Below are 115,079 nucleotides of genomic sequence, written 5' to 3'. Positions count from 1 at the left end.
AGCGATGCTGTTCTCGTAGCCGATGTCGCTGCGCTGGCCGTTGAGGTTGAGAGTGACGGTGGGCAAATGACCGGCCTTGGCCTGGCGCAGGGATGCCTGGGCGGCATCCACCGCCTTCTGGCGTGCACGCAGGACCGGATTCGACTCGGCCGCGAGCGTCACCCAATACGTCTTGTCCTGGGGCGGCATGTGGAACTGCGGAGCCGGTCCGATACGCTTGAGTCGCTCGACGATCGGGCGCCCCACCAACTCGGACAACGCTTCGCGGCTGATCTCGACACGATTGCGCGCCTCGATCACCTGTGCCGCGAGCCCGTCGACCCGTGCCGAAACTTCCAGCACGTCGGTAACCATCGCCAGCTGCCGCGCATACAGCGCGTTGATGCGCTCCTGATTGCGCTGGGTGGCTCGCAGTTCCGCCGCCACCAGGTCCAGCTCATCCTCAGCTGCCAAGGCCATGAAGTAGCGCTCGACCAGGTCGACCGTACTTTCCTCCAGCGAGGCCTCGTACTCGGCCGCCTGCTGCTGGGCCAGCTCATTGAAACGCCGGTAGTTGTGCCAGACCTCCGGATCGTACAGCACCTGGCTCACACCCAAGGAATAGCGCTCGCCGTTGTAGAACCGCCGGGCGACGTCGTATTCCTGCAGCGTTCGGTTATACGAGCCACTGGCGGCGACTTGCGGCAACAGCTGACCGTAGGCTTCGCGCTGGCGCCATGCGGCGCTCTGGCTGCGGGCCCGGGCCGCCAGGATGCGGGGATCCTCCTGCGCAGCCTCCTGGAACAACTGCCAGAGATCGACGACTCCCGTGCGCTCGAACTCGAGCGCCTGCGCAGGTGGCTCGACCGCAGGGCCGTCGCCCGGATCCTGGGCGCAGGCATGGCCCCCGAAGGCAGAGCAGACCAACAACAACAGAGCGGTCAGGGGCTGGCGCACGAAATCAATCCTCGATCAGCGAACGGGCGAACGCGTTGGTGGCCGGCTGGACCAGGTAATTCAACAACGTACGCTCGCCGGTATTGATCAGCACCTCCGCCGGCATGCCCGGCACCAGCAGCAGCGCGCCGAGATCCTTGCGGCCCTTGTCGGTGAGCGCGACGCGCCCCAGGTAATACGCCGCCCCCGATTGCTCGTTGACCAGACGGTCGGCCGACACCTGGGTCAGCTGCCCCTCGATCACCGGCGTGGTAGCGCTCTTGAAGGCGCTGAAACGGATATCCGCCAGCTTGCCGACGCTCACCCGATCAATGTCCATCGGCGAAATCTGCACCTCGACGATCAGATCCTCGCTGGCCGGAACGATATCCAGCAGCGGCGTCCCCGGACTGATGACGCCGCCGACCGTATGCACCTGCATGCCCAGCACCATGCCGGACTCGGGAGCTCGAATCTGGGTGCGTCTGGCGCGATCCTCGACCGCGGCGAGGCGCTCGCTCAGATCGAATACCTGGGTCCGCACTTCCGCCAGCTTGTTCACTACTTCGGCGACGAAATCCTTGTTCAACTGCAGAATCTGCAACTGGGTTTCGCCGATCTGCAGGCGCGCCTGAGCAATCGAGGATTGCAGGTCGGCGATCTCCGAGCGCAAGCGCGACAGGCTGCGCTCCTGCTCGCGCAGGCGCTGCTTGTCGACGAAGCCCTCCTTGAGCAAGGCACTCAGGTCGCCGACCTCATCCTGATAGGAGGCGGCCTGCTCCTGTTTGCCGGCAATCACCGCAGTGAAACCGCGGATCTGCTCGTTGAGCTGCACCACGCGCTTTTCCAGCACGTCGATCTCGCCCAGCCGGGAGTTGCGGCGGGCGCGGAAAATCTGCCGCTCGCCCTCGCGAGCCTCGACGACGCGCGGATCGCCGGCATCCGTCGCCGCAAAGGACAGCACCGCCACATCGTCGCGCTCGGCCAGCAACCGCGCCTCCAGCGCCCGGGCCGCAATCAGCTGGCTGCGCACCATCTCCTGCTCGGCCAGCGCCTGGGTGCCGTCCAGCTCGATCAGCACATCCCCGGCCTTGACCATGTCGCCGTCGCGCACGTGCAGCGCCTTGACGATGCCGCCTTCCAGGTGCTGGATGGTCTTGCGATAGCCCTTGACCGTCACTACGCCCGGCGCCAGAGCGGCGCTGTCAAGCTGTGCCAGGGTCGCCCACGAGCCGAACAATCCGAAGGTCACGAAAAGGATCGCGTAACCGATCCAACGGATTGGCCGGTCGTCGACCGGCACTACCAGCGCCTTCTCAGCGCCGACCGCAGGCAAGGTCTTGTCCATTTCTGCTTCCATCACATCCATCCGTCACACATTGCCGGCCACGCTACGCTGCACGGCAGCGGCCTGTTGTTGCGCCTTCTGCAGCTCCGCCCACACCTCGTCGCGGGGACCGAACAGGGCCAGCGTCCCCTCGCGCAACACCATCAGCTTGTCCACCGAGGCCAGCACGCTGGGACGGTGGGAGATCACGAACAGGGTCGTACCGGCCTCCTTCAACTGGCGCAAAGCGGCCGCCAGGGCACGCTCGCCCTGGTCGTCAAGATTCGAGTTGGGTTCGTCCAACACGATCAGCCGGGGCTTGCCGTACACCGCGCGCGCTAAGCCGATACGCTGACGCTGGCCGCCGGAGAGCGCGCCACCGCTGGCACCGATCACGGTGTCGTAGCCCTGCGGCAACTGCAGGATCAACTCGTGGACGCCGGCCAGGCGCGCAGCCTCCACCACGGCGACCGGATCGAGATCGCCAAAGCGGGCGATATTCTCGCCGACACTGCCTTCGAACAGCTCGATGTCCTGCGGCAGATAGCCGATATACGGCCCCAGTTCGGCGCGCTTCCAGCTGAAGATATCGGCGCCGTCCAGACGCACCTTGCCATGCGCGGCCGGCCAGATCCCCAGCAGCGCCCGGGCCAGGGTCGACTTGCCCGCTCCGCTCGGGCCGATGAGGCCGACCGCCTCACCGGCAGCGACGCGGAAAGCGAGCCCGCGGATCACCGGCTGCTGGGCACCGGGCGGCGTGACCATCAACGTCTCGGCGGAGAGTTCGCCCTTGGGCGCCGGCAGCGACATGCGCTCGGGCTCGGCGGCGACCTTCACCAGCAGCTCGTTCAGGCGCTCGTATTGGGAACGAGCCGAGGAAAAGCCCTTCCACGCGCCGATCATCAGATCGATCGGCGCCAGAGCCCGGCCCAGTAGAATGGAACCGGCGATCATCAGACCGGGACTGATCTCCTGCTCGAGCGCCAGATAGGCTCCCAGCCCCAGGATCAGCGACTGGACCAGCAGGCGGAAGGTCTTGGACAGCGCCGTGACCGTACCCGCGCGATCGCTGGCAAGCCCCTGCAGGGCCAGCACCCTGTCGTTCTTCGCCTGCCAGCGCCGACGGAGCTGCGGCAGCATGCCCATCGACTCCACCACCTCGGCGTTGCGCAGGTTCTTGTTGGTGAACGCCGTGGCGGCCAGGTTCTCCTTGTTCGCCTCCTTCAGCACGCCATTGGTCAGGCGCTCGTTGGCCCAGGCCAGCGCCACCAGCATGGCCGAGCAGAGCACGCCGAACCAGCCGAACCAGGGGTGGAAGACGAACATCACCGCCAGATAGATCGGCAACCAGGGGGCATCGAAGAATGCGAACAGGCCGTTGCCGGTGAGAAACTGGCGCAGCCCGGTCAGATCGCTGAGCGGCTGTGCGGAGGCGTTCATCCCCCCTGAATACAGAGCCTGGCGGAAACTGGCATCGTACAGCCGCTGACCGAGCAGGGTGTCGAGGCGCGTACTGATGCGCACCATGATCCGCGAGCGCACCCACTCCAGGGCACCCATGGTGCCGAGCAGCAGCAACAGGATGAGGGTCAACATCAGCAGCGTGGACTCGCTGCCCGAACCGATCACCCGGTCGTATACCTGCAACATATAGAAGGCAGGCACGAGCATCAGGAAATTGACGAACAGACTGAAGAAGCCGACGGACAGAAAGCTTTCCCTGCAGGCAAGCAGGGCGGCTTCGAGGTCGGATTTGGCGACGTGCGGCATGTTTACATGACTCGACTCTGCTGCAGATACGAAAAAGCAACGCCAAGGCTGACGCCGCTTCCGGGGGGGGGACCTCAAACGACGATAGGGACGGAGTAGACAATATCGGTAGCGGCAATCCTGGTATCGCTCCTGATACCGGCCAGCTTGATCACCATATCGGCCTCCTGGTTTCCATCACTATCGGCAATCACGTAGCCCGCTGCGGCATCATACCCGAATACCAACGCTCTCCGCCGGCACAGGGCGCTTGCGCACCGAGCAACAACGCCTCCAGACTGGCCTCGGCGAAGGAGCGGCGAGTGCTCTCCGCTACCCCGCACATGAAGTCCACTTAGCGCAGACTCAACCGCGAGGGGCCGCAGCTATACCAGGGAGCATCAAATGAATCGTGGAAGGCGCCCCGAGCGGAGCGACTCGGGGCGAGAGCGAAGGACCGCGGCAAGCGCCGCGGCCTTCTCAGTGAAGCATCACGCCAGAGCTTCGAAGCTGAAGTCGCTAACGGCGATTTTGCTGTTGCTCTTGATGCCGGTCAGCGCGATCACCATGTCTAGCGCCTGGTCGGCATCGCTGTCGACCAGCACGTAGCCCGACTTGGCATCATAACCGAACACCACCATCGCTCCCTCGGCAAAGGCCGCCTCGGCATTGACCAGCAGCGCGTTATAGCTGGACTGCTTGCCCGACAGCAGGGTCACGTCGTCCTGGGTCGCCAGGAAGTCGAAACTGATGGTGTCCTGGCCGGTCTTGAAGTCCTGGATGGTGTCGCGGGCCTCCGGATTGGAGTCGCCAGCGGCGAAGGCGAAGGTGTCGTTGCCGGCGGCGCCCTGCAGCTTGTCGGCACCAGTGCCGCCGCGCAACTCGTCGTTGCCCGCGCTGCCCTTGAGGCTGTCGTTGCCCGACTCGCCATCGAGGTAGTCGCCGCCAGCGCCGCCAGTAATGGTGTCGTTGCCGGCCCCGGCCTGCAGGAAGCTGCCCTGCTTGTTTGAGGCAGTGAGTTTGTCATTACCAGAGAACAGTGCCTGACGGATAGCGTCGAAGTCACCCTGATTCAGTGCATCAGTCAGGCCTGGAGTGCTGCCAGTAGCCTTGTAGGACTCGTCCACCAGGTACGCCTGATCATAATAGGAGTAGTTCCCCTTTGCAGAAAAACTGATGGAGTCAATACTGCCCGAGAAGCCCTCTGCAGAAACCCCGAAACCGGCATTACTGGTAAGCGCAAGAGATGTCTTGATATTCCCGGAACCAACATAATCCTCGTTATATTCGTCCCACACCTCGCTACCGGACGACTTCACGCTATTGATTACGCTACCAGGAAGGAGCGCGACGTCCCACCACCCGTAGAATTCGTCATAGTACGAATCATAATATTCATTATAAACCGACTGATAACTCAAGTTACCGGAGAAGCTGAAAGAACCACTCTCACTAGAAGATCCATCGCCGTAGCTGTTGTCATAAGAGTAACTCTCCGACCACTTATCACTACCCCCATACAGGCTAACCACATCCCCCTGATAGGGGTTGAACGCGAGATTCAGAGCAACATTGCCATTTTCCTGCCAGACCTCGCCATAGGCGGCGTCACCCCCTTTATCGCTGTACGAGAGTTTCAGGGAACGGGCGACTGCATTGTCAGGATCATTCATATAGCTGCCAGAGAGACTACCCGAGGTACTCCAGGCGCCATAGGCGTCACTCCCCTCTTCCTGGAGCGTTATAGATCCAGAGGAAACCTGTACAGCCCCCTCCCCTCCCCGTACTATCTCCGCCGCTTCAAAGGCTGTTTCAGCCGCCCAGCCAATATCCTCAACAGCGTCTGATGCACCCTCCAAAAACACGCTCGTGAGCTTGTAAGTATCCGCACTTTTTACTACAGCCATGTCAACACCTCATCCATGTCGTTTCATAAAAACCAAAACCAGCACAGTGCTGGCAGTTAAAGTCATTCGCCGCAGCTGAAATTACGCGTCCAACACCCGCCGGTGAAATCTTGCCGTCACTAGTTACACCGACCAACCGGGTCGCCATATCAACACCGGCAACGCCATCATTGTCGACGAATACATAGCCAGCTTTTTTGTCCTCGTTGATGAAGCCGACCACGATCTGCTGGCCACTTTGATTGGCAGCCACAAGCAAGTGGTCGCAGGCTGCTGCCCGCTGGCTATTATCGCCGCTGCCTGGCAGAGAAATAACAGTAACGTTATCGTGAACCTCGGAGTCAGCCGCATAGATATAGTTTTCCGCGATGCTTCCGTCGTAGCGGGAATTGCTAGCGAAGCTGAGGGAGTAACTCTTGTCTTCGCGGTAGCCGCCATTGGACTCTTTGATCATCACCGTGCTGGAGTAGCCGGAAAGATCAAGGCTCTGATCGCGATAGAACCGGAAGTCCTCGAGCTTGGCCACACCGGTCTCGACTTCGCTCTCACCGCGGAGCTCGACATCGATCTCCCTGCGGGAAGCATTTGCGCTGGAGGGTTGGTCCTGGTCGAATCCGTAGAAGGTGTACTGATGAATGCCAGAGTCGAGGCCAGCTCCAGGATAAACACACGCAGAGCCACTGGAAACAGCCGTAGGCCCTGTCTCCTCGGCGTCACCGCTACCCCGGACGCGCAACTCGCCAGCGGTATACCAGACCTTCTCTGCCACCCACTGGGCATCCCCAAGGCTGTCGGTGGCGGCATCATGAATGCGCTGAGCGAGGCCGGAGGTGCTAGCCGTCCTAATCATTGCCATGAAGCAGTCGTCCTTGAGCGGCAATCGAAGAGAGCCAAGAGTCTAACTGCTTAAATCAATGGCAAAAAGGGGGCGCTCTAATTTCAGACAGCCACCACCCTTCCCTTAGTGAGGGGGCTTATATCCATAATGGGCAAGCATGCCCTCACACGACCTCAGCCCCGGATCTTTTCAACAATCGCGGTGGTCGAGCAGCTGTCAACGAAGCTCAGCACCTTCACTTCGCCACCGTAAGCATTCACGATCGCTGCACCCACAACGCCATCCAACCCATAGTCGCCACCCTTGACCAACACATCCGGGCGCACTTTCTCGAGCAGCGCCTCAGGGGTGTCCTCGCTGAAGCTGACTACCCAGTCCACCGCGCCCAGACCGGCGAGCACCGCCATCCGCCGATCGACGCTGTTGATCGGCCGGCCAGGCCCCTTCAGGCGAGTCACCGAGGCATCATCATTGATCGCCACGACCAGGCGGTCGCCCAGCGCACGGGCCTGCTCCAGGTAGGAGACATGGCCGGCGTGGAGAATGTCGAAGCAGCCGTTGGTGAACACCACCTTCTCGCCGTGGGCACGGGCGTCCTCGAGGGCCGTCAGCAGCTGGTCGAGACTCATCACGCCGCGGCCTACGCCCTGCTCGCGCTGCACGGCGCGGCGCAGTTCGGGGGCGCTGACCGAGGCGGTGCCCAGCTTGCCGACCACGATGCTGGCCGCCAGGTTGGCCAGGGCCACCGCCTGCGGCAGTTCCTCGCCGGCGGCCAGGGCGCTGGCCAAGGTGGAAATCACGGTATCGCCGGCACCGGTGACGTCGAACACCTCACGGGCGCGTGCCGGCAGGTGCAGAGCGGGGAAGCCCTGGCGCAGCAGGGTCATGCCGTGCTCGCCGCGGGTCACCAGCAGTGCGCCCAGCTCCAGCTCGGCCAGCAGCGCCAGGCCCTTGGTCACCAGCTCGGCCTCGTCGGCGCAGCGACCGACCACCGCCTCGAACTCGGCGAGGTTGGGGGTGATCAGGCTGGCGCCGCGGTAGATGGAGAAGTCCTTGCCCTTGGGATCGGCCAGCACCGGAACCGCGCGTGCGCGCGCCGCCTGGATCAGCGCCTGGTGGTTCTGCAGCGCGCCCTTGCCGTAGTCGGAGAGGATCAGCACCTTGACCTGGTCCAACAGTGCATTGACTTGGGCGAGCAGCGCGTCGGCATCGGTGGCGAACGGCTCCTCGAAGTCGAGGCGCAGCAGTTGCTGGTGGCGGCTCATCACCCGCAGCTTGACGATGGTCGGCTGGCTGGCGATGTGCTGGAAGTGTGCGGAGACGCCAGCGGCCTGCAGGCGCTCGGCCAGACTGGCGGCGGCCTCGTCCTGCCCGGTGACTCCCACCAGCCAGGCCGGCGCCCCGAGAGCGGCGATGTTCAGCGCGACGTTGGCCGCGCCGCCCGGACGATCTTCGATCTGCTCGACCTTGACCACCGGCACCGGCGCTTCCGGCGAGATGCGGCTGGTGGCGCCATGCCAGTAACGGTCGAGCATGACATCACCGACCACCAGCACGGCAGCCTGATCGAAACGGGGCATGGACAGCTTCATCGGGAGCTCCGGAGCACAAGAAAAAACGGCGAGGATCATAGCATGCCAGGCAGAAGGCACCGCGCCCGTCATCGAGCCGCGCCCCTCCTCCCGGCAGGCGCAGCAACTACAGCGTTCTGACCCAGAACAGCTCGTGTCGACGCACGGCCTTGCGGAAGAACTCGTCTTCGCCGGTGGCCGGCCAGCGGCGGCCGGCGAGGACACGCTGAATCAGGCGACGCAGGCGACGCTTGAGTGGCAGCGGCCCCTGCAGGTCATGCTGCATGGCCAGCGCCATGGCCTTGTCCAGCCGCACCTCGGCGCTAAGGGACGGACTCCACAAACCATCGGCCGGCAGCGGCTCGATGGCCGGCGGCAGGGCGATGCCGCCTCCGGCCGGGCCCATCGGCCAGCGGTCGTTGTCGTGCAGGTGGTTGGCGTAGAGCAGCAGGCTCTCCGGGCGCCAGGCGCTGGCCGCGACAGCCTCGAGCAATGCGCGGGTGGCGGCGACATGGTCGGCATGCGGGTCGAGTTCGGGGTGCGGTGTTACCACGACTTCCGGACGGAAGCGCTCGAGCAGCGCGGCGAGATCGGCGACCAGATTGCCCCAGGTCGGCCGGCCGTCGGCATCGCCGGGCAACGCCAGCGGATTGTGCCGGCGCACGCTGCGGATATCCGTCTCGCCGGATTCGCGCGAGCCGAACGCCTGCGCCGGCTCGGCGGCCATCGCCGGCAGCTGCAGGCAGTAGTAGCCGAGCTGCACGCAGCGGCTCGACGGCACCCCGCCCCACAGCGGCACGGCCAGGCTGTCCCAGCTGCGCAGACGCCCCTTGAGCCGCGCCGCTGCCGCCGAATCCAGACCGAGTGCCCGGTACTTCTGCGCCTCGATCTCGCCCTGGGTCAGGGTGACGATGGCCACCTCGCGCGCCCGGCTGTACAGGCCGAAGGCCGCCAGCTCGGCGTCGTCGGCATGTGGAGCGATGATCAGCACCCGCCGCCCGGTGTAGTCGAGGTTGTTCATGACATGCAGGGTGCCACTGGCCGCCAGCCGACAGAAGCGTCCGCGGATACGCAACTGCCCCGCACACAAGGCCGCGCCCTGACCGGAGAGATTGAGGTAACGCACCCCGTCCACCCCACGCTCGAAATCCTGACGGTCGTCGCCGATCCATACCTGCGGATCGACCCAACGCCCCAGCCAGCCGGCGCTCACCCGCAGCTCGAGAATCAGCGTGTCGGCAGCGCCGATCTCGCCCTCCAGCAGGGCATGCCCCTCTTGCAGGCGCAGCGGCAGCATCGAGGTGCCAGGCGGGAAGGCATAGCGGTAGTCGTCCTGCGGCGCATAGAACAGATGGTCGGCGAACCAGGCCTCGTGGCCGATCCAGCCCAGCACCAGCAGCAGCGGCACCAGCCACCAGGCGACGGCGATGCCCAGCACCGCCAGCAGCACGAGAGCGATCAGCAAGGCGATACGCTTGTGCCGCCGATGACGTTTGAGCAGTTGCTGCTTGCGGGCTGTCATCGGATTTTCACACCTGATAGACCGGCACCCGGTGGCACCAGCGATCCTTGTATTCGCGGTCGGCGCGACCGAAGGAGTAGCGCAGCGGCTTGCCCAGGGCGCGAGCCTCTTCCCAGGCGGCCTGGGTATTGACGAAGCTCAGCACGCTGCCGGGGCTGAACTCGCGCTGCTGCGGATCGACGCCGCCGTTGATGTATTCCAGCGAGACCCATTGCGGCGCCTCGACCCGATAGAGGATCTGGATCGCCACCGGCGCATCGTCCAGATAGACCAGCGAACCAGTCATGAACTCGCGCAGCAGGGCGAACACCTCGCCCAAGTGCGCCTTGCCCGGCACAGCGAATCCCCAGCGGCGCTCGAACAACTCGGTATAGATCGCGGCCTGCTCGCCGGGCGACAGCTCGAGCATCGGCCGGATCGCCCCGCCCGCCTCTTCCAGCAGACGCTGCTCGCGGCGCTGGTTGTAACGAAACTTCTTGCTGTAATCCTCGGGCGCGCGGGCCAGCGCCAAGCCTTCCGCTTGCTCGCGCAGGGTGCTGAAGCGCTCGGCATTCAGCGCGGAGACATAGCGCGCCCGATGGCGCAGCGGCACACAGACGCCCTCCGCCACCGGCAGGATCAGCTCGGCGTTGCCCAGGTCGAACAGCCCGCGCTTGCCCTGACGCTTGAGCACGTCCTTGGCCAAGGCGATGTGCCGGCCCCAGGTGGGGATGGCCGCCTGGAGTTCGCCGTTCACCGACCAGCCCAAGTAACGTACCGGAATGCCCGCCAGACCGGCCAGGCGCTCGACCACCTGCGGATGGGTGGCGACGCTGCCGCCGAAACGCTGCCAGGCCGTCGCGTAGTCGGCCGCAGATATCTCGCTCCAGCCGCGCTCGCGCCAGAAGCGCAGGGATCCCAGCATCAGAGGGTCGCCTCGCGGCCTTCGTCCAGGCCCATGGCGTGCAGCCGCGCATAGTGGCCATTCTGCGCCAGCAGTTCAGCATGGGTACCGCGCTCGACGATCTGGCCCTGATCCATCACCAGGATCAGGTCGGCCTTCTCGATGGTGGACAGGCGGTGGGCGATGACCAGAGTGGTGCGACCTTGCATGACCCGGTCCAGCGCCGCCTGGATATGCCGCTCGGACTCGGTATCCAGTGCCGAGGTGGCCTCGTCGAGGATCAGCAACGGCGCGTCCTTGAGCAGCGCACGGGCGATGGCCAGACGCTGGCGCTGACCACCGGAAAGCAGCACGCCGTTCTCGCCGACATCGGTATCGAAGCCCTGCGGCAGCTTGTCGATGAACTCCTTGGCGTAGGCGTCCGCGGCCGCTTTCTCGATGGCCTCGCGCGGCGCCCCGGCCAGATCGCCGTAGGCGATGTTGCTGGCCACACTGTCGTTGAACAGCGTCACCTGCTGGGTGACCAGGGCGATATGCCGGCGCAGGTTGCGCAGGGTGTAGTCCTCGACCTCCACCCCGTCGAGGAGGATCTGCCCCTCGCCGTGCTGGTAGAAGCGCGGGATCAGGTTGGCCAGGGTCGACTTGCCGCTGCCGGAACGGCCGACCAGCGCGACCATCTGTCCCGGCTCGACGCTGAAACTGATGTCGCGCAGTACCTGCTTGTCGGTTTGCGGATAGGCGAAACTGAGGCTCCTCACCTCAAGACGGCCAATGACACGCTCGCGCTCGACAGTGCCCGCATCGGTTTCCGGCGGCTCGTCGAGCTGGCCGAAGATGCTGTCGGCCGCCGCCAGGCCCTTCTGGATGTTGGGACTGACTTCGGACAGCTGGCGGATCGGTTTGGGCAGCAGGCCGGCGGCAGTGATGTAGGCGATCAGATCGCCGGCGGTCGCATCGCCGCGCAGGAAAAGCACCATGTACATGAGGCCGGCCATGCCGGTGTAGATCACCAACTGCAGGCTCGGGGTATAGATCGCCTGGGTGCGAATCATGCGCATGCCCTTGCCCATGTTGTCGCTGCTGGCCTGGCGGAAGCGTGCCTGTTCGTAGGCTTCACCGCCGAAGCTGCGCACCACGCGGTAGCCCTGGATGGTTTCCGAGGCGATGTGGGTGACATCACCCATGCTTTCCTGGATTTTCTTGCTTTGTTTGCGGAACTTCTTGCTGGCCATCGACACCATCAGCGCGATCAGCGGCAGGATCGCCAGCAACACCAAAGTCAGCTTCCAGTTCATCCACAACAGGTAGCCGAACAGGAAGATCACCGTCATGCCTTCGCGGATCACCACCTTGATCGCATCGGTGACTGCGCTGGTGACCATGGTCACGTTGAAGGTGATCCGCGAGATCAGGTGGCCGGAGTTGTGGTTGTCGTAGTAGCGGTTGGGCAGGTTCAGCAGGCTGTCGAACAAGGTGCAGCGCAGGTCATGCACCACGCCGCGAGCCACCTTGGCCAAAAAGTAGTTGCCGAGGAACGAACCTATGCCCTGATAGACGGCAATGAGTACAATCGCCAGCGGCACGCCATGCATCAGCGGAATACCGAGCAGCTCGGCACCGTTCGGGCTCTGCAGACCGTCGAGGAAGTACTTGAGCATATGCGCCAGCATCGGCTGGCTGGAAGCGAACAGCAGGAAGCCGGCGATGCTGAGAGCGAAGGCGACCCAGTAGGGCAGCACGTATTTCAGCAGACGCAGGTAAACCTTCAGATCGGATTGTCCGACGGAACCGGCCATGGCGTGGCCCCTTGTGACTGGCTAGAGAAAACGGATGCGGATTGTAACAGCGAACGAATGGCAACAGTGGCTGGACCAGGGCGTGGTCCTGGAGCGGGATGGTCGCGGCCCCAAGGTGATACGCCTGAGCGACGGCCAGCTGTTGAAGATCTTCCGCCCCCGGCGACGCCTGTGGCTGGCGGGCCTGAAGCCGCAGGCCTGCCGCTTTGCCGCCAACGCACTCCAGCTGCAGGCGCGCAAGGTGCGCGCACCGGTGGTGGGCGAGTGTTTCTGGGTGGATCGCGCCCAGGCGGTCAGCGCCTGCCTCTATACGCCGTTGCCCGGCACCTCGCTGGATCGCCTGTACCAGCAGTCGCGCGAAGAGTTCGACGCCCTGCTGCCTGAGCTGGCCGTTTTCATCAACTCGCTGCACCGGCGCGGCATCTATTTCCGCTCGCTGCACCTGGGCAACGTACTGCGCCTGCCCGATGGCGGCTTCGGCCTGATCGACTTTCTCGACATGCGCTTCAAGCGCGGCCCGTTGGGCGCGGGACTGGTCAAACGCAACCTGGCCCACCTGCAGGGTTATCTGCAGCGCAGCAGGATCGACGATTTTCCCTGGCAGGCGCTGCTGGCGGCCTACAAGCAGGCCTGCGCAGACGCACCCAAGGCCTGAGCCGAACCTACAGCCGCCGGCGGTCCCAGCGCGTACCGCGCTTGACCACCTTGGCCGGCACCCCGGCGACCACGCAGTTGCCCTCATCGAATGCGCGACTGACCAGCGAGCGGGTAGCCACCACGGTTTCCGGGTGCAGCACTACCCCCTTGAGGATCTGCACATCGCGACCGATCCACACGCGATCGGCGATGCGGATATCCCGCGAGGGGTTGAGGCGCGCGCCGGTCTGCGCATCGAGGATCGAGTGCTTGTCTCCGGTCCGGATGATGATATCGGTAGAGAACATGCAGTCACGCCCGATATCGATACTGGCCGCCTCGTCGACCAGCAGGTAGGCGCCCTCGACGGTAGTGTCCGCGCCGAAGCGGATGTGCTGCCCCCTGGTCCCGCGCAGATAGATCTTGCCGCTGCTGAAACGCACGTTGGCACCGATCTCGATCAGATTGTCCTCCCCATCCAGACGGATCTCGCAATGGGTCAGCTCGACGTTCTCACCGATGATCAGCCGGTTGTTGCGCCCACCCAGCTTGATCGTCACCTTCTTCAGGTTGCGTTCGCTGCTGCTCGGCAGCTCCAGCCGGTTGCCGGGTTTGATCGTGCGGCGATTCTTGTAGGCCAGATTGCGCAAATGCAGGGCTAAACGTTGCAGCATGGAAACCTCATGTCGTTCGGTGCCAAACGTGCGTTGCAAAGTATCGGGTTATCGCTTTTGGGCCATGGCCGGAGAACCTGCCGGCGCTGACTGATCGGTAAACACCCGAGCGAACATCGGCACCAGGCGACGGTTACCGGTTTCGCTCAGATGGTCGTCATCGACATACAGCGGCAGCCCGTCGCGGCTGCCGTAGCAGTACTGCTCGTCGCACAGATAGGGCAGCGGATCCAGGATGTGCGCGCCGCACTGACGGGCCGCCTCGTCCTGCAGGCCCCAGACGAAGGCATGACGCTGGCGGTACTGGTCACGGGTAATCGACACCTCATGCGGCAAGCCACGCTGCATCGCCCGCCCGACGGCCTTGGGCACATCGGCCGGCATTTCCGGCACCGGCCTGAGCAGGTACAGCGGGCGATGCCGTGCCAGCTGGCAGACCGTATCCAGGTAGTGCTGGCGGAACTCGGCCTGAAACGCGGGATCGTTGCCATCGGCCTTCTGCGAGAAATACACCATCGGGTGCGGCGGCTTGCCGCCGGGCGCCGGCAGCTCCCCCAGCGCATAGGCCGTCGTCCGGTTGATCAGAATCAGCGGCGTGCCCGGATACAGGCTGTCCAGCCCGGCGACCACCTCCTCCAGCAGACGCCGGCAGTCGTCCCGCTCGCCCTTGCCGGCCCACTTGGCGCCGAAGACGAACAGGCAACCGCTCTCGGCCTTGAAGTACACGCCCTCGCCGCTCCCCGGCAAGGCTGCGGCCACCGCCGTCACCAGAGCGTCGGCATGGCTGTCGCCGACAACCAGCGCGCGAACCTGTTGCCCGCCGAAGATGCAGCGCGCGTCGGCGCTCAGGCACTCGTCCTGGCGCGGATTCTTGTTGTGCCGCTCGGCCTCGACCCGGGCCAGCACCTCGGGCAGGCGCGCGGGGAAACCGCTGCGCCGAACCAGCTGGGCGGACACCGCGACCACGACCAGACAGGTAACCAGCCAGACGGCACTGCGCACATTGGTCCGGCTCGCCAACCAGCGACGCGCCGGCACCTCGACCAGAACATAGGAGACGTGGCCCATGACTAGTGAGAGCGCCAGCCCCACCACGATCCAGGCCACCTCGTTGTGTCGGTCGAAATAGACCAGCCCGGCCACCAGCGGCCAATGCCACAGGTAGATCGAGTAGGAACGGGTGCCCAGCCACTGCGCCGCAGCGCTCCCGGTCCAGGGCGACGACGCCCTGCCCGCCAGCAACACCAGCGCCGTGCCGACGGTCGGCAGCAGAGCCAGGGCGCCGGGCCAGGGCAGGGACGCGTCGATCAGGGCAATGCTCGCAGCGACCAAGGCGATGCCGAGTCCCTCGACGAGGGCCGGCCAGCGCTCCGGCAGACGCATCTGCCGCCCCAGCAGGAAGACGCTGCCGCCCAGCAGCAGTTCCCAGGCCCGCGACGGCAACAGATAGAACGCCCGCACCGGCTGCTCGAAAGTGAGCAGCAGGCACCACGCGAAGGAAGCCGACAAGGCCAGCAGATGCACCGCCAGCAGCGGCCGCGACTGCGGCAGCACGCGGGCCAACAGCATGAGGAGCAGCGGATAGATCAGGTAGAACTGCCACTCGACCGACAGCGACCAGGTATGCAACAGCCACTTCTCGTGGGAGGCGGCATCGAAGTAGCCGGACTCGGAGAGATACTGCAGGTTGGAGCTGAACAGCACGCTCTCCCGGGCATGGCGCCCGAGGGTCTGGTAATCGCTCGGCATCAGCAGGAGCCAGCCGACCACCAGCACGGCGAACACCAGCACCAACAGCGCCGGCAGGATTCGCCGTGCGCGCGCCAAGTAAAAGCCGGGCAGATTGAAACGGCCTGTATCCAGACCGCCGACGACGATACTGGCCATCAGGAAGCCGGAAATCACGAAGAAGATATCGACCCCGGCAAAGCCGCCGGCGAACCCCGCCACATTGAAGTGATAGAGCACCACCGCCACCACGGCCCATGCGCGCAGGCCGTTGATGTCGGCACGGAAACCGTCGCCGCTCGCCGCAGCTGCAGAAACTTTCGGCACATTACCCCCATGGATGCAGCGTGCCGAAACCAGCCCTGCCTGCTCCTCACCGCGCCCTAACGATCAATCCGGATGAAACACCGAGCGCAGCATCATAACATCCGACCATCTGCGCCATGCACACGGACACTTCGGGGCCAGCGCAAGCCCTTTCGACGCAAACGAGTCAGTGCGGCGCCTGCGCAGCGAGCAGGGCAAACACTTGAGCGAACATCGGCACCAGCAGACGGTTGCCAAACTCGCTCAGGTGATCGTCGTCGACATACAGCGGCCAACCATCTCGACTGCCGTAGCACTTCTCCCGATCGCACAGGTACGGCAAAGGATCGAGGATCTGCGCCCCGCAGCGCTGCGCCGCCTCGTCCTGAACGGCCCAGATGAAGGCGTGGCGCTGGCGGTACTCATCGCGGGTAATGGAAACCTCGCCCTGCTTGCCAAGCAGCATGGCTCGCCCCAGCACCTGGGGAACCCTATCGGGCATTTCCGGAATGGGCCGTACCAGATAGAGCGGATGCTGCCGGCTCATCTGGCAGACGCTTTCCACATAGTTGCGCCGAAACTCCTCTAGGTACTCGGGCGTTTGCGTCGCCGCCGGCCGCGAGAAGTACACCAGCGGCTTGCCGGGGTTCTTGACCCCCGGTGCGGGCAACTCGCCCATCGCATACAGCGAGGTGCGGTTGATCAGGATGATCGGCTTGCCGGGAAACAACTTATCCAGGCCTGCGGCCAATTCCTTCTTCAGGCCAGCGCACTCGTCCCGACTGCCCTCGCCTGCCCACTGGGCAGCAAAGACCGTCAGGCAGCCGCTCAGCCCCTTGAAGTAGACCCCCTGCTCCGCACCGGGCAGGCTGGCCGCCACCGCATTCACCACGGCATCGGCGTGACTGTCGCCGATGACCAGGGCGCCGACCTGTTTCCCGCCATAAATGCAGGAAGCGTCCGCCGCGAGACACTCGTCGATACGCGGATTGCGGTTGTGCCGCTCCGCCTCGATTCGCGCAACCGCCTCGGGCAGACGCTCGGGGAAGCCGCTGCGGCGCACCAACTGGGCGGACACCGCAACCACGACGACACATGCAACCAGCCAGACGGCGTTGCGTACGTTGCTCTTCTTCGCCAGCCAGCGCCGTGCGGGCACCTCGACCAGAGCATAGGATGCATGCCCCAGCAAGAGCGAAGCCATCAGGCCGGCACCGACCCACAACGGCGCCTGCTCGAGTTCGAAGTAGACCAGTCCGACCGCCAGCGGCCAGTGCCACAGATAGATGGAGTACGAGCGCGTACCCAGCCACTGCGCGAGCCCGCTGCCGGTCCACGGCGAGCCCTGCCGCCGCGCCAGCAGAACTAGAGCCGCGCCCAGCGTGGGCAGCAACGCGGCACTACCCGGCCAGCGTGCGCCGGCATCGATCAGCACGATGGCAGCGACGACGAGGGCGATCCCCAGCGACTCGAGCAGGGCTACGCCGCGACCGGACGGGCGCAGCCGCCCTCCCAGCAAAAACACGATACCACCGAGCAACAGCTCCCAGGCACGAGCCTGCAGCAGGAAGAAGGCCTGACTCGGCTTGCCGGTGCTCAGCACCTGACAAAGGACGAAGGATGCCATCAGCACCAGGACATGCGCGCCGAGCAACGCCCGTCGCCCCGGCAGCAGCTTGGCAAGCACGAGCAGAACCAGCGGATAAATCAGGTAGTACTGCCATTCGACCGACAGCGACCAGGTATGCAGCAACCACTTCTCATGGGAGGCGACATCGAAGTAGCCGGCTTCAGCGAGATAACGCAGGTTAGAGCTGAATAGCAGGCTCTCGCGCGCATGCTTGCCCAAGGTCTGATATTCCCGCGGCATCAGCAGGAACCAGCCGACTACCAGCAGCACGCCGACCAGCACGATCAGCGCTGGCAGGATCCGGCGGGCGCGAGCCAGATAGAAGTCCGGCAGGCTGAAACGTTCGCCATCCAGACCGCCGACCACGATTCCGGCCATCAGGAAGCCGGAGATCACGAAGAAGACATCGACCCCGGCAAAGCCGCCACTGAACCCGGGCACATTGAAGTGATAAAGTACTACAGCCATCACGGCCCAGGCGCGCAGGCCATTGATGTCGCTACGGAAGCCCTCGCCCCCTGCGCCAGCAGCAGAAATCCTCGGCACATCTCCCCCCATGAATACTGCGTGCCGAAACCAGGCCTGCCTGCTCGTCACTGCGCCCCGACCATCACTTCAAAGCGCGGCATTATAGCACCGCGCCATCCCTGACGTGCTGGCCGCACGCCGGGTTCATGTTGCCGCTCCGGCACCGGACAATTATCCTGCGGGCTGCAACGGAAGCGCCTGCCAGTCTGGCGACAGCATTTCTTCACCCCAACTGCTATTGGCCCTGCCCCATGAAAACCCTCGTCACCGGCGGTGTCGGCTTCATCGGTTCTGACATGTTTCGCCACCTGCGCTCGAGCACCGGCCACGAGTTCGCCAATCTCGACAACGGCAAGCGCGCGTCCACCAGGCCCCGTGGCGCAAGAAACCTTCAAATCGGCAGTCGGCCATGGCGGCAGCATGGGCTGACGGGCAACGCCCCCAGGCAACGTTATGGCTGGCTGGACCACAGGCCTGCGAGCGCACACGGTTGATCTCACGGCCCACCCAGACAGCTTGGCAATCGCTGCCCGGAACCGACTTAACGCGCCTCACCGCACCTTTCACGAGCACTCCATGATCGATATTCAAGCCGTCCGCCATATAGCCGAAAGCGCTGGCCAACTCATCATGACGGTCTACCAGCGCGACTTCAGCGTGCAGGACAAGCCGGATGCCAGCCCCCTGACCGAGGCTGACCTGCTGGCCCATCGACACATCCTCGACGCGCTCACCGCACTGACGCCGGAAATTCCCGTCCTTTCGGAGGAGGCGGCGGATATCGACGGCGAGGTACGCTGCCGCTGGAGCCGTTACTGGCTGGTTGACCCGCTCGACGGCACCAAGGAGTTCATCAAGAAGAACGGTGAATTCACCGTCAATATCGCCCTGATCGAAGAGGGCGAGCCGGTCATGGGCGTGGTGCATGCGCCAGCCTTGGCCGTCAGTTACTGGGCCGCTCGCGAGAGTGGGGCATTCAAATCGGTAGGTCGGGAGCCAGCCCAGCCCATTCGCGTGGCGCCGCTGCCCGGCGATCACCAGCCATGGCGAGTGGTCGGCAGCCGCTCGCACGCCTCGCCCGAGTTCAATACCTTCATGGCCGACCTGCCCGACGCCGAGCTGGTAAGCATGGGCAGCTCGCTCAAGCTGTGTCTGGTAGCCGAAGGTCGAGCCGATCTCTACCCGCGCCTGGGACCGACCAGTGAGTGGGACACCGCGGCCGCTCATGCCGTGGTCAGTGCCGCCGGCGGGCGGGTATTGTCCTGGCCCGACCTGCAGCCGCTGCGCTACAACCAGCGCCCCGACAGCCTGCTCAACCCCTTCTTCATGGTCTGTGCCGAGCCGCATTCGGCCTGGTTGCCGGCCAGCACCGCCGAGGCAACCGGCATCGTTTACGAACATCGCGTACACGACAGCAAGTCGGAGGTGGTCTGGCACCGCACCCAGGTCAGTCAAGCCATGCGCGCCGCCAGCCTCCAGCAACGTCCATGCTGCATCTGGCTGACCGGTCTGTCCGGCTCGGGCAAGTCGACCATCGCCAACGCCCTGGAGCTGGAGCTGCATCAATCCGGCCAGCATACTTTCCTGCTCGACGGCGACAATGTGCGCCAGGGACTGAACCGCGACCTGGGCATGAGCGCCACCGACCGGGCGGAAAACATTCGCCGCATCGGCGAGGTAGCCAAGCTGATGGTGGACGCCGGGCTGATCGTGGTGACCGCGTTCATTTCGCCGTTCCGCGAGGATCGCGAGCGGGTACGCGCCATGTTCGGCAAAGGCGAGTTCATCGAGGTGTTCGTCGATACGCCTCTGGAAGAGTGCGAAAAGCGCGACCCCAAGGGCCTTTACCAGAAGGCACGGGAGGGCAAGATCCGCGACTTCACCGGTATCGACTCCCCCTATGAGGCTCCGGCCGATGCCGAAATCGTCCTGTACACCACGCAGATGGATGTCAAGCAGTGCGTCGCGCACATTCGCTCGGTCCTCGCGCAGAAGCCCGCAGAGCAGAGCACCGCACCATGATAGGCATCGTCTCCGCCGGCAACTTCGCCACCCGCCGGCCCCTGGCCACCCCGGGCGCCTGCAAGGCATCGCTGCCGATCGCCGACCAGCCGATGTCCGACCGTCAGGACCCGCTGTCGGCCGAGCAATTGGCTCGCCACACCGCCGCGCAAGACAAGGCTGCCCGATGAAGGTCATCGAAGCGACTCTGCCGGCCATGCCTACGGTTTCTGCGTGCTCAGCGAGATCGCTGACTTCCAGTACAAATGCGCCGACTTCGGTGCTGGAGACAGCAAGCTGCACGACGCCTGCCGGATTCCAGCGTCCGACTGGAAAAGCGATCTCGGAACCGTGCTGACAGGCATCTGAGACTGCCGCCCTCACGCATCAAGAACCCTCTCAGGCGCCCTGCGGGAGCATCCATGCCCAACCCCAAAAAACTGATCCTCCACATTGGCTTCCCCAAGACCGGCTCCTCGGCACTGCAGTCGTTCATGAGCGCCTCCGTGCCCTTGCTGGCGCGCGCAGGAGTGCACTATCCCAGCCCGGAGCCACAATCCTATATCGACAAGGGACTGTGCTCCGGCAATATCGTGCAACTCCTCTACGATCTCGACTATGTGGACACCGAGAAGGGAGTCGTGAAGTACCATCAGGACTTCAATCGACTCTTCGATCACATGATCGAGGCCGCCCGTCAATCCGACAAACCCTGCACGCTGTTTTCCGGAGAGGTGTTCTCGCAGTTCCCCGAAGAACATGTCGCGCTGCTGGCCGAGAAGACCCGCGACTTCGACGTGAGCGTGGTCGCTTTCGTACGCGATCCCTTCGACTTCGTCTGCTCCTCCTGGAAGCAGCGCGTCAAGAGAAGCGGGGCCTGCGACGACTTCAGGCAGGATGTCGAAACGAGAACCCGTGCCGGGGATATCGAAATGCTCGACGGCTACCGGAACTTCGACAGGTACTTCCAGGATTTCCGGATAATCAACTACGACCGCAGCAAGAAGGACGTGATTTCCGCCTTTCTGAACACCTCTGGCATCGAGCTTGACCGCGAACGGCCCGCTGCGGAAGCGAGCGGCAGGATCTTCAACAAGTCGCTGACCGCATCCCAGGCGAACCTGATCATCCAGATCAACTGCGAGTTCAAGGGATCGCCGATCGGCGCATTGTTCGTCGAGTTCCTGCTCAGACAGCCGTCGCAGGGCAGGGACACCTTCTACGATCGCGAGACGCACGCCGGGCTGCTGGAGGCGTACCGTGCAACCCTCGCCAGCATCAACCTGCGCCTGCCGGCCGGCGAAGCCCTTGCCACTACCCCGCGTGACCGCACGGAGTCTTCCGCCCACATCGACCCGCAGGATATCGCTCACCTTCTGGCGTTCTTCAAGCAGACCCTGCGCTACAAGCCGAGCAGCAACCCGCTGCGCAAACTGATGAATCTGGCCCTGCGCCTATTCTGGCGCCGCCTGCCGCTGAACTTCGATCCGGCCTCCTATGCCCTGCTCAACCCCGATCTTCCCCGCCGAGGCAGCAATCTCTACGCCCACTACATCGAGCAAGGACGCGAGGAAGGTCGCCCCTATCGCCTGAAAGGGCTGGAGAAAGGCTTCCAGTGGGAAGAACAAGGAGATCGGCAATAGGCCAGCTCCGCCCCGACGTCCGGCGGGGCTTGCGTCGGCGCGTCAGGCGCCGACGGCCGCGCGCCCGTCGGGTTGCGGCGCCTTGGCCCGGGTGAGCGTCAGCGCCGGCTTCTCGACCCAGTGCCAGGAGCCCAGCGCGCATAGCAGCGCGCCGAGCGTGGCCAGAACGACCATGCTCCACAAGCCGATGCCGGGCAGCAGGGCCGCCAGGGCCTGCTGCAAGGGGAAGGCATACAGGTAGAGACCGTAGGAATAGTCTCCACAGCGGTTGTAGGCGCGGACGCGACCACCCGGCACATAGGCCAGGAACAGCACCATGTACGGCAGGACCAACACGAATAGCGCCGCGAATGCACGGGGGTCGAACGCCGCCCCCAGCAGCCCGGCCAGCATCAGCAGGAAGACCCGCCAATCCATCGGCACATGCCGCCGGCCTATCTGCAAGGCGGCACCGGCAAAGAACATGGAAAGCAGGCGCAGCGTCGGATCGTCCGGAGCCCCCTGGGCAATCTCGACCAGGCGCAAGACGACCGCCGCGACGCAGACCACCAGCACCGCGACTCGGAACGCCTGCATCCGCCGCTCGCGCAGCAGCCCGAGCAACAGCCACAAGCCCAGCAGGTAGCCGTACATGCGCAGCTCCTGCGGCAGCGTCCACAGCGAGCCGTTGACGGCCAGGGGATAGGGGTTGCTCTCGAACACGCCCGGCAGCTTGTAGGTCACCCCTCCCAGCAGGGTGACGTTCTTGTAGAAGTACTTGAATACCTCCTTGCTGGAAAAATACTCCGCCAAGGACAGCCGGGTCAGCCAGGGCCCCAGCAGCAGCACCGTCAAGGTCACCATGACCAGCAGCGCCGGGAACACGCGATAGAAACGTCCCTTGAGGAAGTCGACAGACGACTGGCGGCGCAACAGGCTGCCGCAGACCAGAAAGCCGCTGATGACGAAGAAGATATCGACCGCAACTCCACCGAGGCTCATGCCCAGCAGAGCGCGCAAAGGCTCGCCTGCGCCCTTGCCGTCGGTAAGGGCATAACTGTGGCTGTAGAGCACGGCGAAAGCCGCCAGCACGCGCAGCAGATTGAAGTTGTTGTCGTGCCCGGCAAGGGCGGCATTGGCGTTCATTTACTCACCGTCATCAGTCAGAGGCCCAGCAGGTCACCCAGGTAACTCTTGCGCACCTGCCGCGCCGAGCGCAGATCAGGCTTGAACAACTGCCGCTGGCCGATCAGGAAGGCCAGGTAGGCCTCCGCCTTGCGCGAGTCGATGCCAACCTGCTCCAAGCCGTCGGGCAAGTCCCCCGCTTCCAGCTCATGGAACACCCCGGTGCCCGTGCCTATGCCCTTGCCGAAAGCCACGACCGGCATGTTCATCATCGCCGCCTCGAGCAGCAACGTGGAGTTGATGCCGACCACCAGGCCGAAGTCGGCCATGGTCCGGTACACATCCACGGAGCTTTCCTGATAGCTGACGTTGGCGTGCCACGGCAGGTTGGCCACCGGCGCGCTCGGATGCGGCCTGACCACGAAGCGATAGGCCGGGTAGCTCTGCGCCAAGCAGTCGACAAACTCGGCCATGCGCCGGAAGGGCGAGGCCAGGGTGATGTTGGTGTCGCTCTCGTCCTGCAGCGGCACGAGGATGGGCTTGTCGAGATCCGGCGCCTTGATCGCGAACGGCGGCGGCGAGGCGAAGAAGCCCAAGCCGGCCTTCTTGCGGTAGAACTCGCGGCGCCGCTTGTTGAACTCCTTGCGCGCCGCCGGCAGACAGTCGTCGTAGTGGCGACCGCTGAAACTCACCTCGGCATTGGTGCCGCTCGTATCGAAATACACCGTGCCGGCCTGGGGGAACCAGCCCAGCTCGGAAAACAGCACCTTCACACCATGGGCCTCGAGGCGAGCCCGGGTTTCCCGGTCGGCGTCCAGACGCCCGCCCCAGATGAAGGCATGGGTGAAGCGCTCGCCGGACAGCAGCTCATCGAGCGCGGCATGGTCGGCGACCCCGTGACACTCATGAGCTGCGAAGGCTTTCCTGCTGCGGATCTGCGGATTGAGGGCGAATGTCACCCGATGCCCCAGGCGCTGCAGACTGCGCGCCAGATTCAAGTAGTAGCCCGAGACGCTGCCCCAGCGCTCGGGACGGTCCTGCACACCAACGGCAAGGGTGAAGAGATAGCTGTTCATAGGTTCGACTGGACTTCCTTGACTCGTCGGGCCGGCGTACCGACATAGATGCCGCCATCCTCCAGATCGCGGGTCACCAGGGATCCCGCGCCGATGACGACATTCTTGCCGATGCGCACCCCGGTGAGGATCACCACGTCGGCGCCGATCCAGACGTTGCTGCCGATCCGCACGCTCCCGGAGATCAACGGCTGACGGGAGAACGGCAGGTCGGGATCGCTGACATCGTGGCTGGTGGAGATGATCCGCACCCCAGGCCCGATGATCACGTCGTCTCCGATGTCGATCTCGCCCGAGCCCTGCAGCCAGTTGTAGGCGCCGATGACCGAGCGCCGACCGATCGACACCCGCCCGCCGCACTCGATGATCGCGTAGTGGCGGATCTCGGCCTGATCGGCGAGAGTCAGACTGCCTTCCCGGGCCAGATCGATGACACAGCCCCCGCGCAGGGCGGCCTTGTCGCCCAGGCGCAGCACCGAGCGCTTGCCCACCTTGATCGAGCAGGCCTTGTCAAAGCGGCAACGCCTACCGAAGTCCAGTTGCGGTCGCTCCCGGCGCAGCAGATGCGCGGCCATGATCGCCAGGCGAAACAGCCGCGGCCGGATCAGCTCAAGCTTCATCAGCCCCCCCGACGAAAAAACGGTACAGCAATCGTCCAGCCACCATCTCAGTGCCCACCGGCCATCATGCGCCAGAGGCCGCGCAAGGTCTTGCCATTCCAGAAGCGCACGGGAAGACCGCGCAGCAGCTCTCCGGCCAGTGCCCGGTCCGTACCCGCGCACTTGAGCAGCATCGAGTTGCAAAAACGCGCGCAGACCTCGGCATAGGCCGGATGATCGGCGAAGTGCGCATAGGTCTTCAGCACGTTGTCCACCATGAAGCGGTAGTTCTTGTAGGTGTTGGTCGCGTGCACCCGATAACGGGCCAGCACGTCGGGCAGGACGTCCAGACTGTAGCCGGCACGAGTGATCTTCAGCTCGATCAGCAGATCCTCGAGACGGACCTGCGGGTCAAAGCCGCCGACTTTCTCCAGCGCCTCGCGGCGAAACAGCAGGGTCGGCGCCGGCGCTCCGGGCTTGCGGTCGAGGAAGACGTCCTCGAAGTCCAGGCGGCGCAACGGCAGGTTCTTCGGGGCATCGCGAAAGTCACCGTGCTCGTCGATCTCCTGGATATTGCCAGCGCAGATGCCCACTTCCGGCTTGCCCTGCAGGTAGGCGACCTGCCTGGCGATGCGCTCGGGCAGCATGATGTCATCGGAGCCGAAGGGCGCGATCAGGCTGCCCTTCGCCCGGGCGATGGCTTCGTTCAGGGTGCGTGACAGCCCCTGGTTCCGCTGGACACGGAAGTCAAAGCCGTGCGCTTCCTGCAGACGACGGATGCGCTCGACGCTGTCGTCCTTCGAGCCGTCGTCGACCACCAGCAGCTCGAGGTTGTCATAGGTCTGGGCGAGCACGCTCTCGATGCTCGCCTCGATGTAGGGCGCATGGTTGTACGACGCGATGATCACGCTAACCAGCGGGCGACTTGCTTCCTTGTTCAATGCATCAGCCTCCTTGAGTAATCACGCAACCAGGTACCCAAAGGCTCTGCCTCCTTGCGTGCATCTAGATACTTCTTCACCACCGCCCCCCGCACCTCGAGAACAGCCATGAGGGTCGGAATCCAAAAATATATCCAAAATGGCTTTGGCGAACTCACCATGCCATTTCCGGTAGCGATCAGCCCACCCCAGCCAATCAGCGCAATACCCAGCCAGCGCGACCGCCCCTTAAGGGCGACCGCAAAAAACGTCAATGCAAAACCCAAAAGGAAAACCACCCCACCAATCCCGCCCTTATAAAAAACCGAAACATAACTGCTATGCGGATGATAAAACTGACCCAGAAAGCGATAATCATCCGCACCACAACCCAACCATATTCCACACTCGGAAACGACTCTACGAACCGCATCCACCCAGATATCAAGCCGATAACTCATCCCCCTCTCCAGCAGCAACTCCCCCCACCCGGAAAAGTAAAGAGCAGCAGCCAAAAAGGCCACCACCAAGCTTCCGAACCAGAAAAGCCCTCCACGCAAAGCATAAAAAAACAGAAACCCCAGATAACCCAGAAGAGCCGACCTCGACTGAAAAACCAGAACACACATCAAAACCATCAAATTCAGAAAAGCGAACCCCAGGAGGAAAGCCAGCCGAGAGCGCTGCGAAAGACAGTTATCAAAGTAGAAAACCCAGAGAAAAGCCCAGCCACTGACAATACTCAACCCCCAATAAACCGGATTTATCTCCCACCCTAGAAAAACGGCATACCGAGACCAGGAACCACCAAAAAACCCCTGCCAAAGGCATTCAGCGGCAGCAATCAGAAACAGCAAAGTACTAAAAACGGCAAACCCAAAGATTACTCGCTCCAAATACCCCTCAACCCAAAGAAGCATGCAGGCAGAAAAAAACAAGACCATATAAATAATCTTCTTTAAATCCGCCAACTCCGAAGAGCAAAAAACAACCAAACCGGCAATAGCGACGAAAAGCCAGGCAAACCCAGCCAAAAAAACCGGCAGCGCGCGAGGCTTCCAAAGCAACCACCCGACACAGGGAATAGCGATAAACGCATAAAAAATATTATTTATAGCCTTTGAGGAAAGGGGGAAATAAAAAGAAACCAGAAAAACAAAAAAAGCCACAGAAAGAGCGACCCCAGAGCGCCCCCCTCCTAAAAAAGAAAACTCTTTCCCTCGCATGCTCAAGACCTACCAAAAGAACAAGTCATAAAAATTTTCCAGGAAAACTGGAGATCAAACCAGATTTCAGCCCCTCAATACCTGGCCGAGAATAGGACTCAGAAAAAACCTTGAATATCTGATCAACATCAAGACAATCGAATGAATTCAACGTAACTGGCGGCAACATGGCGAAAACCGAATAATAATCGCAGAACTTAAGCTCATCGATTATCCCCTGCGTGAACCTGACGCGCACATTCGGAATCCCCAGCGCATCCGCCACCACAAGTCCATGCAAGCTCGATGAAATAATAAAATCGCAACTGGCCATCTGCCTGAGAACGGGCTCGACGCCAGAATACACATCTATAAGACATACGGCGGGATTGAGCTCCAAAAGCCTCAAGGCATCCGGATGCTGGCGATCGACATAATGCGGGATAAATCCGACCTTATACTTCTTCACGATCGGCCAGTTGACCAAGAGATCCGCCAACAGGCCTGGATCGCCAAGGGCGACATTTTCCGCCCCCCCCTGAATACGACTCAACGTTTCCAAGCCACGCACAGCATGATAATAGTGGCGACCGCTGAAGGTCTCGCCAGGCTGTCCGCAACCGGCCCCCCAGACATGGATACGCCGCTTGAAGCCTAAAAACTTGGCCTTTCTTTCATTGCCCAAAATAGTACCGAGCGCCATCATGTCGGCCCGCGACAAGGGCGCATACTCTACGGACTGCCCAGAAACGGCGGCCACAATCAACGGAGAAAGAAAATCTCCGAAATTTCTTTTCCCGGGGTCTCGCTTGCCCGCTCCACGATGCCAGTAAAGCTTTATAGCCACTACTTACCCCTCACTTTCTGCGCAGGAAAAGCGCACAAAATACAGCAGCCTTCCAATCCTTACTGACAACGGGCCGACAATCGGCCGCAATCAATCCATAAAAATGGCTCGCCTGAGCCCAATAATCCATAAACCTGCTTACGTGTGCCTTACCTGCGGCAGAAACTCTCGGGCCCAAAGATGGATCCTCGCGAAGCCGACTCAAAATCGCCGAAAAACCGGCGAAATCATCGTACAGGAGCACGTTTTCACCATCGACGAGCCCAAGCGCTTCCTCCTCACCACCGCCCTGCCTGTGCGCTACCAGCAGACAGCCACAGGCCATGGCCTCGAAGTTCTTGGCCATGTACTCGCCCAAACCGATATCAGCACTGACGAAGACCCGGATACGATTGAGCATCTCTCGGTACTCATCGCCAGGCGAGGTCCGCAGCGTCTGCACACCGAATTTGGCGGTGGCATTCTCGAGAAACGTACGACGCTCCTCGTAGGCATCGCTAGCCAGCCGCCCGATGAAGCCCAACTCGATATCTCGCGAGCGCTGCGTGTCATAAAGCTTCGAGCTGTCATAGCCCTTGGGCAGAAAACAGGCATCCACCCCCAGCGCACGAAATCGTTCAGAAACTCGATACCCGGTAAAAATCACCCGCGCCTGCGGAACCTTGCGATAGAAAGCGGAAAACTTGCCAAACCAGCGAGAACTCCGAATGAACTCCTGGCATGCGTCCTCTTCATACAGAACCAGGCCAGCAATAGCGCTCAGCAAACGTGCGTGACGAGAGACATGGCGAAAAAGCAGGTCCAGCACGACGCGATCATAAGATTCAAGATCAAACCGCTTTAAAACCGCACCCAAGTGACGCTGCTCCTCCTTGGTCACATAGTGCAAGTCAACATCAGCGAGCTGTTGCAAACCCTCCCAGAGCAGATGATTGTCTGGCTCACGAGGCTTGCTGGTCAGTATCAGTACACGCATCTCAGCCACCCACCAGGAAACGCAAGCCCTTGCGCAGGTAGCTCCAGCGCAGCGCCTGCAGCGGGCTCAGGCGCACGGCCTGCTGGTAGAAGCGCTTGGCCGCGGCGCGGTCGCCGGCGTTCTGCGCGGCGCGGAACAGCGACAGGTAGCGCTGTGCGGTGTAGCGGCGGCGCAGCGGCTGGCACTCGGCGGGTAGGCCGGCGAACACCTCGCGGACCATGCCGAGGGCGTATTCCTCTTCGTTGTCGCGGTTATGCCGCAGGCTGTCGGCGTGCTTGTAGATCCGCGCCAGCGGCACGTCGGTCACCGCCACCGGGGCGCTGACCAGCAGGTGGGCGAACACCGGGATGTCCTCGCCGCTGCGCAGCCCTTCCGGGTAGGGGCGCTCCAGCAACAGGTCGCGGCGAAACAGCGAGCAGCAGTGGGAAATCGAGATGCGCTTGTGCAGCAGGTAGCGGCGCGCCAGCTCGCGCGGGCTGGCCGCCGGCACCGGGGTGGGCAGGCGCAGGCGCTCGCGGCCGTCCGGGTAGACCGACAGCTGGGCGCCGAGCACCATGCCCACCGCCGGATTGGCCCGCACCACCGCGAGCAGGGTGGCCAGCGCCTCGGGCAGCAGCTCGTCGTCGGCATCCAGCAGCAGCGCGTAGCGGCCGCGTGCCTCGCGGATGCCGTGGTTGCGCGCAGCGGCGGCGCCGGCGTTGGCCTGGTGGATCGCCCGCAGCTGCGGATGGCGCGCCACGTAGCCGGCCAGCACCTCGGCGGTGTTGTCGCGCGAGCCGTCGTCGACGACGATCAGTTCGACGTCGTCGGCCAGCTGCCCCAGCACCGAATCCAGCGCGCGGGGCAGCAGATGGGCATAGTTGTACGCCGGAATGACAACGCTGATCAGCGTCTCAGACGGCGTCATACCAGTCCACCCCGTCCTTGACCACCAGCACATCTTCCATGATCAGGTACTGCAGGTCGGAGCCGAAGAACATGTTTAGCGCGTCGGTCGGCGAGCAGACCATCGGTTCGCCGCGGCGGTTCAGCGAGGTGTTCAGCGACACGCCGTTGCCGGTGAGCTTCTCCAGCTCCAGCATCAGGTCGTACCAGCGCGGGTTGTGCCGGCGCTCGAGGACCTGGGCACGCGAGGTGCCGTCCTCGTGGACCACTTCCGGCACGCGGCTCTTCCACTCCTCGTTGACCTCGAAGGTGAAGGTCATGAACGGCGACGGGTGGTCGACCTTGAGCATCTGCGGCGCCACGGTATCCAGCATCGACGGGCAGAACGGCCTCCAGCGCTCGCGGAACTTGATCTGCTCGTTGATGCGGTCGGCCACGCCGGCCGCGCTCGGGCAGCCGATGATCGAGCGCCCGCCCAGCGCGCGCGGGCCGAACTCCATGCGCCCCTGGAACCAGGCCACCGGGTTGCCGTCGACCATGATCCTGGCGATGCGCGCGGTGGTGTTGTCGATGCGCTTGAACACCGGCTGCTTCGGATGGCGGGCGCAGGCGGCGATCACGTCCTCGTTGGAGTAGGCCGGGCCTAGGTAGACGTGCTCCATCTTCTCCACCGGCACGCCGCGGGCCACCGACACGTAGGCGGCGGCGCCAACCGCGGTGCCGGCGTCGCCGGAGGCCGGCTGGACGAACAGTTCCTTGACCTCGTCGCGGGCGATGATCTTCTGGTTGAGCTTGACGTTCAGCGCGCAGCCGCCGGCGAAGGCGATCTTGCCGGTCTGCTTGATGATGTCGCCCAGGTAGTAGTCCATCATCTCCAGCGCCAGCTTCTCGAACAGCGCCTGCATGCTGGCGGCGTAGTGGATGTACGGATCGTCGGCGATGTCGCCTTCGCGCTTGGGACCGAGCCACTCGATCAGCTTGGGCGAGAAGTAGTAGCCCTTGCCGTTTTCCTTGTAGCGGCGGAAGCCGATGACGTTGGCGTAGTCGGTGTTGATCACCAGCTCGCCGTTCTCAAACTTGGCCAGCCGCGAGAAGTCGTACTTGGCCGCGTCGCCGTAGGGCGCCATGCCCATCACCTTGAACTCGCCGTCGAGCATCTCGAAGCCGAGGAACTCGGTGATCGCGCCGTACAGGCCGCCCAGCGAGTCCGGATCGTAGAACTCCTTGAGCTTGTGGATCTTGCCGTTCTCGCCGTAGCCGAAGAAGGTGGTGGCGTACTCGCCCTTGCCGTCGATGCCCATGATCGCGGTCTTCTCGGTGAAGCCGGAGCAGTGGTAGGCGCTGGAAGCGTGGGCCAGGTGGTGCTCGACCGCCTCGATCTTGACCTTCTTCAGGTCGAAGCCGAGCTGCTGCAGGCACCACTGGATGCGCTGGCGGTAGCGCTTGTAGCGGCGATTGCCGAACAGGATGGCGTCGAGGGCGCGGTCCGGGGCGTAGGCGTAGCGCTTGGCGTACTGCCAGCGGGCCTTCTCGAAGATGCTGATCGGCGCGAAGGGAATCGCCACCACGTCGACGTCGCCCGGCTGGATGCCGGCCTGCTCCAGGCAGAACTTGGCCGACTCGTAGGGCATGCGGTTCTTGGCGTGCTTGTCGCGCACGAAGCGCTCTTCTTCGACGGCGGCGATCAGCTTGCCGTCGATGTAGAGGGCCGCGGACGGATCATGACTGAGAGCGCCGGAAAGGCCGAGGACGGTCAATGCCACAGATGTTTCCCTCTATCTATTCGGGCAGGTGCCGGGCACCTGCGGTAAACGTTTATCGAGCAACCGGTACAGGGCCGAGTCGGCCGGCCAGTTGCGCAGAAAGCGTGCGCGGTCTTTCGCGTAGGCCCGGGCGAAGCGCCGCGGGCAACGGTGCTGGCGCATGGCGTCGAGGTCGATCAGCGCCCAGCGGCCATCCTGCCAGAAGATGTTGTGCCCCTTGAGGTCGCCGTGGCTGATGCGCTCGCGCAGCAGCGCGGCGAACAGGCGGTCGAGGGCCAGCAGTTCGGCCTCCGGCGGCACGCCGGCCAGCCAGGGCTGAAAACGGGCGATTATATCCTGCCCCTGCAGATATTCGGTAACCAGCCAGGCGCGCCCGCGCAGCCAGCAGCGGCGCTGCTCCTGCACCGCCAGCGGCCGCGGCGTGGCGATGCCGAGCAGCTCCAGCCGGTTGGCCGCGCGCCAGCTGTGCCAGGCGCGGCTCGGCCGCCAGAAGCGCTTGAGCCAGTGCAGGGCATTCTTGACGTTGTAGCGCTTGACCAGCAGCGGCTGGCCGTCCAGCTCGACCCGCGCCACGGTGGCGGCGCCGCCGGTCTTGAAGAGGTGGCCGCGCTCGATATAACCGTCGAGGTCGTCCAGCAACGGCTGCAGCCGGGCGGCCGCCTCGCGGCGCACCACCTGCAGGCCGGAGGCGCCCACCCGGGCGCGGAACAGGCTGCAGTCGCGGCCGCTCTTGCGCAGGTAGTCGCGCAGGCGCCAGCGGCGCACCCCGGCGATCTCCCGGCGCAGCTCGGCCAGCGGCAAGGCATGGGTGGGATTGACCGCCCGGTAGCCATCCAGCAGCTCGCCCAGGAAGGGCTCCAGCTCGGCCGGCAGCTGGGCGAAGAACACGCCGAGGTTCTCCAGCGCCCGCCCCTGCCCCAGCGGCCGGCCGGCGTGCTCGGCCTGCACGCCGCCGCCGTCGATCAGGTACAGGCGCTCGCCCTGGCGCAGCAGGTTGTCCAGGTGCAGGTCGGCCTGCCACAGGCCGCGGGCGTGCATGCCCGCGATGGCGCCGAGCGCGGCGGCGAGCACCGCGCGCTGGGCTTCGCCGAGCAGCGGCTGCGCCGCCACCGCCCGCCAGGCGTCCCACAGGCTCTCGGCGCCCGCGATGAATTCGAACAGCAGCCAGCCGCCCTCATCCGCGGCGAAGCCTTCGGCCAGCAGCGTCGGCGTGGTCAGCCCCTGCTCGGCCAGCAGGCGCGCACCTTCGCACTCGCGGGCGAAATGGCGCTCGGCCTTGGCGCCCACCAGCAGCTTGGCCAGCACCGGGCGCCCCTGCCATTCGGCGCGGCCGACATAGCGCTGCCCGGGCAGCACGCGCAGCAGGCTGTACAGGCGCAGCTCGCCGTCCGGCAGCTGGATGCTCAGCGGCAGGCCCGGTGTGCGGCCGGCCCGGGCCAGCTCGGCCAGGGTCATCGGCGCGCCGCCTTGTCGCGACGGCGCAGCGCCAGGCGCTGCCACCAGTCGTCCACCGCCGCGTCAGCGCCCAGGTAGGTCCTCAGGAACAGGCGCACCTCGGCCTCGCCCCAAGCGTCGGCGCGGCGCAGCAGGGTTTCCAGGTCCTTGATCCGGTCGCGCCGGCCGAAGCGCAGCGGCCGGGTCTTCTCCAGGTCGATCAGGCAGGCGGCGTACCCCGCGCCCTGTGCGCGCAGGAAGACGTGCTTGGGATAGAAGCAGCCGTGCAGTTGCCCAGCCGCGTGCAGCCGCCGCGCCAGCTCGCCGACCGCGACGATGATCGCCTGCTGCTGCGCTGCCGTCAGGCTGTCCCACCTCTGCCCCAGGCCGTACAGATCGGTCCAGCCGTCCAGGGCGCGGGTCAGCAGGATCGCCCGGCGCTCGCCGGCCACCTTGCGCTCGGCATAAAAGGCCGCCTGCAGCGCCGGGATGCCCAGCTCGCGGTAGCGCTGGATGTTGCGCAGCTCGCGGGCGAAGGTCGGCTCGCCCAGCGGATGCGCCAGGCTGCGGGTCAGGTGGTTGCGCTGGCGCTTGAGGTAGTAGGCGGCACCGTCCAGCTCCAGCCGGCAGACGCTGCTCCAGCCGCCGCGCTCGGTATTCGGCTCGTCCACCGCCGGCAGCTCGAGGGCCCACAGCGCGTCGTAGTCGGCCAGGCCGTGACGCTCGAGGCGCGCACGGTCCTCGGCGGCGATGAAGTCGCTCATTCGCGTCCCTCGAAGAATTCGACGATCTGGCGGATACGCCGCTTGTCGCTGGCATTCAGCCGGCGGCGGTCGCGGTACTGCAGGTAGAAGCGCAGGCGCTGGGTGCGCGACAGCACCCGCTTGGCCACCTTGTCCAGGCAGGCGAGGTCCTTGGTGATCCGATAGCGCAGCACCGGCCCCCACCAGAAGCTGCCGCACGGACAGTCGATCAGGTATACCTCGCCGGCCGGATCGACCAGCAGGTTGCGCCACTTCAGGTCGTTGTGGGTGAAGTGGTGGTCGTGCAAATGCCGTGTGGCCACGGCCACCTTGCGGCTGGTCTCGCGCACCCAGGCGGCATCGCGCAGGCGCGCATCCTGGCGATAGGCCAGGGTCGCCAGATCCTCGGTGCCCACCAGCTCGCGGGTGATGACTGCGCCGCGGACGAAGGCGCCGGCACGCCGCTCCAGGCCCCAGGCGACGATGCTCAGGGTGGGGATGCCCCACTTGGCGAAGCGCCGCAGGTTCTGCCACTCGGCCTTGACCCGCGGCCGCGCCAGATAGGGACGCAGCCCCTTGCCGCCATGGCGGTAGCGCTTGACGTAGTAGCGCACGCCGGCGCGCTCGACGCGGATCAGTTCGGTCATCAGGTCGTAGGTGATGCGCTCGCCCTCGAGGGCGAACACCGCATCCAGGCTGCCGAAGTCGGCCGCCAGCGGCGCGTAGTGCGGATCGAGATTCCAGCCGGCCATCAGAGCGCGTCCCCGTAACGCTGCTTGCGCGCGTACAGCTTGGCCGCCTTGCCTTCCAGCCAGGCCAGCAGGCGCGCTTCGTCGCGCAGACTGTCGCGCAGCGGGTGCTGGAAGTAGGTCTTGAGAAAGCGCAGCTTGTCGCGGCGGGTCAGACCGATGTCCAGCGCCGAGAAGTACAGCGCGGCCAGGTCCTTATCGCGCCAGCGCGCCGGCACGGCGGCGCGGGTCTGCGCGCGGTGCAGGTCGATCACCGACAGGCGAAAATCGTCCGCCGTCACCGGCCGGTCGGTATGCAGCAGGAAGTGACAGATGTAGCAGTCGCGGTGGTTGACCCCGGCGCGGTGCATGCCGCCGACCATCGTGGCGACCCGCTGGATCAGCGCGCGCTTGAGCCGCGGTTCGGGCGGGGTGGTGAGCCAGTCGAGGCTGAAGTCTTCCAGGCTGACGGTGGGCGCCAGCTCCTCGGTGACGATGAACGAGTGCTGGGTCGCCGGATTGCTGCCGCGCTCGCCGAAGGCCACGGCGGTCATGGTCGGCACACCGACCGCGGTGAGGCGCTGGATCGCCGTCCACTCCTGGCCGGCGCCAAGTACCGGCAGCTTGGCGGTGAGCAGGTTCTTGACGATCTCGCCCCAGCCGATGCCACGGTGGATCTTGACGAAGTAGCCGCGCCCGGCCACCTCGGTGCGCAGGGTGCGGCGGCCTTCCAGCTCGCGGTAGACCTGGCCGTCGAGGCGTTCGACCTCGGCGAAGGCGTCCTTGCCCTGCCACAGCGACTTGAAGGGCTCGGCGAGGATCAACTTCATACGCCCTCCCCGAGGATCACGTCGGCCGCACGCTGCGGCATGGAGTAGAGGTCGGCCGTGTCGGCGTAGGCCAGGCCGTTGGCGGCCCAGCGGGCGCGGGCGGCATTGTCGGCGAGCATTTCGGCCAGCATGCGGTTGAGTTGCTCCTGTGCGAACGGACTGGGCAGCACCCGGCCGCAGTCGGCCTCGCTGATGTAGTGGGCGTAGCCGCAGACGTCGGTGACCAGTACCGGCAGGCCGGAGACCAGCGCCTCGAGCAGCACGGTGCCGGTGTTCTCGTTGTAGGCCGGATGGATCAGCAGGTCGGCACCGAGCAGAAAGCGCGGGATGTCGCTACGGCCTTTGAGGATCTGCACCTGCTCGGACAGGCCGAGGGCCTTGACCTGCAGCAGGAACGGCTTGGGGTCGTCCTGGCCGATGGCAATCAGCCGGGTGCGCCGCTGCAGCTCGCGCGGCAGGCTGGCCAGCGCCTTGAGGCTGCGATCGAGGCCCTTGGTCTTGAAGCCGGAGCCGATCTGCACCAGCAACAGATCGTCGTCGGCCAGCGCGAACTCGCGGCGGAACTCCGCGCGGATCTCTGCGGCATTGGCCGGCGCGCGGCGATCCTGGGCGATGCCCGGCGGCAGCAGGTGGAAGCGCTGGGCCGGGGTGGCGTAGTGCTTGACGAACAGCGGCTGCTGCACCTCGGAGATCATCAAGATCTCGGTGTGCGCCTCGGCGGCGAACACCGCGCGCTCGTACTCGGCGAAGTGCCGGTAGCGCTTGCCGAAGCGGTACAGCGGGTTGCGCAGGGTCTGTGCCTTGTCCTCGTAACAGCCGTCGGCGGCATAGTAGACGTCGAGGCCGGGCATCTTGTTGAAACCGACCACCCGGTCGACCGGATCGCGGGCCAGATCGGCGGCCAGCCAGGCGCTGAACTTCTCGTTGCGCCGATGATTGAAGAAGGCCTTGATCGGCGCCACGCGCACGTCGAAGCCGGACGGCACCGCGCCTTCCCAGATCGGCGTGTAGACGCGGATCGCATGACCGCGACGCTGGCACTCGAGGGCGATGCGCATGAAGTCGCGCTGCAGGCCGCCGAAGGGGAAGTACTTGTAGAGCACGAAAGCCAATTGCATCAGGCGATTCTCTCCGCCAGCAGGGCCTGCAGTTCGCCCGCCACGCGCATGGGGTTGAGGCGGGTGAAGCACAGCGGCAGTTCGCTGGCCAGGTCGAAGCGCTGGCGATCCTCGGCCGTAGGCTGGTAGGCGCAGGTCTTCTTCAGGCAGGGCGCGCAGGGGAAATCGCTGGCCAGGTGCAGCTGGCCGCGGCCGTAGGCGCCGGTGAAGCCCGGGTTGGTCGGGCCGTAGAGGGAGATGGTCGGCACATCCAGCGCCGCGGCCAGATGGCCGAGACCGGTGTCCACCGCCACGCAGGCGCGGGCGCCGGCCAGCTCGGCGGCGACGCCGGCGAGATTCAGTTTCGGCAGCACGTTGACCCGTTCCAACCCGGCGGCGATGCGCTCGGCGCGCGCCTGCTCCTCGGCATTGCCCCACGGCAGGCGGATCGCCCAGCCCTGAGCACTGAGGCGCTCGGCCAGCTCGCGCCAGTAGCGCTCCGGCCAGTGCTTGGTGACCCAGGTGGTGCCGTGCAGGAACAGCAGGTAGGGCTCGTCGTCACGCCCGGCGAGCAGGCGCTGGCGATCCAGCGCATAGTCGCCGCTGCCGCTCGGCAGTTCGTAGCCGAGAGCCTGGGCGAACAGCTGGCGCACCCGCTCCACCGCGTGCACGCCCCAGGGCACCGCATAGCCGCGGTCGTAGAAGCGACTGGCCAGCGGCTCGCGGGCACTGGCGCGGTCCAGCCCGGCGACCGGCGCCTGGACATAGCGGGTGAGCAAGGCGCTCTTCAGCAAGCCTTGGGCGTCGATCACCAGGTCGTAGCGCTGTTCGTTCAGGCGCGCCTTGAACTGCCGCCATTCGCCGCCGCGCAGGGTGCTCCACAGATTCTTGCGCCAGCGGCGCAGGGCCACCGGGATCACCCGCTCGACCGCCGGGTGCCAGGTGGGAATCTCGGCGAAACCCTCCTCCACCACCCAGTCGAAACGGATGCCGGGGATGGCACGCATGGCGTCGGTCAGCGCCGGCAGGCTATGGATGACGTCGCCCAGCGACGAGGTCTTGATCAGCAGAACGCGCACTCAGTGCTCCTGCGGCAACGGATCGGCCAACGGCTCGCCGGCCAGGCGCTGCAGGGCGTCGAGCACCGGCTGCGGCTGCAGGTCGCGCAGGCAGTTGTAGTGGCCGAAGCGGCAGGTGCGCTCGAAGCACGGGCTGCAGTCGAGGCCGAGGCGGACGATCTCCACCTGCTCGGCCAGCGGCGGGGTGAACTGCGGCGAGGTGGAGCCGTACACCGCCACCAGCGGGCGGTTCAGGGCGGCGGCCACGTGCATCAGTCCGGAGTCGTTGGACACCACGGCATCGGCGCAGAACATCAGGTCGATGGCCTCGGCCAGGCTGGTTTCGCCGGCCAGGTTGACCGCCTCCTCCTGCAGGCCGGGGAGCAGCTCCTCGCGGATCGTCTCGCCCACCTGGTGGTCGTTCTTCGAGCCGAACAGCCAGACCTGCCAGCCGGCGCGGATCTTCGCGTCGGCTACCGCGGCGTAGTGCTCGGCCGGCCAGCGCTTGGCCTCGCCGAACTCGGCGCCGGGGCATAGCACCAGTACCGGGCGGTCCAGGCTCAGGCCGAACTTCTCCAGCGCCGCCGCGCGGCTGACCGGGTCGATCTCCAGGCGCGGCCGCGGATAGGGCTGCGCCAGGGCGGCGCCCGGCTCATAGGCCAGGGCCATGAAGCGCTCGATCATCAGCGGGTAGCGCTGCTTGTCCAGCGTGCGCAGGTCGTTGAGCAGGCCGTAGCGCAGCTCGCCCTTCCAGCCGGTGCGCTTGGGGATGCCGGCGAAGAACGGCACCAGCGCGGATTTCAGCGAGTTGGGCAGCAGGATCGCCTGGTCGTACTGGCCGGCCAGCGACTTGCCGATGCGCCGGCGGCCGGCGAGGTCGAACACGCCGTGGCCGAACGGGAAGCTCAGCGCAGCGTGCACCTCGGGCATGCGCTCGAGGATCGGCCGGCTCCAGTCGGGAGCCAGCACGTCGATCTGGCAGTCGGGATGACGCTGCTTCAGGCACTGGAACAGCGTCTGCGCCATCACCATGTCGCCGACCCAGGAGGGACCTACGATCAGTATTCTCATGCGATTTCCGAAATGAACGGGGAGGCTTGCGCCTCCCCGTCACTGGCTTTCTGACTCACGCATCCAGCCGTGAAGCCTGCTGTCGCTTCACTTGACCAGAGTGCGCCACTCGGCATGGGCATCGGTCTTGCCGGTGACCAAGTCGAAGTAGGCCTTCTGCAGCTTCTCGGTGACCGGGCCGCGGCGGCCGATGCCGATCTGGCGGCCGTCCACTTCGCGGATCGGCGTGACTTCGGCGGCGGTACCGGTGAAGAAGGCCTCGTCGGCGATGTACACCTCGTCGCGGGTGATGCGCTTCTCGACGATCTCGATGCCCTGCTCGCGAGCCAGGGTCAGCACGGTGTTGCGGGTGATGCCGTTGAGGCAGGCAGTCACTTCGGGGGTGTAGATCACGCCGTTCTTGACGATGAACACGTTCTCGCCCGAACCCTCGGCCACGTAGCCTTCCGGATCCAGCAGCAGGGCCTCGTCGGCACCGGCGGACACCGCTTCCTGCAGGGCCAGCATCGAGTTGACGTAGGCGCCGCTCGACTTGGCGCGGGTCATGGTGATGTTGACGTGGTGACGGGTGAACGAGCTGGTGCGGATCTTGATGCCGTTTTCCAGCGCTTCGTCGCCCATGTAGGCGCCCCAGTGCCAGGCCGCGACGATCACGTGCACCTTCAGGTTGTCGGCGCGGATGCCCATGCCTTCCGAGCCGTAGAAGGCCAGCGGACGGATGTAGGCGCTTTCCAGACCGTTGTCGCGCACGGCGGCCTTGGTGGCCTCGTTGATTTCGTCCTTGGTGAACGGAATCTTCATGCCCATGATGTGGGCGGAATCGAACAGACGGTCGGTATGCGCTTCCAGGCGGAAGATCGCGGTGCCCTGCGGGGTGTTGTAGGCGCGCACGCCCTCGAACACGCCCATGCCATAGTGCAGGCTGTGGGTCAGCACGTGGGTGGTCGCGTTGCGCCACTGCACCATTTCACCGTCATACCAGATCACGCCATCACGATCGGCCATCGACATTTTTTGCCAGCTCCTTCAAGAATTCGTGTTTGCCTTCAGTCCACCCGCGGACCGCATGACGCCTGGCGTCACGCGCCGCACTTCTGCCTGCGGCAGCCAGGTCGCCCGCGACCTGCCGCCTACGCGAGCCCCAGCTCGCGCCAGATCCGCATCACGCCGCGGCGCTCCTCGTGGAAGTGGTCGCCACTCACGACGCCGGCCTGTTTCTGCAAGGCCAGGCGGTGGGCAGCTGCGCGATAGGCCTTGTAGGCCTCCTGCAGAAGACGGACGTCGGCGCCGGCGATCAAGCCAGCCCGCTCCAGCCCTTCCAGAATGCGGATGTTGTCGGTGAAACGCAGCAGTTCAGGGTACTGCCGCGACCAGGCGAGAACGGCATATTGCACCATAAATTCGATATCGACGATACCACCGGCATCGTGCTTGAGATTGAAGGTCGCCGCCGCGTCGAACGCCTCCGCCGCGGTGCCGCCGGCGGTGCTCTTGGTGCCCAGGTTGTCGCGCATCTTGGCGCGCATCTCGCTGACTTCGCTGCGCAGCGCGGCGCCATCGCGCTCGCGGCCGAGCACGCGGGCGCGGATCAGCTCGAACTGCTCGGCCACCGCTTCGGAGCCGGTCAGCTTGCGCGCGCGCACCAGCGCCTGGTGCTCCCAGGTCCAGGCCTCGCTTTCCTGGTAGCGCTCGAAGGCCGCCAGCGAGCTGGCCAGCAGGCCGGACACGCCGGAGGGGCGCAGGCGCATGTCCACTTCGTACAGGGCGCCGGAGGCGGTCTGCGCGGTGAGCAGGTGGATGATGCGCTGGCCCAGGCGGGTGTAGAACTGCGCGCTGTCGATCGGCTTGGCGCCGTCGGTCTCGGTCTGCTGGTCGCCGCTGTGGACGAACACCAGGTCGAGGTCGGAGCTGTGGCCCAGCTCGATGCCGCCGACCTTGCCGTAGCCGACGATGATGAAGTCCGGTTCGCTGGCCACGCTGCCGTCGGCGCGGCGTGGGTAGCCGTGCTTCTGAGCGACCTGGCGCCAGCCCAGCTGCAGGACCTGTTCGAGGATCGCCTCGGCCAACCAGGTCAGGTAGTCGCTGACCTTCATCAGCGGCAGGCTGCCGGCGATCTCCGAGGCGGCCACGCGCAGGCCGTGGGCCAGCTTGAAGTGGCGCAGCGCCTCCATCTGCTGCTCGAGGTCGTCCTCGGGAATCCGCGTCAGCCGCTCGCGCAGCTCGGCGGTCAGCTCGGCCTTGCCGGGCGGACTGTACAGGCGCCCCTCATTGAGCAGCTCGTCGAGCAGCAGCGGGAAGCGCGCGATCTGCTCGGCCACCCACGGGCTGGCCGCGCACAGGGTCAGCAGGCGCTCCAGCGCCCCGGGGTTCTCGCTGAGCAGCACCAGGTACGCCGAGCGCCGCGCCACCGCCTCGACCAGCGGCAGCAGGCGTTCGAGCAACAGGTCCGGAGTGCCGTGGGCGACCATGGCCGCCAGCAGACGAGGCATGAAGGCGTCTAGCCGCTCGCGGCCGAGGCGCTGCATGGCGCGCACCGGCGAGGCATGCTGCAGGCCCTCGATGCGCTGCCAGGCGACGGCCGCATCGGCGAAGCCGGCCTCGCGCAGCTGGTGCCGGGCGGCCTCCGCCTCCAGCGCGTTCTGCCACAGCGCCAGCCACTCGTCGCCGATGCCGGCCAGATTGGCCCCGCCCTCGTCGTCGGGATCGGCGATCACCTGACGGAAATGGAAGTCGATGCGCCCGCGCCAGTAGGCCAGGCGGTCGAGCAAGGCATTCCAGCCGTCGAAGCCCATGATGAAGGCGACCCGCGCGCGTTCCAGCTCGCCGTCGGGGAGCATCTGCGTCTGCCGGTCGGCGATGGCCTGCAGGGCGTGCTCCAGGTAGCGCAGGAAGCAGTAGCCCTCCGTCAGCTCGTCCACCACCGGCGCCGGCAGGTAGCCCTGCCCGGCCAGGGTGGCGAGCACCTTGAGCAGCGGCCGCTGCTGCAGGCTGAGGTCGCGCCCGCCGTGGATCAGCTGGAAGGCCTGGGCGATGAACTCCACCTCGCGAATGCCGCCAGCGCCGAGCTTGATGTTCTCGGTCATGCCCTTGCGGCGCACCTCCTGCTGGATCAGCTGCTTCATGGTGCGCAGCGCCTCGATCGCCGAGAAGTCCAGGTAGCGGCGATAGACGAACGGCCGCAGCATCTGCTGCAGCTGCGCGCCGGCGGCCTGGTCGCCGGCCACCACGCGCGCCTTGATCATCGCGTAGCGCTCCCAGTCGCGGCCCTGGTCCTGGTAGTACTGCTCCATAGCGGCGAAGCTGTACACCAGCGGGCCGCTGGAGCCGTAGGGGCGCAGGCGCATGTCGACGCGGAACACGAAGCCGTCGACGGTCAGCGCGTCCAGCGCCTTGATCAGCTTCTGCCCCAGGCGGGTGAAGAATTCCTGGTTGTCCAGCGCGCGCCGCGCGCCCACGGTCTCGCCGCCTTCCGGGTAGGCGAAGATCAGGTCGATGTCCGAGGACAGATTGAGCTCGAAGGCACCGAGCTTGCCCATGCCGAGGACCACCAGGTGCTGGGCCTCGCCGCTGCGCCCGCCGATCGGCGTGCCGGACTGCTCGCACAGCCGCGCGTACAGCCAGTGGTAGGCCAGGTCGATGCTGGCGTCGGCCAGCTCGGAGAGGTCGCGGCAGGTCTCGGCCAGGTCGGCCAGGCGGTTGACGTCGCGCCAGATGATCCGCAGCTGCTGGCGGTTGCGGTAGCGGCGCAGGCAGCGCGCCAGCTCGTCTTCGCTGCTGCAGCCGGCCAGCGCCTGCGCCAGCTGGTCGCGCAGTTCGCCCGCCGCCAGAGCGCGCTCCAGCTCGCCGCTGGCGGCCAACTCGAGGAGCATCTGCGGGTCGCGCGCCGCCTGTTCGGCGACGAAATCGCTGGCCCCCAGCACCCGCTCCAGCGCCTCGCGGCGCACCTGCGGCCAGGCCGCCAGCGCGGCTTGCCCGCCCTCGTCGAGGTGCGACTGGAAAGTCTGCCGGGCGTGTTCGACCAGCGCGTGCAACTCCGCCGGCAAGATGGTCAGGGAGGGAAGGCTCATGATCTATCCTTAGCGGCACCTTGGCCGCCGCCGTCGAGGCGCGCTGTAGTTTTGCTACTCAACTTTTGTCGTAGGGAGCTGCTTTTGTCGCAAACATGTAGTAAAACTACACGAGTCGCCGGGTGACCCCTGGCAGGTGGAGCACGCTGCAACAGCGTCGCAACCCGAAAACCACAAAATCCGCCGCGATCGCCCACAAGCCCGACCGCGCTTTATATACGGCTTTCGATTCTGGAAGCCTTTCCGCCCTGGAGCAAGCCATGCAAGATCTCGATCCCGTCGAAACCCAGGAATGGCTGGACGCCCTGGAGTCCGTCCTCGATCGTGAAGGTGAACCCCGCGCCCAGTATCTGCTGACCCGCCTGGGCGAGCAGGCCTCGCGCACCGGCACCCAGCTGCCGTACGCCATCACCACACCGTACCGCAACACCATCCCGGTGACCCACGAGGCACGCATGCCGGGCGACCTGTTCATGGAACGGCGCATCCGCTCGCTGATCCGCTGGAACGCCCTGGCCACGGTGATGCGCGCGAACAAGAAGGACCCGGACCTGGGCGGCCACATCTCCACCTTCGCCTCCAGTGCCACCCTGTACGACATCGGCTTCAACTACTTCTTCAAGGCGCCGACCGAAGAACACGGCGGCGACCTGATCTACTTCCAGGGCCACGCCTCCCCCGGCGTCTACGCCCGCGCCTTCCTCGAAGGCCGCATCAGCGAAGACCAGCTGAACAACTTCCGTCAGGAGGTGGACGGCAACGGCCTGTCCTCCTACCCGCACCCGTGGCTGATGCCGGACTTCTGGCAGTTCCCCACTGTGTCGATGGGTCTGGGTCCGATCCAGGCGATCTACCAGGCGCGCTTCATGAAGTACCTGGAGCACCGCGGCTTCATCCCCGCCGGCAAGCAGAAGGTCTGGTGCTTCCTCGGCGACGGCGAGACCGACGAACCGGAATCCCTCGGTGCCATCGCCCTGGCCGGCCGCGAGAAGCTCGACAACCTGATCTTCGTGGTCAACTGCAACCTGCAGCGCCTCGACGGCCCGGTGCGCGGCAACGGCAAGATCATCCAGGAACTCGAAGGCGTGTTCCGCGGGGCCGACTGGAACGTGGTCAAGGTGATCTGGGGCCGCATGTGGGACCCGCTGTTCGCCAAGGACACCAAGGGCCTGCTGCAGAAGCGCATGGACGAGGTGGTCGACGGCGAGTACCAGAACTACAAGGCCAACAACGGCGCCTTCGTCCGCGAGCACTTCTTCGGTGCCCGTCCGGAGCTGCTGGAGATGGTCAAGGACCTCTCCGACGAGGAAATCTGGAAGCTCAACCGCGGCGGCCATGACCCGTTCAAGGTCTATGCAGCCTACCACGAGGCGGTCAACCACACCGGCCAGCCGACCGTGGTGCTGGCCAAGACCATCAAAGGCTACGGCACCGGATCCGGCCAGGCGCAGAACATCACCCACAACGTCAAGAAGGTCGACCTGGAAAGCCTCAAGGCCTTCCGCGACAGCTTCGGCATCCCGATTCCGGACGACAAACTCGAAGAGCTGCCGTTCTACAAGCCGGAGCCGGACAGCCCGGAAATGAAGTACATGCTGAAGAGCCGCGAGAAGCTCGGCGGCTTCGTGCCGCAGCGCCGCAGCAAGAGCTTCAGCATCCCGACCCCACCGCTGGAAACCCTCAAGGCAATCCTCGACGGCACCGGCGACCGCGAAATCTCCACCACCATGGCCTTCGTGCGCATCCTCTCGCAGCTGGTCAAGGACAAGGATCTGGGTAGCCGCATCGTGCCGATCATCCCGGACGAGGCACGCACCTTCGGCATGGAAGGCATGTTCCGCCAGCTCGGCATCTACTCCTCGGTCGGCCAGCTGTACCAGCCGGTCGATAAGGACCAGGTGATGTTCTATCGCGAGGACAAGAAGGGCCAGATCCTCGAGGAAGGCATCAACGAGGCCGGCGCCATGTCCAGCTGGATCGCTGCAGCCACCGCCTACAGCACCCACAACCAGCCGATGCTGCCGTTCTACATCTTCTATTCGATGTTCGGCTTCCAGCGCATCGGCGACCTGGCCTGGGCGGCTGGCGACAGCCGTGCCCGTGGCTTCCTGATCGGCGGCACCGCCGGGCGCACCACCCTCAACGGTGAAGGCCTGCAGCACGAGGACGGCCACAGCCACATCCTGGCGTCGACCATCCCCAACTGCCGCACCTACGACCCGACCTATGCCTACGAAATGGCGGTGATCATCCGCGAAGGCATCCGCCAGATGACCGAAGAGCAGCAGAACGTGTTCTTCTACCTGACCGCGATGAACGAGGCCTACGCCCAGCCGGCCATGCCGCAAGGCGTCGAGGACGGCATCATCAAGGGCATGTACCTGCTCGAAGAGGACAAGCGCGACGCCGGCTGCCATGTGCAGCTGATGGGCTCCGGCACCATCCTGCGCGAAGTGCGCGAGGCGGCGAAGATCCTCCGCGAGGAGTACAACGTCGGCGCCGACGTGTGGAGCGTCACCAGCTTCAACGAACTGCGCCGCGAAGGCCTGGCCGTCGAACGCCACAACCGCCTGCATCCGGAACAGAAGCCGCAGCTGACCTACGTCGAGCAGTGCCTGTCCGGTCGCAAGGGTCCGGTGGTCGCCTCCACCGACTACATGAAGCTGTTCGCCGATCAGATCCGCCAGTGGGTCCCGGTCAAGGAATACAAGGTGCTCGGCACCGACGGCTTCGGCCGCAGCGACAGCCGCAAGAAGCTGCGCCACTTCTTCGAGGTGGACCGCTACTGGGTGGTACTGACCGCGCTGGAGGCCTTGGCCGACCGCGGCGAGATCGAGCGCACCGTGATCGCCGAAGCCATCGCCAAGTTCGGCATCGACACCAACAAAGCCAACCCGCTGGATTGCTGAGGAGAGAAGCGATGAGTGAACTGATTCGCGTACCCGATATCGGCAGCGGCGATGGTGAAGTGATCGAACTGCTGGTCAAGGTCGGCGACCGCATCGAGGCCGACCAGAGCCTGCTGACCCTGGAGTCCGACAAGGCCAGCATGGAGATCCCCGCGCCCAAGGCCGGGGTGATCAAGAGCCTGAAGATCAAGCTGGGCGACAAGCTGAAGACCGGCGACGAACTGCTCGAGCTGGAAGCCGAGGGCGCCAGCGCCGCGGCTCCCGCCGTGAGTGCGCCGGCGGCCCAAGCCCCGACGGCCGCCCCGGTGGCTGCCGAGCCTGCCCCTGCACCTGCAGCGCCGGTCGGCGAAAGCCTGCAGCAGGTGCATGTGCCGGACATCGGCTCGGCCGGCAAGGCACGCATCATCGAACTGCTGGTCAAGCCCGGCGACGTGGTCGAAGCCGACCAGTCGCTGCTGGTGCTGGAGTCGGACAAGGCGAGCATGGAAATCCCCTGCCCGCAGGCCGGCACCGTCGACAGCGTGGCGGTCAAGCTCAACGACGAGGTCGGCACCGGCGCGCTGATCCTCACCCTGCGCGTGGCCGGTGTTGCGCCGGCCGCCGCGCCCGTGACCGCCTCCGCACCGGCTCCGGCTCCGGCTGCAGCGCCTGCCCCGGCAGCGGCAGAACCGCCTGTGGCGGCCATCGCCCCGCTGGTCGAGGCGCCCAAGCGCCCGGCCGGCAAGGTGCACGCCGGCCCGGCGGTACGCATGCTGGCCCGCGAGTTCGGCGTGGAGCTGGTCGACGTGCCGGCCAGCGGCCCGAAAGGCCGGGTGGTCAAGGAAGACGTGCAGGCCTACGTCAAGGCGATGATGAACAAGGCCAAGGCCGCGCCGGCAGCCGGCGCAACCTCCGGCGCCGGCATCCCGCCGATTCCGGAAATCGACTTCAGCCGCTTCGGCGAAGTGGAAGAAGTGGCAATGACCCGCCTGATGCAGGTCGGCGCCGCCAACCTGCATCGCAGCTGGCTCAACGTGCCGCACGTGACCCAGTTCGAGTCGGCCGACATCAGCGAGCTGGAAGCCTTCCGCGTGGCGCAGAAGGCGGCGGCCGAGAAGGCCGGCGTCAAGCTGACCGTGCTGCCGTTCCTGCTCAAGGCCTGCGCCCACGTGCTGCGCGAGCTGCCGGACTTCAACAGCTCGCTGGCCCCCAGCGGCAAGGCGCTGATCCGCAAGAAGTACGTGCACATCGGCTTCGCCGTGGACACCCCGGACGGACTGCTGGTGCCGGTGATCAAGAACGTCGACCAGAAGAGCCTGCTGCAACTGTCCGCCGAGGCCGCCGAACTGGCGGAGAAGGCGCGCACCAAGAAGCTCTCCGCCGACGACATGCAGGGCGCCTGCTTCACCATCTCCAGCCTCGGTCACATTGGCGGCACCGGCTTCACGCCGATCGTCAACGCGCCGGAAGTGGCGATCCTCGGCGTGTCCAAGGCGAGCATGCAGCCGGTGTGGGACGGCAAGGCGTTCCAGCCCAAGCTGATGCTGCCGCTGTCGCTGTCCTACGACCACCGGGTGATCAACGGCGCCGCCGCGGCGCGCTTCACCCGTCGCCTGGCCGACCTGCTGGCGGAGATCCGTTCGCTGCTGCTGTAAACGCCGCGCACGTCCGCCGCACCAACAACAACTCCGCCAGCTGGCGGGGTTGTTGTTTTCAGCCAGCCGAAGAACTCAGCCTTTCTGCAGGTCGCGGATCAGAAAGGTCATCGCCTTGGCCAGCTCGGCCACCCCGGTGTGATCGCGCACCAGGGTCAGCAGCGGCGTGCCGTCCTGGGGGTTGAGCACCAGGCAGGCCGGCCCGCGGTTCGGGCACTCGTAGCGCACGAACGGATCGACGCCGAACAGCTCCACCAGCTGGTTGCGCACCGCCACCCGGCTGCCGTCGGCACTGCGGGTTTCCTCGCGCACGTTGAGCACCCCCGAGCGGGCAACGCTGAGCTGGTAGAACAGATCGTCGGGGCGCTGCTCGCCAACCCGATAGCCGGCCCGCAGGGCGTAGCTTTCCAGCAGGCGATTGCAGTGTTCCAGCAGCGCCTTGCGCGACGACTGCCGCGGATACAGACGCTGCAATTCGGCCAGATAGCGCTCCTGCTCGGCACTCCCCAGGCTCGCCTCGCTGCTGCCGGTTGCGCTGCCCTTCTCGCGCGGGCTCTCGTCGCTAACCGCTCCCTCGCTGGCCGCCGTCGCCGGCAGCGCGGCACCCAGCAGTGCCAGCAGCAGGCCGCGACGCAGCCGCTGCATGAATCCTGATTGCATGATATTTACCCTTGGTGACATGAACGATGCCGGCGGCCTGCTCTCGCGCACGGCGGTGCAGTTGCGCCAACGGCAGCCGCTAGTGTTAACAGGATAGCCCCCACCGGGTAAAGCCTGTCGCCGGCCAATGGTTGCGACATGTGACGGACGCTGGCAAGTTGAACGATCTGATCCCCATCGACCGTCCGGGAGGCCCGCCATGGTCCTGCGTTCACCGATCCTCGCCCACAAGCTCGCGCTGCCCAGCGCCGAGCAGGCCCTGCCGGGGCGCGACAGCCCGCTGCCGGTTCCCGACCGCCACTACGTGAATGGCAACCCGCTGCAGCCGCCGTTTGCCGCAGGACTCGAGGAAGTGCAGTTCGGCCTCGGCTGCTTCTGGGGCGCCGAGCGGCGCCTGTGGCAGCAGCCGGGCGTGTGGGTGACCGCGGCGGGCTATGCCGGCGGCTTCACGCCCAATCCGACCTACGACGAGGTGTGCTCGGGCCTGACCGGACATACCGAGGTGGTGCGAGTGGTCTACGACCCGCAGCAGACCAGCCTCAAAGCCCTGCTCAAGGTGTTCTGGGAGGCCCATGATCCGACCCAGGGCATGCGCCAGGGCAACGACGTCGGCACCCAGTACCGCTCGGCGATCTACTGCAGCACCCCCACGCAGCTGGCCGAAGCGCGCGCCAGCGCCGAGGCCTACGCCGCCGAACTGGCCCGCGCCGGCCTCGGCGCGATCACCACCGAGATCCGCGAGGCACCGCCGTTCTACTACGCCGAGGCCTACCACCAGCAGTACCTGGCGAAGAACCCCGGCGGCTACTGCGGCCTGCGCGGCACCGGGGTGTGCCTGCCGGCCTGATCAGCCCGCCTTCTCGATGGCTCCCACACTCCTGCGTGGGACCCGCAGCCATGAACGCTCTGCGTCCGGCCGCTGGCGTGCCCACGCAGAGCGTGGGCACGATCAGGCAACTCACTCAGCCCGCCTTCTCCTCGATCAGCCAGTCCAGGCGCCAGCCGCCCTGGCTCTGCGCCAAATGCCTCGCCAGATACGGCAGCAGCTCGCGCAGTTCGTCCTCCAGCGGCCACGGCGGGTTGGCGATGACCAGGCCGGAGCCGTTGAGGCCGGCCGGATTGTCGCTCGGATGCACCCACAGTTCGGCGCGCAGCAGCTTGGGCGCGCCGCTCTTCTGCAGCTCCTGGTAGAAGCGCTTGAGCTGGCGGGCATCCTTGATCGGATACCAGATCGCCACCACCGCCTGGCGCATGCGCGCGATCGCCGTGCTCAGCGACTCGACGCAGCGCTCCAGCTCGTCGGCCTGCTCGAACGGCGGGTCGATCAGCAGCAGCGCGCGCTTCTCGGCCACCGGCAGCAGCGCCTTGGCCAGGTGCCAGCCCTCGCCCAGGTGCACGGTGACCCGCGGGTCGCCGGCCATGTTGTCCTTGAGCAGCCGGCCATCCTCGGGATGTTTCTCGTTGAGCAGCACGCGGTCCTGGTCACGGGTCAGGCGACGGGCGATTTCCGGCGAGCCGGGGTAGTAGCGCAGCCCGGTGTCCGGGTTGAGCGCGGCAATCACCGCGCAGTAATCATCCAGCAGCGCCGGCAGATCGTCGCGCCCCCACAGGCGGGCGATACCCTGCAGCCATTCGCCGGTCTTGCCGGCCTGCTCGCCGGCCAGGTCGTAGAGGCCGACGCCGGCGTGGCTGTCGAGATAGGCGAAGGGCTTGTCCTTGCGTGCCATCAGACTCAGCAGGCGGCTGAGCACGGCATGTTTGAGCACATCGGCATGGTTGCCGGCGTGGAAGGCGTGACGGTAGTTCATTCGAGGATCATTCCGGCGGATCGCAGTGTCCGCCGCCGGCGGGCGACGGACGGAAGGAACGCGGGGCAGGCGCCCCGCCACAGGCCGGGCAGTTTAGCAGCTGCGCAGGCAACGCCGGCAGTCCGCCGGCGCCCTGCAACAATGGCCGCGCAGACTGGTAGCGATGGCGCCCTCCCGGGGCGACGAGACAATTGCCGGATATTATTTGACCACCAGCCAAATCAACGAGTTAGAATCGGATGGCATGTTCAATGCATGAATATGCATTGCCGTCAACCTGGACATGGAGCCCACCGTGGATACCACTGCCGTCAACAGCCTGTTCTTCATCGGCGCCCTGCTGGTCGGCATCAGCATCCTGGTCAGCGCGTTCTCGGCGCGCGTCGGCATTCCGGTGCTGGTGATCTTCCTCGCGGTCGGCATGCTTGCCGGGGTCGACGGCATCGGCGGCATCGTGTTCAACGACTATTCGCTGGCCTACACGGTCAGCAACCTGGCGCTGGCGATGATCCTTCTCGACGGCGGCATGCGTACCCGGGTAGCCACCTTCCGCGTGGCGCTGTGGCCGGCGATGTCGCTGGCCACCGTCGGCGTGGTGATCACCTCGGGCCTGACCGGCCTGGCCGCCGCCTGGCTGTTCGACCTCAAGCTGCTCGAAGGCATGCTGATCGGCGCCATCGTCGGCTCCACCGACGCCGCAGTGGTGTTCAACCTGCTCAACGGCAAGGGGCTCAACGAGCGGGTGGGACCGACCCTGGAAATCGAATCGGGCAGCAACGACCCGATGGCGATGTTCCTCACCGTGACCCTGATCGGCGTGCTGGCCTCCGGGCAGAGCCTGACCGCCGCAGACGTGCTGCTCAACCTGCTCCAGCAGTTCGGCATCGGCATCCTGCTCGGTCTGGGCGGCGGCTGGCTGCTGCTGCAGCTGGTCAACCGTCTGTCGGTGGCCGACGGCCTGTACCCGCTGCTGGCGGTCAGCGGCGGCGTCATGCTCTACGCGGTGTCCGGCGAGATCGGCGGCAGCGGCATCCTCACCGTGTACAGCTGCGGCCTGCTGCTCGGCAACCGGCCGATCCGCAACCGCCACGGCATCCTGCACATGTTCGACGGCCTGGCCTGGCTCAGCCAGATCGGCATGTTCCTGATCCTCGGCCTGCTGCTCACCCCCAGCGAGCTGCTACCGATCGCCGTGCCGGCGCTGGCCCTGTCGCTGTGGATGATCCTGTTCGCCCGCCCGCTGGCGGTGTTCGTCGGCCTGCTGCCGTTTCGCGCCTTCCACTTCCGCGAGCGCCTGTTCATCTCTTGGATCGGCCTGCGCGGCGCGGTGCCGGTGATCCTCGCGGTGTTCCCGCTGGTCGCCGGCCTGCCCCACGCCCAGCTGTTCTTCAACGTGGCGTTCTTCATCGTGCTGGTCTCCCTGCTGCTGCAGGGCACCACCCTGGGCTGGGCCGCGCGCAAAACCCGCGTCGAGGTGCCGCCACAACCGGCGCCGATCTCGCGCGCCGGGCTGGAAGTCCACCCCACCAGCCAGTGGGAGCTGTTCGTCTACCGTCTGGGCGCCGGCAAATGGTGCATCGGCGCGCAGCTGCGCGAGCTGAAGATGCCCGAGGGCACACGCATCGCCGCGCTGTTTCGCGGCCGCGAACTGCTCCACCCCAGCGGCAGCAGCCGTCTCGAAGCGGGCGACGTGCTCTGCGTGATCGGCCACGAAAAGGACCTGCCGGCCCTCGGCAAGCTGTTCAGCCAGGCGCCCAAGCGCGGCCAGGACCTGCGCTTCTTCGGCGACTTCGTGCTCGAGGGCGATGCCGAGCTGGGGCCGGTGGCCGCGCTCTACGGCCTCGACCTGCAGGGCGTCGACGGCAGCCAGCAGCTCGGCCACTTCATCACCCAGCAGATCGGCGGCGAGCCGGTGGTCGGCGACCAGGTCGAGTGGGCCGGCCGCCTCTGGACGGTGGCGCTGATGGAAGGCAACCGTATCCGCAAGGTCGGCCTGAAGCTCCCGGCCGGTAGCGCGGGGCCGCTGTTGATGCTCTGAGTCGAGCGTTTGGCGGTGGTCGCCGCGCCACCGCCATCCCACTTCCGGACCGGCAGCCTTGTCGCCACGGGGCAGCACCAGTAGGCTTGCCGGTTCCTCAACAAAAAACCGTGTTCGCCATGATGTTCAAGCTACGCCCGTTCCTGGCTTCGCTGCTGCTGGGTCTGCTGATCCTCGCGCCCTTCGCCGGCGCCGCCGACGCCCTGCCCAGTGCCGCTACCGTGCAGAAACAGCTCGACGCCCTGGAGGCGCGCAAGCTGCCGGAGGCCGAGCACAAGGCCCTGCAGGACACCCTGCAGCAGACTCTCGACCATTTGCAGACCCTCAAGGGCAGCAGCGCCGAGCTGGCCAGTCTCAAGCAGCAGCTGGCCGCCGCGCCCAAGCAGACCCTCGAGGCCCAGCGCGAACTGGCGCAGCTCAAGCCGCTGGTCGCCGAAGAGCTGGGCAAGCGCTACGCCAGCCTGCCCACCGCCCAGCTGGAAGGCATGCTCGGCGAGCGGCTGACCCAGCTCAACGACTGGCAGGCGCAGCTGGCCCAGGCCACCAACGCCCTGATCAACGCGCAGACCCGCCCGGAGCGCGCCCAGGCCGAGATCAGCGCCAACCAGACCCGCGCCCAGCTCATCCGCGAAAAGCTCAAGAGCGGCAAGGACAACAACCAGCCGCTCGGCCCCGAGCAGCTGACCCTGCTGCAGAGCGAGCTGGCCGCGCTGGAGGCCGTCTCCCTGCTGCGCCGCGAGGAACTGGCCGGGACCACTGCCCTGCAGGATCTCAGTGCCAGCCAGCGCGCCCTGCTGACCCAGCGCATCGCCCGGCTCGAGGCCGAGATCCTCGCCCTGCAGAACAGCCTCAACACCAAGCGCCGCGAGGAATCGGCGGAAACCGTCGCCCAGCTGTCGCGCGAAAGCATCGACAACCAGCGCGGCAGCCTGCTCGCCACCCAGGCCGACCTCAACCTGGCCTTGAGCGACTACCTGCTCAAGTCCACCGACCGCGCCAACGAGCTGATCCGCAAGAACATCGAGACCAAGCAGCAGCTCGACTCCATCACCCAGGCCGAACAGGCCCTCGATGAACAGATCGACGTGCTCAAGGGCAGCCTGCTGCTGACCCGCATTCTCTACCAGCAGAAGAACGCCCTGCCCAAGGTCAGCGTCGACAAGAACCTTGCCGACGAGATCGCCGACCTGCGCCTGTACCAGTTCGAGCTGAACCAGCGCCGCGCCGAGATCGTCAACCCGACCCAGTACGTCGCCAACCTGCTCGCCGGCCAGCCGGACGCCAGCGTCACCCCCGACCTGCGCAGCCAGCTGGAGCAGCTGACCCGCGCGCGCCTGGCGCTGCTCGACCGCCTCAACACCGAACTGGGCAACCTGCTGACCCAGGCCATCACCCTGCAGCTCAACCAGAAGCAGCTGCTCGCCACCAGCGCCAGCCTGAGCCGCACCCTCGACGAGCAGATGTTCTGGATCGCCAGCAACAAGCCGCTCGACCTCGAATGGTTCAAGGAAGTGCCCGGCCGCCTGCAGCGCCAGCTCGACGCCCTGCCGATCCAGGACAGCGCCACGGCCATCGGCCACGGCCTGATCGGCCAGCCGCTGCTGTTTCTGCCGCTGGTGGTGCTGCTCGCCGCCCTGCTCACCGGCCGCCCCTGGCTGCGCCGCCAGCTGGCGCGCATCGACGACGAGGTTGACCACCTGCACCGCTACCGCCAGCTGCTGACCCCGCTGGCGGTGCTCTACCACTTCCTGCTGGTGCTGCCGCTGCCGCTGATCGTCGCCGCCTGCGGTCTGGTGCTGATCAAGGATCCGCAGGCCGGCACCACCATCTTCGGCGAGTCGCTGCTCAAGCTGGCCCAGGCCCTGAGCGTCTTCGGCGTCAGCTACCGCCTGCTGGCCCGCGGCAGCGTGATCGAGCGGCACTTCGGCTGGGATCCGGCGCGGGTGCAGAGCCTCTATCGTCAGGTGCGCCAGCTCGGCCTGGTGGTCATGCCGATGGTGCTGGTGGTGAGCATCGCCCAACGCCAGCTCAGCGGGCTGGCCGAGGACGTGCTGGGCATCTTCATCGTCCTCAGCGGCTTCCTGCTGATGAGCGGCATCCTGCTGCGCATCATGCGCAGCCAGCCGCCGTTCTTCGGCTCGCGGGTGCTGCACTTCATCGCCGCACTGCTGCTGGTCGGCCTGCCGCTGGCCCACGTGCTGCTGGTCGGCTTCGGCTACTACTACACCGCACTCAAGCTCACCGGCCGCCTGCTCGACAGCCTGTACATCATCGCCATCTGGACCGTGGTGCAGTCGATGGTGCTGCACGGCCTCGACATCGCCGCCCGCCGCCTGGCCCTGCAGCGTGCCCACGCGCGCCGCCAGCAGCCGGCCCGCGAAGGCGCCGATGGCGAGCTGATCGAGGAGCCGACCCTGGCCCTCGAGCAGGTCAACCAGCAGTCGATGCGCCTGGTGCGCCTGGGCCTGCTGCTCGGCTTCGTCGGCATCTTCTACTTCGTCTGGGCCGACCTGCTGGCGGTGTTCACCTACCTCGACAGCGTGGACCTCTACGAATACACCAGCGGCAGCGGCGATACCGCGGTGCGCGTGCCGATCAGCCTGAGCGACCTGATCGGCGCCCTGGTCATCCTGGTGATCACCCTGATCCTCGCGCGCAACCTGCCGGGCCTCTTGGAAATGCTGGTGCTGTCGCGCCTCAACCTGGCCCAGGGCAGCGCCTACGCCACCACCGCCCTGCTGTCCTACGCGATCATGGCCTTCGGCCTGGTCAGCACCCTGTCGACTCTCGGCCTGAGCTGGGACAAGCTGCAATGGCTGGTGGCGGCGCTGTCGGTGGGTATCGGCTTCGGCATGCAGGAGATCTTCGCCAACTTCATCTCCGGCCTGATCATCCTGTTCGAGCGGCCAGTGCGCATCGGCGACGTGGTGACCATCGGCAACCTGTCCGGCTCGGTGAGCAAGATCCGCATCCGCGCCACCACCATCGTCGACTTCGACCGCAAGGAAATCATCGTCCCCAACAAGACCTTCATCACCAGCCAGCTGGTCAACTGGTCGCTGAGCGACACCGTCACCCGCGTCACCATCAAGATCGGCGTGGCCTACGGCTCGGACCTCGACCTGGTGCGCCGGCTGCTGCTGGAGATCGCCCGCAACAACCCGCGGGTGCTCAAGGAGCCGGAGCCGACGGTGCTGTTCCTCACCTTCAACGAGAGCACGCTCGACCACGAACTGCGCATCCACGTGCGCGAGCTGGGCGACCGCAACGCGGCGGTCGACGAGATCAACCGCGAGATCGACCGCCTGTTTCGCGAGCACGACATCGACATCGCCTTTCGCCAGCTCGACGTGCTCGTGAAGAACCTGCAGGGCCAGCACCTGCAACTGGTCAACGAGCAGGCGCTGCCGCCGAGCGATGCGAGCAAGGCGGCCAAGGCCTGACTGGACGGCCCGCGGCAATTCCCAGCACAATGCTCGGGAATTGCCGGAGGCCTTCGTGAACACTCTCGACCAGCTCGAATTCGACAACCGCTTCGCCCGCCTGGGTGACACCTTCTCCACCCGCGTGCAGCCGCAACCCATCGAGCAGCCGCGGCTGGTGGTGGCCAGCGCGGCGGCCATGGCCCTGCTCGACCTCGCCCCGGGCGAAGCCGAACGTCCCGAGTTCGCCGAACTGTGTTCCGGGCACAAGCTGTGGAGCACCGCCGAGCCGCGGGCGATGGTCTACTCAGGGCACCAGTTCGGCCAGTACAACCCGCAGCTCGGCGACGGTCGCGGCCTGCTGCTCGGCGAGGTGGTCAACGCCGCCGGCGAGCACTGGGACCTGCACCTCAAGGGCGCCGGCTATACGCCCTACTCGCGCATGGGCGACGGCCGCGCGGTGCTGCGCTCTTCGATCCGCGAGTTCCTCGCCAGCGAGGCGCTGGCGGCGCTGGGCATCCCCACGACCCGCGCGCTGTGCGTCACCGCCTCGAGCACCCCGGTGTACCGCGAGCGCACCGAAACCGCGGCCATGCTGCTGCGCCTGGCGCCCAGCCACCTGCGCTTCGGCCACTTCGAATTCTTCTACTACTCCCGCCAGCACGACGCCCTGCGCCAGCTCGCCGAGCACGCCCTGGACTGCCACTTCCCGGAGTGCCGCGAGCAGGAACAGCCGTTCAGCGCCTTGTTCCGCACCGTGGTCGAGCGCACCGCCGAAACCATCGCCCTGTGGCAGGCCTACGGCTTCTGCCACGGGGTGATGAACACCGACAACATGTCGCTGCTCGGCCTGACCTTCGACTACGGCCCCTACGCCTTCCTCGACGACTTCGACGCCCGCCACGTGTGCAACCACTCCGACGACAGCGGCCGCTACAGCTTCGAGAACCAGGTACCGATCGCCCACTGGAACCTCTCCGCGCTGGGCCAGGCGCTGACCCCGCTGGTGACGGTGGAGCATCTACGCGAATCGCTTGGCCTGTTCCTGCCGCGCTACCAGGCCCGCTATCTCGAGCTCATGCGCCAGCGCCTCGGCCTGCGCACGGCCGAGGGCGGCGACGAGGTGCTGGTGCAGCGCCTGCTGGCGCTGATGCAGCAAGGCGGCGTGGACTACAACCTGTTCTTCCGCCACCTGGGCGAGCAGCCGGCCGCGCAGTCCCTGCAGACGCTGCGGGCGGACTTCGTCGATCTGGCCGGCTTCGACGGCTGGAGTACCGAGTTCCTCGCCCGGGTCGCCCGCGATGGCGTTGACGACGAGGCACTGCGCCGCGCGCGCATGCACGCCGTCAATCCGCTGTACGTGCTGCGCAACTACCTGGCCCAGCAGGCCATCGCGGCCGCCGAACAGGGTGACTACCGCGTGGTGCGCGAGCTACATGCGGTGCTGGCGCACCCGTTCGACCAGCAGCCGGGCATGGACCGCTATGCCGAGCGCCCGCCGGAGTGGGGCAAGCACCTGGAGATCAGCTGCTCGTCGTGAGCCGCGCTCAGCCCTGCCCCAGTCGTCGCAGCGCCTCCAGGCGAAAGGCGATGTTCTGCTCCAGCTCGGCCAGCTGACGCTGCAGGCGCCGGCGAGTGCTCTCGTCCGCCGCGGCGCCAAGGGCCTCGCGCAATTGCGCGCGCTGCTGGAACAGCTCGACTTCCGCCGGCGGCACGCCGGCACTCTTGAGGACCTGGAAGGCCATGCGCAGCCCCGGCGGGGTCTGCAGCCAGGCCTCGTCGATCTGCAGCGGTTTGCCTTGGCCCGACTTCAGCTGCCCGGCCGCTTCCGCCTCGGCGAGCTTGCGGCCGATCTCGTCGTCCAGAGTCCCCATGTCCCCTCCCCGCTCCGCCACTGCCCGGACGACCATGGTACGCCCGGCCAGGCCGCGTCGGCATTGCGCCGCCCACCCCGCTGGTCGGCGTCGCCATGCGGGTGTAGCCGCTGCACGCGGCGTCATAAGTACAGAATGATCCGGTCTTAAAACCACCACGCCCGTTTGCCTCACGTCATTGACCGGAGCCGGTGGCGCTCGGCATGCTGCGCGTTTTCCCTGCCCACGAAGGAATGCGCGCGCATGAAAGCGGAAACCCTGGCCATCCACGCCGGCTACAGCCCCGACCCGACCACCAAGGCGGTGGCGGTGCCGATCTACCAGACCACCTCCTACGCCTTCGACGACACCCAGCACGGCGCCGACCTATTCGACCTCAAGGTCGCCGGCAACATCTACACGCGGATCATGAACCCGACCACCGACGTGCTGGAAAAGCGCGTGGCGGCGCTGGAGGGCGGCGTGGCGGCGCTGGCGGTGGCCAGCGGCATGGCGGCGATCACCTACGCGATCCAGACCATCGCCGGGGTCGGCGACAACATCGTCTCGGTGGCCAAGCTGTACGGCGGCACCTATAACCTGTTCGCCCATACCCTGCCGCGCCAGGGCATCGAGGTGCGCTTCGCGCCCCACGACGACATCGCCGCGCTGGAAGCGCTGATCGACGCCAACACCAAGGCGGTGTTCTGCGAATCGATCGGCAACCCGGCGGGCAACATCGTCGACCTGCAGGCGCTGGCCGACGCCGCGCATCGCCATGGCGTACCGCTGATCGTCGACAACACCGTGGCCACGCCGATCCTCTGCCGGCCGTTCGAGCACGGCGCCGACATCGTGGTGCACTCGCTGACCAAGTACATCGGCGGCCACGGCACCAGCATCGGCGGCATCGTGGTCGACTCCGGCAAGTTCCCCTGGGCGGACAACAAGGCACGCTTCCCGCTGCTCAACACCCCGGATCCGTCCTACCACGGCGTGACCTACACCGAGGCCTTCGGCCCGGCGGCGTTCATCGGCCGCTGCCGCGTGGTGCCGCTGCGCAACACCGGCGCCGCGCTTTCGCCGTTCAACGCCTTCCTGATCCTGCAGGGCCTGGAAACCCTGCCGCTGCGCATGGAACGCCACTGCGAGAACGCGCGCAAGGTCGCCGAGTTCCTGCAGAGCCATCCGCAGGTCAGCTGGGTGAAGTACGCCGGGCTCCCCGACCACCCGGAGCACGCGCTGGCGCAGCGCTACATGGGCGGCCAGCCGGCGTCGATCCTGTCGTTCGGCATCGTTGGCGGCATCGAGGCGGCGGCCAGGTTCATCGACGCGCTCAAGCTGGTGGTGCGCCTGGTCAACATCGGCGACGCCAAGTCGCTGGCCTGCCACCCGGCCTCCACCACCCACCGCCAGCTCAACGACGAGGAGCTGGCCCAGGCCGGCGTGTCCCGGGACCTGGTGCGCCTGTCGATCGGCATCGAGCATATCGACGACATCCTTGCCGACCTGACCCAGGCGCTGGAAGCCTCGAAAGGCTGATCCCCGTAGGGTGCGCCGCGCGCACCGCCGCGCGGCGCACCCTACGCAGCCTTGATATCCCCGCCGCCGGCCCCACACTAGGCTCATCACCCTGTGGAGCCCGCCATGACCGACTCGCTGATCATCCCCTGCCCGCACTGCAGCGGCCTCAACCGCATCCCCGCCGCCCGTCTCGGCGAGGCGCCGCGCTGCGGGCGCTGCAAGAGTGCCGTGCTGCCCGGCACGCCGTTCGCCGTCGACGCCGCCGGCTTCGCCGCCCAGCTCAAGGGCGACCTGCCGCTGCTGCTCGACGTCTGGGCCGACTGGTGCGGGCCGTGCAAGGCCTTCGCGCCGACCTTCGCGCAGGCCGCCCGCGAGCTGTCCGGGCGCGTGCGCCTGGCCAAGCTGGACAGCGAGGCCAACCAGCCGCTGGCCGCCCAGCTGGACATCCGCTCGATTCCCAGCCTGATTCTGTTCAAGGGCGGCGTGGAGGTAGCGCGCCAGAGCGGCGCTCTGGCGCTGCCGCAGCTGCGTGCCTGGCTGCGCCAGCATGGCCTGCCGACGTAGGGTGCGCCGCGCGCCCCCACTGGCCGCGTCAAGGCGTGGTGCGCATGGCGCATCCTACGGCCGGCAGGACAGCCCGCGCCTCACGCGGCATACTGGCGCCCTTAGTCCAGCCGCATGAGACCGCCATGGTTCAGCACATCCTCGTCGCCCACGACCTCAGTCCCGAGGCCGACCTGGCCCTGCAGCGCGGGGTGCAACTGGCGCTGCAGAACGGCGCGCGTCTGACCCTGCTGCATGTACCGACAACGGCGGCCGCGGACGACACAGCGATCCGCGCGCGACTGCAAGCGCGCCTGCAGGCCCTCGGCCTGCCCCAGGGCAAGGTGCTGCTGCGCCGCGGCCGGCCGGTGGTGGAAATCCTCCTGCAGGCGCGCGGCCTGGCAATCGACCTGCTGGTGCTTGGCGCCCATCACCGGCAATCGCCACAGGGCTTTGCCGGCACCACCCTCGAGCGCATCCTGCAGAGCAGCCCGGCGCCGGTGCTGCTGGCGGTCAACGCCGAGCCGGCCCCCTGGACCCGCGCCCTGGTGGCGCTGGACTACTCGCCCTGCGCCAGTCGCGCCCTGCGCCAGGCGTGGGCGCTGCTGGGCGACGGTGCCACGCTGCACGCCCTGCATATCCACGAGGTGGCAGAAGTCCATGCGAGCGAGGATCCGGTCGCGGTGGCATTCGAGCGCGAGCTGTTCGATCGCCTGGTGAGCGACGAGGGCAGCGCCCTGCCGGCGCGTCCCGCCCAGCTCAGCCACGAACTGCGCCACGGCGAGCGCGAGTCCTGCCTGCAGGCGGTGCTGGCCGAGCGCCAGCCGCAACTGCTGGCCCTCGGCGCCCACAGTCGCGGCATGCTGGCCGACGTCCTGCTCGGCAGCCTGGCGCTCGAGCTGCTGCGCCAACCGCCGTGCGACGTGCTGGTGGTGCGCTAGCGGCTCAGGCCACCGCGCCGGAGTGCTCGCCGGCCTGGCTCAGTCGGCGTTTTCCAGATACTCGTGCAGTTCGACGAACTGCCGGGTCAGCTTGTGCCGCGGATCGAGGTGGATCAGCGGCGTACAGGCCTGGTGCGACTCGCGCATCTTCACCGAAGCCCCCAGGTACACCGGCAGCACTGGCAGCTGCTCGGCGAGCAGCTCGTCGAGCAGCTGCTGCGGCAGCGCGGCGCGCGGCTGGAACTGGTTGACCACGATACCCTCGACCTCGAGGTCCTCGTTATGGTCCTCGCGCAGTTCCTCCAGCTCGGCGAGCAGGCCGTACAGCGCCTGGCGCGAAAAACTGTCGCAGTCGAAGGGGATCAGTACGCGATCGGCGGCGATCAGCGCGGAAACCGTGTAGAAGTTCAGCGCCGGCGGGGTATCCAGGTAGATCCGCTCGTAATCCTCGTCCAGCTCGTCGAGCAGTTTGCGCAGCTTGTTGATCTTGTGCTTGGCCTCCAGCTTTGGCTGCAGGTCGGCCAGCTCGGCACTGGCGGTGACCAGATGCAGGTTGGCGAAGGGCGTCTCGACCACCTTGACCTTCGGCTTCTTGCCCAGACCGCCGGCCAGGGTCTGCTTGAAGAAGTCGGCGATGCCCTGCGGGACGTCCTCGCCGGTCAGGCCGCTGAGGTAGTGGGTGGAGTTGGCCTGGCTGTCGAGGTCGATCAGCAGGGTACGATAGCCCTGCGCCGCACTCACCGCCGCCAGGTTGCAGGCGATGCTCGACTTGCCGACCCCGCCCTTCTGATTGAACACCACACGCCGCATGAAAATACCCTCCTGATTGGTGTTGTCCGTATGCCTGCAACGTGCAGTTTATTGCAGAGTTATGATCAGATTATTGCAGTATTGTGATTTCAACTGGCAACGATGCTTTTCCCCGGGCCTCCCGCTCGAGCAGCTCGGCGAAGCGCTGCACCAGCGGCGAGCGCTCATCCTGTCGGCGCACCAGCCACACTGCCGTGCTGGCCCCGGCATCGCGCAGGGTGCGGCAGACCACACCGTCGATGCGCATGCGGCTGAACGAGGCCGGCAGCACGGTGACACCGAGACCGGTGGCGACCAGGCCGATCAGGGTCATCGCCTCGCTGGCCTCCTGGACGATGCGCGGGGTGAAGCCGGCGGCCCGCGCCAGGCTGAGCAGCTGGTCGTAGAGACCGGTGCCGAAGCTGCGTGGGAAGAACACGAAGGGCTCCCCGGCCAGCGCCGCCAGGCTCACCCCAGCCTCGCTGCCGAGCGCCAGCGGATGGCCAGCCGGCAGCACCGCCACCAGCGGCTCGACGAACAGCTCCAGCGCCGCCAGCCCCGCCGGCAGCGCGTCCAGCGGGCGCAGCATGCCCACCTGCAAGCGTCCCTCGGCGACCGCTTCGGCCACCCCGCGGCTGCTCAGCTCGCAGAGGTCCAGATGCACGTCCGGGCAGGCCAGGCGGAAGGCCTGGATCGCCCGCGGGATGGTCGAGGTGAACGGCGCCGAGGAGGTGAAGCCGACCTTGAGCTCGCCCAGCTCGCCGCGCTGGGCGCGGCGGGCGATGGCCACCGCCCGCTCCAGCTGGGCCAGCACCTGACGCGCCTCGGGCAGGAACAGCCGGCCGGCCTCGCTCAGCGCCACCCGGCGGTTGGTGCGCTCGAACAGGCGCACGCCCAGCTCCTCCTCCAGGGCCTGGATCTGCTGGCTCAGCGGCGGCTGGGAAATGCCCAGCTGCTGGGCGGCGCGACCGAAGTGCAGCTCTTCGGCAACGGCGATGAAATAGCGCAGGTGGCGGAGTTCCATGACGCCTCTATCGAGTCGCAATACCTATCAGATGAGTCGAATAATATATTGGAACTAAGAATGGCGCCTCGCCTATCCTTGCCGGCATCCCCTCCCGTGACGCCACCCGCGAGGTAGCCATGACTAGCCTTGTCGCCAGCCCTGCGCAAGCGCAGAGTGCCGCCACCGACCCGACCGCCTATGTCGAGAAGGGCACCGCGCAGTTTCGCCGCACCTGCTGGGCGCTGTTCGCCGGCGGTTTCGCCACCTTCGCCCTGCTCTACTGCGTGCAACCGATGCTGCCGGTACTGTCGGTCGCCTTCGCTCTCAGCGCGGCGCAAAGCAGCCTGGTGCTGTCGGTGTCGACCGTGACCCTGGCCGTCGGCCTGCTGTTCACCGGCCCGCTGTCGGACGCCGTCGGCCGCAAGCCGGTGATGGTCACCGCCCTGTGCGCCGCGGCGCTGTGCACCCTGCTCGGCCCGCTGATGCCCAACTGGCACGCCCTGCTGCTGATGCGCGCGCTGGTCGGCCTGTCGCTCAGCGGCCTGGTGGCAGTGGCGATGACCTATCTCAGCGAGGAAATCCATCCCCAGCACCTCGGCCTGTCCATGGGACTGTACATCTCCGGCAACGCCCTCGGCGGCATGAGCGGGCGACTGATCAGTGGCGTGCTGGTGGACTTCTTCTCCTGGCAGGTGGCGGTGGCTACCCTCGGCGGTCTGGCGCTGCTCGCCGCCCTGCTGTTCTGGCGCCTGCTGCCGGACTCGCGAAACTTTCGCGCCACGTCGCTGAGTCTCGCCAACCTGGCCAGCGGCCTGCGCCTGCACCTGTCCGACCGCGGCCTGCCCTGGCTGTTTCTCGAAGCATTCCTGCTGATGGGCGGCTTCGTCACCCTGTTCAACTACATCGGCTACCGCCTGCTCGAGGCGCCCTACGCGCTGAGCATGAGCTGGGTGGGCCTGCTCTCGGTGGTCTACCTGTCGGGCACCTACAGCTCGACCCAGGCCGGCCTGCTGGCCGACCGCCTCGGCCGCCACCGGGTGTTCTGGCCGGCGATCCTGCTGATGCTGGGCGGACTGCTGCTCACCCTGCTGTCTTCGCTACCGGCGATCCTCGCCGGCCTGCTGCTGTTCACCTTCGGTTTCTTCGCCGCCCACTCGCTGGCCAGCAGCTGGGTCGGCCGCCGCGCCCTGCAGGCCCGCGGCCAGGCCTCGTCGCTGTACCTGTTCAGCTACTACCTGGGCTCCAGCATCGCCGGCACCCTCGGCGGCTTCTTCTGGCAGCACGGCGGCTGGACCGGCGTCGGCCTGTTCATCGCCGCCCTGCTGGTGCTAGCCCTGCTGGTAGCGCTGCACCTGTCGCGGCTGCCGCCCAAGCAACCGCAAGTCTGAAGTGCCCCCGTAGGGTGCGACAACTCGCGCAGCGATTGTCCACCAAGCGAACGGCGCCACGCGGCGGGTAGCAAACCGCGGCGCGGGTTTTCTACGGGGTGCCTATCCACACTACAAAAACGCAAAAGCCCGATCGATGATCGGGCTTTTTTTTCAGCTCAGGCGCGGCTCAGTGGTGATACTGCGCCGACAGCTCGTGCACCGCCTCGATGAACACGCCGGCATGCGCCGGGTCGACTTCCGGGGTGATGCCGTGGCCGAGGTTGAACACGTGGCCGCTGCCATTGCCGTAGCGCTCGAGGATGCGCGCCACTTCGGCGCGGATCGCCGTCGGGTTGGCGTACAGCACGGTCGGGTCCATGTTGCCCTGCAGGGCCACCTTGTCGCCGACGCGGGCGCGGGCGTTGCGGATGTCGCAGGTCCAGTCCAGGCCGAGGGCGGTGGCGCCGCTATCGGCCATCGCCTCCAGCCACTGGCCGCCGTTCTTGGTGAACAGGATCACCGGCACTTCGCGGCCTTCGTGCTGACGGATCAGGCCGGCGACGATGCGCTCCATGTAGAACAGCGAGAACTCGCGGTAGGCCGCATCCGACAGGCTGCCGCCCCAGGTGTCGAAGATCTGCACGGCCTGGGCGCCGGCGAGGATCTGCCCGTTGAGGTAGCTGGTGACCGACTGGGCCAGCTTGTCGAGCAGCGCGTGCATCGCCTGCGGGTTGTCGTAGAGCATGGCCTTGGACTTGCGGAAGTCCTTGCTGGAGCCGCCCTCGACCATGTAGGTGGCCAGGGTCCAGGGGCTGCCGGAGAAGCCGATCAGCGGCACGCGGCCGTTGAGCTCGCGGCGGATGGTGCGCACCGCATCCATCACGTAGCCGAGATCCTTCTCCGGATCGGGAATCGGCAGCGCGGCGATGTCGGCCGGGGTGCTGATGACCTTCTTGAAACGCGGGCCTTCGCCGGTCTCGAAGTACAGGCCGAGGCCCATGGCATCCGGGATGGTCAGGATGTCGGAAAACAGGATCGCGGCATCCAGCGGATAGCGGTCCAGCGGCTGCAGGGTCACCTCGCAGGCCAGCTCGGGATTCATGCACAGGCTCATGAAGTCGCCGGCCTTGGCGCGACTGGCACGGTACTCGGGGAGATAGCGTCCGGCCTGACGCATCATCCACACCGGGGTGACGTCGACGGGCTGCTTGAGCAGGGCGCGAAGGAAACGGTCGTTCTTCAGGACGGTCATAACGGCTTCCGGCGAAAATTCAGGCGGGCATTGTCGCAAAGCACAACGCAAAAGGCACGGCGGGTGCCGTGCCTTTCGTGTCGCGCTTGACCGGGGTCAGCCCCGGCAGGGCTCAGACGCCCAGGTAGTCGAGGATGCCTTCGGCGGCCTGACGGCCTTCGAAGATCGCAGTGACCACCAGATCGGAGCCGCGCACCATGTCGCCGCCGGCGAAGATCTTCGGGTTGCCGGTCTGGAACTTGTACTGCGCCTGCTCCGGAGCGACCACGCGGCCCTGGCCGTCGATGGCGATGCCGAACTGCTCGAACCACGGCGCCGGGCTCGGCCGGAAACCGAAGGCGATCACCACGGCGTCGGCCGGCAGGATCTCCTCGGAGCCCGGGATCGGCTCGGGGCTGCGCCGGCCACGGGCATCCGGCTCGCCGAGACGGGTCTCGATCACCTTGACGCCTTCCACGCGGCCTTCGCCGACGATGGCGATGGGCTGGCGGTTGAACAGGAACTTCACGCCCTCGTCCTTGGCGTTCTTCACCTCGCGGCGCGAACCCGGCATGTTTTCCTCGTCGCGGCGATAGGCGCAGGTCACCGCCTTGGCGCCCTGGCGGATCGAGGTGCGGTTGCAGTCCATCGCGGTGTCGCCACCGCCGAGCACCACCACCTTCTTGCCGGCCATGTCGATGAAGTCTTCGGCGGACTTCTCGAAGCCGAGGTTGCGGTTGACGTTGGCGACCAGGAAGTCCAGCGCGTCGTAGACGCCCGGCAGGTCCTCGCCGGCGAAACCGCCCTTCATGTAGCTGTAGGTGCCCATGCCCATGAACACGGCGTCGTACTCGGCGAGCAGCTGGTCCATGGTGACGTCCTTGCCCACCTCGGTGTTGAGGCGGAACTCGATGCCCATGCCGCTGAACACTTCACGGCGACGGGTCAGCACGCTCTTTTCCAGCTTAAACTCGGGGATGCCGAAGGTCAGCAGACCACCAATTTCCGGGTTCTTGTCGAACACCACCGGGGTCACGCCGTTGCGCACCAGCACGTCGGCGCAGCCGAGGCCCGCCGGGCCGGCGCCGATCACCGCGACGCGCTTGCCGGTCGGCACCACCTTGGACATGTCCGGACGCCAGCCCATGGCGAAGGCGGTGTCGGTGATGTACTTCTCCACCGAACCGATGGTCACCGCGCCGAAGCCATCGGCCAGGGTGCAGGCACCCTCGCACAGGCGGTCCTGCGGGCAGACGCGGCCGCAGACTTCCGGCAGGGTGTTGGTCTGGTGCGACAGTTCGGCGGCGGCGAGGATGTTGCCCTCGGACACCAGCTTCAGCCAGTTGGGAATGTAGTTGTGCACCGGGCACTTCCATTCGCAATAGGGGTTGCCGCAACCCAGGCAGCGGTGCGCCTGTTCGGTCGCCTGCTGCGGCTTGAACAGGTCGTAGATCTCGACGAATTCCTTCTTGCGCTGGCGCAGCAGCTTCTTCTTCGGATCCTTGCGGCCGACCTCGATGAACTGGAAGTCGTTGTTCAGACGTTCAGTCATATCAAAACCTCTTTGCTGCAGCCTCAAGTCACGTGCTTCAAGCTGCGAAACTCATCTGGGGAACCGACAGGCCGGTCGCGGGACACGACCTGCGGTTCGACACGGCCTTACTGCGGGTTGGCCCGGGTGCTGGACAGCAGCGACTTGAGGCTCGCGGCCTTCGGCTTGACCAGCCAGAAGCGGCGCGCGTAGTCGTCGAGGTTGTCGAGGATCTGGCGGCCCCAGGCACTGCCGGTCTCTTCCACGTACTCGACCAGCACGCGACGCAGGTGGCTGCGATAGGCCTCCATCGGCTCGCCGCTGATGCGCTGCAGGTCGACCAGCTCGTGGTTGACGCGGTCGAAGAAGCTGTTGTCATCGTCCAGCACGTAGGCGAAGCCGCCAGTCATGCCGGAGCCGAAGTTGCCACCAGTCTTGCCCAGCACGCAGACGAAACCGCCGGTCATGTATTCGCAGCAGTGATCACCGGTGCCTTCCACCACGGTGTGGGCACCGGAGTTGCGCACCGCGAAGCGCTCGCCAGCGGTACCCGCGGCGAACAGCTTGCCACCGGTGGCGCCGTACAGGCAGGTGTTGCCGATGATGGCACTTTCCTGGCTCTGCAGCGCGCTGCCCTGCGGCGGGGTGATGACGATCTTACCGCCGGTCATGCCCTTGCCGACGTAGTCGTTGGCGTCGCCTTCCAGGCGCAGGTTGAGGCCGCCGGCGTTCCACACGCCGAAGCTCTGCCCCGCGGTGCCCTTGAAGCGGAAGCTGATCGGCGCGTCGACCATGCCCTGGTTGCCGTGCACCCGGGCGATTTCGCCGGAGATGCGCGCACCGATGGAGCGGTCGCAGTTGCAGATGTCCAGCTCGAACTCGCCGCCACGCTTGGCCTTGATCGCCGGCAGGGCCATCTCGACCATCTTCTCGGCCAGCAGGCCCTGGTCGAACGGCGGGTTCTTCTCCACCTCGCAGAATTGCGGCTTGTCGGCCGGAATGTGCGCGCTGCCGAGCAGCGGGCTCAGATCCAGGTTGCCCTGCTTGGCGGTCTCGCCCGGCAGCATTTCCAGCAGGTCGGTACGCCCGATCAGCTCGCCCAGGCTGCGCACGCCCAGCTTGGCCAGCCACTCGCGGGTTTCCTCGGCGATGAAGGTGAAGAAGTTCATCACCATCTCGACGGTGCCGATGAAGTGGTCCTTGCGCAGCTGGTCGTTCTGGGTGGCCACGCCGGTGGCGCAGTTGTTCAGGTGGCAGATGCGCAGGTACTTGCAGCCCAGGGCGATCATCGGCGCGGTGCCGAAGCCGAAGCTTTCGGCGCCGAGGATGGCGGCCTTGATCACGTCGAGGCCGGTCTTCAGGCCCCCGTCGGTCTGCACGCGGACCTTGCCGCGCAGGTCGTTGCCGCGCAGGGTCTGGTGCGCCTCGGCGAGGCCCAGTTCCCACGGGCTGCCGGCGTACTTGATCGAGGTCAGCGGCGAAGCGCCGGTGCCGCCGTCGTAGCCGGAGATGGTGATCAGGTCAGCGTAGGCCTTGGCCACGCCGGCGGCGATGGTGCCGACGCCCGGCTCGGCGACCAGCTTGACCGACACCAGCGCCTGCGGGTTGACCTGCTTGAGGTCGAAGATCAGCTGGGCCAGGTCCTCGATCGAGTAGATGTCGTGGTGCGGCGGCGGCGAGATCAGCGTCACGCCAGGCACTGCGTAGCGCAGGCGGGCGATCAGGCCGTTGACCTTGCCGCCGGGCAGCTGGCCACCCTCGCCGGGCTTGGCGCCCTGGGCGACCTTGATCTGCAGCACTTCGGCGTTGACCAGGTATTCCGGGGTGACGCCGAAGCGGCCGGTGGCGACCTGCTTGATCTTCGAGCTCTTGATGGTGCCGTAGCGGGCCGGGTCTTCGCCGCCCTCGCCGGAGTTGGAGCGCCCGCCCAGGCGGTTCATCGCCTCGGCCAGCGCCTCGTGGGCCTCCGGCGACAGCGCGCCGAGGGAGATGCCCGCGGCGTCGAAACGCTTGAAGATGGCGTTGAGCGGCTCGACCTGATCCAGCGCCAGCGGCTGGGCCGCTTCCTTGACCTTGAGCAGGTCGCGGAGCATCGACACCGGACGGCTGTCGACCAGCGCGGTGTAGTCGCGGAAGCGCGCGTAGTCGCCCTGCTGCACGGCTTCCTGCAGCAGACGCACCACGTCCGGGTTGTAGGCATGGTATTCGCCGCCGTGGACGAACTTGAGCAGGCCGCCCTGCTGGATCGCCTTGCGGGTGTTCCACGCCTCGGCGGCCAGCAGCTTCTGCTCGGCCTCGAGGTCGACGAAACGCGCGCCCTGGATGCGGCTGGCGACGCCACGGAAGCTCAGCTCGACCACCTCGTCAGCCAGGCCGATGGCTTCGAACAGCTGCGCACCGCGGTAGGACGCGACGGTGGAGATGCCCATCTTCGAGAGGATCTTCAGCAGGCCCTTGGAGATACCCTTGCGGTAGTGCTTGAACGACTCGTGCAGGTCGCCGAGCACCTCGCCGCTGCGGATCAGGTCGGCCAGTACCTCGTAGGCGAGGAACGGGTAGACCGCGGTGGCACCGAAGCCGATCAGCACGGCGAAGTGGTGCGGATCGCGGGCGGTGGCGGTTTCCACCAGGATGTTGCAATCGCAGCGCAGGCCCTTCTCGGTCAGACGGTGGTGCACGGCACCCACGGCCAGCGAGGCATGCACCGGCAGCTTGCCGGGGGCGATGTGGCGGTCGGACAGCACCAGCAGCACCTTGCCGGCGCGCACGGCAGCCTCGGCCTGGTCGGCGATGGCGCGCACGGCGGCCTCGAGGCCCACGGACTCGTCGTAGTTGAGGTCGATGATCTGCCGCTCGAAGCCCGGGCGGTCCAGGGTCATCAGCGTCTGCCACTTGGCCGGGGAGATCACCGGGGTGTTGAGGATCGCGCGGTTGGCATGATCGGCGGACTCCTCGAACACGTTGCGCTCGGCACCCAGGCAGGTTTCCAGCGACATGACGATGGCTTCGCGCAGCGGGTCGATCGGCGGATTGGTCACCTGGGCGAACTGCTGACGGAAGTAGTCGTAGTTCGAGCGCACGCGCCGCGACAGCACTGCCATCGGCGTGTCGTCGCCCATCGAGCCGACCGCTTCCTGGCCCTGCTCGGCGAGCGGGCGCAGCACCTGGTCACGCTCCTCGAAGGTGACCTGGAACATTTTCATGTAGCGCTTGAGCTGCTCGGCGTCGTAGGTCGCGCCACCGTGGTCGTCGTCCATCCCGGCCTGGATGCGCAGGGCGTTCTGGCGCAGCCATTGGCGGTACGGATGCCGCGACTTCAGGCGGTTGTCGATGTCGGCGGTGTGCAGCACCTGGCCGGTCTCGGTGTCCACGGCGAGGATTTGCCCCGGACCGACGCGGCCCTTGGCCAGCACGTCTTCCGGCGCGTAGTTCCACACGCCGACTTCCGAGGCCAGGGTGATGTAGCCGTTCTTGGTGGTGACCCAGCGCGCCGGGCGCAGACCGTTGCGGTCGAGCAGGCAGACGGCGTGGCGACCGTCGGTCAGCACCACGCCGGCCGGACCGTCCCACGGCTCCATGTGCATGGAGTTGTATTCGTAGAAGCTGCGCAGCTCGACGTCCATGGTCTCGACGTTCTGCCAGGCCGGCGGAATGATCATGCGCAGGCCGCGGAACAGGTCCATGCCGCCGGTGACCATCAGCTCGAGCATGTTGTCCATGCTCGAGGAGTCGGAACCGGTGCGGTTGACCAGCGGCGCGATGCTTTCCAGATCGGGCAGCAGCTCGTTGGCGAACTTGTTGCGGCGCGCCACCGCCCAGTTGCGGTTGCCGGTGATGGTGTTGATCTCGCCGTTGTGCGCCAGGAAGCGGAACGGCTGGGCCAGCGGCCAGCGCGGCAGGGTATTGGTGGAAAAGCGCTGGTGGAACACGCAGATCGCGGTTTCCAGGCGCTCGTCACCGAGGTCCGGATAGAAGCTGGCCAGATCGGCCGGCATCATCAGGCCCTTGTAGATGATGTCCTTGGCCGACAGGCTGCAGACGTAGAAGTCCGGGTCGTCCTTGAGGGCCACTTCGGCGCGGCGACGGGCGAAGAACAGCTTGATCGCCATCTGCTGGTCGTCGAGGCCTTCGCCACTGACGAACACCTGCTCGATGCGCGGCAGGCACTCCAGAGCGAGGCGGCCGAGCACCGAGGTGTCCACCGGCACAGCGCGCCAGCCCACCAGGCTCAGGCCCTGCGCCGCCAGCTGGGCGTTGAGCGCCTCGCGGGCGCTGGCAGCCTTGCTCTCGTCCTGGCTGAGGAACACCATGCCGACGGCATACTGCTCCGGCAGGTGCACGCCGAACTGCTCGGCGGCCAGCACGCGCAGGAAACGATCGGGCTTCTGCAGCAGCAGACCACAGCCGTCGCCGGTCTTGCCGTCGGCGTTGATGCCACCGCGGTGGGTCATGCATGTCAGGGCTTCAATGGCGGTCTGCAGCAGGTGGTGACTGGGCTGCCCGTGCATGTGGGCAATCAGACCGAAGCCGCAGTTATCCTTGAATTGTTCAGGATGGTACAGACCTGCTTTCATAGGCGCTCTCACCGGCTAAACTTGAATTCTATTCGGGCTCTTGGCCGCATTCTTGACGTTTTTGCGTCATTTTCGGCCGCTCATGGATGATTGATTGTACCGCGACGGCGACATCGCAGAAAGAAAAAGTGACGTAAAAGCGAAATTCAATGTCGCATTTATAAAAGAAAAACCGGTGACACGCCTAGGCATGTCACCGGTTTTTTTTGTCGCCCCTGCGCCGAGACTAGCGGCCGGCCTGGCGGATTTCCTGCTGGATGCTGGCGAAGGTCCGCGGCCACGGCTTGCCGGCCTGCAAACGGCTCGGCAGGCCGCCCAGCGCCGACTTGGCCGCCTCCGGGCTGGAGAAGCGGCCATAGGTGACCACGTACAGCGGCTTGCCCTGGTGCAGCTTGCGGAAGTAGCGGTACTCGCCACCGCCATCGCGCACCATGGCCTGCGCTGCGCCTTCCGACGCCGTACCGAGCAACTGCAGGGTGTACTGGCCGACGGGCTGCGACAGATACCAGCCGCTGCTGCCGGCGGCAGGCGCCGGAGCGCTGGCCACTGGCGCCGCCGGCCTGACCTCGGGCACAGCCGGCTTCACCGCCACCGCGGCCGGCTTGCGCGCCGCCTCGACAACCGGCGCAGCCGCCAATACCGGCTTGGGCGGAGTCGCCGCGGACACCGCTGCCTGGGCCGGCTGCACAACAGCCAGCGGCGCCGCCGCCGGCGCGACCTGCGCCGTGGAGGCCGCCGATGACTCGGCAACAGCCACCGACGGCGCGGTGGTAGTGGCCGTCACCGGCGGCACAGAAGCCGGCATGGCGGCATTGGAGGCATCCAGCTCCTCGACCCCGGCCTGGCCGGCAGCGCGCGCCAGCGGTTCACGCGGCACCGGCTGCCCCTGGCCGGCCAGCGGCAGCGGCAGCGGCTTGCTGTCGCCGGCAAACTGGATCGAGGGGCCACCCGCATTGGCCGATGCCGTTCCGCCAGGCGCAGTCGCCACCTGCCCGCTCGGCGCCGGACTGTCGGCAGCCACTGGAGTCCCCTCGGGATCCTGGCCCTTCATCACCAGCGCCAGCGCCACGCCGGCGGCGACCACGCCCAGCGCCAACAGATGCTTCTTCGGCAGGCTCATGCCGCGACCGCCCAAGGCTTCCGGCTGCCGCTCGGCGAGCATCGCCTCGATCAGCGCATCGCGCGCCACCCGATTGATCGCCCCGGGCCAGCCGCCCGACTCGACATGGATCTCTTCCAGCTGGGCATCGTCCAGCAGCTCCACGCCCTGGCCGGCGCCTTCCAGGCGCTGTGCCAGGTAGGCACGCGTCTCTTCCAGGCCGTAAGGCTGCAGCTCCTGCACCTGGCAGCTGTCCGCCAGGCCGGCCGCCTCCAGACGAGCCAGCAGCTCGGTTTCGGCAAACAGGAAGACATGAGCACGCCCATCGCTGTCGCCGGTGGCCAGCGCGCGCAGGGTGGCCAGCGCCTCGTCCTGCAGCCGCTCGGCGTCATCGACCAGCAGATAGACCTCCTGGCCGACCTGGTTCAGGCGGGCGACCTGCCCGAGCAGCCCATCCACATCCTGACTGCTGCCACCCAGCCCCTGGCTGAAATGCCGCAGCAGCGCAGCGCTACTGCCGGCCTGACGCCCCGACACCACCACGCTGACCACACTCTGCTTGTTGCTGCTGGCAACCAGCGCCTGACGCAGCAGGGTCTTGCCACTGCCCAGCGGCCCGGTCACCACCAGCATCAGGGCGCTGTAGCGCGCTAGCTGATGCAGCTGCGCCAGCACCGGCTTGCGCTGCGCAGGGAAAAACTTGAAGCCCGGCACCCGCGGCGTGAACGGGTCGTGGCTGAACTGGTAATGCTCAACAAATGCCTCATCGGCTTGCAGGCTGGTCATGAATCCCTCATTCACTTCCCAATTGACGGACCAGCGCTGCGTAGTCCGTACGCAGCGTTGCTTCAAGAACTTCGCGGGGATAGTCCGCGGTCACCACGGCCTCACCCAGCGGATGCAGCAGCACCAGGCGCAGACGGCCATCCAGCACCTTTTTGTCGACCGCCATATGGCGGAGAAATTCCTCGACGCCCATCTTCTGCGGCGGCACCACCGGCAGGCCGGCGCGCAGCAGCAGGCGGATAGCGCGGTCACGCGCAGCCTGATCGATCCAGCCGAGACGGTGCGACATTTCCAGCGCCATCACGGTGCCGGCAGCCACCGCCTCGCCGTGCAACCAGACGCCGTAGCCCATCTCGGTCTCGATGGCGTGGCCGAAGGTATGCCCAAGATTGAGGGTGGCCCGCACCCCCGACTCGCGCTCGTCGGCATTTACCACCCGCGCCTTGGCGGCGCAGGAGCGCTCCACCGCCTCACTGATCGCCTCGCCATCGAGGGCCCGCAACGCATCGATATGCGCCTCCAGCCAGCTGAGGAACGGCTCGTCACAGATCAGGCCGTACTTGATCACCTCGGCCAGCCCGGCCGACAGCTCGCGCGCCGGCAGGGTGGCGAGGGTCGCGGTATCGATCACCACGGCCTGCGGCTGGTAGAAGGCGCCGATCATGTTCTTACCCAGCGGATGGTTGATCCCGGTCTTGCCACCCACCGAGGAGTCCACCTGCGACAGCAGGGTGGTCGGCACCTGGATAAAGTCCACGCCACGCTGGTAGCAGGCGGCGGCAAAGCCTGCCATGTCGCCGATCACCCCGCCGCCGAGGGCGATCAGGGTGGTGCGGCGGTCGTGGCGGGCCTCAAGCAGACCGTCGAAGATCAGCTGCAGAGTCTCCCAATTCTTGAAAGCTTCACCATCGGGCAGGATGATCGGCGTGACCGCATAGCCTGCCAGGGTGTCGAGCAGGCGCTGCAGGTACAGCGGCGCCACCGTGTGGTTGGTGACGACTGCGATCTGGCGGCCGGCAATGTAGGGAGAGAAACAGTCGCGCCGACCGAGCAGGCCGGCACCGATGAAGATGGGATAGCTGCGCTCGCCGAGATCGACGTGAAGTGTCCGCATAAGGCCCCCCGCTGATGGAAAAGGGCGTTAGGATAGCGCAGTTCGCGACCCTTTTAACGGGGCGACAACTGTTCCAGGCGGCTCAGCACTTCCTGCACCACCATGCGCGGTGGACGCTGGTCGGTTTCGATGATTACATCGGCAATTTCGCGATACAGCGGATCACGAGTTGCCATCAGGTCGCGCAGCACCTGCTCGGGATTGGCCGCGCGCAGCAGCGGCCGATTGCGATCCCGAGCGGTACGCTCCAGTTGCTGCTCCACCGAGGTATGCAAGTAGACTACCCGCCCCCCGGCGCGCAGCGCCTCGCGGTTGGCCTGGCGCAAGACGGCACCGCCGCCGGTGGCCAGCACCAGACCGTCTTCCTGGCAAAGATCGACAATCACCGCCTGCTCCCGCTCGCGGAAACCCTGCTCGCCCTCGACATCGAAGATCCACGGGATGTCGGCACCGGTACGCACTTCGATTTCCTTGTCGGAATCCTTGAAGGGCAGATGCAGCTCCTTGGCCAGAAGACGCCCAATGGTGCTCTTGCCAGCACCCATCGGGCCCACGAGAATCAGATTGCGCACTTATCAACGACTCACGGAAATTGCCTGAGAGTCCATGATACGCGGGGTGAGGAAGATCAGCAGCTCGGATTTGCTGTCGCTGACGGTATCGCGACGGAACAGTCGGCCGAGGAATGGCAGATCGCCAAGGAACGGTACCTTCTCCACGTTCTTGTTCTGGACGTTGGAGTAGACCCCACCGATCACGATGGTCTCGCCGTCGGCGGCCAGCACCTTGGCGTTCACCTCGTTCTTGGAGATTGGCGGCACTCCGTTTCTCATGTTGCCATAATCCGGCGCATCCTTGGTCACCTTGACCTCCATGACCACCCGATTGTCCGGGGTGATCTGCGGAGTCACCTCCAGCGACAGCGCCGCCTCCTTGAACGAGGTACTGGTCGCACCGCTAGAGCTGGCCTCCTGGTAAGGGATCTCGGTGCCGCTGAGGATCTTGGCGGTCTCCTTGTCGGAGGTGACCACCTTGGGCTGCGAAACGATCTCGCCGTTGCCGCTCGACTCCATGGCAGTCAGTTCCAGATCGAGAAGCAGGTTGTCAGTGACGTACCCAATACCAATGCCCGACGTACGCCCCGCCACGCCCAGATCGACGAACGGCATATTAGGTCCATCACTGCCCTCTTCATCCCCCTGATCATCGTTGCCGTAAATCAGGCCACGGTCATTGGCGAAGGTCTGTTGCCCACCCCAGCGCACACCCAGGCTCTTGTTGTAGCCGACATTGGCCTCGACGATGCGCGCCTCGATCATCACCTGGCGCACCGGAATGTCCAGCTGGGTTACGATGCGTCGCAACTCGTCCAGACGATCCTCGGTCAGGTAGGCGATCAGGCTGTTGGTGCGGTCGTCAAAGATGATCGAACCGCGCATGTCCTTCTGCTCGGCACCCTCGGAAAACTCCTTGAACAGGCCGGCGACGTCCGAAGCCTTGGCATAGTTCAGCTGCAGCACTTCGCGGCGCAACGGCGCCAACTCGGCGATCTGCTTCTGCGCCTCCAGTTCCTGGCGTTCACGCGCGGCGATCTCGTCGGCCGGCGCCACCAGCAACACGTTGCCGATCTTGCGCTTGTCCAGCCCCTTGGTCTTCAGCACCAGGTCCAGCGCCTGGTCCCACGGTACGTTCTGCAGGCGCAGGGTGATGTTGCCCTGCACCGTGTCACTGGCCACCAGGTTGAGGTCGGTGAAGTCGGCGATCAGCTGCAGCACCGAGCGCACGTCGATATCCTGGAAATTCAGCGACAGCTTTTCGCCGGTGTAGGCGAATCGTTCGGTCTTGCGCTTCTCGACATCTTCCTGGGTCAGCGGCTTGACGCTGACAGTCAGACGGTTGTCGGTCTGGTAGGCGAGATAGTCGTAATTGCCGCTCGGCTCGATGATGATGCTGGTCTTGTCGCCGCTCACCGACGCGTTGACGAACTGCACCGGTGTGGCGAAATCCTTCACGTCCAGACGCGCGCGCAGCTGTTCAGGCAGCTGGGTGCGGGGAAAGTCCAGGCGGATCTTGCCGCCGCTTTCCTGGATGTCCGGGCTCAGCCCCGCTTCGGACAGGTCGATGACCACATTGCCTTCGCCCTGCGCACCGCGCTGGAAGTCGATGTTGCGAATGGCCTTGCCGGCGGGAACGAAGGGTTTCGCTGCCTGGGCAACCGGCTTGGCCAGCGGCGCAACGGGCGCCGCTGCGCTACTGGCGCCAGAGGCGGCGGTACCGCCGACCACAACGAACAGGTTGTTGCCCTCGGCGCGGGTCGTGTAAGGGGCCAGGCTGTTGAGGTTGATGATCAAGCGGGTACGGTCCTTGGCTTCGACCACGGTCACGCTGCGGGCGTTGCCGACGCCCAGCTCGCGATTGCGGCTGCCCAGCTTGCTGGTGACCCCCGGCAGGTCCAGGGCAATGCGCGCCGGCTGCTCGATGGTATAACCGCGCGGAGCGACCACCGGTTCGTCGAAGGCCAGCTTCAACTCGACCCGATCCCCCGGCAGGGCCGCCACATCCAGGTTCTGCAGATTGGCAGCCAGGACTGCCGGCGAAAGCATTGCAGCCAGCAAGGTCAGGCTGAAGCGCGAAATGGAACTGTTCATTGTCTGAATCCGTTGTGCAGACCGAGTTGGATTGTTCATGCGTGGACCCCCGCCCTCAGGAACGTTCTTTGAGGGTCAGAGTGCGCGGCCGCTCGAGCCAGCCCCCCTCGCCGTCAGTAACAATTTCGACGACCTCGATGCGGTCATCATTGATCGCCACGATGCGCCCGTAGTTGCGCCCGATGTAGTCGCCGACCTTGACACGATGCACCCCGCCAACACCACTGACCAGGGCGAAGCGACCGCCATCGTTGGCCAGCAGGCCGACCATCTGGAACATCTCGATATTGAAACCTTCAAGGAACTGCTTGGGACGCGACTCGTCCGGCTTGATCTCCGCCGAGCCTTTCTGCCGCTTCTGCAGATCGATCCGCACCGGCGGCTGGAAAGGGTGGCGCATGGCCGCGGCGCTGTAGGTAAAGGCCTCGTAGGGCTGGAACTGCGGCAGCGGCTCGATAACCCCCTTGGGCTTGGCGCGCACCTCGTTCATGTAGGCCTGCAGATCACTGAAATCACCGCTGCCGCCGCAGGCGGTCAGGCCGAGCAGCAGCATGCTGCCGATAATCAGACGGGCTCCCTTCATTTCTGCAGCCCCTTGTCGTTGTAGCGATAGGTCTTGGCCAGGATGCTCATGCTCAGCTTGGTCTCGCCGTCCTTGGCCACCGGCTTGATCTCGAAATCATGCAGGGTGACGATCCGCGGCAGGCTGGCAGCGCCGCTGACGAAGGTCGCCAGGTCGTGATAGGCACCGACCACGCGGATCTGGATCGGCAGTTCGATGTAGAACTGCTGGGTCACTTCCGGCAGCAGCTTGATCTCCTCGAATTCCAGACCGCTACCCAGACCGGTACGGGTGATGTCCTCGAGCAGACCGGGCACCTCGGTATCGCCCGGCAACTGACGCAGCAGTGCCCCGAAGGACTGCTCCATCTCCACCATCTGCTGCCGGTAGGCCTCCAGATTGGCGGCCTGGAAGGCCTTGGTCTCGAACTGCTGCTTGAGGGTGACCTCTTCGGCGCTCCGCCGCTCCAGGTCTGCCTGCAGATCCTTGAGGTGGAAGTTGTAGCCCAGCGCCAACACGCCGATCAGCAGCAAGGCCCCGGCGATCACCTTCACCGGGCCCGGCCAGGAACCGAGGTTGTTGGCGTCAAGCTCGCTGAGATTGACCTTGCGCAGGCTTTCCAGGGACTGAGCCAGACTCATTTCGTGGCTCCTTTGTTGGCTTGTTGGGCTTTTCCTGCGGCCAAGCTTGCGCTCGCTTGCGCAGCAGCCTCCTCATCCGGCCGGGTTTGCTGGACGGTCAGCTGGAATACGTTGGCCTGATCCACGGTACCGGCCGTCACCGCCTTGACCTCGGTCAGGTTGGGCGCCGCCAGCCAGTCCGAGGCATCGAGGTTGCGCATCAGCGCCGACACCCGGTTGTTCGACTCCGCCGCGCCCTGGATCGCGATGTTCTTTCCGGTCATCTTCAGCGCGGTGAAATGCACGCCATCCGGCAGGGTACGCACCAATTGGTCGAACACCCGCGCGGAGACGGGACGGTTGCCCTGCAGATCCTGGATGATCTTCATCCGTGCGAGGAGCTCTTCGCGGCGCTTCTTCAGCTCGCTGATCTCCTTGATTCGTGCATCCAGCGCAGCGATTTCCTTGCGTACATAATCATTGCGAGCGTTCTGCTGCTCGATTGCACCATTCAGATACTGGTCACCGGCGAACACCAAGGCGGCGGCGCCGACCAGCACCGCCCCCAGCGCCACCAGGAAACGCTGCTTGCGCTCCTCGCGGCGCTGCTCGCGCCAGGGAAGAAGGTTGATTCTGGCCATCAGTCAAAACTCCTCATCGCCAGCCCGCAGGCGATCATCAGCGATGGCGCATCGCTGGCCAGTGCGGCGGCGTTCACCTTGCTGCCCAATGCCATGTCGGCGAACGGATTGGCCACCACGCAGGGGGTGCCGATCTTCTGCTGGATCATCCGATCGAGATCCGGCAGCGACGCCGTGCCACCGGCCAGCAGGATGCAGTCGACATCACTGAACTGACCCGCCGCGAAGAAGAACTGCAGCGAGCGCGACACCTGCTGCACCACGGCCTCCTTGAACGGCAACAGCACTTCGCTGTCATAGTCGTCGGGAAGGCCGCCCTGTTTTTTCGCCAGGCCAGCTTCATCGAAGGACAAGCCATAGCGCCGCTGGATTTCTTCGGTCAGCTGCTTACCGCCGAACAGCTGCTCACGGGTATAGATGGTCTTGCCGTTGTGCAGGACACTGAGGGTGGTCATGGTCGCACCGACGTCCACCACAGCCACGGTCAACTCATGTCGCTCGCCGACCAGGCGCGGCTCAAGCAGGGCAAATGCCCGCTCCAGCGCATAGGCCTCGACGTCGACCACCTTGGCGGTCAGCCCGGCCAGCGCCAACGCGGCTTCGCGCACCTCGACGTTTTCCTTGCGGCAGGCGGCCAGCAGCACCTCGGCGCGTTCGGGGTTGCGCGGCGAGACGCCCTGCACCTCGAAGTCGATGGCCACCTCTTCCAGCGGATAGGGGATGTACTGGTCCGCCTCGATCTTCAGCTGGTTTTCCAGCTCGTCCTCGGACAGTCCGGCATCCATCTCGATGGTCTTGGTGATCACCGCCGAGCCGGCCACAGCCACGGCCACGCTCTTGGCCCCGGTGCGCGCCTTGGCCAGCACCCGGCTGAGCGCCTGCCCCACGCCCTCGATCTCGGCGATGTTCTTCTCGACAACCGCATTCAGCGGCAAGGGCTCGACCGCATAGGCCTCAACCTTGTAGCGCCCACCCGAGCGGCTCAGCTCCAGCAGCTTGACCGAAGTCGAACTGATGTCGATCCCCAATAGCGTATTCGCGGTCTTAGTGAAGAGCCCTAGCACGGCCAATTTCCTATCAGCATCCGAAAGTTACGGACGGTTCATGTATTTCAGCATTAAATGCCCCCACTTGACAGCAGGGCAAATGGCTACTTCAGGGAAAAAACACCTATAATGTGAACAGCTTTTGCCTTTTCCCTGCACCACCCACTTACCCCATTCCTCTCCCTGGACAAGCAAGATCCCGATGCGTCTGTTGAAGCTTCTGTCGTGGACCTGTATCGCCCTGATCAGCGCAGTGATGCTCGGACTCAGTGGCGCCTTTCTCTACCTCAGCCCCGGCCTGCCGTCGGTGGAAACCCTGCGCAACGTGCGCATGCAGGTCCCGCTGCGCATCTACAGCGCCGACGACAAGCTGATCGCCGAGTTCGGCGAAATGCGCCGCAGCCCCATCCAATTCGCCGACATCCCTCCGGACTTCATCAACGCCCTGTTGGCCGCGGAGGACGACAATTTCGCGAATCATTATGGCGTCGACGTCAAAAGCCTGATGCGGGCCGCCGCGCAATTATTGAAGAGCGGGCAGATCCAGACCGGCGGCAGCACCATCACCATGCAGGTGGCGAAGAACTTCTTCCTCTCCAACGAGCGCAGCTTTGCCCGCAAGATCAACGAGATCCTGCTCGCCCTGCAGATCGAGCGGGCGCTCGGCAAGAACGACATCCTCGAGCTCTACGTCAACAAGATCTACCTCGGCAACCGCGCCTACGGCATCGAGGCGGCGGCCCAGGTCTACTACGGCAAGCCGATCCGCGAACTGTCACTGGCCCAGCTGGCGATGATCGCCGGCCTGCCCAAAGCCCCCTCGCGCTACAACCCGGTAGCCAACCCGGAGCGCGCCAAGATCCGCCGCGACTGGATCCTCGCGCGCATGTACGAGCTGGGCAAGATCGACCAGCAGCGCTACCAGACCGCGCTGGCCGAGACCGTCGAAGCACACCAGCAAGCCGTCAGACCGCCGGAGCTGGAAGCGCCCTATGTGGCGGAAATGGCGCGCGCCGAAATCGTCGGCCGCTTCGGAGGCGACGCCTATACCGAAGGTTACCGCGTGCACACCACGGTACGCAGCGACCTGCAGACAGAAGCCAACCAGGCCCTGCGCGAAGGCCTACTCAACTATGACCAGCGCCACGGCTATCGTGGCCCCGAGGCGCGCTTCCCCACACTCGACCCGGCCGGCTGGCTGGCCAAACTGGCCGAGCAGCGCACGCTGGGCGGACTCGAGCCCGCCATCGTCACGAGCATCGGCAATGACGGCATCCAGGTGCTGACTCGCGACGGCAGCGAACAGCCGATCGCCTGGCAGAGCATGAAGTGGGCACGCCCCCACATCAACAGCAATAGCCTCGGCCGCCAGCCCGGCAAGCCGGCCGAGGTGGTGCAGAAGGGCGACCTGATCCGCGTGCTGCGCCAGGAGGACGGCAGCCTGCGCTTCGTCCAACTGCCGCAGGCGCAAGGCGCTCTAGTCTCGTTGGACCCGGCCGACGGCGCGATCCGCGCCCTGACCGGCGGCTTCTCCTTCGAGCAGAGCAACTACAATCGCGCCACCCAGGCCAAGCGCCAGCCCGGCTCCAGCTTTAAGCCCTTCGTCTACAGCGCCGCGCTGGACAAGGGCTTCACCGCCGCCAGCCTGATCAACGACGCGCCCATCGAGTTCGTCGACCCCTACACCGGCGAAGTCTGGCGTCCGAAGAACGACAACAACACCTTCCTCGGCCCGATCCGCATGCGCGAAGCACTGTACAAGTCGCGCAACCTGGTATCGATCCGCCTGCTGCAGGAGATCGGCATCGAATACGCCCTCGACTACAGCAAGCGCTTCGGCCTGCCGCGCGAGGAGCTGCCACGCAACTTCTCGCTGGCGCTCGGCACCGCCAACCTCACCCCGCTGGAAGTCACTACTGGCTATGCGGTCTTCGCCAACGGCGGCTATCACGTCCAGCCCTACCTGATCACGCAAATCGACAACCGCGATGGCGAGCCACTGTTCCGCGCCAACCCGCCGCGCATCCCTGACCACCCGACTAGCGCTGACACGGCGCAAGCGAGCATGCCGGTCGCCGTGACGAGCGCCATCCCCGAGGGCACCCCGCCCGCCGAAACGCCACCGACCGCCGAGCGCGTCCTCGACCCGCGCACCGCCTACATCATGACCAGCATGCTGCAGGACGTGATCAAGCGCGGCACCGGCCGGCGCGCCCTGAGCCTCCAGCGCAGCGACTTGGCCGGCAAGACGGGCACCACCAACGAACAGAAGGACTCCTGGTTCGCCGGCTACAACGGTGACTTCGTCACCACCGCCTGGGTCGGCTTCGACCAGCCGCAATCGCTCGGCCACAACGAATACGGCGGCACCGTCGCCCTGCCGATCTGGATCCGCTACATGGGGGTGGCCCTCAAGGACAAGCCGGCACACCTGCCACCCGAGCCGGAAGGCCTGTTGCGCCTGCGCGTCGATCCGCTCACCGGCCAGGCGGCGACCGCCGGCAGCAGCGGAGCCTTCTTCGAGCTGTTTAACAAGGACGCCCCGCCACAGCCGGCCAGTGAAGCCAGCAGCAGCTTCCAGGACAACTTCGGCAGCGAACCCGCCGCTGTCCCCATCGACCTGTTCTGATTCCAGGCAGGCACAAAAAAACCCGCTTCTGCGGGTTTTTTTGTCATCCATTGGCCAATCAGCCGTTGAACACGTCATCCACCGACTGCAGCGGATAGTGGCGCGGGTAACCGAGGCGGGCCACACCGGTCTCGATGGCCGCCTTGGCCACCGCATCCGGCACCAGCTGGATCAGGCGCTGGTCCATCGGCTTCGGAATGATGTACTCGCGACCGAACTCCAGGCTGTCCACGCCATAGGCTTCGCAGACTTCCTGCGGCACCGGCAGCTTGGCCAGTTCGCGAATGGCGTTGACCGCAGCGATCTTCATTTCTTCGTTGATGCGGGTAGCGCGCACATCCAGCGCACCGCGGAAGATGAACGGGAAGCCAAGGACGTTGTTGACCTGGTTCGGGTAGTCGGAACGGCCGGTAGCCATGATCACGTCCGGACGGGTGGCATGCGCCAGCGCCGGGGCGATTTCCGGGTCCGGGTTGGAGCAGGCAAACACGATCGGGTTCGGCGCCATGCGCGCCAGATCTTCGGCAGGCAGCAGGTTGGCACCGGACAGGCCGACGAACACGTCGGCCCCTTCCATCGCATCGGACAGGGTGCGCTTGTCGGTTTCGTGGGCGAACACCGACTTGTACTGGTTCAGATCGTCGCGACCGGCGTGGATCACGCCCTTGCGGTCGATCATGAAGATGTTCTCGATATTCGCCCCGATGCTGACCAGCAGCTTCATGCAGGCGGTCGCCGCGGCGCCGGCGCCGAGGCAGACGATCTTCGCCTCTTCCAGCTTCTTGCCGACGATCTCCAGGGCGTTGAGCATGCCGGCCGCGGTGACGATGGCGGTGCCATGCTGGTCGTCGTGGAACACCGGGATGTCGCACTGCTCGATCAGCGCGCGCTCGATCTCGAAGCACTCGGGCGCCTTGATGTCTTCCAGGTTGATGCCGCCGAAGGTGATGGAGATGCGCTTGACGGTATCGATGAAGGCCTGCGGGCTTTCCGCATCCACTTCGATATCGAACACATCGACGCCGGCGAAGCGCTTGAACAGCACGCCCTTGCCTTCCATCACCGGCTTGGAGGCCAGCGGGCCCAGCGCGCCCAGACCGAGGATCGCGGTGCCATCGGAAATCACCGCCACCAGATTGCCCTTGCCGGTGTACTTGAAGGCCAGCTCGGGATCGCGAGCGATCTCGCGCACCGGCTCGGCAACGCCGGGACTGTAGGCCAGGGCCAGGTCGCGCGCGGTGGCGGTGGGCTTGGTCAGCTCGACACTCAACTTGCCCGGACGGGGATGAGCGTGATACTCGAGCGCGGCGGCTTTCAGATCAGACATATTGGTGCTTCCACTTTCTATTTTATTTAGGTACAGACAGGGACCCTGAGCATACGGCAAGAGCGCGAACCCCCACAAGAGCGTCACTCCAGAGCCTCGAGGGCGTGTAGCCAGGCCTGTCCCAGGCACTTTTGGCCAGTACGCCAGCCGCCTGAACATGACCAAGAAAGGACCCGTCACCGGCCACAGCAAGTGGCCGCAGCCGCACAACGCAGCCCATCGCCCTGCGCTTCAGCGCACCTCGAGCATGGCCGGATGACTCAGCTGCAGCAGCCAGCGCGCCTGCCCGGGCCCGAGCACGCCACGCCTACTGCGATCGACCACCCAACCGCGCACCACGACCGTGCGCCCCGCCAGTCCGCGCAGCGCCCGCTCGTCGAACCGCGCCAGCGCCTGCGCCTCGACCTGCAGCACCAGCGAGCCGTCCAGCTCCAGCCACAGACCGCCGCGATTGCGCTCGACCCTCGCCACCCGCCCGCGCAGCAAGGCAAAGCCACCACGACGCAAGCGGGAAGTTTCGAGCAGCGGGGACTGGCTCCAGACGCCGCGGCCCGCCGCCCGTGCGGCACGCTCGGCGGTGAACTGGCAGTCGACCAGCGCGGTGTTCGGCGCCATGGCCACGGCAAACCCCAGCCCTGCCGTCAGCTGTTGCGCCTCCCAGTTGCGGCCGTCACGACCGAAGGCATGCGCCAGGCTGCGCCCGTAGTGGTCGCGCGCCTGCTCGCCGGCCAGCAGCGCAACCCGACCGCCGCTGGCAGCGACCAACTGCACGAGATGGCGGGTGGCAGCGTCGGCGAAGGGCTCGGCCGGACGCCCTCGGCGAGCCTGCTCCGGCGCATTGACGCCGATCAGGCGTACGCTGCGCCCATCGGTCAGGCGCAGGGTGTCGCCATCCACCACCCTGGCCACCTGCGCCTCGCGCAGCGGGCCGGGCCCGCGACACTCGGCCGCCGGCGCCTGCAGCGGCAGGACGAGCACGGCGGCACAAACAAAAAAGGCGCCCCACAGGGACGCCTTTTTTGTTGCACCGGGAAACGGCTTGCGCATCCCGGATACGCCTCGCTTACTTCTTGGTGGCACCGAAGCCAGCGAAACGCTGCTTGAAGCGATCGATACGGCCGCCAGCGTCCAGCACTTTCTGCTTGCCGGTGTAGAACGGGTGGCACTCGGAGCAGACGTCGAGGCTCAGGTTCTTGCACAGGGTGGAGCGGGTCTTGACCACGTTGCCGCAGCTGCAGGTAGCCACGACTTCGTCGTACGCGGGATGGATTTCCGGTTTCATCTTTGGATCCTCAGGGATGATGTGCCGCCACCAGGCACCATGCCAGGTACCGCACGAGGTAGTTTCACCGGGGCGGTCTGGCCACCCGGAAAAATAGGGCGGCATGATAACAGACCCCCCAAGCGATGCAAGATCCGCCGGGCGGCTGGCCCGCCGCCGGCCGCGGCGCCCCGTGCTAAGATCGCCGGCCTTCGCCTGCGGAGCCCCTGCGTGACCGAGCCCATCCTGCGCCTTGCCCTGCCTTCGCCGCTGCGCCGCCTGTTCGACTACCGCGCCCCGACCGACTGCAATCCCGCCCTGCTGCAGCCCGGCGTGCGTCTGCGCGTGCCGTTCGGCCGCCGCGAACTGGTCGGTGTGCTGGTCGAACGGGTGGCGCACAGCGAGGTACCCGAGGAGCGCCTGCGAAGCGCCAGCGCCCTGCTCGACCAACGCCCGCTGCTGCCGCCGGCGCTGTTCGAGCTGTGCCTGTGGACCGCCAGCTACTACCAGCACAGCCTCGGCGACACCTTCAGCTGGGCGCTGCCCAACCTGCTGCGCCAGGGCGAGTCGGCCGAGCGCAGCGAGGAGCGCATCTGGCTGGTATCCCCCAACGTCCACCTCGACGACCCGCGCCTGGCGCGCGCCCCGCGCCAGCGCCAGGCGCTGGCGACCCTTGCCCAGCACCCCCACGGCGTCAACCAGAACCTGCTGGAGCAGCTGCAGCTGTCGCGCGACAGCCTCAAGCTGCTGCACGACAAGGGGCTGGTCGAGGTGATCCGCCGCCAGCCGAGCATTCCCGAGCACCACGGCGCCTGGCTGCTGCAGCCGGAACTGCCGCTCAACGACGAGCAGCGCAGCGCCTTCGAGGCGGTCCACGCAGGTGCAGGCCGCTTCCACCCCTGCCTGCTGGCCGGGGTCACCGGCAGCGGCAAGACCGAGGTCTACCTGCAGCTGATCCGCGAAACCCTCGAGACCGGCAGGCAGGCGCTGGTGCTGATCCCGGAGATCAACCTCGGCCCGCAGACCCTCGAGCGCTTCGCCCGCCGCTTCAACGCGCGCATCGCCCTGCTGCACTCGGGCCTCACCGACCGCGAGCGCCTGGAGGCCTGGCAGGCCGCCCGCGAGGGCCACGCGCAGATCGTCATCGGCACCCGCTCGGCGCTGTTCACCCCGCTCAAGCATCCGGGGCTGATCATCGTCGACGAGGAGCATGACGCTTCCTATAAGCAGCAGGAAGGCCTGCGCTACCACGCCCGCGACCTGGCGGTGATGCGCGCCCGCCTGGAGCGCGTGCCACTGCTGCTCGGCTCGGCCACGCCGTCGCTGGAGAGCCTGCACAACGCCCAGCAGGGCCGCTACGCCCTGCTGCGCCTCAACCAGCGCGCCGGCGGCGCCCGCCAGCCGCGCTTCGAGCGCCTCGACGTGCGCAGCCGGCCGCTGGACAGCGGCTTCTCGCCGCCGCTGCAGCGGCTGATCGGCGAAACCCTGGCCGCCGGCCAGCAGGTGCTGGTGTTCCTCAACCGCCGCGGTTTCGCCCCCACCCTGCTGTGTCACGACTGCGGCTGGATGGCCCTGTGCCCGCGCTGCGACGCGCGCCTGACCCTGCACCAGCGCAGCGGCGAGCTGCGCTGCCACCACTGCGACCATCGCCAGCGCCCGCCGGCCGCCTGCCCGCAGTGTGAGCACGTCGACCTGCGCCCGGTCGGTGTCGGCACCGAGCGCAGCGAGGAGCGCCTGCGCATCCTGTTTCCCGACTACCCGATCCTGCGCATGGATCGCGACAGCACCGCGCGCAAGGGCAGCCTGGAACAGCTGTTTGCCACCGTGCAGAGCGGCGAGCCGTGCATCCTGCTCGGCACCCAGATGCTCGCCAAGGGCCACCACTTTCCGCGCGTCACCCTGGTGGCGATCCTCGACGCCGACGGCGGCCTGTTCAGCGCGGATTTTCGCGCCAGCGAGCGCATGGCCCAGCTGATCGTCCAGGTCGCCGGCCGCGCCGGGCGCGCCGAAGCGCCGGGGCGGGTGATCATCCAGACCCATCTGGCCGACCACCCGCTGCTGGTGCAGCTCACCGAGCAGGGCTACTTCGCCTTCGCCGAACAGGCGCTCAGCGAGCGCCGCGCCGCCGGCCTGCCGCCCTTTGCCCACCTCGCCCTGCTGCGCGCCGACGCCCACCAGGGCGAGCAGGCCGAAGCCTTTCTCGACAGCGCCGCCGAACTGGCCGAGCAACTGCTGGAGCAGTCCGCGCATCCCGACGTGCAGGTGCTCGGTCCGGTGCCGGCGCCGATGGAGCGCCGCGCCGGTCGCCACCGTGCCCAGCTGCTGCTGCAGGCACCCAGCCGCGCCGCCCTGCACCGCTTGCTCACACCCTGGCTGGTGCAGCTGGAAAACCTGCCGGGTAACCGCCAGGTGCGCTGGTCGCTGGACGTCGACCCGATCGACCTGTTCTGAGCGCGACCCAGATCACACTCAGCGGCAGGCGCAGCACGCCGCGCGCACGGCCCCCCTACACTGTCAGCGGTTGGCAAGCCCCGGCGCCCTGCGGATAATGTACGGTTTTCGAGCAGCGCCCCGGCGCCCGCGCACCCGGCCTGAAGAGCACACCGATGAAAGACAGCATCCGCCACCTGATCCAGCAAGCCCTGACCCGCCTGACCGACGAAGGCGTGCTGCCCGCGGGGCTGACGCCGGCGATCCAGGTGGAAAACACCCGGGACAAGACCCACGGCGACTTCGCCAGCAACATCGCCATGATGCTGGCCAAGCCGGCCGGCCTGAAGCCGCGCGAGCTGGCCGAGAAACTGATCGCCGCGCTGCCCGTCGACGCCAGCGTCAGCAAGGTGGAAATCGCCGGCCCGGGCTTCCTCAACTTCTTCCAGAACAGCGACGCCCTGGCCCAGCGCCTGGAGGCCGCGCTGGCCGATGCGCAGCTCGGCGTGCGCAAGAGCGGCACCGCCCAGCGCGTGGTGGTCGACCTGTCCTCGCCGAACCTGGCCAAGGAGATGCACGTCGGCCACCTGCGCTCGACCATCATCGGCGACGCCGTCGGCCGGGTGCTGGAGTTCCTCGGCGACACGGTGATCCGCCAGAACCACGTCGGCGACTGGGGCACCCAGTTCGGCATGCTGCTGGCCTACCTCGAGGAGAATCCGGCCGCCGCCGAGAGCGAACTGGCCGACCTCGAACAGTTCTACCGCGCGGCGAAGAAACGCTTCGACGACAGCGCCGAGTTCGCCGACCGTGCCCGCGCCTTGGTGGTAAAGCTGCAGGCCGGCGACGCCGAGTGCCTGCGCCTGTGGCAGCGCTTCAACGACGTGTCGCTCAGCCATTGCCAGGCCGTCTACGACCGCCTCGGCGTCAAGCTGAGCCCGGCCGACGTGCGTGGCGAGAGCGCCTACAACGCCGACCTGCCGACCATCGTCGCCGAACTGCAGGCCAAGGGCCTGCTCAGCGAAAGCGAAGGCGCGCAGTGCGTGTTCATGGACGAATACAAGAACGCCGAGGGCAACCCGCTGCCGGTGATCGTGCAGAAGGCCGGCGGCGGTTACCTGTACGCCACCACCGACCTGGCCGCCATGCGCTACCGCAGCCAGGTGCTCAAGGCCGACCGCGCCCTGTACTTCGTCGACCAGCGCCAGGCCCTACACTTCCAGATGGCCTTCGAAGTGGCGCGCCGCGCCGGCTTCGTCCACGCCGGCATGGACCTCGAACACATGGGCTTCGGCACCATGAACGGCGCCGACGGCCGCCCGTTCAAGACCCGCGACGGCGGCACGGTCAAGCTGATCGACCTGCTCGACGAGGCCGAGCAGCGCGCCTACGCCCTGGTCAAGGGCAAGAACCCAGAGCTGGACGAGAGCGAACTGCGCAGCATCGCCCGCGCCGTGGGCATCGGCGCGGTCAAGTACGCCGACCTGTCCAAGCACCGCACCAGCGACTACAGCTTCAACTTCGAGCAGATGCTCAGCTTCGAGGGCAACACCGCGCCCTACCTGCTGTACGCCTACACCCGCGTGGCCAGCGTGTTCCGCAAGCTGGGCAAGGGCATCGAGGCGATCGGCGGCAAGATCGACCTGCAGGCCGAGCAGGAACTGGCGCTCGCCGCCAAGCTGGCGCAGTTCGCCGAGGTGCTCAACAACGTCGGCGACAAGGGCGTGCCGCACCTGCTGTGCAGCTACCTGTACGAGCTGGCCGGCCTGTTCTCCAGCTTCTACGAGAACTGCCCGATCCTCGGCGCCGAGGACGTGGCCGTGCAGCAGAGTCGTCTGCGCCTGGCTGCACTGACCGGCCGCACCCTCCAGCAGGGCCTCGAACTGCTCGGCCTGACCACCCTCGAGCGCATGTAAATGACTGCCCGCAAGCAGAAACCGAAGCAGCGCGGCGCCAGCCGCACCCGCTCGGCACCGGCCAGAAAGGCCGTGCCGGGCTGGATCTGGCTGGCCAGCGGCCTGGTCATCGGTGGTTTCTTCGTGTTCCTCGCCCAACTCGAGCCGGGCCGCGACGAGATCAAACGCACGCCTGCGGGCAAGCCGGAAACCGCCACGACGACCAAGCCGGCGCAACCCGTCACGCCGCCCAAGCCGAAGTACGATTTCTACGAGGAGCTGACCAAGGCCAGCCCCAATCCCCTGCCGGGCAGCCAGCCGACGCCGGAACAGCTCCAGGCGGCGGAAGCCGCCCGCGCGCAGGCTCTGCTCGAAGGCCGTACCCCGCCGCCGCGGCTGGTCATGGCGCCTGCGGCGGTGCCGCCAGCCGCCGCGCCCGGCACGCCCGCCACGCCGCTTGCCGTGGCGCAGCCGCCGAAGACGGCTGCCACAGCAACTGCCGCCACTCCGGCGTCGCCCAAGGCCGCACCGGCTGCACCGGTCAAACCACCAGCCCCGCCGCCAACCCCGCCAGCGCCCGCCACGGCGGCGCCGAGCGGCCGCTTCTACCTGCAGGCCGGCTCCTTCGCCAGTCGCGACCAGGCGGAAAGCGCGCGCGCCAAACTGATCCTGCTCGGCCAGGACGCGCGCATCGAGTCGGGCAAGGTCGGCGACAAGACCTGGCACCGCGTGGTGGTCGGCCCCTTCGCCAGCCGCCCGCAGGCCGACAGCGCCAAGAAGCAGCTCGGCGCCAACGGCGTCGGCAGCGTGGTGCAGCAGCGCCGCTGACCCCTGTCCAACCGCCCGCCAGCGAACCAGCTCGCGCGGGCGGTTGAAAACCCCGCCCGTATCCCCCATATCTCCTCGCATCCCGGACGCCCCGCGTCCCGCTGCAGGAGATCGCTCCCTTGACCACCATCGTTTCAGTCCGCCGCAACGGCAAAGTCGTCATGGGCGGCGACGGCCAGGTTTCGCTCGGCAACACCGTGATGAAAGGCAACGCCAAGAAGGTCCGCCGCCTGTACCACGGCCAGGTGCTGGCCGGCTTCGCCGGCGCCACCGCCGACGCCTTCACCCTGTTCGAGCGCTTCGAGGGCCAGCTGGAAAAGCACCAGGGCCACCTGGTACGCGCCGCCGTCGAACTGGCCAAGGACTGGCGTACCGACCGCAGCCTGAGCCGCCTGGAGGCCATGCTGGCGGTGGCCAACAAGGACGCCTCGCTGATCATCACCGGCAACGGCGACGTGGTGGAGCCCGAGCACGGTCTGATCGCCATGGGCTCCGGTGGCGGCTTCGCCCAGGCCGCGGCCTTGGCCCTGCTGCAGAAGACCGAGCTGTCGGCGCGCGAGATCGCCGAGACCGCCTTGAACATCGCCGGCTCCATCTGCGTGTTCACCAACCAGAACCTGACCATCGAGGAAGAAGACTGCGCCGAATGAGCGCGTCTTCCGGAGCCCCATCCATGTCCATGACGCCCCGCGAGATCGTCCACGAACTCAACCGCCACATCGTCGGCCAGGAAGACGCCAAGCGCGCCGTCGCCATCGCCCTGCGCAACCGCTGGCGGCGCATGCAGCTGCCCGCCGAGCTGCGCCAGGAAGTCACCCCGAAGAACATCCTGATGATCGGCCCGACCGGCGTCGGCAAGACCGAGATCGCCCGCCGCCTGGCCAAGCTGGCCAACGCGCCGTTCATCAAGGTCGAGGCGACCAAGTTCACCGAAGTCGGCTACGTCGGCCGCGATGTCGAGTCGATCGTCCGCGACCTCGCCGACGCCGCGCTGAAGATGCTGCGCGAGCAGGAAGTGCAGAAGATGCGCTTCCGCGCCGAGGACGCCGCCGAGGAACGCATCCTCGACGCCCTGCTGCCGCCGGCCCGCCAAGGTTTCGGCGACGAGCCGGCCGCCCGCGAGGAGTCCAACACCCGCCAGCTGTTCCGCAAGCGCCTGCGCGAAGGCCAGCTGGACGACAAGGAAATCGACATCGAGGTGACCGAAACGCCGGCCGGCGTCGAGATCATGACCCCGCCGGGCATGGAGGAGATGACCAGCCAGCTGCAGAACCTGTTCTCCGGCCTGTCCAAGGGCCAGAAGAAGAGCCGCAAGCTCAAGGTCGCCGACGCCCTGAAGATGGTCCGCGACGAGGAAGCCGCACGCCTGGTCAACGAGGAAGAACTCAAGGCCCGCGCCCTCGAGGCGGTGGAGCAGCACGGCATCGTGTTCATCGACGAGATCGACAAGATCGCCAAGCGCGGCAACGTCGGCGGCGCCGACGTGTCCCGCGAGGGCGTGCAGCGCGACCTGCTGCCGCTGATCGAGGGCTGCACGGTCAACACCAAGCTGGGCATGGTCAAGACCGACCACATCCTGTTCATCGCCTCCGGCGCCTTCCACCTGAGCAAGCCGAGCGACTTGGTGCCCGAGCTGCAGGGCCGCCTGCCGATCCGCGTCGAACTCAAGGCGCTGACTCCGCAGGACTTCGAGCGCATCCTCACCGAGCCGCACGCCTCGCTGACCGAGCAGTACTGCGCGCTGCTGAAGACCGAGGGTCTGGGCATCGAGTTCACCGCCGACGGCATCCAGCGCCTGGCCGAGATCGCCTGGCAGGTCAACGAGAAGACCGAGAACATCGGCGCCCGCCGCCTGCACACCCTGCTCGAGCGCCTGCTGGAAGAAGTCTCCTTCAGCGCCGCCGACCTCGCCGTCGACCACAGCGGCCGGCCGATCGTGATCGACGCCGCCTACGTCAACGGCCATCTCGGCGAACTGGCGCAGGACGAGGATCTGTCGCGCTATATCCTGTAAGCCGACACCGGGTGGGCAACGCTGCGCGCGTGCCCACCGCTCGGCGTAGGGTGCGCCATGCGCACCATGCCGTGCCGCGGTGCGCATGGCGCACCCTACGACCACCCCGCAGAGACCTGCTCCGATGCACATCCCCACCGCCATCAAGCTGCACAAGGCGTCGAAGACCCTCGAGCTGCACTTCGGCGACCAGCAGTACAGCCTGAGCGCCGAATTCCTCCGCGTGCACTCGCCCTCGGCCGAGGTGCAGGGCCACGGCCACCCCGTGCTGCAATACGGCAAGCAGAACGTCGGCTTCAAGGGCGCCGAGCCAGCCGGGCAGTACGCCCTCAAGCTGGTGTTCGACGACGGCCACGACAGCGGCCTGTTCACCTGGGACTACCTGTACGAGCTGGCCACCCGCCAGGAGCAGCTGTGGGCCGACTACCTCGCCGAGCTGGCCGCCGCCGGCAAGTCGCGCGATCCCGACGAGTCGGTGGTCAAGCTGATGCTCTGAGACTCGGCTCGCCAACCGTAGGGTGCGCCATGCGCACCAATCGGTGGCTCGCAGCCTGATGGTGCGCACGGCGCACCCTACGCGCCGAGATGCGATGTCGGCGCCCCATCCCGTGCCAAGACAAAGCCCGGCGCCGGGGATTAGAATGGCCACCACATTTTTCCAGGTGACTGCGACATGAGCGATCCGCGCAAGCCCGACTCCGCCGAGCCCTCCACCCACTTCGGTTACCAGAGCGTGCCGGAAAGCCAGAAGGCGCAGAAGGTCGCCGAGGTGTTCCACTCGGTGGCCGCCAAGTACGACCTGATGAACGACGTGCTCTCCGGCGGCATGCACCGCCTGTGGAAGCGCTTCACCATCGAGCTGTCCGGCGTGCGCCCGGGCAACCGCGTGCTGGACATCGCCGGCGGCACCGGCGACCTGGCTCGCCAGTTCTCGCGCCTGGTCGGCCCGACCGGCGAGGTGGTGCTGGCCGACATCAACGCCTCGATGCTCAAGGTCGGCCGCGACCGCCTGCTCGACAAGGGCGTGGCCGGCAACGTCAAGTTCGTCCAGGCCGATGCCGAGAAGCTGCCGTTCCCCGATAACCACTTCGACGTGGTCACCATCGCCTTCGGCCTGCGCAACGTCACCCACAAGGAAGACGCCCTGCGCTCCATGCTGCGCGTGCTCAAGCCCGGCGGCCGCCTGCTGGTGCTGGAATTCTCCAAGCCGTCCAGCAGCCTGCTGGGCAAGGCCTACGACGCCTACTCGTTCGCTTTCATGCCGCTGGCCGGCAAGCTGATCACCAACGACGCCGAAAGCTACCGCTACCTGGCGGAGTCGATCCGCATGCACCCCGACCAGGAAACCCTCAAGGGCATGATGGTCGACGCCGGCTTCGACCTGGTCACCTACCACAACATGACCGGCGGCATCGTCGCCCTGCACCGCGGCATCAAGCCCTGATGCTGCCGCTCGCGCTGCTCGCCGGCGTCGAGGCCGGCCTCAACCGGGTGCTGGCGCTGGACGCCACCGCCGGCCCGCGCCTGGCTGCGCTGCAAGGCCGGGTGATCGCCGTCGACTGCACGGCACCCAAGCTGCGCCTGTACCTGCTGCCCGGAGCCGACGGCCTGCGCCTGGCCGGCCACTGGGCCGCGCCGGCCGACTGCACCCTGCGCGCGCCGGCCAGCCGCCTGCTGCAACTGGCCATGCGTCGCGACAAGACCGCCGTGCTGCACGCCCCCGACGTCGAGCTGGACGGCCACAGCACCTGCCTGCTCGATCTGGCGGCGATCCTCCAGGATCTCGAACTGGACTGGGAAGGCGCGCTGGCCGACTGGCTCGGTCCGCTCGGCGCCGTCGCCGTGGCCCGCCCGCTGCACGGCGCCGGCGCCTGGGGCCGCGACAGCCTGGCCAGCCTGCGCCTGAATCTGGCCGACTGGCTGGCCGAGGAGTCGCGCGCACTGCTCGGCCGCCGCGAGGCCGAAGCGCGCTTCGCCGAACTGGACCACCTCAAGCTCGCCCTCGACCGTCTCGAGGCGCGCAGCGAGCGCCTTGCCCGCCGCCTTCCGGAAATCGACTGACCGCATGAAGCTGCTCGCCCTGCGCCGCCTGATCCGTATCCAGCGCACCGCTGTCCGTTACCAGCTCGACGAGCTGCTGCTCGACCTGCCGCTGCCCTGGTGGCTGCGCGGCCTGCTGCGCGCCATGCCCTGGCGCTGGCTGCCGCGCACGCCGCTGGCGATGTCGCGCGGCGAGCGCCTGCGCCGCAGCCTGGAAGACCTCGGCCCGGTGTTCATCAAGTTCGGCCAGCTGCTGTCCACCCGCCGCGACCTGCTCCCGGCCGACATCGCCGACGAGCTGGCGCGCCTGCAGGACCAGGTGCCGCCGTTCCCGCCCGAGCAGGCGGTGGCGCTGATCGAGCAGCAGCTCGGCGCCAGCATCGACCAGGTGTTCAGCCGTTTCGAGCGCCAGCCGCTGGCTTCCGCCTCGGTGGCCCAGGTGCACGCCGCCCAGCTGCGCACCGGCGAGGACGTGGTGGTCAAGGTGGTGCGCCCGGGCCTCGAGCCGGTGATCCGCCAGGACATGGCCTGGCTGTTCGTGCTCGCCAAGCTGGCCGAGCGCGCCTCGGCCGACGCCCGCCGCCTGCGCCCGGTGGAGGTGGTCAGCGACTACGAGGGCACCATCTTCGACGAGCTCGACCTGCTGCGCGAGGCGGCCAACGGCAGCCAGCTGCGGCGCAACTTCGAAGACTCCAAGCTGCTCTACGTGCCGCAGGTGTACTGGGACTGGTGCCGCCCCAAGGTGCTGGTGATGGAGCGCATCTACGGCGTGCCGGTCACCGACCTGAACGCCCTGCACGACCAGCACACCGACATGAAGAAGCTCGCCGAGCGCGGCGTGGAGATCTTCTTCACCCAGGTGTTCCGCGACAGCTTCTTCCACGCCGACATGCACCCCGGCAACATCTTCGTCAGCACCCGCACGCCGCACGACCCGCAGTACATCGCCATCGACTGCGGCATCATCGGCAGCCTCACCGCCGAGGACCAAGACTACCTGGCGCGTAACCTGCTGGCCTTCTTCAAGCGCGACTACCGCAAGGTGGCGCAGCTGCACATCGACTCCGGCTGGGTGCCCGCCGACACCCAAGTCAACGACTTCGAGGCGGCGATCCGCACCGTCTGCGAGCCGATCTTCGAGAAGCCGCTGAAGGACATTTCCTTCGGCCAGGTGCTGCTGCGCCTGTTCCAGACCGCGCGGCGCTTCAACATGCAGGTGCAGCCGCAGCTGGTGCTGCTGCAGAAGACCCTGCTCAACATCGAGGGCCTCGGCCGCCAGCTGTACCCCGAGCTGGACCTGTGGAGCACCGCCAAACCGTTCCTCGAGCGCTGGATGCGCGAGCGCATGAGCCCGCTGCGCCTGCTGCGCAACCTGCAGAGCCAGGCCGAGCAGGTGCCGCAGCTGGCCAAGAAGGCCGGCGCGGCGCTGGAGCGCCTCGGCCACGGCACGCCCCCGGCCCCCGCCACCGGCGAGCGCTGGCTGGCGCGCCTGCTCGGCGCCGTGCTGCTGCTCGGCGCCGCCAGCAGCGGCCTGGCGCTGACTGCCGAGACCTGGCCGGCCTGGAGCATGCTCGCCGGCGGCCTGTACCTGATCCTGCGCCGATAGCCAGCGCGCACCACTGCTGGCAAACTGACCCGATTGTGAACCGGCGCCGAGCGCGCCCCGGACAAGCGAACAACCGATGAGCAACTGGCTGGACGAAATTCACTGGAACGCCGACGGCCTGGTCCCGGCGATTGCCCAGGACCACAAGAGCGGGCGCATCCTGATGATGGCCTGGATGAACCGCGAATCCCTGCAGCTCACCGTCGACGAGGGCCGCGCCATCTACTGGTCGCGCTCGCGCGGCAAGCTGTGGCGCAAGGGCGAGGAATCGGGCCACGTGCAGAAGCTCCACGAACTGCGCCTGGACTGCGACGCCGACGTGCTGGTCCTGCAGGTCGAGCAGCTCGGCGGCATCGCCTGCCACACCGGGCGCGAGAGCTGCTTCTACCGCGTATATGAAAACGGCGCCTGGCAGACCGTCGACGCGGTCCTCAAGGATCCCCACGCCATCTACGAGCACAAGGAGCACCGCCATGAGTGAGCACAGCAGCAACGACACCCTCGCCCGCCTGGCCGAGGTGCTTGAGTCCCGCAAGGGCGCCACGCCGGACAGCTCCTACGTGGCCAGCCTGTACCACAAGGGCCTCAACAAGATTCTCGAAAAGGTCGGCGAGGAGTCGGTGGAAACCATCCTCGCCGCCAAGGACGCCGCGGTCAGCGGCGACTGCAGCGACCTGATCTACGAAACCGCCGACCTGTGGTTCCACTCCCTGGTCATGCTCGCCGCCCTCGGCCAGCACCCGCAGGCGGTGCTCGACGAACTGGACCGCCGCTTCGGCCTCTCCGGGCACGCCGAGAAGGCCGCCCGTCAACCGTCCGCCTAACCATTCAGCGCAAGGAGAATTTCATGGGTATTTTCGACTGGAAACACTGGCTGATCATTCTTGTCGTCGTCGTGCTGGTGTTCGGCACCAAGCGCCTGAAGACCCTCGGCGCCGACGTCGGCGAGGCGATCAAGGGCTTTCGCAAGGCGGTGAACACCGAGGAAGGCGATAAACCGGCCGAGCAGCAGCAGGCGCAGTCCGCCGACACGCTGAATAAGCCGCAGACCATCGAGGGCCAGGCCCAGAAGGTCGACACCCCGGTGCGCAAGGACTGAGCCTGACGCATGTTCGATATCGGTTTTTCCGAGCTGTTGCTGGTCGGTCTGGTTGCCCTGCTGGTGTTCGGCCCCGAGCGCCTGCCGGCCGCCGCGCGCACGGCCGGCCTGTGGGTCGGCCGCCTGAAGCGCAGCTTCAACGCGATCAAGACCGAGGTCGAGCGCGAGATCGGCGCCGACGAGATCCGCCGCCAGCTGCACAACGAGCAGATCCTGCAGATGGAGCGCGAGCTCAAGCAGTCGCTGCAGCCGCCAGCGCCCGCGACAGCGCCGACCACCGGCAGCGCGGCAGACAGCAGCGCCGCCACGCCGACGGCCAGCACGCCGCAGAGCGCCGCCCCCGACAGCACTGCCGCAGCCCAATCCCCCCCGTCCGCCCAGCCTGCCAGCGCGCCGGCTGCGCCCAGTGAGCCACCGCGCCCGACATGACCGAGCCCTCCCAAATCGACGGGGAAATGCCCCTGGTGGCCCACCTCACCGAGCTGCGCAGTCGCCTGCTGCGCTGCGTGATCGCGGTGCTGCTGATCTTCGCCGGGCTGTTCTATTTCGCCCAGGACATCTACACCCTGGTCTCCGCGCCGCTGCGCGCCTACCTGCCGGAGGGCGCGACCATGATCGCCACCGGGGTGGCTTCGCCGTTCCTCACCCCGTTCAAGCTCACCGCCTGGGTGGCGCTGTTCCTCAGCGTGCCGGTGATCCTCCACCAGATCTGGGGTTTCATCGCCCCCGGGCTGTACAAGCACGAAAAGCGCATCGCCGTGCCGCTGCTGATCTCCAGCATCTTCCTGTTCTATGCCGGGATGGCCTTCGTCTACTTCCTGGTGTTCCCGCTGATGTTCCACTTCTTCGCCAGCGTGACGCCGGAAGGCGTGGCGATGATGACCGACATCAACGAGTACCTGGACTTCGTCCTCACCCTGTTCTTCGCCTTCGGCGTGGCCTTCGAGATTCCGGTGGCGACCTTCCTGATCCTGTGGATCGGCCTGGTCGAAGTGGAAACCCTGAAGAAGAGCCGCCCCTACGTGATCGTCGGCTGCTTCGTGGTCGGCATGGTCCTCACCCCGCCGGACATATTCTCGCAGACCCTGCTGGCCGTGCCGATGTGGCTGCTGTTCGAGGTTGGCCTGTTCTTCGGCGCCATGGTGCGCCGCCCGCAGCCGGAAGAAAGCGGGGAAGCCAGCGACAGCAGCGCCGTAGTCAGCCGCGATCCCGACGACCAGCCGCCGGCCCCGCAGGCATGAACCTGCTGCTGCTGGAGGACGGCGACTTCGTCGCCGAAGGCCGCGCCCTGCTGCGCGGCCGGCGCCTCACCCACCTGCACGAGGTGCACCGCGCCGCCGCCGGCGACAGCCTGCGCGTCGGCCGTCTCGGCGGTCTGATGGGCGAAGGCCGCCTGCTGCGCCTGACCGCCGAGGAGGCGGAGCTCGAGGTACTGTCGATTGCGCAGGCGCCACCGGCCAAGCTGCCGCTGACCCTGCTGCTCGCCCTGCCGCGGCCGAAGATGCTCAAGCGCGTGCTGCAGACCGTGGCCAGCATGGGCGTGCCGCGTCTGGTGCTGCTCAACAGCTATCGGGTGGAAAAGAGTTTCTGGCAGACGCCGTTCCTTGCGCCCGAGGCCATCCGCGAACAGCTGATCCTCGGCCTCGAACAGGCGCGCGACACCGTGCTGCCGGAGGTCATTATCGAGAAACGCTTCAAGCCGTTCGTCGAGGACCGCCTGCCGCAACTGGCCGCCGGCAGCATCGGCCTGGTCGGCCATCCCGGCGCCTACCCCACCTGCCCGCGCGCGGTGGATGGCGCGGTGACCCTGGCCATCGGCCCGGAAGGCGGCTGGATCCCCTACGAGGTGGACAAGCTGCACGAGGCCGGCCTGCAGCCGGTGCAGCTCGGCGAGCGCATCCTGCGCGTGGAAACCGCGGTAACCGCCCTGCTCGCCCGGCTGTTCTGAGCGAACATCCGCCGCTCGGGCCGGCGCGGTAGTGGAAAATCGCGGCGCGAGTTTTCTACCCTACGCCAACCACCACGCCGCCAACTCAGTCGGGTGGACAACGGCGCCGCCTTGTCCACCAGCCCCTCCCCCTCACACCTCCAGCAGGAAGGTCACCGGCTCGTCGTTGACCAGGTGCACCTGCATGTCCGCGCCGAAGCGCCCACTGGCGACCGGGGCGTGCTGCGCGCGGGCCAGCGCCAGCAGGTGGTCGAACAGCGCCGCGCCCTGCGCCGGCGGCGCCGCCGTGGAGAAGCTGGGGCGCAGGCCGCTCTGGGTATCGGCGGCGAGGGTGAACTGCGAGACCAGCAGCAGGCCGCCGCCGACGTCCTTGAGCGACAGGTTCATCTTGCCGACCTCGTCGCTGAACACCCGGTAGTTGAGCAGGCGGTGCAGCAGCTTGTCGGCGCTGGCCTCGCTGTCCTGCGGCTCGACACCGACCAGCACCAGCAGCCCCTGGTCGATGGCGCCGACCACCTCGCCGTCCACCTCCACCCGCGCGCCGCGTACCCGCTGCAGCAGCGCCTTCATGCGTGGCCTTGTGGCAGGTCGAGCAGCTGGCGGGCGATCTGCCCGGTGGCGCGCACCAGCGCGTCGGTGATGCCCAGTTCGCCGGCGGCGTGGCCGGCGTCGCGGATGATCGACAGCTCGCTGTTCGGCCAGGCCTGGTGCAGCGCCCAGGCGTTGTCCAGCGGACAGACCACGTCGTAGCGACCGTGCACGATCACCCCGGGGATGTGGGCGATCTTGTGCATGTCGCGCAGCAGCTGGTTTTCCTCGAGGAAGGCGTTGTTGATGAAGTAGTGGCACTCGATGCGGGCGATCGACAGCGCGCGCATCGGCTCGGCGAAGCGCTCGACCAGCTGGCCGTTGGGGCGCAGGGTCGCGGTGCGCCCCTCCCACACCGACCAGGCCTTGGCGGCGTGCATCTGGGCGATCTGGTCCGGACCGGCCAGGCGGCGGTAGAAGGCGTCGACCAGGTCGTGGCGCTCCTCGGCCGGGATCGGCGCCAGGTAATCCTCCCAGTAGTCGGGGAACAGGCGGCTGGCGCCCTCCTGGTAGAACCACTGGATCTCCTGCGGCCGGCACAGAAAGATGCCGCGCAGGATCAGCGCATGGACCCGCTCGGGATGGGTCTGCGCGTAGGCCAGCGACAGGGTCGAGCCCCAGGAGCCGCCGAACAGCACCCACTTGTCGATGCCCAGGTGCTCGCGGATGCGCTCCATGTCCGCCACCAGGTCCCAGGTGGTGTTGCGGTCCAGGCTGGCATGCGGGGTCGAGCGGCCGCAGCCGCGCTGGTCGAAGGTGACGATGCGGTAGACGGTCGGATCGAACCAGCGGCGGCTGGCCTCGTCGCAGCCGGCGCCCGGCCCGCCGTGCACGAACAGCACCGGCAGGCCGTCCGGGGTACCGCTTTCGTCGACATACAGCTCGTGCGGATGGTCCACCGCCAGCTGGTGGCGGGCGTAGGGTTTGATCTCTGGATACAGGCTGTGCATGCAGGGCCTCCGAGGCTGAAACAGGACCATCCGTCCTGCCGTGGTGTCGGCATCATAGCGAGGAAAACCGCTTTGGGCATGCCGCGCATCATCTGTTCGTCCGGCTGGACGGCGCACTCGCGCAGCCCATTGCCCGTTCGCGCACCACAACACTTGCAGAGCGCCGCCCAAGGCCTATGGTTGAAGCAGTCCATTGGCCCCGCCCGCCGTTCCGGCTCGTGCGCACGCGGCTGGGTCCAAGCAACAGACCGGTGATTGCCGGAAGCGCTGGCCGGTGCCGGCCCCCGCGCGCAATCGCTGCCTCGACGGCGGCAGGCGGCCCCCGAACCGTGCATATCTCCCATCTCAGCACTCGCGATGCCCTGGGCAGCCTGCACAGCAGCAGCGGCGGGCTCAGCTCGACCGAGGCGCAGCGCCGTAAGGCGGAGTTCGGCGCCAACCGGATCGAGAAGATCCGCGGCGAAGCCCTCTGGCGGCAGCTGGCCCGCGAGTTCGTGCACTTCTTCGCCCTGGTGCTCTGGCTGGCCGCCGGGATGGCCTTCTTCGCCGACTACCAGGCCCCCGGCGAAGGCATGGCCACCCTGGGCTGGGCGATCATCGGCGTCATCCTGATCAACGGCGTGTTCTCGTTCTGGCAGGCCTACCGCGCCGAGCGGGCGATGGCGGCGCTGACCCGCCTGCTACCGCAGCAGGTCACCGTGCTGCGCGACGGCCACGCCCGCCGACTGGACGCCGAGCAGCTGGTGCCCGGCGACGTGGTGCTGGTGCAGGAAGGCGACAGCGTGCCGGCCGACTGCCGGGTGATCGAGGCCGATGGCCTGCGCGTCAGCCTGGCCACGGTGACCGGCGAGTCGCTGGCCAGGAGCCGCAGCGCGGACGCCTGCGACGAAGCCGACGTGCTGGCCGCCGCCAACGTGCTGCTCGCCGGCACCGCGGTGGTGGCCGGCCACGGCCGCGCGCTGGTGTTCGCCACCGGCATGCGCACCGAGTTCGGCAAGATCGCCCGCCTGACCCAGGCCGGCCACGAAGGCCACTCGCCGCTGCAACTCGAGATCATCCGCCTGTCGCGCCAGCTGGCGCTGCTCTCGGTGGCCATCGGCGCAGCGTTCTTCCTCATCGGTCATCTGCTCGGCCTGCCGTTCTGGGGCAACCTGCTGTTCGCCATCGGCATCATCGTCGCCAACATCCCCGAGGGCCTGCTGCCCTCGGTGACCCTGGCGCTGGCCATGGCGACCCAGCGCATGGCCCGCCACCACGCGCTGATCCGCCACCTGCCGGCGGTCGAGGCGCTCGGCGCGGCCACAGTGATCTGCACCGACAAGACCGGCACCCTGACGGTCAACCGCATGACCGTACGCCAGCTGTGGGTTGCCGGCGAGGCGCTCGACCTGCCGCTGCCGGCCGAGCTGCTCGAGCGCTGCCGCCCGCTGCTCGACGTCGCCCGCCACTGCCACAGCCTGCGCGAGGTCTCGGAAGGCACGCGGCTGAGCGTGCTCGGCGACCCGATGGAAGTCGCCCTGGTCGAGCTGGGGCGCCAGGCCCGGGACGACGCCGGCCACGCCACCCGGGTCCACGAGTTCCCCTTCGATACCGCGCGCCGGCGCATGTCCACCGTGCACGATCTGGCCGAGGGCCGCCTGCTCTACTGCAAGGGCGCCCCGGAAGTGCTGCTGCCACTGTGCAGCCAGGTGCTGACCCGCGAGGGGGTGCAGCCGCTGGACGAGACGCAGCGCGAGCGCCTGCGCCAGGCCCAGGAGGAGATGGCCGCCCGCGGCCTGCGCGTGCTGGCGCTGGCCTGGCGGCGGGTGGACGGCGAGGCGCTGCGCATCGAGCTGGAAAGCGAGCTGATCCACGCCGGCCTGGTCGGCATTGAGGACCCGCCGCGCCCCGAGGTCGCCGAGGCCATGCGCCGCTGCCACGGGGCCGGGATCCAGGTGATCATGCTCACCGGCGACCATCCGGTCACCGCCTGCGCCATCGCCCGCGAGATCGGCCTGCTGCGTGGCGAGACGCCACGGGTGATCAGCGGCCACGAGTTGCACCATCTGTCGGAGAGCCAGCTGCAGTTCGCCCTCGACGCCCCGGAGGTGCTGTTCGCCCGGGTCACTGCCGACCAGAAGCTGCTGGTGGTCGAGGCGTTGCAGCGCAAGGGCCAGGTGGTGGCCGTGACCGGCGACGGGGTCAATGACGCACCGGCGCTCAAGCGCGCCGACATCGGCATCGCCATGGGCATCGGCGGCACCGACGTGGCCCGCGAGGCGGCGGACATGGTGCTGCTCGACGACAACTTCGCCAGCATCGTCAAGGCGGTCGAGGAAGGCCGCGCGGTGTACGCCAACATCCGCAAGTTCCTCACCTACATCCTCAGCTCCAACATCCCCGAACTGGTGCCCTACCTGGCCTTCGTCCTGCTGCCCATCCCGCTGCCGCTGACCATCATCCAGATCCTCGCCGTCGATCTGGGCACCGACATGCTGCCGGCCCTCGCCCTCGGCGCCGAACGCGCCGACCCGCAGGTCATGCAGCGCCCGCCGCGGCCGCGCGGCGAGCGCCTGCTGTCCTGGCCGCTGCTGGCGCGCGCCTACCTGTTCCTCGGCGTCTGCGAGGCGCTGGCCGCCATGAGCCTGTTCTTTCTGGTGCTGGCCTGGGGCGGCTGGGACTACGGCACGCCGCTGGCGCGCCTCGACCCGCTGTACCTGCAGGCCACCGGCGCCTGTCTGGCCGCCATCGTGGTGATGCAGGTGGCCAACGTGCTGGCCTGCCGCAGCCCCAGCGAGTCGCTGCTCACCACCGGCGTGCGCGGCAACCGGCTGGGCGGCAATCCGCTGCTGCTGTGGGGGATCGCCTGCGAACTGCTGCTGATCGGCGCGATCATCTATACGCCCTGGGGGCAGACCCTGTTCGGCACCGCCGCGCTGCCCGCCGCGGCCTGGCTGGCCATGCTGCCGTTCGCCGCCGCCCTGCTGCTGCTCGAGGAGCTGCGCAAGTGCTGGGTCCGCCGGCAGGCACGCGCCGCCGCCAACGCGGCGCCGACGGCGGACTGACGCCGACCAGCGGCCCGACCGGGCTACACTCGGCTGTATGTGGCGAATGGAGAGCGCACCATGCATCCTACCCTTGGCAGGCGCAGCCAGCTGCGGCTGATCGTCGTCCTGCTCCTGCTGGTCTGGCTGTGGGCGGCCAGCGGGCCGCTGAGCCGCTCGGACTGGCTGCTGGAAAACCTGCTGGTGTTCTTCTTCGCCGCCCTGCTGGCCGCCACCTATCGGCGCTTCGCCTTCTCCCCCGGCGCCTACTGGCTGTTCGCCCTGTTCATGGCGCTGCACCTGTACGGCGCCCACTACACCTACGCGGAGACGCCGCTGGGTTATTGGGCCAGGGATGTGCTGGGATTGGCGCGCAACCACTACGACCGCCTAGTGCACTTCGCCTTCGGCCTGCTGTTGGTCTGCCCGCTGCGCGAGCTGCTGCAGCGGCGCGCGGCCCTCGGCGGGCGCTGGCTGGAGATCCTCAGCCTCAGCGTGGTGATGGCGATGAGCGCGTTCTACGAACAGCTGGAAATGCTCGCCGCGCTGCTGGTCAGCCCGGAGCTGGGCTCGGCCTTCCTCGGCACCCAGGGCGACGAGTGGGATGCGCAGAAGGACGCCGGGCTGGCCATGCTCGGCGCCGCCCTGGCGTTGCTGATCCGCGCCGTGTGCGCCCCGCGGCCCCGCTAGCCGACCACATGCCGGCGATCCCGGCCGGCTGCCGCGCAGGGCACGGGCAGCCAGCGGGAGAACGGCATTTAGCGCGCGGCGTCGATGAACGGCACGCTATTGTTGGGTAGCACGGTGGTCGGCAGCACACCATTCCAGCGCTCGGCCTTGGTCAGCTCGACCAGGTTCTGGTTGCTGGCCAGCGCCTCGGCGCGGGCGCGGATGGCCGAGGCCTCGGCATCGCCGCGCAGGCGGGTGGCCTCGGCATCGGCGCGGGCTTGGGCGAGCTTGGCCTCGGCCTCGGCGTTGGCCTGGGTGACGCGGATTTCCGCCTGCACCTTCTCGGTGGCCAGCATCTGCTCGCGGGTCTTGACCTGCACCTCGGCGCGCATGCGCTCCTCGATCGACTTCTCGTAGGCGTCGCTGAAGTCGATGTTCTCGATCTGCACGCCGTCGATCACCACCGGCCCCTTCACTTCCGCCTTGATCGCTGCGGCGATGTCGGCGACGAACTGGCCGCGGTTCTGCACCGCGTTGATCGCGGTGTAGCGGCCGAACACGTTCTCCACCTGGGTCGGCACCTGACGGCTGATCAGCCGCGAGACCATGGTCTCCAGGTCGCCGTAGCCGCGATAGAGGTCGGCGACCTGCCCCGGCTCGACGTGCCAGGACACCGAGACGTTGAGGCCGGCGGCCTGCTGGTCCTTGCTGTAGGCCTGCAGGTTCTCGTAGCGCGTGGTGTTGTTCTGCACGCTGATGAACTTGACCTTCTCGAAGATCGGCAGCTTGAAGGCCAGGCCGGGCTCGGCCACGGCGACGAAGGCGCCGTTGCGCAGGACGACGCCGCGCTCCTTTTCATCGACCGTATAGAAACTGCCGAGCACGACGCTGGCCAGGGCGAGGACGCCGACGATAAGCCCCAGACGCGAGCTGCCGATACTGATCATGTTGCGCACTCCTTGCATGGTTGAGCGTTCCCTTGTGTACGTCGGCCAGGCGATGGCCGGCGCCGAATGCGCGATGCTGCCACGGCGACGCGGCCGGCGACAACGCTCAGAGCAGCTCGATGCCGAAACGACGGACCAGCAGGGCAAACAGCGCGAAGCACACGATGGTGATGACCACGCAGGCCAGCAGGGTCGGCCAGAAGCCGATGCGCGACAGCAGTGCGGGGAAGGCCAGGAACATCGGCAGTGTCGGCACCACGTACCAGAAGGTGTACCAGGCATGATTGGCGATCTTTTCCGCCGACTGCCGCTCCACGTACAGCCAGATCAGGCTGAGGATGGTGATCATCGGCAGCGCCGCCACCAAGCCGCCCAGCTTGTCGCTGCGCTTGGCCACTTCCGAGACGAGCACCACGACCGCCGCGGTCAGGGCGTATTTGGCGATGATCCAGTACATGGGAACTCCATGGGTTCGAGCGCCAGCCGGATGCCGGCGCAGGTTGCTGACTGTGAAGCTCGCCAGGCCGGCCGAGGCACAGCGCTCACGGCCGAGCGCGACGACGCCAGCGGCAGAGCCTCAGCTGCCGATCACCCCGCCATCGTCGCGGGTCACCAGCACCGTGGTCGAACGCGCGCGGGTCTGGCCGTCGCTGGCCGGGTAGCTCAGCTGCGGGTGCTGCACGTTGATCCACATCGCCCGGTAGTCCGGGCTCCAGGTGATGCCGGTGATCTCGCAGCCGCGCGGGCCGACCAGGAAGCGGCGCACCTCGCGGCTGAGCGGGTCGGCGCAGAGCAGCTGGTTGCAGCCCATCGCCTGCATGGCCGGCTCGTCGTCGCCGTAGTCGGTCTGGATCCACAGGCGACCGGCGCCGTCGAAGGCCAGGCCGTCCGGCGAGGAGAAGATGTCGCCGTTGATGGTGCCGCTGAGGTGGGCCGGTACCGGCTGGCCCTCCTGGTCTTTCGTCCCCGGCTGCTCGCCGGCGAGCAGGAACAGCTCCCAGCGGAATTCGCTGGCGGTGGGGTCGCCGTCCTTTTCGTTCCAGCGCAGGATCTGCCCGTGCAGGTTGTGCGGGCGCGGATTGGCCGGGTCGACGGCATGCTTGTCACCGCGGGCGTCGTTGTTGGTCAGGCTGACATAGACCTCGCGGCTGACCGGGTGCACGGCCACCCACTCCGGGCGGTCCATCGGCGTGGCGCCGAGGCGGTCGGCCGCGGCGCGGGCGTTGACCAGCACCTCGGCCTGGCTGGCAAAGCCGTTCTCGGCGGTCAGCCCCTGCTGCCCGTGCACCAGGGGTAGCCAGCGCCCGCTGCCGTTGCTCTCGAAGCGGGCGACGTACAGGGTGCCGTCGTCCAGCAGGTCGCGGTTGGCCTGGGGGTTGGCCGCCTCGAAGCGCCCGGCCGGGACGAACTTGTAGACGTACTCGCCCTTGGCGTCGTCGCCGGAGTAGAAGGCCATGCGCCCGTCGGCGCCCAGCGACAGCACCGCGCACTCGCGCCCGATGCGACCGAAGGCGCTGCGCTTGACCGGCTGGCGGGCCGGGTCGAAGGGATCGATCTCCACCACCCAGCCGAAGCGGTTGGGCTCGTTGACCTGGCCGCCGTGGGGCTGGCCGGCGTCCGGAGTGGCGTCGAAGCGCGGGTCGGCAGTTTCCCAGGCGTAGTACTTGCTGCGCTCGCCGTTGCCGACGCCGTAGCGCTTGTGCGCCACGCGCGCTTCCCAGTCCTGCGCGTCGCGGTTGACGAAGTAGTGGGGCCAGTTCTCCTCGCAGGTCAGGTAGGTCCCCCACGGCGTGACGCCCATCGAGCAGTTGTTGAGGGTGCCGAGCACGGTGCGTCCGGCCGGGTCGGCGGCGGTCTGCATCAGCGCGTGGCCGGCCAGCGGGCCGCCGATTGCCATGGGCGTCAGCGCCGAGATGCGCCGGTTCCAGCGCGAGGGCAGCACCCGCTGCCAGTGGCCGGCGGTATCCTTGCGCACCTCGATGATGCTGACGCCGTGCGCCGCCTGCTCCTTGCGCACCTCGGCCAGCGGCCGCCGGCCATCGACGAAGCTAATGCCGTTGGGGTGCAGGGTCGGGTTGACGTACTCGTGGTTGATCGCCAGCAGGCCATGGCTGTCCGGCGCCTCGGCGAAGGGGAAGAAGTGCATGCCGTCGTGGTTGTCGCCGGCCTGCTTGAGCTGGGCCTGCCAGTCGTCGCTGGCGTCCGCCTGCCAGGCGGGCGCATCGGCGAGCACCGCATCGCCCCAGGAGAAGAACGGCCGCGCCGTGTAGCCCGGCGGCACCAGCACGCGGTCGAAGTCCGCCGCGGTCTGCACCGGCACGCCCGCGAAGCCGAGCAGCCGCGCCTGGGCGAGCAGCTCGCGGCTGCCGAACACGCCGCCGAACAGGCTCAGCGCCGCGAGGCCGAGGCCGCCCTTGAGCAGGTTGCGCCGAGCGCGGTCGACCTGCTGGTCGAGGCTCGGATGGCCGCTGGGGTTGATCGAGAGATCGTCGTGGGCGGCCAGGCTGGCATGGTACTGCTGGAAGTCCGGGGTCATGGCGAGTCCTAGCTGATCGATACGGGGGCACGCAGGCGCAAATCCCTGTTTGTAGAGGCCGAGCATGACAGAACGGTGAATGCCGCCGCGACGCGGCGAGCGCCTCGCCGGGCCGGATTGACGCCGGCGCGGCGCTGCGGCACCGTGCAGACAACGGGCGCTGCCGTCTTGAGCCGAAGCGTGCCCTGGCAAGGAACTTGCTGCATGAGCTTGCCACACCCGGCAGCCCGGGCAGGCAGACCAAGAAACCGGAGGAAGCATGAAAACCGTTGCGCAAATGCTCCGCGCCAAACCGAACCAGGACATCTACACCATCGCCCCCACGGCCACGGTGTTGCAGGCCCTGCAACTGATGGCGGAGAAGAATATCGGTGCCCTGATCGTCACCGAAGGGGACCAGGTGGTCGGCTTTGTCAGTGAGCGCGACTATTCACGCAAGATGGTACTGCAGGGGCGCTCCTCGGTGGCCACCCCGGTCAGCGCGATCATGGCCTCGCCGGTGATCAGCGTGACCTCGGCGCAGAACACCCGCGATTGCCTGAAGCTGATGGGCAAAGGCCACCTGCGCCACCTGCCGGTGATCGACGACGGCAAGCTGGTGGGCCTGCTGTCGGTGAGCAACCTGGTCAAGGCGGTCCTCGCCGACCAGGACGAAATGATCCAGCAGCTCGAGCAGTACATCCGCGGCCAGTAGGCCGGCGTCAGCCGCCCCCACGGGGTTGCCACAGGCCGGGCCAGCGGCACGGCCCGAGCTCTGCAGCCGCGACTTACTTGAGGCCCTTGCCGGAGAACAGCAGCACCTGATCGTCGGCGAACTGGATGCTGATGAAGGCGGCCTGCTCGTTGCCCCAGCTGCAGCTGCTGAAGCCCAGCGCTCCGGCGCACTCGGTCGGCGCGCCGAGCAGCTGCTCGACCTCGGCCTTGCTCATGCCGGCCTTGAGCCTGGAGAAGTTTTCCTGGTTGACCTTGTTGCAGGCCGCCAAGAGCAGACAGGCCCCCAGTACGAGGGCAGAGCGAAACGACATGGACGAACTCCCGTGGACGAGTGAGCGGCGCAGCTTGCCACAGTGGCGCCCGTCGCTCTGCCGATTGGACGTCAGAAGCGCGCGCCGGGTTCCGCGAGAAAGGTCTGCTCCTCGGCCGTCGAGGGGCGGCCGAGGATGGCGTTGCGGTGGGGAAAGCGGCCGAAGCGGGCGATGACCACGCGGTGGCGCTCGGCATAGTCGAGAAAGCCGGCGAACGCGGCCTGTTCGGCGGGGGCGGCCTGGCGCTCCAGCTGGCGGAAACGGCGCACTGCCTCGTCCTGCAGGGCGAGGTCTTCAGCGTGCTCGAAGACCAGATAGACGAACACCTGGCGGATCGCCGGCAGCTGCGCCTCGTGGCCCTCGGCGAGCCCTGCCAGCGCCAGCGCGCGGGCGCGGGCATCGCCGGCAAAGGCGCGCGGCGTATCGCGGTGGATCATCCGCGGCAGCTGGTCGAGCAGCAGGAGCAGCGCCAGCCAGCCATCCCGCTCGACGCACCAGCCCTCCAGGCCGCCACCCAGCGCCTCAGCAACGAAAACGCCGAAGCGCTCGCGCGCTTCGGCGTCCTGAGTGGTCCGCTTGGCGAACCACAAACCATGCTTTTGCGCCGCCACCTCGGCAGCCTGGCTCGACAGACCGAACCACCAGTCGAGCAGAGGCTGCCAGGGTGCGGCCATCGATCAGCCCTGGTGGTAGCCGCTGATGCGCTCGACCTCTTCCTTCGAGCCGAGGAACACCGGCACACGCTGGTGCAGCGAGGTCGGCTGGATGTCGAGGATGCGCTGGGTGCCGGTGGTGGCGGCGCCGCCGGCCTGCTCGACGATCATCGACATCGGGTTGGCCTCGTACATCAGGCGCAGCTTGCCGGGCATCGACGGATCGCGGCCGTCGCGCGGGTACATGAACACGCCGCCGCGGGTGAGGATGCGGTGCACGTCGGCCACCATCGAGGCGATCCAGCGCATGTTGTAGTTCTTGCCCAGCGGGCCTTCCTTGCCGGCCAGCAGCTCGTCCACGTAGCGCTTGACCGGGGCCTCCCAGTGGCGCTGGTTGGACATGTTGATGGCGAACTCGGCGGTGCTTTCCGGCACGTGCATGTTGTCGTGGGTCAGCTCGAAGGAGCCCAGCTCGCGGTCGAGGGTGAAGCCCTTGACGCCGTTGCCGAGGGTCAGCACCAGCATGGTCTGCGGGCCGTAGATGGCGTAGCCGGCAGCCACCTGGCGGGTGCCCGGCTGCAGGAAGGCCTCCTCGCCGAGATCGCAGCTGCTGTCGCAGCTGTCCGGGCAGCGCAGCACGGAGAAGATGGTGCCGACCGAGACGTTGACGTCGATGTTGGAAGAGCCGTCCAGCGGATCGAACACCAGCAGGTAGGCGCCCTTCGGGTACTGGCCGGGAATCTGGTAGGCCTGCTCCATTTCCTCGGAAGCCATGCCGGCCAGGTGGCCGCCCCACTCGTTGGCTTCCAGGAGGATCTCGTTGGACAGCACGTCGAGCTTCTTCTGCACCTCGCCCTGCACGTTCTCGGTGCCCATGCTGCCCAGCACGCCGCCCAGCGCGCCCTTGGACACCGCATGGCTGATCTCCTTGCAGGCGCGCGCCACCACTTCGATGAGGAAGCGCAGATCGGCCGGAGTGTGATTACTGCGAGTCTCTTCGATCAGATAGCGACTGAGGGTAACGCGGGACATGGGCGGCTCCGAAGGGGGGCAGGAAAAAATCTGCGCCATTTTAACCCGAGTTGCAGCGCGCCGCCTCCTGCCGCGCATCAATAGCACTGTATTCGGCCGACCGGCTGCCGGCAAAAACTGCTGCGCGACGGGCGCCGCTTGCTTATCATCGCGCGCCTTCCGCCCTTCACCCTGCGAACCCCGATGATCAAACACCTGCTGGTCGGCGCCGATCCCGAGCGCCTGGAAACCTGGATCAAGTTCCCCGGCAACAGCCTGTGCCGCGACTGCCGTGCCACCTGCTGCAGCCTGCCGGTGGAGGTACGGATCAAGGACCTGATCCGCCTCGGCGTGATCGACGAGTTCGAGGCCGGCGAGCCGCCCAAGCAGATCGCCAAGCGCCTGATGAAGGAAGGCATCGTCGGCCACTTCAACCAGAAGTCCGGCATCTTCACCCTGCAGCACCACTCCAGCGGCGACTGCCTGTACCTCGACCAGAAGAGCCGCCTGTGCACGGTCTACGCCAACCGCCCGGACACCTGCCGCAACCATCCGCAGATCGGCCCGAAGCCCGGCTACTGCGCCTTCCAGCCCAAGCCCGGGCACCGCTGAGGCGCCTGCCCGCCCGGCGGCGACGCTCAGGCCCAGTAGGCCGGATTGTCGAGATCCTTGGCGTCGCGCTCGAGGATGCGCGGCAGCTCGGCCTTGATGAACGCGACCCAGGTCTTGATCTTGGCATCGAGGAAGCGCCGCGACGAATACAGCGCGTAGATGTTGCGCTCGTGCAGCTGCCAGGCGGGCAGCAGGCGCACCAGACTGCCCTCGCGCAGTGCCCGGGCGGCGACGAAGTTGGGCAGCAGGCAGATGCCCATGCCGGCCGCGGCAGCCTCCACCATCGCCTCGGAGACGTTGACCTGGAAGCTCTGCCCGGGGTTGATCACCTGCATCGCGCCGAGGCGCTCGAACACCCAGTCGCCCGGATACACCGGATCGAGCAGGCGCAGGCAGCGGTGCGCACTCAGCTCTTCGGGCGTCTGCGGCGTGCCGTACTGCTGCAGATAGGCCGGCGCGGCGCACACCACGCTGTACATGCAGCCGAGACGCTGGGCGATCAGGTCCGAATCGGGCAGTTCGCGGGAGTGGGTGATCACCACGTCGTGCCCCTCCTCGAGCAGGTCGGGCGTGCGCTGCGACAGGGAGAGATCCAGGCTGACCTCCGGATACACCTCGGCATAGCGCGCCGCCAGGGGCACCAGGTACTGGATGCCCACCCCGGTGAAGGAGTGCACGCGCAGGCGGCCCGTGGGGGTGAGATGGGCCCCGCTGGCCTCGGCGGTAGCCTCGTCGACCTCGCTGAGGATCTGCCGGCAGCGCTCCAGATAGCGCTCGCCCACTTCGGTCAGGCGCAGACGCCGGGTGGTGCGATGCAGCAGACGGGCGCTAAGACTGGCTTCCAGCTCGGACACCAGGCGTGACACTTGGGCCGTGGACAGCTCGAGGAGCTGGGCCGCAGCGGTGAAGCTGCCGCAGTCGACGACCCGGGCGAAGACGCGCATTGCCTGCAGGATATCCATCGCGAACCTTGCCTCCAGAGCGGCATGCCATCCAGCCGCACACCGACCGGAAAATCCGCGCCAATATACTTCAGCACCGGCTCATGACCCAAAGGGCAGGCGTGCCCGGCGCCAAGGCTGGCCGACGACGGCAGCAGGGTTGCGGCATTGATGGGCGACGGACGCCCTGCGGGCGCACGCGGAGGATGCGCGGCAAAAGCAGTCACGGGAGAAAGGGGGAGCCGCACCGGCGCGGGGCGGAAGCTGGCGGCGCGGGCCGGCCGTCAGGCCGGTTGCGGGGCGGGCGCGGCAGGAAGGGCGATGTTGCCTTGCGGACTCATCGACGACGTCCGCAGACGCTGGCCGCCGAAGCGCTAGCGTCTGCCGGGAGGACTCAGTAGCAGCCGGCGTCCTGGCTCTGCTTGACGTAGCTGACCGTGTGGGTCTGACCCTTGGAGTCGCGATAGATCATCTTGCTGTTGACCGGCTCGCACAGAGCGTGCGGTGCCTCTTCGATGGCCACGACCTCGGCGACATCCAGGTTCATCCCGTAGGCATATTCACTGGCTTTTTCGCTCTGCGCCGAAGCACCGGCGGCGAAGACACTGGCCGAAGCCAGCATGGCAGTCAGGAACAGGGCTTTGGTTTGCATGGCAACTCGATCTCCTGCGTGGAAAGGAATTACCCGATGGAGCGATTGAGTTCGGGTGTGCGGCCATTCTCGGCCAGCCCGGACCCCGGAAAAACAGCGGCGCGAACAAGCCAGTCTTACGTATAACGCAACAATCGCACGACAAAAAAGCCCCCGGCGGCCAGGGCCGACGGGGGCTTGCTCATTACCGCTTACGCAGCGATTACAGCTTGCTGCTGCGCTCGAAACGCTTGCGGTCGTTCTCGTTCAGGTACTTCTTGCGCAGACGGATCGACTTCGGGGTCACTTCGACCAGTTCGTCATCGTCGATGAACTCCAGCGCCTGCTCCAGGGTGAAGCGGATCGGCGGTACCAGCTGGATGGTCTCGTCCTTGCCGGAAGCACGCATGTTGTCGAGCTTCTTGCCCTTGGTGGGGTTGATCACCAGGTCGTTGTCGCGGCTGTTGATGCCGGCCAGCTGGCCTTCATAGACCTCGTCGCCCGGGGCGAGGAACAGCTTGCCGCGATCCTGCAGGGTTTCCAGCGAGTAGCTCAGCGCCTTGCCGGTGGCCATGGAGACCAGCACGCCGTTCTGGCGGTGGGCAACTTCGCCCTGCTTGACCGGGCCGTAGTGGCTGAAGGTGCTGGTGAGGATGCCGCTGCCCGAGGTCATGGTCAGGAAGTTGTTGCGGAAGCCGATCAGGCCACGCGCCGGCACGGTGTATTCCAGACGGATACGACCCTTGCCATCCGGCACCATGTTGGACAGGTCGCCCTTACGCAGACCCATCTGCTCCATCACCGGACCCTGGTGGATCTCCTCGATGTCGATGGTGACGTTCTCGTAGGGCTCCTGCTTCTCGCCGTCGACTTCCTTGATCACCACTTCCGGACGGCCCACGGCCATCTCGAAGCCTTCGCGACGCATGGTTTCGATCAGCACCGACAGGTGCAGTTCGCCACGGCCGGAGACCTTGAACTTGTCGGCGTCATCACCCTGGACCACACGCAGGGCGACGTTGTGCAGCAGCTCCTTCTCCAGACGCTCCTTGAGGTTGCGGCTGGTGACGAACTTGCCTTCCTTGCCGCAGAACGGCGAGTCGTTGACCTGGAAGGTCATGCTCACGGTCGGCTCGTCGACGGACAGCGGCGGACGGGCTTCGACGCAGGTCGGATCGCACAGGGTGTCGGAGATGAACAGCTCGTCCATGCCGCTGACGCAGACGATGTCGCCGGCCTGGGCTTCGGCAACTTCGACGCGCTGCAGGCCGGAGTGACCCATGATCTTCAGGATACGGCCGTTGCGGCGCTTGCCGTCGGCATCCACAGCCACCACCGGGGTGTTGGTCTTGATCTTGCCGCGCGCGATGCGGCCGATGCCGATCACGCCGAGGAAGCTGTTGTAGTCCAGCTGGGAGATCTGCATCTGGAACGGGCCGTCGACATCGACTTCCGGTACCGGAACATGGTCGACGATGGCCTGGAACAGCGCGTCCATGTTGTCGTCCATCTTCTCGTGGTCCATGCCGGCGATGCCGTTCAGGGCACTGGCGTAGACGATCGGGAAGTCGAGCTGCTCGTCAGTGGCGCCGAGGTTGTCGAACAGATCGAAGATCTGGTCGACCACCCAGTCCGGACGCGCGCCCGGACGGTCGATCTTGTTGATGACCACGATCGGACGCAGGCCGGCCTTGAAGGCCTTCTGGGTCACGAAGCGGGTCTGCGGCATCGGGCCGTCCTGGGCGTCGACCACCAGCAGCACGGAGTCCACCATCGACATCACGCGCTCGACTTCACCACCGAAGTCGGCGTGGCCGGGGGTATCGACGATGTTGATGTCGTAGCCGTTCCATTTCAGCGCGGTGTTCTTCGCCAGAATGGTAATGCCGCGCTCTTTTTCCTGGTCGTTGGAGTCCATCACGCGCTCGTTTTCCGCTTCTTTGCGGTCGAGGGTGCCGGACAGGCGCAGCAGCTTGTCTACCAGGGTGGTCTTGCCATGGTCGACGTGGGCGATGATGGCGATGTTGCGGAGATTTTCGATCACTTGTGTGTTTTCTCGATAGGTAACGCTTGAACTCGGATGCCGGAGGGGATTATCCCGGGCTGCCGGCGACAACTTGATTAACGCGACGGCAGGTCGGGAGGGCGATGGCGAATGCTGCCCCCCAGCAGACCCGGCTGCTTAGGCCGGACGATAAACGCGCACATTGGCGTGTCCCTCGCTGAGCAGGTGGTGGGCATGCAGGCGGCTCATCACGCCCCTGTCGCAATACAGCAGGTACTGGCGATTGGCATCCAGCGCCTTGAAGCGGTTGTTGACGGCGTAGAACGGCAGGGCCTGCACCTCGATGCCGGGCAGCGCCAGCGGCTGGTCCTCGGCGGCGTCGGGGTGGCGGATGTCGAGGACGATCTGCCCCGGCAGAGCCTCGCTCACCTCCTCGATCTGCAGGTCCTCGCCGAGTTCGTCGATCACCTTGTCGATGGTCACCTTGCGCACGCGTTCGAGGGCGCGTTCGAGGACCGCCATGTCGAAGTGGGTTTCCTCGTGCTCGACGCGCCCGCGCTTGGCGCGGGTGGTCGGGTTGACCGAGATCACCCCGCAGTACTCGGGCATGTTCTTGGCGAACTCGGCGGTGCCGATGGCCGTCGCGGTGTCGATGATGTCCTGCTTGTGGCTGGCGATCAGCGGACGCAGCACTAGGGTGTCGGTCACCGCATCGATCACCGACAGGTTGGGCAGGGTCTGGCTGGACACCTGGGAGATCGCCTCGCCGGTGACCAGCGCGTCGATATGCAGCTCTTCCGCGAGGCGCGAGGCGGCACGCAGCATCATGCGCTTGAGCACCACGCCCATGTGGCTGTTGTCGACCTTCTGCAGGATCTCGCCGACCACTTCCTCGAAGGGCACGCTGATGAACAGCACGCGGTGCGAGCGGCCGAACTTTTCCCACAGATAGTGGGCGACTTCCATCACCCCCAGTTCGTGGGCGCGGCCGCCGAGGTTGAAGAAGCAGAAGTGGGTCAGCAGGCCGCGGCGCATCATCTGGTAGGAGGCCACGGTGGAATCGAAGCCGCCGGACATCAGCACCAGGGTCTGCTCGATGGAGCCGAGCGGGTAACCGCCGATACCGACATGCCGGGCGTGCTCGATCAGCAGGCGGTCGTAGCGCACCTCGAAGCGCACCTCGACCTCGGGCTGCTTGAGGTCGATACCGGCGGCACCACACTCGCGGCGCAGGCGACTGCCGACATGGGTGGCCACATCCACCGAGGAGAACGGGTGCTTGCCGGAGCGCTTGCAGCGCACCGCGAACACCTTGCCGGCCAGCTGCGCACCGAAATGCAGCCGGCACTTGTCGAAAATGTCGTCGAAGTCGCCCAGCGGGTACTCGTGCACCTCGAGGCAATGGGCGATGCCCGGCGTGTTGCGCAGCCGCTCGAGCATTTCCGCCAGCAGCCTGGGCTCGCTCTGCCGGGTTTCCAGTTCGAGATTGTCCCACTCGCCCTGCACCACCAGCTCGGGATCGAGGTCCCGCAGCACGGTGCGAATGTTCTTCGCCAGCTGCCGGACGAACTGCCTGCGTACCGGACGGCTCTTGATGGTGATTTCGGCGAAGGGTTTGACAATGACTTTCATGATGGGCGAACGGGAACGGCCAAGCGAGAAAAAGGGGACAGATTATAGCGGAAACTGCTCAACCTTTGAGCAGAATTCCGCGCAGCGGACAAACGCACCAAAATAGATCACCAAAACATTCAAAAGCACACGTTTGGTGCACTAAGCTGACAACTGCATCGAGTGGTGCCCGGAAAAGCCGCATTCTGCGGGCAGCGTGCACAATCGCGCGCACTGGCATGCAAGTTGCCTATATAATTCGGACAATTTTCCGGCGGGCTTCGGGCCCGAGAAAAAACGAAACCGGGCACCCTCATCGCCCGTCTGCATACCCTGGAGGACCGCATGTCGAAGGCGCTGCAACTGATTCAAGAACACGACGCGAAGTGGATCG

General features: G+C 66.6%; 98 protein-coding genes (2 of these 98 running past the window's edge). 37 read left to right on the top strand and 61 right to left on the bottom strand.

Annotation, left to right across the window (positions count from 1 at the left end):
* The 9 genes from KRX52_RS12450 to msbA form a co-directional block, all read right to left on the bottom strand.
* Positions 1-936: the 5' portion of a TolC family outer membrane protein gene (locus tag KRX52_RS12450; protein ID WP_367890543.1), read on the bottom strand. Its footprint begins 450 nt before the window's first position; only the first 936 of its 1,386 coding nucleotides appear in the window; the start codon lies at positions 934-936; its stop codon lies off the left edge, out of view.
* A 4-nt stretch (positions 937-940) separates the two neighbouring features.
* Positions 941-2,263, bottom strand: a complete 1,323-nt coding sequence (locus KRX52_RS12445) for an HlyD family type I secretion periplasmic adaptor subunit (protein ID WP_254797549.1) — start codon at positions 2,261-2,263, stop codon at positions 941-943.
* A 24-nt stretch (positions 2,264-2,287) separates the two neighbouring features.
* Complete coding sequence (locus KRX52_RS12440; RefSeq protein WP_217682048.1) at positions 2,288-4,012, bottom strand: type I secretion system permease/ATPase; 1,725 nt, start codon at positions 4,010-4,012, stop codon at positions 2,288-2,290.
* A 470-nt stretch (positions 4,013-4,482) separates the two neighbouring features.
* Positions 4,483-5,898 carry a calcium-binding protein gene (locus tag KRX52_RS20985; protein ID WP_217682047.1) on the bottom strand — a complete coding sequence of 472 codons (1,416 nt, stop codon included), beginning with the start codon at positions 5,896-5,898 and terminating at the stop codon, positions 4,483-4,485.
* Position 5,899: 1 nt separating this feature from the next.
* Complete coding sequence (locus tag KRX52_RS12430) at positions 5,900-6,754, bottom strand: hypothetical protein (protein WP_217682046.1); 855 nt, start codon at positions 6,752-6,754, stop codon at positions 5,900-5,902.
* A 155-nt stretch (positions 6,755-6,909) separates the two neighbouring features.
* Positions 6,910-8,328 (bottom strand): bifunctional D-glycero-beta-D-manno-heptose-7-phosphate kinase/D-glycero-beta-D-manno-heptose 1-phosphate adenylyltransferase HldE, encoded by a 1,419-nt coding sequence (hldE, locus tag KRX52_RS12425; protein ID WP_217682045.1) that lies wholly within the window; start codon positions 8,326-8,328, stop codon positions 6,910-6,912.
* Positions 8,329-8,434: 106 nt separating this feature from the next.
* On the bottom strand, positions 8,435-9,829 hold the full coding sequence (locus tag KRX52_RS12420) for a PIG-L deacetylase family protein (RefSeq protein WP_217682044.1): 1,395 nt from the start codon (positions 9,827-9,829) through the stop codon (positions 8,435-8,437).
* 7 nt (positions 9,830-9,836) lie between these two features.
* Entirely contained in the window at positions 9,837-10,733 is an 897-nt protein-coding gene (locus KRX52_RS12415; RefSeq protein WP_217682043.1) for a GNAT family N-acetyltransferase, read from the bottom strand.
* Positions 10,733-12,508: a lipid A export permease/ATP-binding protein MsbA gene (gene msbA, locus KRX52_RS12410; protein WP_217682042.1), complete on the bottom strand. Its 1,776-nt coding sequence runs from the start codon at positions 12,506-12,508 to the stop codon at positions 10,733-10,735. Before msbA ends, KRX52_RS12415 begins: the two co-directional genes overlap by 1 nt.
* 34 nt (positions 12,509-12,542) lie before the next feature.
* Between msbA and KRX52_RS12405 the strand changes: the two genes are divergently transcribed.
* Positions 12,543-13,163: a BUD32 family EKC/KEOPS complex subunit gene (locus KRX52_RS12405; protein WP_217682041.1), complete on the top strand. Its 621-nt coding sequence runs from the start codon at positions 12,543-12,545 to the stop codon at positions 13,161-13,163.
* 7 nt (positions 13,164-13,170) lie between these two features.
* Here KRX52_RS12405 and KRX52_RS12400 read toward each other — a convergent pair whose 3' ends face one another.
* The 3 genes from KRX52_RS12400 to KRX52_RS12390 form a co-directional block, all read right to left on the bottom strand.
* A complete protein-coding gene (locus KRX52_RS12400) occupies positions 13,171-13,818 on the bottom strand; it encodes an acyltransferase (RefSeq protein ID WP_217682040.1) in 648 nt (215 codons plus the stop codon).
* A 48-nt stretch (positions 13,819-13,866) separates the two neighbouring features.
* Entirely contained in the window at positions 13,867-15,873 is a 2,007-nt protein-coding gene (locus tag KRX52_RS12395; protein WP_217682039.1) for an acyltransferase family protein, read from the bottom strand.
* A gap of 166 nt (positions 15,874-16,039) precedes the next feature.
* Positions 16,040-18,028, bottom strand: a complete 1,989-nt coding sequence (locus KRX52_RS12390; protein WP_367890542.1) for an acyltransferase family protein — start codon at positions 18,026-18,028, stop codon at positions 16,040-16,042.
* Positions 18,029-18,261: 233 nt separating this feature from the next.
* Here KRX52_RS12390 and KRX52_RS12385 point away from each other — a divergent pair, with 233 nt between their 5' ends.
* The 5 genes from KRX52_RS12385 (at position 18,262) to KRX52_RS12370 (ending at position 21,654) form a co-directional block, all read left to right on the top strand.
* Entirely contained in the window at positions 18,262-18,504 is a 243-nt protein-coding gene (locus KRX52_RS12385; protein ID WP_217682037.1) for an NAD-dependent epimerase/dehydratase family protein, read from the top strand.
* Positions 18,505-18,586: 82 nt separating this feature from the next.
* Positions 18,587-20,032, top strand: coding sequence for a 3'(2'),5'-bisphosphate nucleotidase CysQ (cysQ, locus tag KRX52_RS21080; RefSeq protein WP_217682036.1), 1,446 nt, complete (start codon positions 18,587-18,589; stop codon positions 20,030-20,032).
* Positions 20,029-20,202 (top strand): hypothetical protein, encoded by a 174-nt coding sequence (locus KRX52_RS12375; protein WP_217682035.1) that lies wholly within the window; start codon positions 20,029-20,031, stop codon positions 20,200-20,202. The genes cysQ and KRX52_RS12375 overlap by 4 nt, the downstream gene beginning before the upstream one ends.
* A 43-nt stretch (positions 20,203-20,245) precedes the next feature.
* Positions 20,246-20,380, top strand: a complete 135-nt coding sequence (locus tag KRX52_RS20980) for a hypothetical protein (protein WP_302850375.1) — start codon at positions 20,246-20,248, stop codon at positions 20,378-20,380.
* A gap of 53 nt (positions 20,381-20,433) precedes the next feature.
* Positions 20,434-21,654 (top strand): hypothetical protein, encoded by a 1,221-nt coding sequence (locus KRX52_RS12370; protein ID WP_217682034.1) that lies wholly within the window; start codon positions 20,434-20,436, stop codon positions 21,652-21,654.
* Between the two features lie 42 nt (positions 21,655-21,696).
* Here KRX52_RS12370 and KRX52_RS12365 read toward each other — a convergent pair whose 3' ends face one another.
* From KRX52_RS12365 to glnE, 18 genes are all read right to left on the bottom strand, one after another.
* Positions 21,697-22,779 (bottom strand): acyltransferase family protein, encoded by a 1,083-nt coding sequence (locus tag KRX52_RS12365; protein WP_217682033.1) that lies wholly within the window; start codon positions 22,777-22,779, stop codon positions 21,697-21,699.
* Between the two features lie 17 nt (positions 22,780-22,796).
* Positions 22,797-23,834: a hypothetical protein gene (locus tag KRX52_RS12360; RefSeq protein ID WP_217682032.1), complete on the bottom strand. Its 1,038-nt coding sequence runs from the start codon at positions 23,832-23,834 to the stop codon at positions 22,797-22,799.
* Positions 23,831-24,454, bottom strand: coding sequence for an acyltransferase (locus KRX52_RS12355; protein WP_217682031.1), 624 nt, complete (start codon positions 24,452-24,454; stop codon positions 23,831-23,833). The genes KRX52_RS12360 and KRX52_RS12355 overlap by 4 nt, the downstream gene beginning before the upstream one ends.
* A 47-nt stretch (positions 24,455-24,501) precedes the next feature.
* Complete coding sequence (locus KRX52_RS12350) at positions 24,502-25,374, bottom strand: glycosyltransferase (RefSeq protein ID WP_217682030.1); 873 nt, start codon at positions 25,372-25,374, stop codon at positions 24,502-24,504.
* The gene (locus tag KRX52_RS12345) at positions 25,371-26,579 is read right to left on the bottom strand and encodes an O-antigen ligase family protein (RefSeq protein WP_217682029.1); all 1,209 of its coding nucleotides are present in this window, start codon (positions 26,577-26,579) and stop codon (positions 25,371-25,373) included. Before KRX52_RS12345 ends, KRX52_RS12350 begins: the two co-directional genes overlap by 4 nt.
* Positions 26,580-26,604: 25 nt before the next feature.
* Positions 26,605-27,405 carry a polysaccharide pyruvyl transferase family protein gene (locus KRX52_RS12340; protein WP_217682028.1) on the bottom strand — a complete coding sequence of 267 codons (801 nt, stop codon included), beginning with the start codon at positions 27,403-27,405 and terminating at the stop codon, positions 26,605-26,607.
* Positions 27,406-27,415: 10 nt separating this feature from the next.
* On the bottom strand, positions 27,416-28,381 hold the full coding sequence (locus KRX52_RS12335; RefSeq protein ID WP_217682027.1) for a glycosyltransferase family protein: 966 nt from the start codon (positions 28,379-28,381) through the stop codon (positions 27,416-27,418).
* A 1-nt stretch (position 28,382) separates the two neighbouring features.
* Positions 28,383-29,288 (bottom strand): glycosyltransferase family 2 protein, encoded by a 906-nt coding sequence (locus tag KRX52_RS12330; protein WP_217682026.1) that lies wholly within the window; start codon positions 29,286-29,288, stop codon positions 28,383-28,385.
* Positions 29,275-31,029: a carbamoyltransferase family protein gene (locus tag KRX52_RS12325; RefSeq protein ID WP_217682025.1), complete on the bottom strand. Its 1,755-nt coding sequence runs from the start codon at positions 31,027-31,029 to the stop codon at positions 29,275-29,277. The genes KRX52_RS12330 and KRX52_RS12325 overlap by 14 nt, the downstream gene beginning before the upstream one ends.
* Before the next feature lie 12 nt (positions 31,030-31,041).
* Positions 31,042-32,484 (bottom strand): lipopolysaccharide kinase InaA family protein, encoded by a 1,443-nt coding sequence (locus KRX52_RS12320; protein ID WP_217682024.1) that lies wholly within the window; start codon positions 32,482-32,484, stop codon positions 31,042-31,044.
* A complete protein-coding gene (locus KRX52_RS12315) occupies positions 32,481-33,227 on the bottom strand; it encodes a lipopolysaccharide kinase InaA family protein (protein WP_217682023.1) in 747 nt (248 codons plus the stop codon). The genes KRX52_RS12320 and KRX52_RS12315 overlap by 4 nt, the downstream gene beginning before the upstream one ends.
* Complete coding sequence (locus tag KRX52_RS12310; RefSeq protein ID WP_217682022.1) at positions 33,224-33,958, bottom strand: lipopolysaccharide kinase InaA family protein; 735 nt, start codon at positions 33,956-33,958, stop codon at positions 33,224-33,226. Before KRX52_RS12310 ends, KRX52_RS12315 begins: the two co-directional genes overlap by 4 nt.
* Positions 33,958-34,764: a lipopolysaccharide core heptose(I) kinase RfaP gene (gene rfaP / locus KRX52_RS12305; protein ID WP_217682021.1), complete on the bottom strand. Its 807-nt coding sequence runs from the start codon at positions 34,762-34,764 to the stop codon at positions 33,958-33,960. The genes KRX52_RS12310 and rfaP overlap by 1 nt, the downstream gene beginning before the upstream one ends.
* Complete coding sequence (locus KRX52_RS12300; protein ID WP_217682020.1) at positions 34,761-35,882, bottom strand: glycosyltransferase family 4 protein; 1,122 nt, start codon at positions 35,880-35,882, stop codon at positions 34,761-34,763. Before KRX52_RS12300 ends, rfaP begins: the two co-directional genes overlap by 4 nt.
* Entirely contained in the window at positions 35,882-36,940 is a 1,059-nt protein-coding gene (waaC, locus tag KRX52_RS12295; protein ID WP_217682019.1) for a lipopolysaccharide heptosyltransferase I, read from the bottom strand. The genes KRX52_RS12300 and waaC overlap by 1 nt, the downstream gene beginning before the upstream one ends.
* Entirely contained in the window at positions 36,941-37,990 is a 1,050-nt protein-coding gene (waaF, locus tag KRX52_RS12290; RefSeq protein WP_217682018.1) for a lipopolysaccharide heptosyltransferase II, read from the bottom strand.
* A gap of 87 nt (positions 37,991-38,077) precedes the next feature.
* Complete coding sequence (locus KRX52_RS12285) at positions 38,078-39,001, bottom strand: branched-chain amino acid transaminase (RefSeq protein WP_217682017.1); 924 nt, start codon at positions 38,999-39,001, stop codon at positions 38,078-38,080.
* A gap of 119 nt (positions 39,002-39,120) precedes the next feature.
* Entirely contained in the window at positions 39,121-42,057 is a 2,937-nt protein-coding gene (gene glnE / locus KRX52_RS12280) for a bifunctional [glutamate--ammonia ligase]-adenylyl-L-tyrosine phosphorylase/[glutamate--ammonia-ligase] adenylyltransferase (protein WP_217682016.1), read from the bottom strand.
* A 260-nt stretch (positions 42,058-42,317) separates the two neighbouring features.
* On the opposite strand from glnE, the gene aceE reads away from it, so the two are divergent.
* A complete protein-coding gene (aceE, locus tag KRX52_RS12275) occupies positions 42,318-44,966 on the top strand; it encodes a pyruvate dehydrogenase (acetyl-transferring), homodimeric type (protein WP_217682015.1) in 2,649 nt (882 codons plus the stop codon).
* A gap of 11 nt (positions 44,967-44,977) precedes the next feature.
* Complete coding sequence (gene aceF, locus KRX52_RS12270; protein WP_217682014.1) at positions 44,978-46,600, top strand: dihydrolipoyllysine-residue acetyltransferase; 1,623 nt, start codon at positions 44,978-44,980, stop codon at positions 46,598-46,600.
* A gap of 75 nt (positions 46,601-46,675) precedes the next feature.
* Here aceF and KRX52_RS12265 read toward each other — a convergent pair whose 3' ends face one another.
* A complete protein-coding gene (locus tag KRX52_RS12265) occupies positions 46,676-47,260 on the bottom strand; it encodes a hypothetical protein (RefSeq protein ID WP_254797548.1) in 585 nt (194 codons plus the stop codon).
* Between the two features lie 199 nt (positions 47,261-47,459).
* On the opposite strand from KRX52_RS12265, the gene msrA reads away from it, so the two are divergent.
* Positions 47,460-48,107 (top strand): peptide-methionine (S)-S-oxide reductase MsrA, encoded by a 648-nt coding sequence (msrA, locus tag KRX52_RS12260; RefSeq protein WP_217682013.1) that lies wholly within the window; start codon positions 47,460-47,462, stop codon positions 48,105-48,107.
* Between the two features lie 115 nt (positions 48,108-48,222).
* Here msrA and KRX52_RS12255 read toward each other — a convergent pair whose 3' ends face one another.
* Positions 48,223-49,068: a 23S rRNA (adenine(2030)-N(6))-methyltransferase RlmJ gene (locus KRX52_RS12255; protein ID WP_217682012.1), complete on the bottom strand. Its 846-nt coding sequence runs from the start codon at positions 49,066-49,068 to the stop codon at positions 48,223-48,225.
* Between the two features lie 295 nt (positions 49,069-49,363).
* Here KRX52_RS12255 and KRX52_RS12250 point away from each other — a divergent pair, with 295 nt between their 5' ends.
* The 3 genes from KRX52_RS12250 (at position 49,364) to selO (ending at position 56,068) form a co-directional block, all read left to right on the top strand.
* The gene (locus tag KRX52_RS12250) at positions 49,364-51,106 is read left to right on the top strand and encodes a potassium/proton antiporter (protein ID WP_217682011.1); all 1,743 of its coding nucleotides are present in this window, start codon (positions 49,364-49,366) and stop codon (positions 51,104-51,106) included.
* A 119-nt stretch (positions 51,107-51,225) separates the two neighbouring features.
* Positions 51,226-54,549 (top strand): mechanosensitive channel MscK, encoded by a 3,324-nt coding sequence (mscK, locus tag KRX52_RS12245; RefSeq protein WP_217682010.1) that lies wholly within the window; start codon positions 51,226-51,228, stop codon positions 54,547-54,549.
* A 55-nt stretch (positions 54,550-54,604) separates the two neighbouring features.
* The gene (selO, locus tag KRX52_RS12240) at positions 54,605-56,068 is read left to right on the top strand and encodes a protein adenylyltransferase SelO (RefSeq protein ID WP_217682009.1); all 1,464 of its coding nucleotides are present in this window, start codon (positions 54,605-54,607) and stop codon (positions 56,066-56,068) included.
* A gap of 7 nt (positions 56,069-56,075) precedes the next feature.
* Here the strand turns inward: selO and KRX52_RS12235 are convergent, their stop codons facing one another.
* Positions 56,076-56,402, bottom strand: a complete 327-nt coding sequence (locus KRX52_RS12235; RefSeq protein ID WP_217682008.1) for a DnaJ family domain-containing protein — start codon at positions 56,400-56,402, stop codon at positions 56,076-56,078.
* Positions 56,403-56,645: 243 nt separating this feature from the next.
* Between KRX52_RS12235 and KRX52_RS12230 the strand changes: the two genes are divergently transcribed.
* The 3 genes from KRX52_RS12230 (at position 56,646) to KRX52_RS12220 (ending at position 59,389) form a co-directional block, all read left to right on the top strand.
* Positions 56,646-57,923: a bifunctional O-acetylhomoserine aminocarboxypropyltransferase/cysteine synthase gene (locus tag KRX52_RS12230; RefSeq protein ID WP_217682007.1), complete on the top strand. Its 1,278-nt coding sequence runs from the start codon at positions 56,646-56,648 to the stop codon at positions 57,921-57,923.
* 105 nt (positions 57,924-58,028) lie between these two features.
* Entirely contained in the window at positions 58,029-58,469 is a 441-nt protein-coding gene (gene trxC / locus KRX52_RS12225; RefSeq protein WP_217682006.1) for a thioredoxin TrxC, read from the top strand.
* A 125-nt stretch (positions 58,470-58,594) separates the two neighbouring features.
* Complete coding sequence (locus KRX52_RS12220) at positions 58,595-59,389, top strand: universal stress protein (RefSeq protein WP_217682005.1); 795 nt, start codon at positions 58,595-58,597, stop codon at positions 59,387-59,389.
* A gap of 39 nt (positions 59,390-59,428) precedes the next feature.
* Here the strand turns inward: KRX52_RS12220 and KRX52_RS12215 are convergent, their stop codons facing one another.
* Positions 59,429-60,199 carry a ParA family protein gene (locus KRX52_RS12215; RefSeq protein WP_217682004.1) on the bottom strand — a complete coding sequence of 257 codons (771 nt, stop codon included), beginning with the start codon at positions 60,197-60,199 and terminating at the stop codon, positions 59,429-59,431.
* A 70-nt stretch (positions 60,200-60,269) separates the two neighbouring features.
* Entirely contained in the window at positions 60,270-61,202 is a 933-nt protein-coding gene (locus KRX52_RS12210) for a LysR substrate-binding domain-containing protein (RefSeq protein ID WP_217682003.1), read from the bottom strand.
* A 119-nt stretch (positions 61,203-61,321) separates the two neighbouring features.
* Between KRX52_RS12210 and KRX52_RS12205 the strand changes: the two genes are divergently transcribed.
* Entirely contained in the window at positions 61,322-62,572 is a 1,251-nt protein-coding gene (locus KRX52_RS12205) for an MFS transporter (RefSeq protein ID WP_217682002.1), read from the top strand.
* A 169-nt stretch (positions 62,573-62,741) separates the two neighbouring features.
* Here KRX52_RS12205 and hemE read toward each other — a convergent pair whose 3' ends face one another.
* The 11 genes from hemE to KRX52_RS12150 all read right to left on the bottom strand — a co-directional run bounded on the left by hemE (position 62,742) and on the right by KRX52_RS12150 (position 78,424).
* Positions 62,742-63,806, bottom strand: a complete 1,065-nt coding sequence (hemE, locus tag KRX52_RS12200; protein ID WP_217682001.1) for a uroporphyrinogen decarboxylase — start codon at positions 63,804-63,806, stop codon at positions 62,742-62,744.
* A gap of 112 nt (positions 63,807-63,918) precedes the next feature.
* Positions 63,919-65,337, bottom strand: a complete 1,419-nt coding sequence (locus KRX52_RS12195; protein ID WP_217682000.1) for an FAD-dependent oxidoreductase — start codon at positions 65,335-65,337, stop codon at positions 63,919-63,921.
* A gap of 107 nt (positions 65,338-65,444) precedes the next feature.
* Entirely contained in the window at positions 65,445-69,890 is a 4,446-nt protein-coding gene (gltB, locus tag KRX52_RS12190; RefSeq protein ID WP_217681999.1) for a glutamate synthase large subunit, read from the bottom strand.
* Positions 69,891-70,116: 226 nt separating this feature from the next.
* Complete coding sequence (locus KRX52_RS12185; protein WP_217681998.1) at positions 70,117-71,775, bottom strand: AAA family ATPase; 1,659 nt, start codon at positions 71,773-71,775, stop codon at positions 70,117-70,119.
* A 7-nt stretch (positions 71,776-71,782) separates the two neighbouring features.
* The gene (aroB, locus tag KRX52_RS12180) at positions 71,783-72,889 is read right to left on the bottom strand and encodes a 3-dehydroquinate synthase (protein ID WP_217681997.1); all 1,107 of its coding nucleotides are present in this window, start codon (positions 72,887-72,889) and stop codon (positions 71,783-71,785) included.
* A 53-nt stretch (positions 72,890-72,942) separates the two neighbouring features.
* Complete coding sequence (gene aroK / locus KRX52_RS12175; protein ID WP_217681996.1) at positions 72,943-73,461, bottom strand: shikimate kinase AroK; 519 nt, start codon at positions 73,459-73,461, stop codon at positions 72,943-72,945.
* A gap of 3 nt (positions 73,462-73,464) precedes the next feature.
* Positions 73,465-75,537 (bottom strand): type IV pilus secretin PilQ, encoded by a 2,073-nt coding sequence (locus KRX52_RS12170; protein WP_217681995.1) that lies wholly within the window; start codon positions 75,535-75,537, stop codon positions 73,465-73,467.
* A 55-nt stretch (positions 75,538-75,592) separates the two neighbouring features.
* Complete coding sequence (gene pilP / locus KRX52_RS12165) at positions 75,593-76,120, bottom strand: type 4a pilus biogenesis lipoprotein PilP (protein WP_217681994.1); 528 nt, start codon at positions 76,118-76,120, stop codon at positions 75,593-75,595.
* The gene (gene pilO, locus KRX52_RS12160) at positions 76,117-76,740 is read right to left on the bottom strand and encodes a type 4a pilus biogenesis protein PilO (protein ID WP_217681993.1); all 624 of its coding nucleotides are present in this window, start codon (positions 76,738-76,740) and stop codon (positions 76,117-76,119) included. The genes pilP and pilO overlap by 4 nt, the downstream gene beginning before the upstream one ends.
* Positions 76,737-77,360, bottom strand: a complete 624-nt coding sequence (locus KRX52_RS12155; protein ID WP_217681992.1) for a PilN domain-containing protein — start codon at positions 77,358-77,360, stop codon at positions 76,737-76,739. The genes pilO and KRX52_RS12155 overlap by 4 nt, the downstream gene beginning before the upstream one ends.
* Positions 77,360-78,424: a pilus assembly protein PilM gene (locus KRX52_RS12150; RefSeq protein ID WP_217681991.1), complete on the bottom strand. Its 1,065-nt coding sequence runs from the start codon at positions 78,422-78,424 to the stop codon at positions 77,360-77,362. Before KRX52_RS12150 ends, KRX52_RS12155 begins: the two co-directional genes overlap by 1 nt.
* A 184-nt stretch (positions 78,425-78,608) precedes the next feature.
* Here KRX52_RS12150 and KRX52_RS12145 point away from each other — a divergent pair, with 184 nt between their 5' ends.
* The gene (locus tag KRX52_RS12145) at positions 78,609-81,035 is read left to right on the top strand and encodes a penicillin-binding protein 1A (RefSeq protein WP_217681990.1); all 2,427 of its coding nucleotides are present in this window, start codon (positions 78,609-78,611) and stop codon (positions 81,033-81,035) included.
* 58 nt (positions 81,036-81,093) lie between these two features.
* Here KRX52_RS12145 and KRX52_RS12140 read toward each other — a convergent pair whose 3' ends face one another.
* The 3 genes from KRX52_RS12140 to rpmE all read right to left on the bottom strand — a co-directional run bounded on the left by KRX52_RS12140 (position 81,094) and on the right by rpmE (position 83,644).
* Complete coding sequence (locus KRX52_RS12140; RefSeq protein WP_217681989.1) at positions 81,094-82,362, bottom strand: malic enzyme-like NAD(P)-binding protein; 1,269 nt, start codon at positions 82,360-82,362, stop codon at positions 81,094-81,096.
* 231 nt (positions 82,363-82,593) lie between these two features.
* Positions 82,594-83,409: a thermonuclease family protein gene (locus tag KRX52_RS12135; protein ID WP_217681988.1), complete on the bottom strand. Its 816-nt coding sequence runs from the start codon at positions 83,407-83,409 to the stop codon at positions 82,594-82,596.
* Positions 83,410-83,425: 16 nt separating this feature from the next.
* Positions 83,426-83,644 carry a 50S ribosomal protein L31 gene (gene rpmE, locus KRX52_RS12130; protein WP_217681987.1) on the bottom strand — a complete coding sequence of 73 codons (219 nt, stop codon included), beginning with the start codon at positions 83,642-83,644 and terminating at the stop codon, positions 83,426-83,428.
* 210 nt (positions 83,645-83,854) lie between these two features.
* Here rpmE and KRX52_RS12125 point away from each other — a divergent pair, with 210 nt between their 5' ends.
* The 15 genes from KRX52_RS12125 (at position 83,855) to KRX52_RS12055 (ending at position 97,483) form a co-directional block, all read left to right on the top strand.
* Positions 83,855-86,074, top strand: coding sequence for a primosomal protein N' (locus KRX52_RS12125; protein ID WP_217681986.1), 2,220 nt, complete (start codon positions 83,855-83,857; stop codon positions 86,072-86,074).
* A gap of 155 nt (positions 86,075-86,229) precedes the next feature.
* The gene (argS, locus tag KRX52_RS12120; RefSeq protein WP_217681985.1) at positions 86,230-87,969 is read left to right on the top strand and encodes an arginine--tRNA ligase; all 1,740 of its coding nucleotides are present in this window, start codon (positions 86,230-86,232) and stop codon (positions 87,967-87,969) included.
* Positions 87,970-88,776 carry an SPOR domain-containing protein gene (locus tag KRX52_RS12115; RefSeq protein WP_217681984.1) on the top strand — a complete coding sequence of 269 codons (807 nt, stop codon included), beginning with the start codon at positions 87,970-87,972 and terminating at the stop codon, positions 88,774-88,776.
* 119 nt (positions 88,777-88,895) lie between these two features.
* Entirely contained in the window at positions 88,896-89,426 is a 531-nt protein-coding gene (hslV, locus tag KRX52_RS12110) for an ATP-dependent protease subunit HslV (protein WP_217681983.1), read from the top strand.
* A 23-nt stretch (positions 89,427-89,449) separates the two neighbouring features.
* Positions 89,450-90,790, top strand: coding sequence for an ATP-dependent protease ATPase subunit HslU (gene hslU, locus KRX52_RS12105; RefSeq protein WP_217681982.1), 1,341 nt, complete (start codon positions 89,450-89,452; stop codon positions 90,788-90,790).
* Positions 90,791-90,914: 124 nt separating this feature from the next.
* Positions 90,915-91,286, top strand: coding sequence for a gamma-butyrobetaine hydroxylase family protein (locus KRX52_RS12100; protein WP_217681981.1), 372 nt, complete (start codon positions 90,915-90,917; stop codon positions 91,284-91,286).
* Positions 91,287-91,463: 177 nt separating this feature from the next.
* A complete protein-coding gene (ubiE, locus tag KRX52_RS12095) occupies positions 91,464-92,234 on the top strand; it encodes a bifunctional demethylmenaquinone methyltransferase/2-methoxy-6-polyprenyl-1,4-benzoquinol methylase UbiE (RefSeq protein ID WP_217681980.1) in 771 nt (256 codons plus the stop codon).
* Positions 92,234-92,851: a ubiquinone biosynthesis accessory factor UbiJ gene (locus tag KRX52_RS12090; protein WP_217681979.1), complete on the top strand. Its 618-nt coding sequence runs from the start codon at positions 92,234-92,236 to the stop codon at positions 92,849-92,851. Before ubiE ends, KRX52_RS12090 begins: the two co-directional genes overlap by 1 nt.
* A 4-nt stretch (positions 92,852-92,855) precedes the next feature.
* Positions 92,856-94,436 (top strand): ubiquinone biosynthesis regulatory protein kinase UbiB, encoded by a 1,581-nt coding sequence (ubiB, locus tag KRX52_RS12085; RefSeq protein ID WP_217681978.1) that lies wholly within the window; start codon positions 92,856-92,858, stop codon positions 94,434-94,436.
* 76 nt (positions 94,437-94,512) lie between these two features.
* Positions 94,513-94,917: a phosphoribosyl-AMP cyclohydrolase gene (gene hisI, locus KRX52_RS12080; protein ID WP_217681977.1), complete on the top strand. Its 405-nt coding sequence runs from the start codon at positions 94,513-94,515 to the stop codon at positions 94,915-94,917.
* Positions 94,910-95,260 carry a phosphoribosyl-ATP diphosphatase gene (locus KRX52_RS12075; protein WP_217681976.1) on the top strand — a complete coding sequence of 117 codons (351 nt, stop codon included), beginning with the start codon at positions 94,910-94,912 and terminating at the stop codon, positions 95,258-95,260. Before hisI ends, KRX52_RS12075 begins: the two co-directional genes overlap by 8 nt.
* A gap of 23 nt (positions 95,261-95,283) precedes the next feature.
* Positions 95,284-95,535 carry a twin-arginine translocase TatA/TatE family subunit gene (locus tag KRX52_RS12070; protein WP_217681975.1) on the top strand — a complete coding sequence of 84 codons (252 nt, stop codon included), beginning with the start codon at positions 95,284-95,286 and terminating at the stop codon, positions 95,533-95,535.
* A 9-nt stretch (positions 95,536-95,544) separates the two neighbouring features.
* The gene (tatB, locus tag KRX52_RS12065; protein WP_217681974.1) at positions 95,545-95,964 is read left to right on the top strand and encodes a Sec-independent protein translocase protein TatB; all 420 of its coding nucleotides are present in this window, start codon (positions 95,545-95,547) and stop codon (positions 95,962-95,964) included.
* Positions 95,961-96,776 (top strand): twin-arginine translocase subunit TatC, encoded by an 816-nt coding sequence (gene tatC, locus KRX52_RS12060; protein ID WP_217681973.1) that lies wholly within the window; start codon positions 95,961-95,963, stop codon positions 96,774-96,776. The genes tatB and tatC overlap by 4 nt, the downstream gene beginning before the upstream one ends.
* Entirely contained in the window at positions 96,773-97,483 is a 711-nt protein-coding gene (locus KRX52_RS12055; RefSeq protein WP_217681972.1) for a 16S rRNA (uracil(1498)-N(3))-methyltransferase, read from the top strand. The genes tatC and KRX52_RS12055 overlap by 4 nt, the downstream gene beginning before the upstream one ends.
* Before the next feature lie 132 nt (positions 97,484-97,615).
* On the opposite strand, the gene dtd is transcribed toward KRX52_RS12055, so the two are convergent.
* On the bottom strand, positions 97,616-98,053 hold the full coding sequence (gene dtd / locus KRX52_RS12050; protein ID WP_217681971.1) for a D-aminoacyl-tRNA deacylase: 438 nt from the start codon (positions 98,051-98,053) through the stop codon (positions 97,616-97,618).
* Positions 98,050-99,021, bottom strand: a complete 972-nt coding sequence (gene pip, locus KRX52_RS12045; RefSeq protein WP_217681970.1) for a prolyl aminopeptidase — start codon at positions 99,019-99,021, stop codon at positions 98,050-98,052. The genes dtd and pip overlap by 4 nt, the downstream gene beginning before the upstream one ends.
* Positions 99,022-99,350: 329 nt before the next feature.
* Here pip and KRX52_RS12040 point away from each other — a divergent pair, with 329 nt between their 5' ends.
* A complete protein-coding gene (locus tag KRX52_RS12040; RefSeq protein WP_217681969.1) occupies positions 99,351-102,065 on the top strand; it encodes a cation-translocating P-type ATPase in 2,715 nt (904 codons plus the stop codon).
* A 60-nt stretch (positions 102,066-102,125) separates the two neighbouring features.
* Positions 102,126-102,734, top strand: a complete 609-nt coding sequence (locus tag KRX52_RS12035; RefSeq protein ID WP_217681968.1) for a DUF2238 domain-containing protein — start codon at positions 102,126-102,128, stop codon at positions 102,732-102,734.
* 68 nt (positions 102,735-102,802) lie between these two features.
* Here KRX52_RS12035 and KRX52_RS12030 read toward each other — a convergent pair whose 3' ends face one another.
* From KRX52_RS12030 to KRX52_RS12020, 3 genes are all read right to left on the bottom strand, one after another.
* On the bottom strand, positions 102,803-103,660 hold the full coding sequence (locus KRX52_RS12030; protein WP_217681967.1) for a prohibitin family protein: 858 nt from the start codon (positions 103,658-103,660) through the stop codon (positions 102,803-102,805).
* 106 nt (positions 103,661-103,766) lie between these two features.
* Positions 103,767-104,117, bottom strand: coding sequence for a DUF3147 family protein (locus KRX52_RS12025; protein ID WP_217681966.1), 351 nt, complete (start codon positions 104,115-104,117; stop codon positions 103,767-103,769).
* Between the two features lie 120 nt (positions 104,118-104,237).
* Complete coding sequence (locus KRX52_RS12020) at positions 104,238-106,196, bottom strand: PhoX family protein (protein ID WP_217681965.1); 1,959 nt, start codon at positions 106,194-106,196, stop codon at positions 104,238-104,240.
* Between the two features lie 259 nt (positions 106,197-106,455).
* Between KRX52_RS12020 and KRX52_RS12015 the strand changes: the two genes are divergently transcribed.
* Positions 106,456-106,890 carry a CBS domain-containing protein gene (locus KRX52_RS12015; protein WP_217681964.1) on the top strand — a complete coding sequence of 145 codons (435 nt, stop codon included), beginning with the start codon at positions 106,456-106,458 and terminating at the stop codon, positions 106,888-106,890.
* Positions 106,891-106,963: 73 nt separating this feature from the next.
* Here KRX52_RS12015 and bamE read toward each other — a convergent pair whose 3' ends face one another.
* From bamE to KRX52_RS12000, 3 genes are all read right to left on the bottom strand, one after another.
* The gene (gene bamE / locus KRX52_RS12010) at positions 106,964-107,221 is read right to left on the bottom strand and encodes an outer membrane protein assembly factor BamE domain-containing protein (protein ID WP_217681963.1); all 258 of its coding nucleotides are present in this window, start codon (positions 107,219-107,221) and stop codon (positions 106,964-106,966) included.
* 71 nt (positions 107,222-107,292) lie between these two features.
* Positions 107,293-107,895, bottom strand: coding sequence for a DUF924 family protein (locus tag KRX52_RS12005; RefSeq protein WP_217681962.1), 603 nt, complete (start codon positions 107,893-107,895; stop codon positions 107,293-107,295).
* 3 nt (positions 107,896-107,898) lie between these two features.
* Entirely contained in the window at positions 107,899-108,906 is a 1,008-nt protein-coding gene (locus KRX52_RS12000; protein ID WP_217681961.1) for a class 1 fructose-bisphosphatase, read from the bottom strand.
* 183 nt (positions 108,907-109,089) lie between these two features.
* Here KRX52_RS12000 and KRX52_RS11995 point away from each other — a divergent pair, with 183 nt between their 5' ends.
* Complete coding sequence (locus KRX52_RS11995; protein ID WP_217681960.1) at positions 109,090-109,497, top strand: YkgJ family cysteine cluster protein; 408 nt, start codon at positions 109,090-109,092, stop codon at positions 109,495-109,497.
* 26 nt (positions 109,498-109,523) lie between these two features.
* On the opposite strand, the gene KRX52_RS11990 is transcribed toward KRX52_RS11995, so the two are convergent.
* The 4 genes from KRX52_RS11990 to thiI all read right to left on the bottom strand — a co-directional run bounded on the left by KRX52_RS11990 (position 109,524) and on the right by thiI (position 114,706).
* Entirely contained in the window at positions 109,524-110,459 is a 936-nt protein-coding gene (locus KRX52_RS11990) for a LysR family transcriptional regulator (RefSeq protein ID WP_217681959.1), read from the bottom strand.
* Between the two features lie 373 nt (positions 110,460-110,832).
* Complete coding sequence (locus tag KRX52_RS11985) at positions 110,833-111,090, bottom strand: DUF2790 domain-containing protein (protein ID WP_217681958.1); 258 nt, start codon at positions 111,088-111,090, stop codon at positions 110,833-110,835.
* Between the two features lie 202 nt (positions 111,091-111,292).
* Positions 111,293-113,113: a translational GTPase TypA gene (gene typA / locus KRX52_RS11980; protein ID WP_217681957.1), complete on the bottom strand. Its 1,821-nt coding sequence runs from the start codon at positions 113,111-113,113 to the stop codon at positions 111,293-111,295.
* A gap of 138 nt (positions 113,114-113,251) precedes the next feature.
* Positions 113,252-114,706 (bottom strand): tRNA uracil 4-sulfurtransferase ThiI, encoded by a 1,455-nt coding sequence (gene thiI, locus KRX52_RS11975; protein WP_217681956.1) that lies wholly within the window; start codon positions 114,704-114,706, stop codon positions 113,252-113,254.
* Positions 114,707-115,030: 324 nt separating this feature from the next.
* Between thiI and glnA the strand changes: the two genes are divergently transcribed.
* Positions 115,031-115,079, top strand: the 5' portion of a protein-coding gene (gene glnA, locus KRX52_RS11970; protein WP_217681955.1) for a type I glutamate--ammonia ligase. It continues 1,358 nt past the right edge of the window; 49 of the gene's 1,407 nt are visible here — the first part of the coding sequence; the start codon lies at positions 115,031-115,033; the stop codon falls past the right edge of the window.

It is taken from the genome of Geopseudomonas aromaticivorans (assembly GCF_019097855.1).
In the GTDB taxonomy this organism is placed as follows: Bacteria; Pseudomonadota; Gammaproteobacteria; order Pseudomonadales; family Pseudomonadaceae; genus Geopseudomonas; species Geopseudomonas aromaticivorans.
Note: the sequence above shows the minus strand (reverse complement) of the source record. Positions and strands in the feature narration are given on the sequence as shown.

What these genes read in the sequence shown, in the direction of transcription:
- KRX52_RS12445 (WP_254797549.1), bottom strand. Translation starts at nt 2,263, where the DNA reads ATGGACAAGACCTTGCCTGCGGTCGGCGCTGAGAAGGCGCTGGTAGTG.
- KRX52_RS12440 (WP_217682048.1), bottom strand. Translation starts at nt 4,012, where the DNA reads ATGCCGCACGTCGCCAAATCCGACCTCGAAGCCGCCCTGCTTGCCTGC.
- KRX52_RS20985 (WP_217682047.1), bottom strand. Translation starts at nt 5,898, where the DNA reads ATGGCTGTAGTAAAAAGTGCGGATACTTACAAGCTCACGAGCGTGTTT.
- KRX52_RS12430 (WP_217682046.1), bottom strand. Translation starts at nt 6,754, where the DNA reads ATGGCAATGATTAGGACGGCTAGCACCTCCGGCCTCGCTCAGCGCATT.
- hldE (WP_217682045.1), bottom strand. Translation starts at nt 8,328, where the DNA reads ATGAAGCTGTCCATGCCCCGTTTCGATCAGGCTGCCGTGCTGGTGGTC.
- KRX52_RS12420 (WP_217682044.1), bottom strand. Translation starts at nt 9,829, where the DNA reads ATGACAGCCCGCAAGCAGCAACTGCTCAAACGTCATCGGCGGCACAAG.
- KRX52_RS12415 (WP_217682043.1), bottom strand. Translation starts at nt 10,733, where the DNA reads ATGCTGGGATCCCTGCGCTTCTGGCGCGAGCGCGGCTGGAGCGAGATA.
- msbA (WP_217682042.1), bottom strand. Translation starts at nt 12,508, where the DNA reads ATGGCCGGTTCCGTCGGACAATCCGATCTGAAGGTTTACCTGCGTCTG.
- KRX52_RS12405 (WP_217682041.1), top strand. Translation starts at nt 12,543, where the DNA reads ATGCGGATTGTAACAGCGAACGAATGGCAACAGTGGCTGGACCAGGGC.
- KRX52_RS12400 (WP_217682040.1), bottom strand. Translation starts at nt 13,818, where the DNA reads ATGCTGCAACGTTTAGCCCTGCATTTGCGCAATCTGGCCTACAAGAAT.
- KRX52_RS12385 (WP_217682037.1), top strand. Translation starts at nt 18,262, where the DNA reads ATGAAAACCCTCGTCACCGGCGGTGTCGGCTTCATCGGTTCTGACATG.
- cysQ (WP_217682036.1), top strand. Translation starts at nt 18,587, where the DNA reads ATGATCGATATTCAAGCCGTCCGCCATATAGCCGAAAGCGCTGGCCAA.
- KRX52_RS12375 (WP_217682035.1), top strand. Translation starts at nt 20,029, where the DNA reads ATGATAGGCATCGTCTCCGCCGGCAACTTCGCCACCCGCCGGCCCCTG.
- KRX52_RS12370 (WP_217682034.1), top strand. Translation starts at nt 20,434, where the DNA reads ATGCCCAACCCCAAAAAACTGATCCTCCACATTGGCTTCCCCAAGACC.
- KRX52_RS12365 (WP_217682033.1), bottom strand. Translation starts at nt 22,779, where the DNA reads ATGAACGCCAATGCCGCCCTTGCCGGGCACGACAACAACTTCAATCTG.
- KRX52_RS12360 (WP_217682032.1), bottom strand. Translation starts at nt 23,834, where the DNA reads ATGAACAGCTATCTCTTCACCCTTGCCGTTGGTGTGCAGGACCGTCCC.
- KRX52_RS12355 (WP_217682031.1), bottom strand. Translation starts at nt 24,454, where the DNA reads ATGAAGCTTGAGCTGATCCGGCCGCGGCTGTTTCGCCTGGCGATCATG.
- KRX52_RS12345 (WP_217682029.1), bottom strand. Translation starts at nt 26,579, where the DNA reads ATGCGAGGGAAAGAGTTTTCTTTTTTAGGAGGGGGGCGCTCTGGGGTC.
- KRX52_RS12335 (WP_217682027.1), bottom strand. Translation starts at nt 28,381, where the DNA reads ATGCGTGTACTGATACTGACCAGCAAGCCTCGTGAGCCAGACAATCAT.
- KRX52_RS12330 (WP_217682026.1), bottom strand. Translation starts at nt 29,288, where the DNA reads ATGACGCCGTCTGAGACGCTGATCAGCGTTGTCATTCCGGCGTACAAC.
- KRX52_RS12320 (WP_217682024.1), bottom strand. Translation starts at nt 32,484, where the DNA reads ATGACCCTGGCCGAGCTGGCCCGGGCCGGCCGCACACCGGGCCTGCCG.
- KRX52_RS12315 (WP_217682023.1), bottom strand. Translation starts at nt 33,227, where the DNA reads ATGAGCGACTTCATCGCCGCCGAGGACCGTGCGCGCCTCGAGCGTCAC.
- KRX52_RS12310 (WP_217682022.1), bottom strand. Translation starts at nt 33,958, where the DNA reads ATGGCCGGCTGGAATCTCGATCCGCACTACGCGCCGCTGGCGGCCGAC.
- rfaP (WP_217682021.1), bottom strand. Translation starts at nt 34,764, where the DNA reads ATGAAGTTGATCCTCGCCGAGCCCTTCAAGTCGCTGTGGCAGGGCAAG.
- KRX52_RS12300 (WP_217682020.1), bottom strand. Translation starts at nt 35,882, where the DNA reads ATGCAATTGGCTTTCGTGCTCTACAAGTACTTCCCCTTCGGCGGCCTG.
- waaF (WP_217682018.1), bottom strand. Translation starts at nt 37,990, where the DNA reads ATGAGAATACTGATCGTAGGTCCCTCCTGGGTCGGCGACATGGTGATG.
- KRX52_RS12285 (WP_217682017.1), bottom strand. Translation starts at nt 39,001, where the DNA reads ATGTCGATGGCCGATCGTGATGGCGTGATCTGGTATGACGGTGAAATG.
- glnE (WP_217682016.1), bottom strand. Translation starts at nt 42,057, where the DNA reads ATGAGCCTTCCCTCCCTGACCATCTTGCCGGCGGAGTTGCACGCGCTG.
- aceE (WP_217682015.1), top strand. Translation starts at nt 42,318, where the DNA reads ATGCAAGATCTCGATCCCGTCGAAACCCAGGAATGGCTGGACGCCCTG.
- aceF (WP_217682014.1), top strand. Translation starts at nt 44,978, where the DNA reads ATGAGTGAACTGATTCGCGTACCCGATATCGGCAGCGGCGATGGTGAA.
- KRX52_RS12265 (WP_254797548.1), bottom strand. Translation starts at nt 47,260, where the DNA reads ATGCAATCAGGATTCATGCAGCGGCTGCGTCGCGGCCTGCTGCTGGCA.
- msrA (WP_217682013.1), top strand. Translation starts at nt 47,460, where the DNA reads ATGGTCCTGCGTTCACCGATCCTCGCCCACAAGCTCGCGCTGCCCAGC.
- KRX52_RS12255 (WP_217682012.1), bottom strand. Translation starts at nt 49,068, where the DNA reads ATGAACTACCGTCACGCCTTCCACGCCGGCAACCATGCCGATGTGCTC.
- mscK (WP_217682010.1), top strand. Translation starts at nt 51,226, where the DNA reads ATGATGTTCAAGCTACGCCCGTTCCTGGCTTCGCTGCTGCTGGGTCTG.
- KRX52_RS12235 (WP_217682008.1), bottom strand. Translation starts at nt 56,402, where the DNA reads ATGGGGACTCTGGACGACGAGATCGGCCGCAAGCTCGCCGAGGCGGAA.
- KRX52_RS12230 (WP_217682007.1), top strand. Translation starts at nt 56,646, where the DNA reads ATGAAAGCGGAAACCCTGGCCATCCACGCCGGCTACAGCCCCGACCCG.
- trxC (WP_217682006.1), top strand. Translation starts at nt 58,029, where the DNA reads ATGACCGACTCGCTGATCATCCCCTGCCCGCACTGCAGCGGCCTCAAC.
- KRX52_RS12220 (WP_217682005.1), top strand. Translation starts at nt 58,595, where the DNA reads ATGGTTCAGCACATCCTCGTCGCCCACGACCTCAGTCCCGAGGCCGAC.
- KRX52_RS12215 (WP_217682004.1), bottom strand. Translation starts at nt 60,199, where the DNA reads ATGCGGCGTGTGGTGTTCAATCAGAAGGGCGGGGTCGGCAAGTCGAGC.
- KRX52_RS12210 (WP_217682003.1), bottom strand. Translation starts at nt 61,202, where the DNA reads ATGGAACTCCGCCACCTGCGCTATTTCATCGCCGTTGCCGAAGAGCTG.
- KRX52_RS12205 (WP_217682002.1), top strand. Translation starts at nt 61,322, where the DNA reads ATGACTAGCCTTGTCGCCAGCCCTGCGCAAGCGCAGAGTGCCGCCACC.
- hemE (WP_217682001.1), bottom strand. Translation starts at nt 63,806, where the DNA reads ATGACCGTCCTGAAGAACGACCGTTTCCTTCGCGCCCTGCTCAAGCAG.
- KRX52_RS12195 (WP_217682000.1), bottom strand. Translation starts at nt 65,337, where the DNA reads ATGACTGAACGTCTGAACAACGACTTCCAGTTCATCGAGGTCGGCCGC.
- gltB (WP_217681999.1), bottom strand. Translation starts at nt 69,890, where the DNA reads ATGAAAGCAGGTCTGTACCATCCTGAACAATTCAAGGATAACTGCGGC.
- KRX52_RS12185 (WP_217681998.1), bottom strand. Translation starts at nt 71,775, where the DNA reads ATGACCAGCCTGCAAGCCGATGAGGCATTTGTTGAGCATTACCAGTTC.
- aroB (WP_217681997.1), bottom strand. Translation starts at nt 72,889, where the DNA reads ATGCGGACACTTCACGTCGATCTCGGCGAGCGCAGCTATCCCATCTTC.
- KRX52_RS12170 (WP_217681995.1), bottom strand. Translation starts at nt 75,537, where the DNA reads ATGAACAGTTCCATTTCGCGCTTCAGCCTGACCTTGCTGGCTGCAATG.
- pilP (WP_217681994.1), bottom strand. Translation starts at nt 76,120, where the DNA reads ATGAAGGGAGCCCGTCTGATTATCGGCAGCATGCTGCTGCTCGGCCTG.
- pilO (WP_217681993.1), bottom strand. Translation starts at nt 76,740, where the DNA reads ATGAGTCTGGCTCAGTCCCTGGAAAGCCTGCGCAAGGTCAATCTCAGC.
- KRX52_RS12155 (WP_217681992.1), bottom strand. Translation starts at nt 77,360, where the DNA reads ATGGCCAGAATCAACCTTCTTCCCTGGCGCGAGCAGCGCCGCGAGGAG.
- KRX52_RS12145 (WP_217681990.1), top strand. Translation starts at nt 78,609, where the DNA reads ATGCGTCTGTTGAAGCTTCTGTCGTGGACCTGTATCGCCCTGATCAGC.
- KRX52_RS12140 (WP_217681989.1), bottom strand. Translation starts at nt 82,362, where the DNA reads ATGTCTGATCTGAAAGCCGCCGCGCTCGAGTATCACGCTCATCCCCGT.
- KRX52_RS12135 (WP_217681988.1), bottom strand. Translation starts at nt 83,409, where the DNA reads ATGCGCAAGCCGTTTCCCGGTGCAACAAAAAAGGCGTCCCTGTGGGGC.
- rpmE (WP_217681987.1), bottom strand. Translation starts at nt 83,644, where the DNA reads ATGAAACCGGAAATCCATCCCGCGTACGACGAAGTCGTGGCTACCTGC.
- argS (WP_217681985.1), top strand. Translation starts at nt 86,230, where the DNA reads ATGAAAGACAGCATCCGCCACCTGATCCAGCAAGCCCTGACCCGCCTG.
- KRX52_RS12115 (WP_217681984.1), top strand. Translation starts at nt 87,970, where the DNA reads ATGACTGCCCGCAAGCAGAAACCGAAGCAGCGCGGCGCCAGCCGCACC.
- hslU (WP_217681982.1), top strand. Translation starts at nt 89,450, where the DNA reads ATGTCCATGACGCCCCGCGAGATCGTCCACGAACTCAACCGCCACATC.
- KRX52_RS12100 (WP_217681981.1), top strand. Translation starts at nt 90,915, where the DNA reads ATGCACATCCCCACCGCCATCAAGCTGCACAAGGCGTCGAAGACCCTC.
- ubiE (WP_217681980.1), top strand. Translation starts at nt 91,464, where the DNA reads ATGAGCGATCCGCGCAAGCCCGACTCCGCCGAGCCCTCCACCCACTTC.
- KRX52_RS12090 (WP_217681979.1), top strand. Translation starts at nt 92,234, where the DNA reads ATGCTGCCGCTCGCGCTGCTCGCCGGCGTCGAGGCCGGCCTCAACCGG.
- ubiB (WP_217681978.1), top strand. Translation starts at nt 92,856, where the DNA reads ATGAAGCTGCTCGCCCTGCGCCGCCTGATCCGTATCCAGCGCACCGCT.
- hisI (WP_217681977.1), top strand. Translation starts at nt 94,513, where the DNA reads ATGAGCAACTGGCTGGACGAAATTCACTGGAACGCCGACGGCCTGGTC.
- KRX52_RS12075 (WP_217681976.1), top strand. Translation starts at nt 94,910, where the DNA reads ATGAGTGAGCACAGCAGCAACGACACCCTCGCCCGCCTGGCCGAGGTG.
- KRX52_RS12070 (WP_217681975.1), top strand. Translation starts at nt 95,284, where the DNA reads ATGGGTATTTTCGACTGGAAACACTGGCTGATCATTCTTGTCGTCGTC.
- tatB (WP_217681974.1), top strand. Translation starts at nt 95,545, where the DNA reads ATGTTCGATATCGGTTTTTCCGAGCTGTTGCTGGTCGGTCTGGTTGCC.
- tatC (WP_217681973.1), top strand. Translation starts at nt 95,961, where the DNA reads ATGACCGAGCCCTCCCAAATCGACGGGGAAATGCCCCTGGTGGCCCAC.
- KRX52_RS12055 (WP_217681972.1), top strand. Translation starts at nt 96,773, where the DNA reads ATGAACCTGCTGCTGCTGGAGGACGGCGACTTCGTCGCCGAAGGCCGC.
- dtd (WP_217681971.1), bottom strand. Translation starts at nt 98,053, where the DNA reads ATGAAGGCGCTGCTGCAGCGGGTACGCGGCGCGCGGGTGGAGGTGGAC.
- pip (WP_217681970.1), bottom strand. Translation starts at nt 99,021, where the DNA reads ATGCACAGCCTGTATCCAGAGATCAAACCCTACGCCCGCCACCAGCTG.
- KRX52_RS12035 (WP_217681968.1), top strand. Translation starts at nt 102,126, where the DNA reads ATGCATCCTACCCTTGGCAGGCGCAGCCAGCTGCGGCTGATCGTCGTC.
- KRX52_RS12030 (WP_217681967.1), bottom strand. Translation starts at nt 103,660, where the DNA reads ATGATCAGTATCGGCAGCTCGCGTCTGGGGCTTATCGTCGGCGTCCTC.
- KRX52_RS12025 (WP_217681966.1), bottom strand. Translation starts at nt 104,117, where the DNA reads ATGTACTGGATCATCGCCAAATACGCCCTGACCGCGGCGGTCGTGGTG.
- KRX52_RS12020 (WP_217681965.1), bottom strand. Translation starts at nt 106,196, where the DNA reads ATGACCCCGGACTTCCAGCAGTACCATGCCAGCCTGGCCGCCCACGAC.
- KRX52_RS12015 (WP_217681964.1), top strand. Translation starts at nt 106,456, where the DNA reads ATGAAAACCGTTGCGCAAATGCTCCGCGCCAAACCGAACCAGGACATC.
- bamE (WP_217681963.1), bottom strand. Translation starts at nt 107,221, where the DNA reads ATGTCGTTTCGCTCTGCCCTCGTACTGGGGGCCTGTCTGCTCTTGGCG.
- KRX52_RS12005 (WP_217681962.1), bottom strand. Translation starts at nt 107,895, where the DNA reads ATGGCCGCACCCTGGCAGCCTCTGCTCGACTGGTGGTTCGGTCTGTCG.
- KRX52_RS12000 (WP_217681961.1), bottom strand. Translation starts at nt 108,906, where the DNA reads ATGTCCCGCGTTACCCTCAGTCGCTATCTGATCGAAGAGACTCGCAGT.
- KRX52_RS11995 (WP_217681960.1), top strand. Translation starts at nt 109,090, where the DNA reads ATGATCAAACACCTGCTGGTCGGCGCCGATCCCGAGCGCCTGGAAACC.
- KRX52_RS11990 (WP_217681959.1), bottom strand. Translation starts at nt 110,459, where the DNA reads ATGGATATCCTGCAGGCAATGCGCGTCTTCGCCCGGGTCGTCGACTGC.
- KRX52_RS11985 (WP_217681958.1), bottom strand. Translation starts at nt 111,090, where the DNA reads ATGCAAACCAAAGCCCTGTTCCTGACTGCCATGCTGGCTTCGGCCAGT.
- thiI (WP_217681956.1), bottom strand. Translation starts at nt 114,706, where the DNA reads ATGAAAGTCATTGTCAAACCCTTCGCCGAAATCACCATCAAGAGCCGT.